General features: G+C 35.7%; 112 protein-coding genes and 1 tRNA gene (2 of these 113 only partly in view). 54 read left to right on the top strand and 59 right to left on the bottom strand.

Going from position 1 to position 115,343, the window contains the following annotated elements; translation table 11 throughout:
- The 3 genes from OMO38_RS01970 to pdeM all read left to right on the top strand — a co-directional run.
- Positions 1–1,424 carry the 3' portion of an ATP-dependent DNA ligase gene (locus OMO38_RS01970; RefSeq protein ID WP_264748567.1) on the top strand. 157 nt of this gene lie to the left of the window's left edge, so only the last 1,424 of its 1,581 coding nucleotides appear in the window; the start codon falls outside the window, past its left edge; it ends in the stop codon at positions 1,422–1,424.
- Positions 1,425–1,672: 248 nt separating this feature from the next.
- Positions 1,673–4,129 carry a ligase-associated DNA damage response DEXH box helicase gene (locus OMO38_RS01965; RefSeq protein WP_264748566.1) on the top strand — a complete coding sequence of 819 codons (2,457 nt, stop codon included), beginning with the start codon at positions 1,673–1,675 and terminating at the stop codon, positions 4,127–4,129.
- 97 nt (positions 4,130–4,226) lie between these two features.
- Positions 4,227–4,871 (top strand): ligase-associated DNA damage response endonuclease PdeM, encoded by a 645-nt coding sequence (gene pdeM, locus OMO38_RS01960; RefSeq protein WP_264748565.1) that lies wholly within the window; start codon positions 4,227–4,229, stop codon positions 4,869–4,871.
- A 3-nt stretch (positions 4,872–4,874) separates the two neighbouring features.
- Here pdeM and OMO38_RS01955 read toward each other — a convergent pair whose 3' ends face one another.
- Entirely contained in the window at positions 4,875–5,177 is a 303-nt protein-coding gene (locus tag OMO38_RS01955; protein ID WP_264748564.1) for a helix-turn-helix transcriptional regulator, read from the bottom strand.
- Positions 5,178–5,530: 353 nt separating this feature from the next.
- On the opposite strand from OMO38_RS01955, the gene OMO38_RS01950 reads away from it, so the two are divergent.
- Positions 5,531–6,013, top strand: a complete 483-nt coding sequence (locus OMO38_RS01950; RefSeq protein WP_264748563.1) for a Crp/Fnr family transcriptional regulator — start codon at positions 5,531–5,533, stop codon at positions 6,011–6,013.
- Between the two features lie 6 nt (positions 6,014–6,019).
- A complete protein-coding gene (locus OMO38_RS20300; protein WP_406567262.1) occupies positions 6,020–6,124 on the top strand; it encodes a hypothetical protein in 105 nt (34 codons plus the stop codon).
- 43 nt (positions 6,125–6,167) lie between these two features.
- Here OMO38_RS20300 and OMO38_RS01945 read toward each other — a convergent pair whose 3' ends face one another.
- Positions 6,168–6,911 carry an SDR family oxidoreductase gene (locus OMO38_RS01945; RefSeq protein WP_264748562.1) on the bottom strand — a complete coding sequence of 248 codons (744 nt, stop codon included), beginning with the start codon at positions 6,909–6,911 and terminating at the stop codon, positions 6,168–6,170.
- Positions 6,912–6,938: 27 nt separating this feature from the next.
- Entirely contained in the window at positions 6,939–7,553 is a 615-nt protein-coding gene (locus OMO38_RS01940; RefSeq protein ID WP_264748561.1) for a Crp/Fnr family transcriptional regulator, read from the bottom strand.
- Between the two features lie 363 nt (positions 7,554–7,916).
- On the opposite strand from OMO38_RS01940, the gene OMO38_RS01935 reads away from it, so the two are divergent.
- Entirely contained in the window at positions 7,917–8,423 is a 507-nt protein-coding gene (locus tag OMO38_RS01935; protein WP_264748560.1) for a pyridoxamine 5'-phosphate oxidase family protein, read from the top strand.
- Between the two features lie 29 nt (positions 8,424–8,452).
- Positions 8,453–8,803, top strand: a complete 351-nt coding sequence (locus tag OMO38_RS01930) for a hypothetical protein (RefSeq protein ID WP_264748559.1) — start codon at positions 8,453–8,455, stop codon at positions 8,801–8,803.
- An 8-nt stretch (positions 8,804–8,811) separates the two neighbouring features.
- On the opposite strand, the gene OMO38_RS01925 is transcribed toward OMO38_RS01930, so the two are convergent.
- The 6 genes from OMO38_RS01925 to OMO38_RS01900 all read right to left on the bottom strand — a co-directional run bounded on the left by OMO38_RS01925 (position 8,812) and on the right by OMO38_RS01900 (position 12,637).
- A complete protein-coding gene (locus OMO38_RS01925; protein WP_264748558.1) occupies positions 8,812–9,405 on the bottom strand; it encodes a Crp/Fnr family transcriptional regulator in 594 nt (197 codons plus the stop codon).
- On the bottom strand, positions 9,402–9,785 hold the full coding sequence (ytxJ, locus tag OMO38_RS01920; RefSeq protein WP_264748557.1) for a bacillithiol system redox-active protein YtxJ: 384 nt from the start codon (positions 9,783–9,785) through the stop codon (positions 9,402–9,404). Before ytxJ ends, OMO38_RS01925 begins: the two co-directional genes overlap by 4 nt.
- Positions 9,782–10,243: a DUF1569 domain-containing protein gene (locus OMO38_RS01915; RefSeq protein WP_264748556.1), complete on the bottom strand. Its 462-nt coding sequence runs from the start codon at positions 10,241–10,243 to the stop codon at positions 9,782–9,784. The genes ytxJ and OMO38_RS01915 overlap by 4 nt, the downstream gene beginning before the upstream one ends.
- A complete protein-coding gene (locus OMO38_RS01910; protein ID WP_264748555.1) occupies positions 10,237–10,773 on the bottom strand; it encodes a YfiT family bacillithiol transferase in 537 nt (178 codons plus the stop codon). The genes OMO38_RS01915 and OMO38_RS01910 overlap by 7 nt, the downstream gene beginning before the upstream one ends.
- Positions 10,766–11,353 carry a hypothetical protein gene (locus OMO38_RS01905; protein ID WP_264748554.1) on the bottom strand — a complete coding sequence of 196 codons (588 nt, stop codon included), beginning with the start codon at positions 11,351–11,353 and terminating at the stop codon, positions 10,766–10,768. Before OMO38_RS01905 ends, OMO38_RS01910 begins: the two co-directional genes overlap by 8 nt.
- 141 nt (positions 11,354–11,494) lie before the next feature.
- Positions 11,495–12,637, bottom strand: coding sequence for a DEAD/DEAH box helicase (locus tag OMO38_RS01900; RefSeq protein ID WP_264748553.1), 1,143 nt, complete (start codon positions 12,635–12,637; stop codon positions 11,495–11,497).
- Between the two features lie 362 nt (positions 12,638–12,999).
- Between OMO38_RS01900 and pncA the strand changes: the two genes are divergently transcribed.
- Together pncA and OMO38_RS01890 are read left to right on the top strand one after the other, a co-directional pair.
- A complete protein-coding gene (gene pncA / locus OMO38_RS01895; protein ID WP_264748552.1) occupies positions 13,000–13,605 on the top strand; it encodes a bifunctional nicotinamidase/pyrazinamidase in 606 nt (201 codons plus the stop codon).
- Positions 13,606–13,739: 134 nt separating this feature from the next.
- The gene (locus OMO38_RS01890) at positions 13,740–14,885 is read left to right on the top strand and encodes a TlpA family protein disulfide reductase (RefSeq protein WP_264748551.1); all 1,146 of its coding nucleotides are present in this window, start codon (positions 13,740–13,742) and stop codon (positions 14,883–14,885) included.
- 67 nt (positions 14,886–14,952) lie between these two features.
- Here OMO38_RS01890 and OMO38_RS01885 read toward each other — a convergent pair whose 3' ends face one another.
- On the bottom strand, positions 14,953–15,912 hold the full coding sequence (locus tag OMO38_RS01885; protein ID WP_264748680.1) for a pseudouridine synthase: 960 nt from the start codon (positions 15,910–15,912) through the stop codon (positions 14,953–14,955).
- A gap of 390 nt (positions 15,913–16,302) precedes the next feature.
- On the opposite strand from OMO38_RS01885, the gene aroB reads away from it, so the two are divergent.
- Positions 16,303–17,349, top strand: a complete 1,047-nt coding sequence (gene aroB, locus OMO38_RS01880; protein ID WP_264748550.1) for a 3-dehydroquinate synthase — start codon at positions 16,303–16,305, stop codon at positions 17,347–17,349.
- 226 nt (positions 17,350–17,575) lie between these two features.
- Positions 17,576–18,235, top strand: coding sequence for a porin family protein (locus OMO38_RS01875; protein WP_264748549.1), 660 nt, complete (start codon positions 17,576–17,578; stop codon positions 18,233–18,235).
- A gap of 228 nt (positions 18,236–18,463) precedes the next feature.
- Here the strand turns inward: OMO38_RS01875 and purF are convergent, their stop codons facing one another.
- From purF to OMO38_RS01855, 4 genes are all read right to left on the bottom strand, one after another.
- On the bottom strand, positions 18,464–19,963 hold the full coding sequence (gene purF / locus OMO38_RS01870) for an amidophosphoribosyltransferase (protein ID WP_264748548.1): 1,500 nt from the start codon (positions 19,961–19,963) through the stop codon (positions 18,464–18,466).
- Positions 19,964–20,048: 85 nt separating this feature from the next.
- Positions 20,049–20,768: a phosphoribosylaminoimidazolesuccinocarboxamide synthase gene (gene purC / locus OMO38_RS01865; RefSeq protein ID WP_264748547.1), complete on the bottom strand. Its 720-nt coding sequence runs from the start codon at positions 20,766–20,768 to the stop codon at positions 20,049–20,051.
- A gap of 34 nt (positions 20,769–20,802) precedes the next feature.
- Positions 20,803–21,498: a DUF3307 domain-containing protein gene (locus tag OMO38_RS01860; protein WP_264748546.1), complete on the bottom strand. Its 696-nt coding sequence runs from the start codon at positions 21,496–21,498 to the stop codon at positions 20,803–20,805.
- A gap of 1 nt (position 21,499) precedes the next feature.
- Complete coding sequence (locus OMO38_RS01855; RefSeq protein ID WP_264748545.1) at positions 21,500–22,105, bottom strand: SatD family protein; 606 nt, start codon at positions 22,103–22,105, stop codon at positions 21,500–21,502.
- Positions 22,106–22,440: 335 nt separating this feature from the next.
- On the opposite strand from OMO38_RS01855, the gene OMO38_RS01850 reads away from it, so the two are divergent.
- From OMO38_RS01850 to OMO38_RS01795, 12 genes are all read left to right on the top strand, one after another.
- A complete protein-coding gene (locus OMO38_RS01850) occupies positions 22,441–23,580 on the top strand; it encodes an acyl-CoA dehydrogenase family protein (protein ID WP_264748544.1) in 1,140 nt (379 codons plus the stop codon).
- A 207-nt stretch (positions 23,581–23,787) separates the two neighbouring features.
- Complete coding sequence (locus OMO38_RS01845; RefSeq protein WP_264748543.1) at positions 23,788–26,718, top strand: reprolysin-like metallopeptidase; 2,931 nt, start codon at positions 23,788–23,790, stop codon at positions 26,716–26,718.
- Positions 26,719–26,903: 185 nt separating this feature from the next.
- Positions 26,904–27,371, top strand: a complete 468-nt coding sequence (locus OMO38_RS01840) for a nucleoside triphosphate pyrophosphohydrolase family protein (RefSeq protein ID WP_264748542.1) — start codon at positions 26,904–26,906, stop codon at positions 27,369–27,371.
- Position 27,372: 1 nt separating this feature from the next.
- Positions 27,373–27,945 (top strand): TlpA family protein disulfide reductase, encoded by a 573-nt coding sequence (locus OMO38_RS01835; RefSeq protein WP_264748541.1) that lies wholly within the window; start codon positions 27,373–27,375, stop codon positions 27,943–27,945.
- Positions 27,942–28,547: a DUF4230 domain-containing protein gene (locus OMO38_RS01830; protein ID WP_264748540.1), complete on the top strand. Its 606-nt coding sequence runs from the start codon at positions 27,942–27,944 to the stop codon at positions 28,545–28,547. The genes OMO38_RS01835 and OMO38_RS01830 overlap by 4 nt, the downstream gene beginning before the upstream one ends.
- A gap of 12 nt (positions 28,548–28,559) precedes the next feature.
- Entirely contained in the window at positions 28,560–28,742 is a 183-nt protein-coding gene (locus tag OMO38_RS01825) for a hypothetical protein (RefSeq protein WP_264748539.1), read from the top strand.
- A gap of 165 nt (positions 28,743–28,907) precedes the next feature.
- Positions 28,908–30,827, top strand: a complete 1,920-nt coding sequence (gene thrS / locus OMO38_RS01820; RefSeq protein WP_264748538.1) for a threonine--tRNA ligase — start codon at positions 28,908–28,910, stop codon at positions 30,825–30,827.
- 186 nt (positions 30,828–31,013) lie between these two features.
- Positions 31,014–31,514: a translation initiation factor IF-3 gene (gene infC / locus OMO38_RS01815; protein ID WP_047444040.1), complete on the top strand. Its 501-nt coding sequence runs from the start codon at positions 31,014–31,016 to the stop codon at positions 31,512–31,514.
- Between the two features lie 373 nt (positions 31,515–31,887).
- A complete protein-coding gene (gene rpmI, locus OMO38_RS01810) occupies positions 31,888–32,085 on the top strand; it encodes a 50S ribosomal protein L35 (protein WP_047444039.1) in 198 nt (65 codons plus the stop codon).
- Positions 32,086–32,202: 117 nt separating this feature from the next.
- Positions 32,203–32,547: a 50S ribosomal protein L20 gene (gene rplT, locus OMO38_RS01805; RefSeq protein WP_047444038.1), complete on the top strand. Its 345-nt coding sequence runs from the start codon at positions 32,203–32,205 to the stop codon at positions 32,545–32,547.
- A gap of 107 nt (positions 32,548–32,654) precedes the next feature.
- Positions 32,655–33,827, top strand: coding sequence for a M28 family peptidase (locus OMO38_RS01800; RefSeq protein WP_264748537.1), 1,173 nt, complete (start codon positions 32,655–32,657; stop codon positions 33,825–33,827).
- A 48-nt stretch (positions 33,828–33,875) separates the two neighbouring features.
- On the top strand, positions 33,876–34,802 hold the full coding sequence (locus OMO38_RS01795; RefSeq protein ID WP_264748536.1) for a M28 family metallopeptidase: 927 nt from the start codon (positions 33,876–33,878) through the stop codon (positions 34,800–34,802).
- A 42-nt stretch (positions 34,803–34,844) separates the two neighbouring features.
- Here OMO38_RS01795 and hisIE read toward each other — a convergent pair whose 3' ends face one another.
- The 12 genes from hisIE to OMO38_RS01735 all read right to left on the bottom strand — a co-directional run bounded on the left by hisIE (position 34,845) and on the right by OMO38_RS01735 (position 45,533).
- Entirely contained in the window at positions 34,845–35,432 is a 588-nt protein-coding gene (gene hisIE, locus OMO38_RS01790; RefSeq protein ID WP_264748535.1) for a bifunctional phosphoribosyl-AMP cyclohydrolase/phosphoribosyl-ATP diphosphatase HisIE, read from the bottom strand.
- Complete coding sequence (hisF, locus tag OMO38_RS01785; RefSeq protein WP_264748534.1) at positions 35,429–36,181, bottom strand: imidazole glycerol phosphate synthase subunit HisF; 753 nt, start codon at positions 36,179–36,181, stop codon at positions 35,429–35,431. Before hisF ends, hisIE begins: the two co-directional genes overlap by 4 nt.
- Before the next feature lie 155 nt (positions 36,182–36,336).
- The gene (gene hisA / locus OMO38_RS01780; RefSeq protein ID WP_264748533.1) at positions 36,337–37,056 is read right to left on the bottom strand and encodes a 1-(5-phosphoribosyl)-5-[(5-phosphoribosylamino)methylideneamino]imidazole-4-carboxamide isomerase; all 720 of its coding nucleotides are present in this window, start codon (positions 37,054–37,056) and stop codon (positions 36,337–36,339) included.
- Between the two features lie 105 nt (positions 37,057–37,161).
- A complete protein-coding gene (hisH, locus tag OMO38_RS01775; protein WP_264748532.1) occupies positions 37,162–37,740 on the bottom strand; it encodes an imidazole glycerol phosphate synthase subunit HisH in 579 nt (192 codons plus the stop codon).
- Positions 37,741–38,835, bottom strand: coding sequence for a bifunctional histidinol-phosphatase/imidazoleglycerol-phosphate dehydratase HisB (hisB, locus tag OMO38_RS01770; protein WP_264748531.1), 1,095 nt, complete (start codon positions 38,833–38,835; stop codon positions 37,741–37,743).
- A 1-nt stretch (position 38,836) separates the two neighbouring features.
- Positions 38,837–39,862: a histidinol-phosphate transaminase gene (gene hisC / locus OMO38_RS01765; RefSeq protein WP_264748530.1), complete on the bottom strand. Its 1,026-nt coding sequence runs from the start codon at positions 39,860–39,862 to the stop codon at positions 38,837–38,839.
- Positions 39,863–39,866: 4 nt separating this feature from the next.
- Positions 39,867–41,141, bottom strand: a complete 1,275-nt coding sequence (hisD, locus tag OMO38_RS01760) for a histidinol dehydrogenase (protein WP_264748529.1) — start codon at positions 41,139–41,141, stop codon at positions 39,867–39,869.
- A gap of 1 nt (position 41,142) precedes the next feature.
- The gene (gene hisG, locus OMO38_RS01755) at positions 41,143–42,000 is read right to left on the bottom strand and encodes an ATP phosphoribosyltransferase (protein WP_264748528.1); all 858 of its coding nucleotides are present in this window, start codon (positions 41,998–42,000) and stop codon (positions 41,143–41,145) included.
- A gap of 247 nt (positions 42,001–42,247) precedes the next feature.
- Entirely contained in the window at positions 42,248–43,348 is a 1,101-nt protein-coding gene (locus OMO38_RS01750; RefSeq protein ID WP_264748527.1) for a glycosyltransferase family 4 protein, read from the bottom strand.
- A complete protein-coding gene (locus tag OMO38_RS01745) occupies positions 43,332–44,006 on the bottom strand; it encodes a glycosyltransferase family 32 protein (RefSeq protein WP_264748526.1) in 675 nt (224 codons plus the stop codon). The genes OMO38_RS01750 and OMO38_RS01745 overlap by 17 nt, the downstream gene beginning before the upstream one ends.
- 10 nt (positions 44,007–44,016) lie before the next feature.
- Positions 44,017–44,829: a 2,3,4,5-tetrahydropyridine-2,6-dicarboxylate N-succinyltransferase gene (locus tag OMO38_RS01740; RefSeq protein WP_264748525.1), complete on the bottom strand. Its 813-nt coding sequence runs from the start codon at positions 44,827–44,829 to the stop codon at positions 44,017–44,019.
- 131 nt (positions 44,830–44,960) lie between these two features.
- Positions 44,961–45,533, bottom strand: coding sequence for a C40 family peptidase (locus OMO38_RS01735; protein WP_264748524.1), 573 nt, complete (start codon positions 45,531–45,533; stop codon positions 44,961–44,963).
- A 152-nt stretch (positions 45,534–45,685) separates the two neighbouring features.
- Here OMO38_RS01735 and OMO38_RS01730 point away from each other — a divergent pair, with 152 nt between their 5' ends.
- Positions 45,686–46,336, top strand: a complete 651-nt coding sequence (locus OMO38_RS01730) for a hypothetical protein (RefSeq protein ID WP_264748523.1) — start codon at positions 45,686–45,688, stop codon at positions 46,334–46,336.
- Between the two features lie 113 nt (positions 46,337–46,449).
- Here the strand turns inward: OMO38_RS01730 and OMO38_RS01725 are convergent, their stop codons facing one another.
- The 12 genes from OMO38_RS01725 to amaB form a co-directional block, all read right to left on the bottom strand.
- Positions 46,450–46,821 (bottom strand): hypothetical protein, encoded by a 372-nt coding sequence (locus OMO38_RS01725; protein WP_264748522.1) that lies wholly within the window; start codon positions 46,819–46,821, stop codon positions 46,450–46,452.
- Between the two features lie 35 nt (positions 46,822–46,856).
- Positions 46,857–46,930 (bottom strand) — tRNA-Ala (locus OMO38_RS01720).
- Between the two features lie 154 nt (positions 46,931–47,084).
- Positions 47,085–47,564, bottom strand: coding sequence for a MarR family winged helix-turn-helix transcriptional regulator (locus OMO38_RS01715; protein WP_264748521.1), 480 nt, complete (start codon positions 47,562–47,564; stop codon positions 47,085–47,087).
- Complete coding sequence (locus OMO38_RS01710; RefSeq protein ID WP_264748520.1) at positions 47,561–48,055, bottom strand: GNAT family N-acetyltransferase; 495 nt, start codon at positions 48,053–48,055, stop codon at positions 47,561–47,563. Before OMO38_RS01710 ends, OMO38_RS01715 begins: the two co-directional genes overlap by 4 nt.
- A 130-nt stretch (positions 48,056–48,185) precedes the next feature.
- Positions 48,186–49,598, bottom strand: a complete 1,413-nt coding sequence (locus OMO38_RS01705; RefSeq protein ID WP_264748519.1) for an efflux transporter outer membrane subunit — start codon at positions 49,596–49,598, stop codon at positions 48,186–48,188.
- 21 nt (positions 49,599–49,619) lie between these two features.
- On the bottom strand, positions 49,620–52,766 hold the full coding sequence (locus OMO38_RS01700) for an efflux RND transporter permease subunit (RefSeq protein WP_264748518.1): 3,147 nt from the start codon (positions 52,764–52,766) through the stop codon (positions 49,620–49,622).
- The gene (locus OMO38_RS01695) at positions 52,766–53,950 is read right to left on the bottom strand and encodes an efflux RND transporter periplasmic adaptor subunit (RefSeq protein WP_264748517.1); all 1,185 of its coding nucleotides are present in this window, start codon (positions 53,948–53,950) and stop codon (positions 52,766–52,768) included. The genes OMO38_RS01700 and OMO38_RS01695 overlap by 1 nt, the downstream gene beginning before the upstream one ends.
- A 2-nt stretch (positions 53,951–53,952) precedes the next feature.
- Positions 53,953–54,408, bottom strand: coding sequence for a GbsR/MarR family transcriptional regulator (locus OMO38_RS01690; RefSeq protein WP_264748516.1), 456 nt, complete (start codon positions 54,406–54,408; stop codon positions 53,953–53,955).
- 198 nt (positions 54,409–54,606) lie between these two features.
- Positions 54,607–55,125, bottom strand: a complete 519-nt coding sequence (locus OMO38_RS01685; RefSeq protein ID WP_264748515.1) for a GNAT family N-acetyltransferase — start codon at positions 55,123–55,125, stop codon at positions 54,607–54,609.
- A gap of 175 nt (positions 55,126–55,300) precedes the next feature.
- Positions 55,301–55,531, bottom strand: coding sequence for a DUF2007 domain-containing protein (locus OMO38_RS01680; RefSeq protein WP_129537152.1), 231 nt, complete (start codon positions 55,529–55,531; stop codon positions 55,301–55,303).
- A gap of 63 nt (positions 55,532–55,594) precedes the next feature.
- Positions 55,595–56,920, bottom strand: a complete 1,326-nt coding sequence (gene lat, locus OMO38_RS01675) for an L-lysine 6-transaminase (RefSeq protein ID WP_264748514.1) — start codon at positions 56,918–56,920, stop codon at positions 55,595–55,597.
- Between the two features lie 99 nt (positions 56,921–57,019).
- Positions 57,020–58,570, bottom strand: a complete 1,551-nt coding sequence (gene amaB / locus OMO38_RS01670) for an L-piperidine-6-carboxylate dehydrogenase (protein ID WP_264748513.1) — start codon at positions 58,568–58,570, stop codon at positions 57,020–57,022.
- Between the two features lie 131 nt (positions 58,571–58,701).
- On the opposite strand from amaB, the gene OMO38_RS01665 reads away from it, so the two are divergent.
- A complete protein-coding gene (locus tag OMO38_RS01665; protein ID WP_264748512.1) occupies positions 58,702–58,896 on the top strand; it encodes a hypothetical protein in 195 nt (64 codons plus the stop codon).
- 553 nt (positions 58,897–59,449) lie between these two features.
- Here OMO38_RS01665 and OMO38_RS01660 read toward each other — a convergent pair.
- Entirely contained in the window at positions 59,450–62,785 is a 3,336-nt protein-coding gene (locus OMO38_RS01660; RefSeq protein WP_264748511.1) for a cytochrome c biogenesis protein, read from the bottom strand.
- Positions 62,786–63,021: 236 nt separating this feature from the next.
- Between OMO38_RS01660 and OMO38_RS01655 the strand changes: the two genes are divergently transcribed.
- The 7 genes from OMO38_RS01655 (at position 63,022) to OMO38_RS01625 (ending at position 70,922) form a co-directional block, all read left to right on the top strand.
- Positions 63,022–65,556 (top strand): FtsK/SpoIIIE family DNA translocase, encoded by a 2,535-nt coding sequence (locus OMO38_RS01655; RefSeq protein ID WP_264748510.1) that lies wholly within the window; start codon positions 63,022–63,024, stop codon positions 65,554–65,556.
- Positions 65,557–65,623: 67 nt separating this feature from the next.
- Positions 65,624–66,271 (top strand): LolA family protein, encoded by a 648-nt coding sequence (locus OMO38_RS01650; RefSeq protein ID WP_264748509.1) that lies wholly within the window; start codon positions 65,624–65,626, stop codon positions 66,269–66,271.
- A gap of 67 nt (positions 66,272–66,338) precedes the next feature.
- A complete protein-coding gene (locus tag OMO38_RS01645) occupies positions 66,339–67,793 on the top strand; it encodes an LptF/LptG family permease (RefSeq protein ID WP_264748508.1) in 1,455 nt (484 codons plus the stop codon).
- 138 nt (positions 67,794–67,931) lie between these two features.
- Positions 67,932–68,729 carry a hypothetical protein gene (locus OMO38_RS01640; RefSeq protein WP_264748507.1) on the top strand — a complete coding sequence of 266 codons (798 nt, stop codon included), beginning with the start codon at positions 67,932–67,934 and terminating at the stop codon, positions 68,727–68,729.
- A gap of 154 nt (positions 68,730–68,883) precedes the next feature.
- Positions 68,884–69,744, top strand: a complete 861-nt coding sequence (locus OMO38_RS01635) for a hypothetical protein (RefSeq protein WP_264748506.1) — start codon at positions 68,884–68,886, stop codon at positions 69,742–69,744.
- 129 nt (positions 69,745–69,873) lie between these two features.
- On the top strand, positions 69,874–70,212 hold the full coding sequence (locus OMO38_RS01630) for a hypothetical protein (RefSeq protein WP_264748505.1): 339 nt from the start codon (positions 69,874–69,876) through the stop codon (positions 70,210–70,212).
- 62 nt (positions 70,213–70,274) lie between these two features.
- On the top strand, positions 70,275–70,922 hold the full coding sequence (locus OMO38_RS01625) for a hypothetical protein (RefSeq protein ID WP_264748504.1): 648 nt from the start codon (positions 70,275–70,277) through the stop codon (positions 70,920–70,922).
- A gap of 59 nt (positions 70,923–70,981) precedes the next feature.
- Here OMO38_RS01625 and frr read toward each other — a convergent pair whose 3' ends face one another.
- Both frr and pyrH read right to left on the bottom strand, forming a co-directional pair.
- Entirely contained in the window at positions 70,982–71,536 is a 555-nt protein-coding gene (gene frr / locus OMO38_RS01620; protein ID WP_264748503.1) for a ribosome recycling factor, read from the bottom strand.
- 88 nt (positions 71,537–71,624) lie between these two features.
- Complete coding sequence (gene pyrH, locus OMO38_RS01615) at positions 71,625–72,332, bottom strand: UMP kinase (RefSeq protein WP_264748502.1); 708 nt, start codon at positions 72,330–72,332, stop codon at positions 71,625–71,627.
- Between the two features lie 165 nt (positions 72,333–72,497).
- Here pyrH and porQ point away from each other — a divergent pair, with 165 nt between their 5' ends.
- The 5 genes from porQ (at position 72,498) to OMO38_RS01590 (ending at position 75,703) form a co-directional block, all read left to right on the top strand.
- Positions 72,498–73,490 carry a type IX secretion system protein PorQ gene (porQ, locus tag OMO38_RS01610; protein WP_264748501.1) on the top strand — a complete coding sequence of 331 codons (993 nt, stop codon included), beginning with the start codon at positions 72,498–72,500 and terminating at the stop codon, positions 73,488–73,490.
- Positions 73,491–73,704: 214 nt separating this feature from the next.
- A complete protein-coding gene (cmk, locus tag OMO38_RS01605) occupies positions 73,705–74,376 on the top strand; it encodes a (d)CMP kinase (RefSeq protein ID WP_264748500.1) in 672 nt (223 codons plus the stop codon).
- Positions 74,377–74,466: 90 nt separating this feature from the next.
- The gene (locus OMO38_RS01600) at positions 74,467–74,817 is read left to right on the top strand and encodes a YtxH domain-containing protein (RefSeq protein ID WP_047443998.1); all 351 of its coding nucleotides are present in this window, start codon (positions 74,467–74,469) and stop codon (positions 74,815–74,817) included.
- 77 nt (positions 74,818–74,894) lie between these two features.
- Positions 74,895–75,203, top strand: coding sequence for a phage holin family protein (locus OMO38_RS01595; RefSeq protein WP_264748499.1), 309 nt, complete (start codon positions 74,895–74,897; stop codon positions 75,201–75,203).
- Between the two features lie 2 nt (positions 75,204–75,205).
- Positions 75,206–75,703, top strand: coding sequence for a phosphoribosyl-ATP pyrophosphatase (locus tag OMO38_RS01590; protein WP_264748498.1), 498 nt, complete (start codon positions 75,206–75,208; stop codon positions 75,701–75,703).
- Positions 75,704–75,775: 72 nt separating this feature from the next.
- On the opposite strand, the gene OMO38_RS01585 is transcribed toward OMO38_RS01590, so the two are convergent.
- Positions 75,776–76,507 carry a TrmH family RNA methyltransferase gene (locus OMO38_RS01585; protein WP_264748497.1) on the bottom strand — a complete coding sequence of 244 codons (732 nt, stop codon included), beginning with the start codon at positions 76,505–76,507 and terminating at the stop codon, positions 75,776–75,778.
- Between OMO38_RS01585 and tamL the strand changes: the two genes are divergently transcribed.
- Positions 76,493–79,093, top strand: a complete 2,601-nt coding sequence (gene tamL / locus OMO38_RS01580) for a translocation and assembly module lipoprotein TamL (protein WP_264748496.1) — start codon at positions 76,493–76,495, stop codon at positions 79,091–79,093. The genes OMO38_RS01585 and tamL overlap by 15 nt on opposite strands.
- Here the strand turns inward: tamL and OMO38_RS01575 are convergent.
- Positions 79,090–79,707, bottom strand: a complete 618-nt coding sequence (locus OMO38_RS01575) for a SanA/YdcF family protein (RefSeq protein WP_264748495.1) — start codon at positions 79,705–79,707, stop codon at positions 79,090–79,092. The two genes, tamL and OMO38_RS01575, sit on opposite strands and share 4 nt — an antisense overlap.
- Positions 79,704–80,828: a ferredoxin--NADP reductase gene (locus tag OMO38_RS01570; protein ID WP_264748494.1), complete on the bottom strand. Its 1,125-nt coding sequence runs from the start codon at positions 80,826–80,828 to the stop codon at positions 79,704–79,706. Before OMO38_RS01570 ends, OMO38_RS01575 begins: the two co-directional genes overlap by 4 nt.
- Positions 80,829–81,013: 185 nt before the next feature.
- Here OMO38_RS01570 and OMO38_RS01565 point away from each other — a divergent pair, with 185 nt between their 5' ends.
- The 10 genes from OMO38_RS01565 (at position 81,014) to OMO38_RS01520 (ending at position 91,696) form a co-directional block, all read left to right on the top strand.
- Positions 81,014–81,577, top strand: coding sequence for a TlpA family protein disulfide reductase (locus tag OMO38_RS01565; RefSeq protein ID WP_264748493.1), 564 nt, complete (start codon positions 81,014–81,016; stop codon positions 81,575–81,577).
- Positions 81,578–81,601: 24 nt separating this feature from the next.
- On the top strand, positions 81,602–82,573 hold the full coding sequence (locus tag OMO38_RS01560; protein ID WP_264748492.1) for a FecCD family ABC transporter permease: 972 nt from the start codon (positions 81,602–81,604) through the stop codon (positions 82,571–82,573).
- A 177-nt stretch (positions 82,574–82,750) separates the two neighbouring features.
- Positions 82,751–83,038 (top strand): hypothetical protein, encoded by a 288-nt coding sequence (locus tag OMO38_RS01555; protein WP_264748491.1) that lies wholly within the window; start codon positions 82,751–82,753, stop codon positions 83,036–83,038.
- A gap of 3 nt (positions 83,039–83,041) precedes the next feature.
- Positions 83,042–83,965 (top strand): ABC transporter ATP-binding protein, encoded by a 924-nt coding sequence (locus OMO38_RS01550; protein ID WP_264748490.1) that lies wholly within the window; start codon positions 83,042–83,044, stop codon positions 83,963–83,965.
- Positions 83,966–84,131: 166 nt separating this feature from the next.
- The gene (locus OMO38_RS01545; protein WP_264748679.1) at positions 84,132–84,581 is read left to right on the top strand and encodes a MarR family winged helix-turn-helix transcriptional regulator; all 450 of its coding nucleotides are present in this window, start codon (positions 84,132–84,134) and stop codon (positions 84,579–84,581) included.
- 97 nt (positions 84,582–84,678) lie between these two features.
- On the top strand, positions 84,679–87,072 hold the full coding sequence (locus OMO38_RS01540) for a 3-hydroxyacyl-CoA dehydrogenase/enoyl-CoA hydratase family protein (protein ID WP_264748489.1): 2,394 nt from the start codon (positions 84,679–84,681) through the stop codon (positions 87,070–87,072).
- 44 nt (positions 87,073–87,116) lie between these two features.
- Positions 87,117–87,470: a four helix bundle protein gene (locus tag OMO38_RS01535; RefSeq protein ID WP_264748488.1), complete on the top strand. Its 354-nt coding sequence runs from the start codon at positions 87,117–87,119 to the stop codon at positions 87,468–87,470.
- Between the two features lie 48 nt (positions 87,471–87,518).
- Entirely contained in the window at positions 87,519–88,697 is a 1,179-nt protein-coding gene (locus tag OMO38_RS01530; protein WP_264748487.1) for a thiolase family protein, read from the top strand.
- A gap of 31 nt (positions 88,698–88,728) precedes the next feature.
- A complete protein-coding gene (locus OMO38_RS01525; RefSeq protein WP_264748486.1) occupies positions 88,729–89,733 on the top strand; it encodes a PDDEXK nuclease domain-containing protein in 1,005 nt (334 codons plus the stop codon).
- 187 nt (positions 89,734–89,920) lie between these two features.
- Positions 89,921–91,696: an acyl-CoA dehydrogenase family protein gene (locus OMO38_RS01520; protein WP_264748485.1), complete on the top strand. Its 1,776-nt coding sequence runs from the start codon at positions 89,921–89,923 to the stop codon at positions 91,694–91,696.
- A gap of 74 nt (positions 91,697–91,770) precedes the next feature.
- Here the strand turns inward: OMO38_RS01520 and OMO38_RS01515 are convergent, their stop codons facing one another.
- Positions 91,771–92,175 carry a DUF805 domain-containing protein gene (locus OMO38_RS01515; RefSeq protein ID WP_264748484.1) on the bottom strand — a complete coding sequence of 135 codons (405 nt, stop codon included), beginning with the start codon at positions 92,173–92,175 and terminating at the stop codon, positions 91,771–91,773.
- 128 nt (positions 92,176–92,303) lie between these two features.
- Here OMO38_RS01515 and OMO38_RS01510 point away from each other — a divergent pair, with 128 nt between their 5' ends.
- Entirely contained in the window at positions 92,304–93,437 is a 1,134-nt protein-coding gene (locus OMO38_RS01510) for a lactonase family protein (protein ID WP_264748483.1), read from the top strand.
- Here OMO38_RS01510 and OMO38_RS01505 read toward each other — a convergent pair.
- The 5 genes from OMO38_RS01505 to OMO38_RS01485 all read right to left on the bottom strand — a co-directional run bounded on the left by OMO38_RS01505 (position 93,434) and on the right by OMO38_RS01485 (position 96,863).
- Positions 93,434–94,225: a hypothetical protein gene (locus tag OMO38_RS01505; protein ID WP_264748482.1), complete on the bottom strand. Its 792-nt coding sequence runs from the start codon at positions 94,223–94,225 to the stop codon at positions 93,434–93,436. The genes OMO38_RS01510 and OMO38_RS01505 overlap by 4 nt on opposite strands.
- 141 nt (positions 94,226–94,366) lie before the next feature.
- Positions 94,367–94,858, bottom strand: coding sequence for a DUF1772 domain-containing protein (locus tag OMO38_RS01500; protein WP_264748481.1), 492 nt, complete (start codon positions 94,856–94,858; stop codon positions 94,367–94,369).
- 82 nt (positions 94,859–94,940) lie between these two features.
- Positions 94,941–95,264, bottom strand: a complete 324-nt coding sequence (locus OMO38_RS01495; protein ID WP_264748480.1) for a hypothetical protein — start codon at positions 95,262–95,264, stop codon at positions 94,941–94,943.
- Between the two features lie 201 nt (positions 95,265–95,465).
- Positions 95,466–96,221, bottom strand: coding sequence for an SDR family oxidoreductase (locus tag OMO38_RS01490; RefSeq protein WP_264748479.1), 756 nt, complete (start codon positions 96,219–96,221; stop codon positions 95,466–95,468).
- A gap of 78 nt (positions 96,222–96,299) precedes the next feature.
- Positions 96,300–96,863, bottom strand: a complete 564-nt coding sequence (locus tag OMO38_RS01485) for a TetR/AcrR family transcriptional regulator (protein WP_264748478.1) — start codon at positions 96,861–96,863, stop codon at positions 96,300–96,302.
- Between the two features lie 141 nt (positions 96,864–97,004).
- On the opposite strand from OMO38_RS01485, the gene OMO38_RS01480 reads away from it, so the two are divergent.
- Both OMO38_RS01480 and OMO38_RS01475 read left to right on the top strand, forming a co-directional pair.
- The gene (locus OMO38_RS01480) at positions 97,005–97,313 is read left to right on the top strand and encodes a hypothetical protein (RefSeq protein WP_264748477.1); all 309 of its coding nucleotides are present in this window, start codon (positions 97,005–97,007) and stop codon (positions 97,311–97,313) included.
- 101 nt (positions 97,314–97,414) lie between these two features.
- Positions 97,415–97,861, top strand: a complete 447-nt coding sequence (locus tag OMO38_RS01475; RefSeq protein WP_264748476.1) for a phosphohydrolase — start codon at positions 97,415–97,417, stop codon at positions 97,859–97,861.
- Here OMO38_RS01475 and OMO38_RS01470 read toward each other — a convergent pair.
- Positions 97,858–98,577, bottom strand: a complete 720-nt coding sequence (locus tag OMO38_RS01470; RefSeq protein ID WP_264748475.1) for a DUF2490 domain-containing protein — start codon at positions 98,575–98,577, stop codon at positions 97,858–97,860. The two genes, OMO38_RS01475 and OMO38_RS01470, sit on opposite strands and share 4 nt — an antisense overlap.
- Positions 98,578–98,628: 51 nt before the next feature.
- On the bottom strand, positions 98,629–100,440 hold the full coding sequence (locus OMO38_RS01465) for a TonB-dependent receptor plug domain-containing protein (protein WP_264748474.1): 1,812 nt from the start codon (positions 100,438–100,440) through the stop codon (positions 98,629–98,631).
- Positions 100,441–100,837: 397 nt separating this feature from the next.
- On the opposite strand from OMO38_RS01465, the gene uvrA reads away from it, so the two are divergent.
- Positions 100,838–103,624: an excinuclease ABC subunit UvrA gene (gene uvrA, locus OMO38_RS01460; RefSeq protein ID WP_264748473.1), complete on the top strand. Its 2,787-nt coding sequence runs from the start codon at positions 100,838–100,840 to the stop codon at positions 103,622–103,624.
- A 668-nt stretch (positions 103,625–104,292) separates the two neighbouring features.
- Here uvrA and OMO38_RS01455 read toward each other — a convergent pair.
- Complete coding sequence (locus OMO38_RS01455) at positions 104,293–106,110, bottom strand: T9SS type A sorting domain-containing protein (protein WP_264748472.1); 1,818 nt, start codon at positions 106,108–106,110, stop codon at positions 104,293–104,295.
- 404 nt (positions 106,111–106,514) lie between these two features.
- Here OMO38_RS01455 and OMO38_RS01450 point away from each other — a divergent pair, with 404 nt between their 5' ends.
- A complete protein-coding gene (locus tag OMO38_RS01450; protein ID WP_264748471.1) occupies positions 106,515–107,948 on the top strand; it encodes a S41 family peptidase in 1,434 nt (477 codons plus the stop codon).
- 262 nt (positions 107,949–108,210) lie between these two features.
- On the opposite strand, the gene OMO38_RS01445 is transcribed toward OMO38_RS01450, so the two are convergent.
- Genes OMO38_RS01445 through OMO38_RS01435 form a run of 3 tightly spaced genes read right to left on the bottom strand, consistent with a single transcriptional unit; the run spans position 108,211 to position 110,197 of the window.
- Positions 108,211–108,711 (bottom strand): endonuclease V, encoded by a 501-nt coding sequence (locus OMO38_RS01445; RefSeq protein WP_264748470.1) that lies wholly within the window; start codon positions 108,709–108,711, stop codon positions 108,211–108,213.
- Positions 108,712–108,717: 6 nt separating this feature from the next.
- Positions 108,718–109,086: a VOC family protein gene (locus OMO38_RS01440; protein ID WP_264748469.1), complete on the bottom strand. Its 369-nt coding sequence runs from the start codon at positions 109,084–109,086 to the stop codon at positions 108,718–108,720.
- 55 nt (positions 109,087–109,141) lie between these two features.
- Positions 109,142–110,197, bottom strand: a complete 1,056-nt coding sequence (locus OMO38_RS01435) for a M28 family metallopeptidase (protein WP_264748468.1) — start codon at positions 110,195–110,197, stop codon at positions 109,142–109,144.
- 156 nt (positions 110,198–110,353) lie between these two features.
- Between OMO38_RS01435 and OMO38_RS01430 the strand changes: the two genes are divergently transcribed.
- Positions 110,354–111,493: an aminotransferase class I/II-fold pyridoxal phosphate-dependent enzyme gene (locus OMO38_RS01430; protein WP_264748467.1), complete on the top strand. Its 1,140-nt coding sequence runs from the start codon at positions 110,354–110,356 to the stop codon at positions 111,491–111,493.
- An 88-nt stretch (positions 111,494–111,581) separates the two neighbouring features.
- Here the strand turns inward: OMO38_RS01430 and OMO38_RS01425 are convergent, their stop codons facing one another.
- The 3 genes from OMO38_RS01425 to OMO38_RS01415 all read right to left on the bottom strand — a co-directional run.
- A complete protein-coding gene (locus tag OMO38_RS01425; RefSeq protein WP_264748466.1) occupies positions 111,582–114,317 on the bottom strand; it encodes a sodium-translocating pyrophosphatase in 2,736 nt (911 codons plus the stop codon).
- 186 nt (positions 114,318–114,503) lie between these two features.
- Positions 114,504–115,115 (bottom strand): inorganic pyrophosphatase, encoded by a 612-nt coding sequence (locus tag OMO38_RS01420; protein WP_264748465.1) that lies wholly within the window; start codon positions 115,113–115,115, stop codon positions 114,504–114,506.
- A gap of 23 nt (positions 115,116–115,138) precedes the next feature.
- Positions 115,139–115,343: the end of a DUF7935 family protein gene (locus tag OMO38_RS01415; protein WP_264748464.1), read on the bottom strand. The gene runs 308 nt beyond the window's last position; the window shows 205 of its 513 coding nt (coding positions 309–513); the start codon falls outside the window, past its right edge — the gene reads right to left on this strand; its stop codon occupies positions 115,139–115,141.

Raw genomic sequence — 115,343 nt, 5'->3', positions numbered from 1 at the left:
ACACCAACTATATGAAAGAATGGGCATTGGAAATTACCCAACTGCCATTCTGGCTCTTTCAGGAAAGTTACTCTTCAGTCGGCGATTTGGGTGAAACGATATCCTTGATTCTTCCGCCACCAACTGAAAAAATAGAGAAAACTTTATCTGAATGGATGACCGAAATCATCGGACTTAAAACGAAAACCGAAGCTGAGAAAAAAGAATTTGTTCTTAATTCCTGGAACGGTTTGGATTACACGGAACGATTGATTTTCAATAAATTACTGGGTGGAAGTTTCAGAATTGGAGTTTCCTCAAAGACTTTAATTAATTCTCTTACGAAGTTTTCCGGACAGGAAGCGAGTACGCTGATGCACAGTTTAATGGGGAAATGGCAACCGGATGAAGTTTCATTTCAGGAATTGATTTCGGCTGAAAATATCAATCCCGACAATTCAAAACCCTACCCTTTCTGTCTGGCTTATCAGCTTGAAAAAGAGCTGGAAGATTTGGGAAAACCTGAAGAATGGCTCATTGAATATAAGTGGGACGGCATCCGTGGACAAATTATCAGACGAAACGGTGAAGTTTTTATCTGGTCGCGTGGTGAAGAATTGGTCACTGAGCAGTTTCCCGAAATTGCCAAGACCGTGAAAGCGATGAAAGGCAACTTTGTGATAGATGGAGAAATACTTGCGGTGATGGAAGGTAATGTTTTAAATTTTAATGAATTACAGAAACGTTTGAACCGTAAAACTTTAACTAAAAAAATGCTCGCTGAAATTCCGATTGAAGTTTTTGCATATGATATTCTGGAACTGGAAGGAACTGATTTAAGGGAAAAACCTATCTCCGCCAGAAGAGCAATGTTGGAAGAATTATTATTAAATGAAGAGCAGGGAAACATTAAAATTTCTCAGGCCATTGATTTTGAAGACTGGAGCAAATTAGATTTAATCCGGGAAAATTCAAGGGAAATCAACAGTGAAGGTTTGATGCTGAAACAGAAAAATTCACACTACCATTCCGGACGGAAAAAAGGCGACTGGTGGAAATGGAAAATCAGTCCGTTGACGATTGATGCAGTTCTGATTTACGCCCAAAAAGGTAGCGGACGAAGAAGCGCCTACTACACCGATTACAGTTTTGCCGTGAAAAGTGGCGATAAATTGGTTACCATTGCCAAAGCCTATTCAGGATTGACGGATAAGGAAATAATGGAAGTCAGCAAGTTTGTGAATAAAAATGCGATTGAAAAATTCGGTCCCGTCCGAACCGTGAAAGCTGAACTGGTTTTCGAAATTGCATTTGAAGGTATTGGCTTCAGCAACCGACACAAAAGTGGTGTTGCGTTACGTTTCCCACGAATTTTAAGATGGCGGAAAGACAAAACGGTAAATGATATTGATGATATTGAAGAGATTAAGAAATTGATACAGTAGATTTGATTTTAACCACAAAAGTCACAAAAGTTTTTGTAATAGTTTTGATTAATGAGAATCAGAAGTTCAAAAAAGCTGATGGCAAAGCCTTTTTTGAACTTTAAAAAAACAAATCTTTTGTGACTTTTGTGGTAAAAATAAGAAAGTAAAAAATTAAGCATCTTCCTTTTTTGAACTTGAAATAGATATAATCAAAACAAATCTTTTGTGACTTTTGTGGTTAAAGTAAGAAAAATTATGTGGTAAAAATGAGCAACTACGAAAATACCGAAGGCTTTAAAATCATTCAGAACTGGATGATGGAAAAGGGCAACTCGCCATTTAAATTTCAGGTCGATACCTGGAAGAAATTTGGCAGTGGCTACAGCGGAATGGTGGTAGCTCCGACGGGTTTTGGGAAAACGTTTTCGGTATTTTTAGCTTTGGTTTCAGATTTTCTGACAAATCCTGACAAGTACAAAAAGGGGCTTAAAATGATTTGGATTACGCCTCTTCGTTCTCTTTCCAAAGACATCGCCAAGGCAATGCAGGAAGCAATTGATGAGATTGGTTTAGATTGGGCAGTTGGCGTAAGAAACGGTGATACCGACCCAAAAGTACGTCTACAGCAGGTTAAAAATATGCCTGAAATTCTGGTGGTCACACCCGAAAGTCTCCATTTACTTTTAGGACAAAAAAATCATCAGCAATTCTTTACCAATATGCATTGCGTTGCAGTGGATGAGTGGCACGAATTGCTCGGTTCAAAACGGGGCGTGATGGTCGAATTGGGAATTTCACAGCTCTTTCATTATGTTCCTAAACTTAAAATCTGGGGAATCACGGCAACCATCGGAAACCTCGAAGAAGCGCAGGATGTTTTGATTCCTTATGACATTAAGAAAACAAAAATTACTGCGAAAGAACTGAAGAAAATCGATATCATTTCGGTTTTTCCAGATGAAGTTGAACTTTTGCCTTGGGCTGGGCATCTCGGACAAAAATTAGCCGATAAAGTGGTTCCGATTATTTTGGAATCAAAATCGACCATCGTGTTTACAAATACCCGAAGTCAGAGTGAAATGTGGTATCAGCTTCTGCTGAACGCATATCCGGATTTTGCCGGACAAATCGCCATTCACCACAGTTCGATTGATGCGCATCTGAGAATCTGGATTGAAGAAAATTTAAGTTCAGGAAAACTGAAAGCCGTCGTTTCCACGTCATCTTTGGATTTGGGAATTGACTTTAAGCCTGTCGATACAGTCATTCAAATCGGCTCTGCGAAAGGCGTTGCGAGATTTCTGCAACGTGCGGGACGAAGTGGCCACTCCCCTTTTGAAACGTCAAAAATTTTCTGTGTTCCAACACACTCTTTGGAACTGATTGAAGTTGCGGCTTTAAAAGAAGCTGTAAAACAGAAAGTGATTGAGCCTCGAGAACCTGTGGTTTTATGTTTCGATGTCTTGGTTCAGTTTCTGATGACGTTGGCGATTGGTGATGGATTTTTACCAAACGAAGTTTACGAAAGAATTAAAAAAGTCTATACTTTTCAGGAAATCAGAGAGGAGGAATGGAAAGCGATGATTGATTTCCTCACGATTGGTGGAAGTGCTTTAAAAAGCTATGAAGAGTATCACAAGGTCGTCGTGATGGAAAACGGTTTGCACAAAGTGACTTCCAGAAAAATTGCAATGCTTCACCGGATGAATATGGGAGCGATTGTCAGCGATGCGATGCTGAAAGTGAAATTTATTTCAGGCGGTTACATTGGGATGGTTGAGGAATATTTTATTTCGAGATTAAAAAAAGAAGAGAAATTTATTCTGGCCGGTCGTGTTTTGGAAGTGGCGATGATTAAAGATATGACGGTTTTCGTTCGGGCTTCCAAAGGAAAAGCGCAGGCTCCGAGTTATCTGGGCGGAAGACTTCCTTTAAGTTCAAATTTAGGACATTTTTTAAGAGAAAAACTATCCGGTGCATTAAACCCAAAAGCGTCTGAGAAGGAACTGAAATTTCTGCATCCACTTTTGGCGAATCAGGAAAAACGGTCTCATATTCCAAGAGAAGATGAATTTTTGATTGAATTAATTAAAAACCGCGAAGGATATCATTTGTTTATGTACCCTTTCGAAGGACGTTTGGTGCACGAAGTGATGGCAGCGTTGATTGCCTACCGAATTTCCAAACTTGCTCCGATTTCTTTTTCAATGGCGATGAATGACTACGGTTTTGAACTGTTCAGCGACAAAGAAATTCCAATCACTGAAGATAATTTAGATAGAATTCTGACCAGAGATAATCTGATGGTTGATGTAATTTCAAGTATCAATTCAGCGGAAATGGCAAGCCGTAAATTCAGAGATATTGCGGTGATTTCGGGAATGGTTGTGCAGAATTTCCCCGGACAGCAACGTTCCAATAAAGCTTTGCAGAGTTCAGCCGGATTGATTTTCAAAGTGCTCGAAGATTACGACCCGAATCATTTTCTCGTGAGACAGGCCTACACGGAAGTTTTTAATATGCAGTTGCAAGAGCAGAGATTGGTGGAAGCTTTTAAAAGGATTGAAAAATCGAAGTTTATTTTAAAATATTCCAATAAATTTACACCTTTGAGTTTCCCAATAAAGGTCGACAGTTTAAGGCAGACTTTGACGAGTGAAAATCTCGATGCGAGAATTCAAAAATTAATTAAGCAATCCGGTAGAAATATTAAAGGCGATTGAGTCGAAAGATATCCGTAAAGTTGTCATTCCAAAGGAATTTCAACGTTGCCGATATTAAAAAATTAAGTTATTGCAGAATGAAAAATGATAAATTTAAATGAATATAGCGACTAAAGATATTACGATACATAACGAAATTTTTACCTTAACTAATCAACGCGCGCTATACTGGGAAAAAGAAAAAGCCTTAATTTTTTCAGATTTACATATCGGAAAAACCGCTCATTTTCGTAAAAACGGAATTGCTTTGGCGAATCATATTATGAAAAATGATTTGGAGCGTTTATCTATTTTAATTGAAAATTTTCAGCCCGATAAATTTATTATCGTTGGCGATTTATTGCACGCCGGAAATAATTCGGATGTTGATGAATTTTGCGCGTGGCAAAATCAATATCCAGAGATTAAGTTCTGTCTCGTAGAAGGCAATCACGACAGGATTTCGAAAACTTTAGAGAAGAAATTATGTTTGGATTCGAGAAGTGCTTCTTTGGAAATTGATGACATTGCTTTTGTCCACGACTTTGACCGTTCGAACCCTAAATTTCAGATTACGGGACATATTCATCCGGGTTTTGTTATTAATTCTCCTGTAAAAAGAATAAAACTCCCCTGTTTCGCCCAGACTTCAAAACAGTTATTGCTACCTGCATTTAGCGAATTCACAGGTCTTGATACAAAAAACATCCCTAAAAAAGGGATGTACTTTGTCTTTACAGATTCTGATATTTATGAGATTTAAACCCTATAAATTTTCATCAAACCATTTGTAAATATCAACTGTCGATGCAATATTGAGCTTTTTTCTAATCCTGTTTTTTCTGTTCTGAACAGCTTTTGGAGTAACAAAAGTGTAAGTCGCAATTTCTTTTGTTGTTAAATTTAATTTCAAATAGATACAGAAGATTAGCTCAGAATTCTGAAGATTTGACTGTATCTGCGCCAATTTCTCAAAAAATTCAGGATATAAAATTTTAAATTTGCTCAAAAGACGCGGAGAATTTTCTTTTGCTAATCTTATAATTTCATCTTCTGCTATATTCTTCATATTCTTGTGCTATTAAATTTTTATTATCAAATGTCCTCATAGATGATTATTCTTTTTGAAAACAATGTTGCATGAGGCACTGTCTCTCAATTCTTTACCTGATTTTTCGCAGGTAGGCATTGAAACTTTTATCAAATATATTAGATTAAAACAGTGACTTTTTATGATTGTAATCATTTTACGCTAAAATATCTTTCGTTTAGTGCTCAATAATGTGGTATCCGTGTGGTAGCATATTAATTCACTTTTAATAAAAATTATTTTTTCTTTACATCTGATTAAAACTACCCTGTTTAAAGCTGTTTTGAAAAGGTGGGAAGGATCTATTATTAAAATTTTATCTATTTAAATCTATGATTATTGAAGATGTTCTGCTTTCCTGTGGTGCAGATTATAAAAATTTCGAAACCAATCAGTTACTATTTGCAGAAGGAGACACACCATCTTACTATTTTCAGATTGTGGAGGGAAAAATAAAGATCAATAATTATAATGATCAGGGAAAAGAATTTATTCAGGGAATTGTAGATACCGGTGGAAGTCCCGTCGTCACCGCGCTTTTTACCGACAAACCTTATCCTGTAAATGCGGTTGCATTTGAAGAGTGCAGAGTGCTTCGCCTACCGAAGAAAAGTTATTTCAATCTGTTAAAACAAAATCCGGAGCTTTACGAAAAGGTACTTCCTTTTATTTCAGAAAATATGCATTATAATTATATTATGATGCAGACCATGTCGTTTCAAAGTCCCGAAAACAGGCTGATCACAATTATGAATTATCTTAAAGGAAATCATCAGAATCACAGTCCGTATTCCTATCAGATACCTTTCACTTGACAGCAATTGGCTTCATTAGCAGGATTGAGTGTTGAAACAGTTATCCGTGTTATAAAAAATATGGAGAAAAATGAGATCCTTAGAATAGAGAACAGAAAGATTTTATATTAATCAAATCTTTCTGTTCTGATTTATTTTTAGAATATGTTGCCTATTAACCACTAATAATGATTCCGCCATTGGGATGCAAAACCTGCCCGGTTATTTGCGCAGCCTGTTCGGAAACCAAAAATAAATAACTTGGCGCGATTTCTTCTTCAGTTGCATTGCGCTCCAAAGGTGGCTTCGAATCATCTTCTTCCTCATCACCAAAAGTTTTTTCTGTCAATGGCGTTGCTACAGGTCCTGGTGCGACCGCATTCACACGTATTCCTTTCGGTTTAGCCTGTAATGCCAAAGATCTTGTAAATGAAACAATCGCTCCCTTGGTTGCTGAATAATCTAAAAGCTCTTCATGACCTTGGTAAGCAGTTGCAGACGTTGTGTTGAGAACAGAACCTCCCATTTTTAAATGAGGAAATGCTGCTTTTGTCATTAAGATCATCCCGATGATATTTGAATTGAAGGTCGTTCTTATATTCTCTTCATCCAGATTTTCAATATTATCTGAAGGAAACTGAGTTCCTGCATTGTTAATCAAAATATCAAGGTTCCCGAAGGTTGATACAGTTTTTTCCACTGCCTCTTTACAGAAATTTGAATCATTGACGTCTCCCTGTACGATGATCGATTTTCTACCCTTCGCAATAATTTCATTCATTACTTTTTTCGCACCATCTTCATCACTGTGGTAAGCAATTGCAATGTTGGCACCTTCTTTAGCGAAAAGTAATGCTACCGCCTTCCCTATACCACTGTCTGCTCCTGTGATGAGCACTGATTTGTTTTCTAACTGCATTATTCTACGCTTTTATTTTTTTATTAATCAAAAGAAAATTTTCCTGTTATTAATTTTTACTGTATGGTCTTTCTCCATCTTTTTGATGGTTCTGATTACGGTCTCTACACGAAGACCGGTAAGATTTGCGATCTGTTGTCTCGTAAGCTGTACCTGAAAAGATAACGGAACGTCGTCGCTGTGAAAACTCTTAAGATATTCCAGTAATCCGGTAAGTCTTACAGCCGGATCGTTGGAAGCCAGATTCTGCATCATTATAAATTGATAATGCATTCTTTGTGACATACACGAGTTGATTTGAACAGATGTTTCCGGGTGTTTTTCTAAAAGATTAAGGAAATTCGGTTTGGGAAGTCTTATAACTCTGCAGTCGGTGATGGCTTCGGCATTGATGGGATATCTCTTATCAATAAATAGCATAGAATCTCCAAAACTCTGGCCTGAGCCCAAAATATTATGTATAAATTCTCTTCCTTCCGTATCCTGATTATTTTCTTTTACTTTGCCCTCGATGATTTGAAAATAAAACATCGGAACTTCGCCCTGTTGAAAAATTTTGTCACCTTCTTTGAACGCTTTTATTTCACCTCCAAAAGATTTTAAGAGATCTTCATCTAGTTTTGTGCAGCTAATAGTTTTCATATCATTTTTAATAGTTTTATTCGAATTTTATGACACAATTTATGCCAAATGCTGTTCCAGCAGAGTCCTCACTTCAAAAAGGTATGTGTATTCTTTCTGTTACATGGAACCCCAATGAAATTTAAAATATTTGACATATCATCAAAATAAAAATGTTTTTATTTTGTGATTGGAATCATAATTTAGTAATTATTTTGTAATCTATATTGTATTTTCTAAATTATTTAATTTTTTTTTATTTTTAAAGTGTTTTTAAATTTTTGGTTAGGTTTTTGAAGTTGAATTTCTAACAGAATATTTTCTGCACCAAGAGAAATGACCACTTCTCTTTTTTTATTACAATCACACTTAAATATTAATATTATGTCAACAGAGAATTTAACGCACAGCGAGGCTATTAAAAAAATCAAAGAACTTTCAGAAAAAGCAAGTATCTGTATGTTTGCTACAGACCTTGAGACATTGCCGATTACTTCAAGACCAATGGGACTTCAGGAAACGGATGATGAAGGGAATCTTTGGTTTATCAGCAGCGAGGCAAGTAATAAAAACTTTGAAATTAAAGATGACCGTAGAGTTCAGCTGTTTTTTATGAACAACAGTGATTCAGAATATCTTTCAATTTTCGGGGAAGCTTCAATTTATAAAGATAAATCTACCATTGAAGAAAAATGGTCTGCTATGGCAAATGCATGGTTTGATGGGAAGGACGATCCTAACGTTTCAATCATTAGAGTTGAGCCTAAGGAAAGCTATTATTGGGATACTAAAGCAGGAAAATTAGTAAGTATGCTAAGTTTTGTTGCTGCAGCAGTTACCGGTAATAAAACCGATAATTCAGACGGAGTTGAGGGTACAGCTTCCATCTAAATTAATAAACCATAAAAAACTATGAAGCTATGATTTTTGAAGACCAACCGCATGCTGTTCGCCAGGAGATGAGCAGCATGCCATACGAAAACTTAAAGTTCATCACCAATATCATCAATTTTACGGGTGATAAATCTTTCATTCTGACTTCTCTGCAAAAAATTCAGAATAGTACACTCTGTGAGATTAAGAGAAATACTATTGATAAATTTATCAAAGAATATGCGTTGAATTTTGATGGTTTTGTAGAAAATGACATCAATCTCCATCACAACTCAAATAAACAGGTCTGCCCTGTTTTTGCAAAAAAATCGTTTGAAAAAGTGATGATGGAACAGGAATATCTAAACAGGCTTGTGAATATTTTAAATGCAGATTGACTGATCAATTATTTATCTGTAATAAAATTCTTCCTCGCCAATTCTTTTCTTACACGGCTCAGACTTTCTGGTGTAATTCCTAGGTACGATGCAACCATCCATTGAGGTACTCTGAGTAACAGGTCAGGGTACATTTTAATGAATTTTAAATATCTTTCTTCGGCCGTTTCTCCCAGTAAAGAATTGATGCGATCCTGCAAGCTCTTTACGTGCTTTTGAAGAATCAAATCGTTCTTTTCGATACTGTTGGGGAATTCTTCCAAAAGCTTATTGAAAAAATCACGCTGCAAAACTGAAACCTCAGAGTCTTCTACCGCTTCAATATAATAATTTGATTTTTCACTGAAGTACAAACTGCTTCGGTCACCAATCAGCCAGTTTTCAGGGGCAAACTGAATAATATGTTCCTTACCATTCTTATCAATCGAAAACATTCTTAAAAGTCCCCTTTCCACAAAAAAAGTATTTCGACACACTTCACCATATTGCAACAGGAGCTCACCCTTAGAAACTTTTTTTGTCTCATACTGTACAGTGCAAAGGCTTAATCTTTCCGCAGGAACTTCAAAAACTTTTGCTAAATAATTGGTCATATTGCTCATAAGGTGATCTGGCTTAAAGTGATATCCTGATGTGATGCATTATTGATCTCATTTCCGTTTTCGATTACAATCAGTTGTGGACTCTCATGTCTTATACCGAAATCTTCAGCAATTTTATTGGAAATATCTCTGTGTGCTAAAAGATCTAAAAAATAAAATGTAGCTCCGGTTTCTTCAGCTTCAGCGATCTCTTTTTCGAAATTTCTCAAAACTGTTTTACTGATAAAACAGCTCGTAGAATGTTTAAAAATTGCAACCTTTCCAGAATGCGATTTTTTTATTGCTTCCTCCAGATCTTTTTCAGACTCTATTAAGTTCCAAAAAGATTTTGACTCAGTTTCTTCCTGTTTTCCGCCAAATATTTTATCAAAAAAACTCATACATTAAATTGTTTCAAATGATGATTGAGGTGCTTGTACTCTAAAAATCCCCAATCCTGTTCTGTCATCTTGCCAAAAAGTGCGTGATCACCGGGCAAATCATGCTTCTCATACGCCTGAACATAGTCGCTAAGGGTCTTTTGAAGATTGCTTTTCGCTACCACAAAGTTACAGTCAAAATTAACGATTACTTTTTGAAAACTCGGCATATTTGGTGGAATTCCATTATTAAAAAGCTGAATTTCTTTTTTAGTCATCACTCCTATCGCACGGACCAGGAAATTGGTTTTAGGAAGAAAGATTTTTTTTAAAGGTACCTGTAAAATTAGTTCACAGTGTGTCAGCATTTGGGCGACATCCATCTTACCCCATTTTCTCTGGGAGTTTTCTGAAAGATTAGAAATTCTTAAGAGAATTTCGTCAAAATCTTTTCTGTTGTGAAGACTTTTTTTTACCAACCTTTTAGTTTCTTTAAGTTTTGTATATGTGCATAATGATGATTACAATGCCACGAATACAGTGCCAAATAATATCTCAAATTGTGGTCGTTATTTTTTTCGGGATGACGAAACGTTCTTTCAAACTGTTTGTTGGTGAGTGTTTTCAGTAAAACATACCATCTTTGATGAATCCCTTTCAGCATCCTCATGGCTGGTTTTACAGGCATATTCAGACTGTCCTGAAGTTCGGCCCACTTAGCTTCATCATACGGTTTGATCGTTGGGTTCTCTTCGGTTAAGGCTAATTTAAAACGGATAAAGCTGTTTGCATGGCTGTCTGCCAAATGATTGACAAGCTGTCTTACTGTCCAGCCTCCTTCCCAGTAAGGAGTATCTAACTGATCATCAGAAAAATCTTCAATGAGCTTTTTTAATTTTTCGGGAAAGTTTTTAATGACTTTGATATGGCTGTCCAGTTCAACGTCGCAACCGGTGTCACTTTCCTGAAAATCTCCAATAGGAAATTTATGAGTGTCTGTATTATTCATGGCTTTTTATGATGTTTATGAGGTCTGATAGAATTACAGCATTTTCATCTTTCAAATAATAAAGCATCTTATTATGATATCGGTCTTGCTTAGAATAAATCACATAGTAATGTTTGTAAGCCTCGATTTCAATATTTTCAAATAATAATTCTTTATTGTTTAATTTTATTTTACCTGTTAAAAACTGAACTCCGCACAGTTCAAAATTCTCAGCTCGGTTGATTTTGTCAAGATAATCTTGTGACAGATCATTGAGATAACAATACCATAATTCATCGACAAGGTCGCAAAAAAGCTGATGTTTTTCATTGAGTTTTCTCCCGTAAAAAAGTTTAAAATTAATCTTTATCTCTCCCTGTGATATGGTTTTAATATAGATCAGATACTCTCTTCCAATATAAAACCTATACCCATTGATAAACTGAATTCCATATCGTACTCCGACAATATCTTCTTTTTTAATAATTGTAAAAAGGTCATTCTTTCGATTCTTATTTTCAAATTGAATAAAGTTTTTATCTAAGATCAACTGTCGTTTTCTGTTATCTAACAATCCACGGACAATGGTAAATTCTTTCATGAGTATCAAATTCTGAGATATGTGGATCAGCTGAATTTTATCAGTTTTAATGCTTGTAAATTTATCAAAAAATCGAGAAATTCAAACATAAAAAAAGCTTCTCATCGATAAATTTGAAGCTTTGATTTCTTAAAAAAATTGCTAGTATCCGTGAAGATCTAAACCTTCCGTTCTCTGTAAAGTCACTTTCTTTCCCATTTTCTTCTGGATCACCCGAAAATGCTGTAATTCGTCATCCGTCAAAATATTAATGGCGGTTCCTTTTTCACCGGCACGACCTGTTCTACCAATTCTGTGAATGTAATCTAAAGGCGAGCGTGGCAATTCATAATTAATCACACAGGGTAAAGATTCAATGTGAATACCACGTCCTATTAGATCAGTAGCCACCAAAATCTGAGCACCGTTTACTTTAAATTCTTCTAAATTATTTCTTCTGGCACCCTGAGATTTCTGACTGTGAATAGCGACTGCCTTGATTTTATTTTTTTTAAGTTTTTCAACTAAATTATCGGCAGATTTTGTTGATGAAACAAAGATTAATGCTTTCTCAATCATCTTTTCTTTGATTAAATATCTTAAAAACGGACCTTTATTTTCCGGAGCAACGTGATAAGCTACCTGCTCAATGTGATCAATTTCAACTTCTTCTTTTTTAATTTCAATAAGCACCGGATTCATGGAAACACGTTTCTTCATTTCAGAAACCTGAGCGTCCAGAGTCGCAGAAAATAATGTCGTCTGCTTCATGACAGGCATCATCCCGAAAATTTTATTCATCTCATCCCCGAAGCCCAGCTGAAACATTTTGTCTGCTTCATCAATTACCAAGTGCTGTATTCCGGAAATACTCAAGGCATTGTGGTCAATTAAATCTAATAGACGGCCGGGTGTTGCGATGAGAACTTCTACCCCGAACATTCCTTTCATCTGAGGATTGATAGAAACACCACCATAAACAGCCATTGTACGAATTTCACGTTTCAGATTTTCTGTAAAAGCTCTGAAAACTTCATCGATCTGAATCGCCAATTCTCTCGTAGGAACCAATACCAAAACCTGAACATTACGGTCTTTTTTAAGTTCCGCATTCTGAAGTTTTTCTAAAATTGGCATGACAAAACAGGCTGTTTTTCCCGAACCTGTCTGTGCGATTCCTACCAAATCTTTTCCCTGAAGAATAACAGGGATTGCCTGCTCCTGAATAGGAAAAGGCTTCAGATAACCCAATTTTTTAACGGAGTGAATAATATTGCTTGATAATCCTAGCGACTCAAATGACATAAAATATTGATTTGTTGCAAAGATAAGCTATTGACATTTGGTATAATGTTCCGAAGATCTATTAAATTTAAATTCTTGATTGTTGTTGAACCCAAGTACTCATGTTTTTACTGTTTAAATTATCTTAAAGCTGTAATAAAACGACAGATTTTCAGCAGTGTTTTATATTTAAAAATTTTAAATTTATCTTTTGCTAAATCGTGACAGCGAAGAAGTTGTTTCAAAATTATGGCCTATCAGAGTTTAACCAACGAATTTCGGGAGCATCATGCGAATGCCGTTTTGTCCGATATTTAAGATTTGGATAATTTTTTGAGTATTAGATTTTAATTAAGAATAAAAATTCAATCATAATAATACATATGAAAAAAGCATTAATAATTGTCGATGTACAGAATGATTTTTGCGAAGGTGGAGCTTTGGCAGTTCCACAGGCAAACGAAATAATTCCCTACATCAATTCTCTGATGGAAGAAAATGAATATGACCAAATTGTTCTGACTCAGGACTGGCACCCTGCCAACCATAAAAGTTTTGCAAGCAATAATAACAGAAAAGTTGGCGAAAGCATTATTTTAAACGGTGTTCCACAGTTTATGTGGCCAGATCACTGTGTGGAAGGAAGTTTCGGGGCAGAATTTCATAAAGATCTGAACAGAGATAAGGTGACGCACATTATACAGAAAGGAAAAAATACTGAAATTGATGCATACAGTGGTTTTCAGGATAACAATCATTTTATGAAAACAGGCTTAGATGATTTCTTAAAATATCACGATATCCAGCTGGTTGAAATCGTAGGTTTGGCCATGGACTACTGTGTAAAATTTACGGCAACGGACGCAGTCGCTAATGGTTATATTACCTGTCTTCACTTCAACGGAACCCGAGCTGTCAATGTAAAACCGGATAACGGTAAAGATGCTGTTTATGAAATGATTCAGAAAGGTGTTACTGTCCTTGGGTAACCTTAAAAATTAACTTTCAATATTAAGTTTTGGATCTTTTGGGCTCAAAACTTTTTTTGTGAAAAAATTATAATTTTTTGGTGATTACGAAATCAAAAATACTTTTAAATTTGATTTTACTAAATCGTAAACCTGTGAAAAAAATTCTCCTGTCTAGTTTTGTTCTGCTCAACGTGATCTGTTTCGGTCAAAATATAAAAGTTTCAGGAAAAAGCTACAGACCGATGAAGTACAAACTTTTGATGGTCAATGCTTTTAATAATAAATACTACAATGGAAATCAAATGAGAGATTCTGCAGCGGTAGACAGCGGAAAGTTTGAGTTTGTCATTCCCAGTCAAACTGCAGATATTCCTTATGCTTATATTTTTGCGGATAGAATTACTGAAAATTCTTTTTATAACAGTGATACTTTTTTCATTAATTCTAAGACTAAAAATATTGTTGTCGGTAAAGAAAACCTACCTCAGAATTTCGAAGTCACTAATGATGAAACCTTGATTAAAACTGAAGTTTTAAAATTTCAAAAGTATTTCGAAAACCACAATAAGGAAAAGGATGCTTTTATGAAAGCCTCTCAGAAAGAATATGAGCAAATTCCCGATAAAGAAAAAGTTCCTCAGGAGTTTTGGGATCAATATACAAGTTCAGAGAATAAGCTAAGTGTAAAGGAAGATTCAATTCTTTTAAACTTCGTCAGGATCAATCCAAATTCTTTTGTATCACTTTGGAAATTGGTAGAAAAATTTGAGAGAAATGGCTACTCAAAAATTTATGATGAAATATTCAGTCGTTTATCCTCAGATTTAAAATCAAAACCTACGGCTGAAACGCTGCGACTGGCAATTAAAGAAGCAAGCGTTTTTCAAATCGGCAAAAAATTCCCCGGTTCAAAAATAAAAAATATTAAAAATCCTGCATCAGAATTTATACTTCCGAAAGCTGAATATACGCTGGTAGATTTTTGGTTCAGCAGCTGTAAACCGTGTCTTGAGCAAATGCCGAATTATGTTCAACTCTATTCTGAGTACAAATCAAAAGGTTTTGAAATTGTAGGAATTGCAACTGATCAAAAGAAATATAAAAACAACCTTCAAATCACTATTCAGAAATTTAAAATCCCATGGAACAACTATTGGGACGAGGATGGAAAACAATCTTCTGACTGGACAATCACTTCCTTCCCTACCAACTACTTGCTGGATAAAGATGGTAATATTGTCGCGAAAAACATTTCTGAAAAAGAACTTTCCTCTTTATTAATCAGCAAATTAAAATAAATTTCAATGCAATAAAAAAGACGCAAAAATTTATTTTGCGTCTTTTTGTTTTAACTAAAAGCTTTTTCTAAAGCATTTTTAGATTATTCACCTCCAAATCTGTAAGGATTCTCCAGTGTCCTCTTTTAATATTTTTCTTAGTCATTCCTGCAAACATTACTCTGTCTAATGCCTCAACCTCGTATCCTAATCTTTGGAAAATTCTTCTGATCACCCGGTTCCAACCGATATGGATTTCCATTCCAATCTCATTTCTCGGTTTCCCTTCAATGAAAGAAATCTGATCTACAACAGCAATACCTTCTTCCAGACGGATACCTTCAATAATCAGTTTCATGTCTTCGTTGGTTAATTTCTTATCCAAAGTTACGTGATAGATTTTTTTAGCATCAAAAGATGGATGTGTCAACTTCTTGGTCATGTGACCGTCATTCGTCAAAAGAATCACTCCAGTAGTGGAACGGTCTAATCTTCCAACCGGGAAAAGTCTGTATGGCGATGCATTGGCAACCAAATCCATTACGGTTTTTCTTGCTTTGTCATCTTTCGTTGTAGAAATATATCCTTTTGGCTTGTTTAAAAGTACATAAACAGGCTTCTCAGGTGTAATACCCTGTCCGTCAAATACTACTTTATCCGTTTTCTGAACCTGGTAACCCATTTCGGTAACCACGGTTCCGTTTACTTCAACCAAACCTTGGACGATCAAGTCATCCGCTTCTCTCCTGCTGCAAATTCCTGAGTTTGCGATGTATTTATTAAGACGAATTGTATCTTTATGAACATCTTTTTCAACCTTCTTGAATCTTCTTTTCTGTACAAAAGATCTTGCTCTGTCGTCATCTCTGTCAGTTTCGCTGCCAGGTCTTCTTCCGTATTTTAAGCTTCCTCTTTCGTATTTTCCTCTTGTATCAAAGTTTTTTCCATCACCACCTCTTTTGAAGTTGGTCTTTTTGAAAGTTGATCTTTCTTCACTTTCATGGGATACAAATGGTTCTTTCTCAGCTTTTGAATATTTTTTTTCCATTCGACTCTCATAGCTGGTATCAGATCTCCTAGAATCAGGTTTCGAAAAAGGTTTAGAGCTGTCTGTATCTCTATCACTTCTGCTGAATGGCTTTTTCTCAAATTTTGATGGGCCGTTTTCATTTCTATCTTTTGGCTCAAAACTTCTTCCGCCAGTTTTAGAAAATGGCTTTTTAAATGATTTTGAATCTGAAGAATTTCCAGATTTAGGAGAGCGAGGACTGTCCGAATTTCTTGTTGAAGATCTCGGTTTTTTAGGTCTTCCTGAATTATTATTGTCTCTGCTCATTCTAAATATTTTTGCAAAGATAGTGATTTAGTTACGAGTTAGAAATTAAGAATCATAACTTTGTACAATTGTTTGCTTAATAATTTAATTTAAAATCAAAAAATGATTACTTTTTTAGACCAAAATTTTTCTCAACTCAATACTTTTCTCACCGAAAATACATTCAGCAAAATCTTTATTCTTGTCGACGAAAACACTCATGAATATTGTCTTCCTGTACTTTTGGGAAATTTAGAAACTGAAATAAGTTTCGAAATTCTGGAAGTTGAGCCTGGTGAGGAAATGAAAAATATTCAGACGGTCAATCATTTATGGGAAATTTTAACCGAGATGCAGGCTGACAGGAAAGCTCTGATCATCAATCTTGGCGGAGGCGTTATTACCGATATGGGTGGTTTTATTGCTTCCACTTATAAGAGAGGAATTCAGTTCATTAATATTCCAACTACTCTTCTATCGATGTGTGATGCTTCTATTGGTGGTAAAACAGGGATCGATCTGATGCATTATAAAAATATGGTGGGTACATTCAGTTTTCCGGAGCAGATATTTGTATATCCTCAGTTTTTAGAGACACTTCCTTATAAAGAACTTCGCAGTGGTTTTGCCGAAATGCTGAAACATGGCCTGATTGCAGACAAAGGTCATTGGGAAAATTTAATTCAGTTACAGAAATTGGATGTGGTTGGTGTTTTACCACACATTCAAACCTCAATGGATATCAAACAGCAGGTTGTAGATCTTGATTTTCATGAGAAAAATGTAAGAAAAACCCTGAACTTTGGTCATACTATTGGCCATGCCATAGAAAGTTTATGTTTGGAAAAAGAAAATCCTATACTTCACGGTGAAGCTGTGGCGCTGGGAATGATTTGCGAAAGTCACTTATCTTATTTAGAAGGTTTGATTTCGAAAGAAGATTCAGAAGTAATTGTAGAAAACATTCAAAAATATTATTCATTCATTGATCTGACTGAGTTTAATGATGAAGAAATTTTTACCTTATTACTCAATGATAAGAAAAATGAAGATGCAAAAATCAATTTTTCCCTACTTTCAGGAATTGGTTCCTGTATTTTTGATCACCAGTGCACCACAGAAAACATTCAAAAAGCTTTAAATTATTATAAAAATCTGAGTAATTTTTAGATCATTTTTATGCAAATGCTATTTGTTGCATATTATTTATATCTACAATATAAAGCGTTGTATTTCAGTAATTTAATATTATATTTTCTATTTAATGATATCTGTCATATTGATCAGTAACCTATAATTTGAGTTTTGGCAGACAATTTGAAAGATACCACTCGTCAAAATGAAAATTGACAGAAATTTAAAATAGAAAAATAGTAAATATTAAAAATTTAAAGTTATGAAAAAGTTAATTTTAGGACTAGCAGTAACTGCAGGTTCATTAGCATTCGCTCAGACAACAACGACCACTACTACAACTAGATCAATGTCCTCATCAGATGTAAGATTCGGTATTAAAGGTGGTATGAACGTATCTTCATTATCAGATGATGGATCATTAGAAGATCAAGGTTCAAAAATTGGTTTTAACGCAGGTGTGTTTGCAACTATTCCAGTAGCTGAATCGTTCAGCATCCAGCCGGAGGTTATTTATACACAGTATGGTGACAAGTACGATTACAGAGCTCCAATTTCAAACGATAGAATTTCTTACGCTAGACATTTAGATTATGTTGCAGTTCCTGTAATGTTCCAATATAATTTTATTCCTAATTTATATGTGGAGGCAGGTCCAGAATTCGGTTTCCTAGTTAGTGCTAAAAATAAATTGAAAAACGAAAGCAACAATGATCCTTTAAATACTACGGGAGATTATAAAGATCAATTGAATACCTTCAATGTGGGTATAGGTTTAGGTGCAGGATATTACTTCACGGATAATTTAGGTCTTACTGCAAGATATGTTGCCGGTGTTACCGATATTGCTAAAGACAGACCAAATGGTTCTGACGCTATTAGAAACAATGTTTTCCAAGTAGGTTTAGCTTATAAATTCTAAGAATTTTAAACAAATTTTATTTCAATAAGAAATGTCAGACTTAGCAATTAAGTCTGACATTTTTATTTAAAGACATTCTTATTTTTTTAATCGTGGTAGATTGGTTAAAAATTTTGTAAAAGTTTACAGTGTGTTTATTTTTAAATTTAAATATTCCCTAACGCTTTCATATAAAAAGGTCAGACTTAATGTAAGCCTGACCTTTTTTATTTTTAATTTATTAAAAATTTAGCTGAATAATTCAATCTCTTCGCCTTTTGCAACAGGATATTCTTCTGTGAAGCATCCGAAACAATGATTAGAAGAACCTAAGATTACCTTTAAATTTTCTGTGCTCAAAAATTCTAATGAATCTACACCAAGATAATCTCTCAGCTGTTCAGTAGACATATTTGCGGATATCAAATCGTCTTTTGACGGTGTATCAATTCCTAAGTAACATGGTGCAATGATCGGTGGAGAAACACTTCTGAAGTGAATTTCCTTTACACCCGCTTCTTTCAAAATTTTAACCAAACGTTTAGAAGTTGTTCCACGAACGATTGAATCGTCGATAATAACAACTCTCTTACCTTTGATCTCGGAAATAATCGGGTTCAGTTTAAGGTTAACCACTCTTTCTCTCATTTCCTGAGTCGGAACGATGAAACTTCTTCCAATATATCTGTTTTTAATCAAAACAGGACGGAAAGGAATTCCCGAAGCTTTAGAAAAACCAATCGCAGCCGGAACTCCAGAATCCGGAACGCCAATCACAATATCAGCTTCTACAGGAGCCTGTTCCCAGATTTTCTCACCAGATTTTTCTCTGATTTCGTACACGTTGATGTTTTCTAGTGTAGAATCGGGTCTTGCGAAGTAGATATATTCAAATGAACAGATTCTCTGCTTTCCTTTTTCTTCATTTACCATGTATGAATTCAGTTTTCCGGGCTCATTTTCGTTGGTGTAAATAATTTCTCCCGGAAGAATGTCACGCACATATTGAGCTCCAACAGCGTCTAACGCTACAGATTCCGAAGCTACCACATAAGTTTTTTCGTCCACTGCACCCAAAACCAGAGGTCTGATTCCGTTGAAATCTCGGAATGCGAAGAATTTATTTCTCGTCATACCAACTACAGAATATGCTCCTTCAATTTTTTCCATGGTTGCTTTAATGGCTCCACGAAGACCTAAATCAAGATTTTTTTGAATTAATCTCAAAATAACCTCAGAATCTGAAGTAGCTCTGAAAACTACACCTTCAGCTTCCAATTCTGTTTTTAATTCTCTCGCATTGGTTAAGTTACCGTTGTGAGCGATAGAAAGTATAATCTGGTCATATTCGTTTTTGGCAAAAAATGGCTGAAAATTATATTTCTTTTTGTCTCCTGCAGTCGTGTAACGGGTGTGACCGATTGCAGAATTTCCCATAAAAGTTTCAGGATCTGGGATCTCTTTATAAACGTCTAAAACCAATCCTTCATCTTTCATATTGGTGATTTTTCCGTCTTTAAGAACAGAAATACCACAAGCTTCCTGACCTCTGTGCTGCAATGCAAAAAGCCCGAACTGTGAAAGAGAAAACGTATCGAGATCATTGTCTGAGTACATTCCGAAGATACCGCACTCCTCATTGGGAGCATCCAGCCTTTCTTCTTCCTGCGTTCTGAAAAGATTACGTCCGTAGGTTTGAGTCTCAAACTGTTTTAAATATTCACTTTTATGAATGTCTAAACTTTTCATTTCTATTTTTCTAAATTTGTTGGATGTCAGATGTCGGGTGTTGGGTGAAAATCATCACACCTTCAACATCCAACACCCAGCATAGTTACTTGTTAAGTAAAGTTTTCAATCTGTTGTAGATCTCAACGTAAGCTTCTGTTACTTCACCAAGATCTCTTCTGAATCTGTCTTTATCCAGTTTCTTCATCGTATCCTTGTCCCAAAGTCTGCAGGTATCCGGAGAAATTTCGTCTGCCAGGATGATTTCACCGTCAGAAGTTTTACCCAGTTCGATTTTGAAATCAACTAAAATAATATTCATTTTATCGAATAAATCGATCAAAATTTCATTGATATCAGAAGTTAGTTCATACATTTCATCAAGCTCTTCGTAGGTAGCTGCACCTAAGAAAACTGCATGGTGATCGTTGATAAGTGGATCTCCCAATTCGTCTTTTTTGTAGCAGATGTCGAAGATTGTTACCGGAGATTTAATTCCTTCTTCCACTCCTAATCTTTGAGCCATACTTCCCGCAGAATAGTTTCTTACCACCATTTCCAAAGGAATGATAGATACTTTTTTTACCAATTGCTCTCTCTCGTCCAATTGTTTAATGAAATGAGTTTTAATCCCTTTTTCATTTAAATATTCAAAAATAAGAGTGGTGATGGCGTTGTTCATTTCACCTTTCAAATCTACAGATCCTCTTTTTTGAGCATTAAATGCTGTAGCGTCATCTTTGAAACGAACGACTACTTGATCAGGATCATCGGTAGCAAATACTTGTTTTGCTTTCCCTTCGTACAACATTTCTTTCTTTTCCATTTTCTAAATGTCTTATTAGTTAGATTTATTTATATTATTTAATTAAAATTCCTGTTAAAACGGCCATTCCAAAGCTAAGTAATGTGCCGATGAGCACATATTCTGTCAGCTTTCTCTGTTTTGCCTGTGCAAGATCGCTGAATCTGAAAACAGATTTTGCAGCGACCATAAAACCAACGCCTTCCCAGTGATTCACGGTAATAAAAGTGAAAACCAGCAAACGTTCTAAAATTCCTATATATTTTCCGGCACTGGATAAAGATTCAGTTTGTATTCCGGTCTGCGTCTCCGGAGCAGGTGTCCAGGAAGACAGTAATGTTTTAATGATAATGGATGATGGAGATGACAAAAACACTATCGCCATCACTATTTTTAGGAAGTTCTGAGTTTTTAAAAATTCAAAATTAAACTCATTAAAATAAAAAGATACTCCTGCAATTACTCCAATATGAAGAATCTGATCGATAAAAAACCATCTCTTTTTAGTCTTAATATTCTGAAAACTGAGTTTAGCAGCGTCAATGATGAAGTGGCTTATTCCAACCAAAGCCGCAACCCACCACAGTTCCAGATTCCAGAGAAAAATAAAACTTAAAACAGTATGAATCAGAACATGAAGATACAAATATTTGCTTTTCAGTTTTTTACTTTCTTTATCAACAACCCAAGCGTTTGGCTGGAGAACAAAGTCTCCGAGTAGATGTGCCAATATGAGTAATATAAAAATCATGTTACAGTTCTGAAATTTTCTTTCTAAAATATTGATTGGTTTCTACGATAAGATCGTAGTTTGCACGCTTGAGTCTTTGGCTTACCGATGATTGTGAGATAGTAAATTTCTTGGCCAGATCTTCCTGGGTAATATCATTATTCATAATCATCTCATGGATGATTTCGGCAGTAGCCATCGTCCAGCTATCAAAATCTTTCGAAGACCATTTAAGTAAAATATTGAGATCTCTATCCAGAGAATCGTTGGAAGTTTTAATAGAAACCGTGTGACCGTCACTTTTAAGATCATTTAATAATCTACCAGAGTTGACATAGGCAGTACCGTTGGATTCGGTAATTTTTTCGGATGAGAAATTTTCCTCACCGATGCCAATGGCTATTCTTACGTCTAAATTTTCCTGACTTCTGATAAGAGATTTAATGGCTAGAAAACGCCAGAAAACATCATCTATACTGCATTTGAACTGAAACTCATCTCCTCTGTAGATTTCCCACGTCTGTGGAGCACTTCCCCACTTTTCAAGAAGATTTTTTAGTTTGGTAATCCAAACTTCAGTGTCTGCATGTTGCGAATTTATAATATCACCGGTGATGACCGCTATCATTTTGCAAATATAAGCATAAATACTTATATGTGAAAATTATAAGGAGATACACTTATAGATATTGATTATTAGTGAATCTGCTTATATCAATATTAAATTATAATTAAATAAATTCCAGATATTGATCATAGATGTTAAAATTTTAAATGTTTACCATATATCAGTGAATGTGAAAATTTCATCTCTCTATCGTATCAATTTTCTCACTAATACAATGAAATTTTAAATTTAAAATATTGACAATTAAATTATTAAGAGAAAAGTGTAATCCGGTTGATAATTTTTTTTTGTATTTCGTCAATTTAAGTATCTTTGGGCACTAACTATTATCTAATATGAATACAGAAACTATCAACAACATTAAAATGATAGCTGAAACAGCAAAAGAATTTGCTGAGAAAAATATCAGACCCAATATTATGGAATGGGACGAAAGTCAAACTTTTCCTAAAGAATTGTTTCATCAATTAGGAGATATGGGTTTCATGGGAATCGTAATTCCTGAGCAGTATGGTGGTTCTGGTTTGGGATATCATGAGTATGTAACGATATTGGATGAAATTTCTCAGGTAGATCCTTCAATTGGACTTTCTGTTGCAGCTCACAATTCATTGTGTACCAATCATATTTACGAATTCGGAAACGAAGAGCAGAGAAACAAATGGCTTCCTCAGCTAGCTACCGGTAAAGTAATCGGAGCTTGGGGACTTACTGAGCACAATACAGGATCTGATTCAGGCGGTATGTCAACTACGGCTGTAAAGGACGGTGACGAATGGGTAATTAACGGAGCGAAAAACTTTATTACTCACGCCATTTCAGGAGATATTGCTGTGGTGATGACCAGAACTGGAGAAATTGGTGCTAAGAATAATTCGACCGCTTTCGTTCTAGAAAAAGGTATGGCTGGTTTTAGTTCAGGAAAAAAAGAGAATAAATTAGGAATGCGTGCTTCTGAAACTGCAGAACTTATTTTTGATAATGTTCGTGTACCAGACTCTCACCGTTTAGGAGAAGTTGGTGAAGGTTTCAAGCAGGCAATGAAAATATTAGATGGTGGTAGAATTTCTATCGCTGCACTAAGTTTAGGAACAGCAAGAGGAGCTTACAAAGCTGCTTTGAAATATGCTCAGGAAAGAAAACAGTTCGGAAAGGCAATTTCTGAATTTCAGGCTATCAATTTTATGTTGGCAGATATGGCTACAGAAATCGATGCTGCAGAATTGCTAATTCAGAGAGCTTCTACTTTGAAAAACGCCAAGCAAAAAATGACCAAAGAAGGTGCAATGGCAAAACTGTATGCTTCTGAGGCTTGTGTAAGAATTTCTAACAACGCGGTTCAGGTTTTTGGAGGTTACGGTTACACCAAGGACTTCCCTGCTGAAAAATTCTACAGAGATTCTAAGCTTTGTACAATTGGCGAAGGAACTTCTGAAATTCAGAGATTAGTTATCGGAAGAGAAATTACAAAATAGTTTCATTCCAGATTACTGATACCTTATAATAACAGATAGCATATGCATTTCGCATATGCTATTTTCATTTAATAGGGAAATATTACTGAATATTTAATGTATTGCATAATGATTTGTGTTAAATGTCTAAAATTTTCTTAAAAAAATTTGTTTTTCGTAATATAAATTTTATTAGCTTTGATATTCCACAATCAAAATGTTATTTATATGAAAAAACAACTATTGGTGATTGGAATGCTTTTTCTATCAGGCATTTCATTCGCTCAGACTGATCGGCTATGGTCTGAAGGTTCTGCAAAAACAAATTCTGAAGTTTTAGAAAACAAAACAAACATTCTCAATCCCAAAATTTATCAGCTGGATATGAATGGACTCAAAAATGCTTTAGCCAGAGCTCCTAAAAGATTAGCTGTGGGAGAAAAATCACAGATCATTATTTCATTTCCAAATTCTGATGGAAAACTGGAAAACTTTAAAGTAAAAGAGAATTCTAACTTTGATCCTCAACTGGCGGCAAAATATCCGGACATCAAATCTTATGTTGGTGAAGGTCTTGATGATCCTACGTCAACAGTGTATTTCAGTATTTCACCTTTGGGATTATCTTCGATGGAGATTTACGGTGATAAATCTGCCGTTTTCATCGAGCCTTATACAAAGGATCTTTCGTCATACGTAGTTTATAAGAAGTCCGACAAGAAAGATAATTTAAGCACATTTGAATGTACCGTAATTGACGTCGCTCAAAAAGGAATCAGTTCAACTGATTTATCGGCAAGACCCAATGCTGATGATGCTAAACTGAGAACTTTCCGTTTGGCGCTTTCATCTACCGGAGAATATACCACCTACTTCGGAGGGACAAAAGCACTTGCTTTGGCGGCAATGAATAACACCATGACGCGCGTGAACGGCGTTTTCGAAAAAGATTTTGCTGCAAGAATGGTTTTAATTGCCAATAATGATGCGGTTATTTATACCAGTGCATCTTCTGATCCGTATTCTGCGGCTGCACAGATGAGCAACTGGAATTCCCAACTGCAATCAACTTTAACTTCGGTCATTGGTGAAGCCAATTATGATGTAGGGCATTTATTCGGTGCTTCGGGAGGTGGCGGAAATGCTGGGTGTATCGGTTGTGTTTGTGTAAACGGTTCGAAAGGTAGCGGATACACCTCTCCTGCAGATGGAATTCCATCGGGAGACAATTTCGATATTGATTACGTAGCTCATGAATTAGGACATCAATTTGGTGGAAATCATACCTTCTCTATGAGCAACGAAGGAACCGGTGTAAATATGGAACCTGGCTCAGGCTCAACCATTATGGGCTATGCAGGAATTACTGCTCAGGATATCCAGCCGCATTCAGATTCTTTTTTCCATGCGATCACTATTCAGCAGATCACAAATAATATTAAAGCTAAGACCTGTCCGGTAAGTACTTCTACCGGGAATTCAATTCCTACCGCGGATGCAGGTCTCGATTATACCATTCCTAAAAGTACACCGTTTATGTTGACCGGAACGGGTACTGATGCCAATGGTGATTCGCTGACTTACATATGGGAGCAGGTTGACAATGCTTCGTCTTCTCAAACGGGAGCCAGTTCTGCTGCAAGTGCAACGAAGACTACAGGACCAACTTTTAGATCCTGGACGCCGACGGCAATTCCCGTAAGATATTTCCCAAGAATGGCATCGGTTTTAACGGGGGCGACTACCACAGCAGGTTCAGAAATTAATGTTGAAGCACTTTCTTCTGTAGCTAGAACTTTGAATTTCAGATTTACGGTTCGTGATAACAGAGCCGGAGGTTCTGGAAATAATTCTGATGATGCTAAAGTAACGGTAAATGCTACCGCAGGACCGTACATTATCACATCTCAGGGTACAGCTACAACATATGCTGGTGGAAGTTCTCAGAATGTAACCTGGAATGTTGCGGGAACAACGGCAAACGGTGTAAACGCAGCGAATGTTGATATCCTCTGGTCGACAAATTCCGGGACAACGTGGACGACTTTGCTGGCCGGAACTCCGAATGACGGTTCACAATCAGTAGTCATTCCGAATGTGACAACAACAACAGGGAGAATTATGGTGAAAGGAAGCAATCATATTTTCTTTGATGTAAATAACGCTAACATCTCAGTAAATGCAGGATCCGGAAGTACAGATACAGTTGCGCCTACCGCTCCTACTCTTTCGGCTTCAGGTACAACTTCTACAAACACCAATCTTTCGTGGAGTGGCGCAACAGATGCTGTCGGTGTCACTGGCTATGATGTTTATCAAGGTTCATCGCTAATTGGAAATACTGCATCGACAACATACACTGTTACCAGCCTGAATCCTTCAACAACATACAGCTTCACGGTTAAGGCAAAAGATGCAGCCGGAAATATTTCAACAGCAAGTAATACGGCGACAGTTACTACCCTTGCAGGAAGCACTGTTACATACTGTTCGGCATCTGCCACAAACACCTCGGATGAAAGAATTGGAAATGTCAAATTCGGAACCATTAATAATACATCGACAGGCAGTGCAGGTTACGAAAACTTCACTTCTGTTTCTACCAATGTAACGCGTGGAACTGCCAATACGATTTCCATTACTCCGGTATGGACATCGACTAAATATAATGAAGCTTATGCGGTTTACATTGATTACAATAAAGACGGTGATTTCACGGACAGCGGAGAGTTAGCGTGGACCAAAACGGGTTCCCAGACTACTCCAGTTACAGGATCCATTACAATTCCGTCAGCAGCAACTCTGGGAAGCACCAGAATGCGTGTGATGATGCAGTATAATTCTGTTCCATCATCATCTTGCGGATCTTACACGTACGGACAGGTTGAAGATTATACTTTAAATATTGTATCATCAGGAAGAGGTGAAGATTTCAATGTTGAAAATCTAATGACAGATATTAAATTATATCCAAACCCGGTAAGAGATATTTTAAATATTTCAAATACTGCGACAGAGGATTTTAAAATTTTCGATATGGGTGGAAAACTAATTAATTCAGGAAAACTCGAAAGAGGTACTGTGAATGTAAGTAACCTTACTATTGGTGCTTACACGATTCAGATTGGAGAAATCTCTAAACGATTTATTAAAAATTAACCATTTAACCAATTAAACCTCAAGAGACTGCCTGAAAATGGCGGTCTTTTTTTTGCAGTAAAAAATCTGTAATAAGTATTATCGCTCCCAGCTTCTACCTTATAGCACCCAACATCGCGCATCCTACATCAAACATTCCACCAATTTCCTAAAATCACTATATTTGCTTTAAATTTAAAAATTTCATGGAAAAAATTGACAGCCTGAACCAAGTAGCAGAATTCCACACCACGTTTAAAGCTCCTATTCTGGAGGCTCCACAGATTCCTTCTCAGGAAAGATGTAATCTGAGAGTTGAACTTTTGCAGGAAGAACTGAATGAGCTGAAACAGGCGATTGAAGATAAAAATTTAGTGGAAATTGCAGATGCATTATGTGATTTGCAGTATGTTTTAAGCGGTGCTGTTTTAGAATTTGGATTAGGTGACAAATTTGTTGAGTTGTTCAATGAAGTTCAGCGTTCAAATATGTCTAAAGCCTGTGATAATGAAGACCAGGCAAATGAAACGGTTGAATTTTATGCAGCAAAAGATGTTGAATCATTTTACGAAAAATCCGGAAAAAAATTCAATGTATACAGAAAAGCAGATCATAAAGTATTAAAAAACAAATACTACTCCCCTGCCGATTTAAAAACAATAATCGAAAATTAAGATGAAAAAAATTATTACCAAAATACTTGCAATTTCAATGCTTTCATTGGCGGTTCAGGGATTTAACGCTCAGAAAGTTGTGGTGAATCGTGAAGTTGAAACTACGAATGACGGCAAAATGCTTTTGGGAAACCAGCTCAAAGAACAGTTTCTAAAAGAACCTTACGCGGAATGGTATACAAAAGAATTCAACGAATATGCTTTAGATGAAAAAGCTGTAGGAGAATTAAAGAAAAACAAAATCAATTCTTACAATCTGGTTGTTTTCATCGGAACGTGGTGTGAAGACAGTCATAGAGATTTTCCCCGACTGATGAAAATTTTACAGGAAGTAAAGTTTCCGGACAGTAGACTGACGATTATCGCAGTAAACCGTAAGAAGGAATCTCCGACTGGCGACGAGTCTAAGTATAATGTAAGCAAAGTTCCAACGATTATTGTTGAAAAATATGGCAAGGAAATTGGAAGAATTATTGAAATGCCGACCACAGGATACATCGAAAGAGATCTTGTAGAAATTTTAAAGAAAGATGATCAGTCGGTAATTAAAGAAATATTTAAAAAAGAAAATTGAGAAATTTAAAACTTGCTCTTCCATTCGCGGCAGGAATTCTTCTGATGCTGATTCTGTTTTTCAGTTTCAGATCTTGCTTTAATATCAGCGAGAAAACCGAAAAGTCTGATTACTATATTTTAACCAATCAAATTTCCAAAATGAATAAAATGGTCGTTTTGGAGCAGGATATCTCATCTATGCAGAAAACCAAAATGGGATACGAATTTTTTGGACGGGAAATGACAAGCAACAGCATTATTACCTATACTAAGACGAATGCACAGGTTTCCTATGATTTGAATAAAATGAAAATGGAGGTAGATTCTGTCAATAAAAAACTGATTATTACAGAACTTCCCAATGCAGACATAAGAATTACCCCCAGTGTAGAAATTCAGTCAATGGATGATTCTTTTATCAACAGGATTTCTGAAAAGGACATTAAAAATGTACAGGAAAAAGCAAAACAGACGGCTGTAAAATCTATTGATCAAAATAAGCTCCGAAGTGAAGGTAAGCAACAATTAATGGAAAACTTGAATAATATATTTGTTTTGGCAAAGGCTTTGAATTATACCATAGAAGATAAAACCGGACAGCTCGGTGTTCTTGGACTTTAAAAATTCAAAACAATGGACTCAAAAGACGATAACAAAAAGAATGAATCTGCAAACTCTGCAGAGACGAAGAAGCAAAACGAGGATTTTCAAAATATTCCTGCTTCATCAAAAAAACAGAATCCGCCAGATGTAGATAAAGAAGATGTTAAAAAATCTTCAGAAGACAAATCAGGTAAAACAGATAATACTAAGTGAAAGCTTAGTATTTTTTTTGCTGGTTTATCAATAAAAATCTGCGGTAGAAAATTTCCATAACGTCAAAATTTAAAATAAATTGTATTTTTTGTGAATTATCATGCTACGATTTCATAAAGATGTAAAAAATGCGTATTTTTGCAACTTAAAATTTCTTAGTAAACAATGATAAAAATTACACTTCCAGACAATAGCGTCAGAGAATTTGAGGGAGAAGTCACTCCGTTGGATGTGGCAAAATCTATAAGCGAGGGATTGGCTAGAAATACCATTTCCGCAGTTGTAAACGGCACACAAGTCGAGGTTACCACGCCTATTACCACAGATTCTACGGTACAGCTTTTGACGTGGAATGATGATCTTGGTAAGAAAGCCTTCTGGCATTCTTCTGCCCACCTTTTGGCGCAGGCTATCCTTGAATTTTATCCTAATGCTCAATTAACTATCGGCCCGGCAATTGAAAGCGGATTCTATTATGATGTAGATTTCGGTGACGAAGTTCTGTCTGAAAAAGATTTTGAGAAAATTGAAAAGAAAGTTTTAGAAAACGCCAAAAAAGCTTCAACGTTCTCACTATACCCAGTTTCTAAAGCTGAAGCTTTGGAAACGTATGCTGACAATCCTTATAAAGTGGAATTGATTTCTAATCTTAATGATGGTGAAATCACTTTTGTAACGCACGATAACTTCACAGATCTTTGTCGTGGTGGTCACATTCCAAATACAGGAATTGTGAAAGCAGTGAAAATTCTGAATGCTGCAGGTGCTTACTGGAGAGGAAATGAAAAAAATCCTCAGTTAACCAGAGTGTACGGAATTTCTTTCCCGAAACAGAAAGAACTGACTGAATATCTTGAGTTATTAGAAGAGGCTAAAAGAAGAGATCACAGAAAATTAGGTAAGGAATTAGGAATTTTTGCTTTTTCTGAAAAAGTAGGTGCAGGTTTACCACTTTGGTTACCAAAAGGTACAGCTTTAAGAAAAAAATTAGAAAATTTCCTTTCTGCTGCTCAGAAAAAAGGAGGTTACGAGTTTGTAATGTCTCCACACATCGGTTCGAAAGAATTGTATGTAACTTCTGGTCACTGGGATAAATATGGTGAAGACAGCTTCCAGCCGATTAAAACTCCAAACGAAGGAGAAGAATTTTTACTGAAACCAATGAACTGTCCGCATCACTGTGAGATTTATAAAACTTCACAATGGAGCTACAGAGATTTGCCAAAAAGATATGCAGAATTCGGAACTGTTTACCGATATGAGCAAAGTGGTGAGCTTCACGGCTTAACCCGTGTTCGCGGATTTACTCAGGATGATGCTCACCTTTTCTGTACTCCTGATCAGCTGTTGGAGGAATTTGAAAAGGTAATTGATTTAACGTTATACGTTTTTAAATCTTTAGGATTTGAAGATTTTGTTACTCAGGTTTCGTTGAGAGATCCTGAAAACAAACAAAAATATATCGGTTCTGATGAGAATTGGGAGAAAGCAGAAAGTGCAATCATTCAGGCTGCGGAAAAGAAAGGTTTGAGAACGGTGATTGAATATGGCGAAGCTGCATTCTACGGTCCTAAATTAGATTTCATGGTGAAAGATGCTTTAGGTAGAAAGTGGCAGTTGGGAACTATTCAGGTAGACTATAATTTACCGGAAAGATTTGACCTTACTTACATCGGAAGCGATAATGAGAAGCACAGACCGGTAATGATTCACAGAGCACCGTTTGGTTCTATGGAGCGTTTTATCGCCATCTTATTAGAAAACACTGCGGGAGATTTTCCATTGTGGTTGAGCCCGGATCAGTTTACGATATTGCCGATCAGCGAAAAATATGTAGATTATGCTAAAAAAGTTTCAGAATTTTTAGAAATTAACGATATTAGCGGATTGATTGACGAGCGAAACGAAAAAACAGGGAAAAAGATCCGTGATGCGGAATTGAAAAAGATTCCTTTCATGCTTGTGGTAGGAGAAAATGAAGAAAGAGATGGCACAATTTCTGTACGTAGACGTGGAGAAGGCGATCTTGGAGTGATGACGATGGATGAATTCGCAGCATACTTCAAAAAAGAAGCAACAATATAGTTGAAGATTTAATGATTTAAATATTAAACTTATTTAGAGATTAATTTGCAAAAAGCAATTTTTAAATTTTTAATCATTAAATTTTTCAATTCAAAATTAGTTATTAACCAATAAAATTATAAAGCAATAGCACAACGATTTAACAACAGAGGCCCACAAAGACGTCCACCTCAGGAGGACTTACACATGATAAACGATAAGATTCGCGTAAGAGAACTTCGTTTAGTGGGCGACAACGTAGAAGCGGGAATTTTCCCGATTGACAAAGCGAGACAAATTGCCAAAGAGCAGGAATTAGATTTGGTCGTGATTTCAGACAAAGCTGAACCTTTCATTGCAAGAATATTAGACTATAAAAAGTTTTTATACGAGCAAAAGAAGAAAACAAAAGAGCTTAAAGCAAAACAAATCAAAGTGGTTGTAAAGGAGATCCGTTTCGGACCTCAGACTGACGAGCACGATTATGATTTTAAGAAAAAACATGCTGAAAAGTTTTTGGAAGAAGGTTCAAAATTGAAAACCTACGTATTTTTCAAAGGACGTTCTATTATCTTTAAAGATCAGGGTGAAATTTTACTTCTTAAACTGGCTCAGGAATTAGAGCACGTTGGGAAAGTAGATCAGCTTCCTAAACTTGAAGGTAAAAGAATGATTATGATGATGAGTCCTAAAAAACCAGCTAAATAATTTGACAATACGATGATGAGTTTATGACTCATTATCCTACGGAAATATACATTGAGAGATTTTCTAATGAAAGTCTCTTTTTGTATGATAATTTTTCGTAATTTTGCAAACCGAATATCTGCGTGAAGGATAGAAATGGAAAGCCCACAGCAGGAGCCGGCAAAGCAATGGCGCGAGGACTTGAAATGGATAGCCTGACCCGAATGAGAGAATGAAGTGCAGCGGAATGAACGAGTAAGGGACACGCCCAAATAATGTAACAATCTAGAAGTCTAACAATGTAACAATTGATTTTGTCATTGACACACTGGTAAACTGACATATTGTTACACTTGAAAATAGTATTGATAACAAAAACATAAAAAAGCAAACAATGCCAAAATTAAAAACGAAATCAGGTGCTAAGAAGCGTTTTAAACTTACCGGAACTGGTAAGATTAAAAGAAAAAATGCTTTCAAAAGCCACATCTTAACTAAAAAAGAAACTAAGCAGAAGAGAAATCTTACTACTACTTCTTATGTTGCGAAAGTGGATGAGAAAGGCGTTAAACGTCAATTAGCAATTAAGTAGTTTTTATAAATCATTTTTCGGTTTATAAGAATAACAATTCAACATTTTAACCCTGAAACGGTGCAGATAAGTGTAATGAAACAGTTTACCGCCCTTTTCAAAAAAACAATTTAAATTATGCCAAGATCAGTAAATGCCGTAGCTTCTAGAGCTCGCAGAAAAAAATTAATGAAACAAGCTAAAGGTTTTTTCGGTAGAAGAAAGAACGTTTGGACTGTTGCTAAAAACGCGGTACAAAAAGCAATGCAATATGCTTACCGTGGAAGAAAAGAGAAAAAGAGAAACTTCAGATCACTTTGGATCATGCGTATCAATGCAGGAGCTAGAGAGCACGGAATGTCTTACTCTCAGTTTATGGGAGCTCTTAAAAAGAACAACATTGAATTGAACAGAAAAGTTTTAGCTGACTTAGCGATGAACTATCCTGAAGCATTCAAAGCAGTTGTAGATCAAGTAAAATAATGTAAAATTTTTTGTTATCAATATAAAATCCTGAGTTTTTTGCTCGGGATTTTTTTATTATCTACATTTGTTTAAAATTACTTCCAAGTATAAAATTGACGTTTACAGTGAAAAAATTATCCACTCTTCTACTCCTTTCTTTAGCAATGTACAATGCGCAGGCTCAAAGTTTTATTCAAGCTTACCAAAACAGAGTCAACCAGATTACGCAAACCAATATTACTACTCTTCTTCAGGAGTTTGCAGCATTAGGTGTGAAAACTACCGGTTCACCAGCCAACACCAGTACATTGAACTGGCTTAAGGCTAAATATCAGACTTATGGTTACGATGCAAATCAGATCGTAGAAGATACTTTTACTTTTGGAAATGTGACGTCGAAGAATTTAATTATAACAAAAACAGGAACCGTTTATCCAAACATCTACGTGATTATCTGCGGACATTACGATACCATCACAGGTCCGGGAGTCAGCGATAACGGAAGTGGAACCTCTATTTTGCTGGAAGCTGCGAGAATTTTAAAAGATATTCCGACTGAATATTCAATTAAGTTTATCCATTTTTCCGGTGAGGAGCAAGGTTTGAAAGGGAGCACACATTACGTCAACAATGTAGTTTTTCAGAACAACGTCCGTCAGTTAAATCTGAAAGTTGTTTTTAATATTGATCAGGTTGGTGGACAGTTGGGAAACCCGAACAGTGCTGTTAAATGTGAGAGTGATCAGAGCGGATTAGCATCTAATAATGCGCAGTCTTTAGTTTTCACACAGCAGCTGGCAAATTGTACAACGCTTTATTCTCCGTTACAAACAGTTATGTCAAATACTTATGCTTCAGACTATATTCCGTTTGAAGCGAAGGGAGATATAATTACCGGTTTCTACGAAATTCCGCAGAGCATGAATGAGCATACTACAAATGACACTTTTGCCAATGTAAATCCAACGTACGTTTATAATGTTGGAAAGGCTGCGGTAGGTGCACTTCAGCATTTTGCGGTTGCGAGTACGGCTAATTTGAGTACCAACGAAAATCAAGTTAATACTTTAGAAGCTGTCAAAATTTATCCTAATCCTGCTAAAAATGTTTTAAATATTGAATTGCCTAAGTACAGTAAGGATTTCAATGTTGAAATATCCGATATGACAGGGAAGTTGGTTTTAGAATCTAAAAATAAGAATGAGATTAATATTTCAGGTGTTGAGTCTGGAAATTATATGGTGACGATCAGTCTCAATGATGAGAAAATTTCAAAGAAGATTATTATTAAAAAATAAATTTAATCATCAAAAAAATAAGATAATTTCAAATTTATTTCAACAAATATGAAAAAGATTTTAGCCGTTTTATTCTTAGGCATTCTTACTACAGAACTTAAGTCACAAAGTTTCATCCAAACATATCAGGATCGTGTAGATCAATTGAATTTGGAAAATATTACGTCGAATTTAAAAGAATTTGAGAAGCTTGGAGTTAAAACAACGGGTTCTCAGGAAAATGACAACGCCCTGCTGTGGATCAAAAATAAATATCTTTCTTTTGGATATTCTGAAGATGAAATTTCAGAAGATCCGTTTTCCATAGGTAAGCTTAAATCTAAAAATCTTATCATCACGAAGAAAGGAACTGTTCATGCTGATCAGTATATTATCATCTGCGGCCATTTCGACAGTATCAACGGACCGGGAGTAAACGATAACGGCAGTGGAACTTCGATTATTCTTGAAGCCGCAAAAATTTTAAAGGATGTTCCTACAGAATATTCTATCAAATTTATACATTTCTCTGGTGAAGAGCAGGGACTGTACGGCAGTAAGCATTATGTAGACGACGTGGTTTACCAGAAAAAAATAAGACAGATAGATGTTAAAATGGTATTGAATCTCGATCAGGTCGGCGGCAAAAAAGGAATGTTTAATGACACCGTTTTCTGCGACGAAGATCAGGGAGGAAGTTCAAAAAACAACGCCGCATCAAAGCAGGCAACAAAAGAACTGATAGCATGTACAACACTGTATTCTCCGCTTAAAGCTCAGATTGATCCTGCAGAACACAGCGACTATATTTCTTTTGAGAAAAAAGGTGAAGTAATCACAGGATTCTTCGAGTATCTGAGAAGCGACCTTCCGCATACAAAAGATGATACGTTTGCCAATACTGATGTTCGGTATGTCTTCAATATCGGAAAAGCAACCCTTGGCGCATTGCAACATTTTGCACAGGCATCAACCGTGGACAACGAGAAAAAATAATTTAAATATACTTTACGGGAACCTGCATGTCTGCAGGATTTTTTATTGATTTCTGTCCAGCAGAATTTCTTCAATTTCATTTAAAGTGAAATTTTTTGCTTTCAGTAAGATTAGAAAGTGATACAGCAAATCAGCCGCTTCATTTTTGAATAAGTCAGCATCGTCATCCTTAGCTTCTATGACCAATTCCACAGCTTCCTCGCCCACTTTCTGAGCCACCTTATTAATTCCTTTCTGAAACAGCGAATACGTGTAAGATCCATCCACTCTGTCGTCAATTCTCTGAGCTATTTTACTTTCCAGTTCATACAGAAAACCTTTGGACTCTTTCTCACCAAAACAGCTGAAACTTCCGGTGTGGCAAACGGTATTTTTTGGAATGACTTTAATTAATACCGTATCCTGATCGCAATCGATCTGGATATTTTTTACTTTTAAAAAGTTCCCCGACTCCTCGCCTTTTGTCCATAATCTGTTTTTTGAACGGCTGAAAAAAGTAACTATACCTTCGTCTTTTGTTTTGTTAAAAGCTTCTTCGTTCATATAGCCCAACATCAGAACCTGCAAAGTTCTGACGTCCTGAATAATTACCGGAACCAGTCCGTTGGTTTTTTTAAAATCTATTTTCATCGTACGTTGATATTTCTGTTTTTCAGTTCGTTTTTTAATTCATTAATTCCAATTTCCCCAAAATGGAAAACGCTTGCGGCTAAAGCTCCGGTTGCTTTTGTAAGATTAAAAACATCTTCAAAATCTCCAATTTTTCCTGCTCCACCTGAAGCAATCACAGGAAGATTTACATTTGCTGAAATGAGTTTCGTCAGTCTCAAGTCAAAACCGTTTTTTGTTCCGTCACCATTCATTGAGGTTAATAGAATTTCGCCGGCTCCCAATTCCTCTACTTTTTTTGCCCAATCTAAGGTTTTCAGCGGAGTCATTTCTCTTCCACCTTTTATAAAAACCCAGTCTTCATCATTTACAAATTTTGTATCAACCGCAACAACGATACACTGACTTCCAAACTCTTTTGCCAGTTCAGAAATGAGATATGGATTTTTCACTGCTGATGAATTGATGCTGATTTTATCCGCTCCGGCTTCCAACATTTTTCTTACGTCTTCTACGGAAGATATTCCGCCTCCTACAGTAAATGGAATGCTCAGTTCTCTGGCAATATTTTTCACTAATTCTACGAAAGTTTTTCGTTCTTCTATAGTTGCCGTAATGTCCAGAAAAACCAGCTCGTCAGCTCCCTCGCTTTCATATTTTTTGGCTAAATCAATTGGATTCCCGGCATTTCGGAGACCTTCAAAGTTCACTCCTTTTACGGTGGTTCCGTCTTTGATGTCGAGGCATGGGATTATTCTTTTTTTGAGCATTTTCTCTTATTTGTCATGTTTAATGTTGATAGGATTTAATCCCATCCTTTGTTTAAGCGTCCCGTTGGGACTTTTTGATGTAAGTTTTCAAGCTGATGTGTTCTTCTAAAAACTTTATAGTGACTTGAATGAATTTAGTTTAAAGAAATCCAAATTTAGTTTTCAATAAATTTCTGCAATTCTTTCAGAGTAATTTTACCTTCATAAATTGCCTTACCGATTATTGTTCCTGCACACCCGATTTTTTTCATCAGAAAAACATCTTCAATACATGAAATTCCACCGCTTGCGACTAATTTTACTGATGTTTTCTCTAAAATTTCCTGATACAATTCTGTGGAAGCACCTTCCAGCATTCCGTCTTTTAAAATGTCGGTACAAATCACATTTCGAATGCCTTTTTTCTGATAATTTAGAATAAAATCAATCACATCCTGATCGCTATCCTCCAGCCAGCCGGAAGTTTTTATTATTTTATTTTGACAGTCGGCTCCGAGAATTATTTTATCACCTCCGTATTTTTCAATCAATCGAAAACAAAATTCAGGATTCTGAACTGCGATGCTGCCAATCGTAATTTGTTTTGCTCCTGAATTAAATGCTGTTTCAATATCCTTTTCAGTTTTCAGTCCGCCTCCAAAATCGATGTGAAGTGAAGTTTCTTTCGCAATTTTTTCCAACACTTTTTGATTAACTATATGTTTTGATTTTGCGCCATCCAGATCCACCAAATGGAGAAACTGTATTCCAAAACTTTCAAATTCTTTGGCGGCTTCAAGCGGATTTTCATTGTATATTTTTTTGGTATTGTAATCACCTTTTGACAGTCGCACACACTTTCCGTCGATGATATCTATGGCAGGAATTATTTTCATATGTAAATTTTCATTGTTTTAATAAGGCATCCCGAATAGTCGGAACAGGTAATGCAATCGCCTTTTTTCATGGATTTTCCATTTCCAGTCATTGCGATTTCAGAATTAAAGTTTTAAAAAGTTCTGAAGCAATTGATTCCCAAATTTTCCCGATTTCTCTGGGTGAAACTGCGTGGCGAAAAAATTATCTTTCTGTAAGCTGGCACTGAACGGCAAAATATAATCACAAACTGAAGTCGTGTTTTCTGACAATTCACAATAATAACTATGGACAAAATACAGATCATTTTCATCCGAAATTTCTGAAAACAGAGGAGATTTTAAATCCGAAACGCTGTTCCAACCCATGTGCGGAACGAGGTCAAGAGGAGGAAACTTTCTGACATTACAATTAAAAATTCCCATTCCTACGGTATCTCCTTCTTCATTATTTTTACACATCAGCTGCATTCCGAGACAAATTCCCAAAACTGGCTGGGTTAAACCTGGAATTAACTGATCCAAACCTTTTTCTTTCAGGACTTTCATGGTCGAAGAAGCCTCGCCAACTCCCGGAAAGATTACTTTTTCAGCATTCTTTATCAGTTGGAAATCATCTGTAATAATTGAATCAAAGTTTAGTCTTTGTAAAGCATTCTGCACAGAATTTACGTTTCCGCCGTTGTATTTTATAATCGCAATCATTTATAAACTTCCTTTTGTTGTGGGTAAATTGTAATTCTGATCCGTCTGATTAACAGCCATTTTAATAGCTTTCGCAAAAGCTTTAAAGATCGATTCTATCTTGTGGTGTTCGTTTTCCCCTTCAGATTTAATATTTAAATTGCATTTCGCAGCGTCCGTAAACGACTTGAAAAAGTGGTAAAACATTTCCGTCGGGACATCCCCGATCTTTTCCCGTTTGAAATCAGCATTCCAAACCAACCATGGCCGTCCGCCAAAATCAATTGCAACCTGCGAAAGACAGTCGTCCATAGGAAGCAGAAAACCATATCTTTCAATGCCTTTTTTCTTTCCTAAAGCCTGTAATACTGCTTCTCCAAAGACAATTCCGGTATCTTCAACTGTATGATGTTCGTCGACCTGTAAGTCTCCGTTGACTTTAATTTTTAAATCTAAATTTCCATGCTTTGAAATCTGCTCGAGCATGTGGTCAAAAAAATGAAGACCCGTTGAAATTTCTGAATTTCCGCTTCCATCCAGATTAACTTCAATTTCAATTTCAGTCTCATTGGTCTTTCTGTAAACTTTTGATTTTCTTGCAATCTGTTTCAGAAACTGATAGATTTCTGCCCAACTTTTTGTGCTTAAATCTGCATTTTTATTTTTGGAATCATTAATGAAAATACTTTTTGTACCTAAATTTTTAGCCAGCTGAACATCAGTCAAACGGTCTCCGATAACGTAGGAATTTTCAAGATCATAATTGCCGTAAATGTATTTTCCCAACATTCCGATTTCAGGTTTTCGGTTGGGAGAATTTTCATGTCCGAAACTTTTATCAATCAGGATATCGTCGAAAATAATTCCTTCATTTTCAAAAGCTTTCAACATCTTTTCCTGTGGTTTTATGAAATCTTCGAAAGGAAAACTCTCCGTTCCCAAACCATCCTGGTTGGTCACTATCACCAGTTCGTAGTCCAATTCCTTTACAATTCTGGCTAAATTTTGAAAAACTCCAGGATAAAATTCAAGTTTTTCCAAAGAGTCAACCTGAAAATCTATTGGCGGTTCCAAAATCAATGTTCCGTCGCGGTCGATGAATAGTACTTTTTTCATTTTAAATATTTTTTAGAATGTTGATTAGTTTTTCATTTTCCTTTTTGCTTCCAACATTAATTCGGATACAGTTGGGAATCTGAGGAAATCTTTTGCTGGTCAGAATTTCACATTCGATGAATGTAGAATATACTCTTTCCGCATTTTTAAATTCAATCAGAAAGAAATTAGCATCGGTAGGAAATACTTTTGAAATACATTCTAAATCTTCAAGTTGATTTTTCAGCCAATCTCTTTCTTTCAAAATGTCATTTAAATTATTTTGAAAATTTTCGACCTGATTTAATTTTTCCAAAACTAAATTCTGGCTTAAAACATTGACATTGTAAGGTGATTTTACAGTATAAATCAGGTTGATAATTTCTTCTATAGAAAATGCAGTTCCAACTCTCGCACCGGCCAATCCCCATGCTTTGGAGAACGTCTGCAGCACGATGAGATTTGGGTATTCATTAATCAGTTCAATACAGGATTTCTGTTCTGAAAACTCAATATAAGCTTCGTCAACCACAACAATTCCATCAAAATTCTGTATGTAAAATTCAATATCATCAATTGAGTTTCCGGTTGGATTATTGGGTGAACAGAGAAATAAAATTTTTGGTTGATTTTCTTTAATGATATTTAAAAACTCTTCTTTTACAATTTCGAAATTATCATTCAGGTTGAGCTGCAAAACTTCATTTTCATTGATTGAAGCATAAAATCCATACATCGCAAATGAAGGATTCGTTACCAACACAGAATCTTTTTTAGGCTTGCAAAAGATTTTTATAATCAAATCGATCAGTTCATCACTTCCATTTCCAATTGCAATCTGATTGGCTGAAATATTTTTAAAAGCCGAAATTTTTTCTCTTAAATTTCTGTGCGTGGAATCCGGATAGCGGTTGAATTCTCCAAACGGACTTTCGTTGGCATCCATCAGCAAAGGATTTTCAAACTGACTGTTATCTCTGAAACTGATGTATGGTTTCAGTTCCAAAATATTTTTTCTAACTAAATTTTGAATATTTATTGTTGTCATTATCTTATTTTAACCTTATGGATACTGCATTTTTATGAGCGAGAAGACCTTCTGCTTCCGCCATGATTTCAATCGTTTTTCCTAAATTCTGCAGGCCTTCTTTAGATAAATTCTGAAACGTAATTTTTTTCACAAAACTGTCTAAGGAAACGCCGCTGTAATTTTTCGCAAAACCGTTTGTGGGAAGTGTGTGATTGGTGCCGCTGGCGTAATCTCCGGCACTTTCGCATGAATAATTTCCTAGAAAAACTGAACCTGCATTTTGAATTTGTTCAATATATTTTTCGAAATCCTGAACTGCTAAAATTAAATGTTCCGGAGCGTACAGATTGCTGAAATCCAAAGCCTTTTCGACAGAATCCAATAAAACAAAATGGCTGTTATTCAATGATTGCTGTGCAAATTCGTTTCTGGGAAGTTCTTTGATCTGTTTTTTAACTTCATTAATGGTTTCGTTTAAAACTTTCAAATCCGTTGAAATAAAAATCACCTGACTGTCGCTTCCATGCTCCGCCTGAGACAGTAAATCTGCCGCACAAAACTCAGGAACAGCGTTTTCATCAGCGATCACCAAAACTTCACTCGGTCCTGCAGGCATATCAATCGCCACATCATAATCTTGAGCAAAATCTTTTGCCGCCACGACAAACTGATTTCCGGGACCAAAAATTTTGTACACATTCGGAATGGTTTCTGTCCCAAAAGTCATGGCCGCAACTGCCTGCGCTCCGCCAACTTTGAATATCTTTGAAACTCCACAAAGCTGTGCTGTATACAGAATCGCCGGATTGACATTCCCTTTTTTATCAGGAGGCGTACACAGAATAATCTCCTGACAACCGGCTAACTGAGCAGGAATGGCAAGCATTAAAACGGTAGAAAACAGAGGAGCCGTTCCGCCGGGAATATAAATTCCAACCTTTTCAATAGCGCGGTTTTGTCTCCAGCAAATCACACCCTTCGTTGTTTCGATTTTTTCAGTTTCAACCAGTTGTGAAGCGTGGAATTTCGTAATATTTTCTTTAGCAGTCTGAATCGCTGATTTTAATTCTTCTGAAATTAAATCTTTCGCTTCACTGATTTCTTTTGCAGTCACCTGCAGCTGATCGATCTTTGCTGAGTCGAATTTTTCTGTGTAACGGAATAACGCTTCATCACCGTTTTTCTCAACTTCAGCGAAAATTTCTTTGATGGTTTGAGCAATTTCCTGCTTTTTAAAAACAGGTCTTTTTGTAAGTTCAGACCATGTTTCCCGTTTAGGATTTTTATAAATATTCATCTTAAATTACCATTTTATCGATTGGAATGATTAAAATATCCTGTGCACCTTTCAGTTTTAATTCATCGATGACGTCCCAAAACCTTTCTTCATCAATGACTGAGTGGATACTGCTCCAGCCCTTTTCAGCAAGCGGAATAACCGTCGGACTTTTTAAAACAGGAAGTACATTTGAGATTTCTGAAATTTGATCATTCGGAACATTCATCAGAATGTATTTTGAATTCTTCGCTTTTAAAACCGCTTTGATTCGGAAAAGTAGTTTTTCTAGAATTTCTTCCTGTGCATCATTCAGATTGATGTTTTTAGCAAGCACAGCTTCTGACTTTAAAAGAGTAACCGTTTCACGCAGTCCGTTTTTAAATAAGGTGCTTCCCGAGCTCACGATATCACAGATCCCGTCAGCCAGTCCAATGTTGGGAGCAATTTCAACAGAACCTGAAATCACGTGAATATCGGCCTGAATATTATTATCGTTTAAATATTTTTGAAGCGTGTTCGGATAAGATGTGGCAATTTTCTTTCCCTGGAAATACTGTGGCGAATCGCTGTCAATATCTTTTGGAATGGCCAGGGAAACCCGGCATTTTGAGAAACCTAATTTCTGTACAATTTCATTTTGCTTTTGTTTTTCCTCCAAAAGATTTTCTCCAACGATGGCGATGTCAACTACTCCATCCTCGAGATATTGCGGAATATCGGAGTTTCTGAGATACATAATTTCCAAAGGAAAATTATCTACCAAAACCTTCAGCTGGTCTTTGCCGTTGTTAACAGAAATACCGCAATCTTTAAGAAGCTGAAGCGATTCTTCATACAACCGACCGTTTTTCTGAATAGCAATTTTTAATTTACTCATTACTTTTTTATAAGTTTTGGTCTGAGTAAATGAAGTTGATTTATGGAAATTTCACAGAAATATGGAAACAAAAAAACCGTCCTTACTCAGACGGTTTTTAATTTATTTTTATGAATTCAACACAAAATATCAATCACTTCCGCCTTAGCTGAGATGATGATAATGATGTAGTGTTGAGAAATTCGGTTTCATTTTTTTGAAATATTGTGGTACAAATGTAGAACTTATTTTTAAACTTCCAAGAAATTTATGACATAATTTTTTGATAAAGATTCATCAGCTCATTGGCAATCGGCTCGTCATTAAACTTTTGAACAAAGTCAAAACCCTTATCAGCACGGCGTTTACGCTCAGATTCATTTTCCCACAGAAACTTAATTTTCGCCTGAATGTCGAGATGATTTTTTGGATCAATATATACAGAATCGGGACCTCCGGCTTCCGGAAGACAGCTTATGTTACTGGTAATTGCAACCGTTTTTGAAAATAATGCTTCAATCACGGGAATTCCAAAGCCTTCAAAAAAACTTGGATAAACAAAAATATCGGCCAGCTTATAAATAACTGCTAATTCGTCCATCGAAACGCCTTCCAAAAAATGGATTTGTTTTTCCATTTTATTTTTTCTGATAAATCCCTGGACTTTTTTGAAATATTTTGTTTTTCTTCCGACAACGACTAAAGGAATTTCCGTTTTGTCGATTGCTTGAACGATATTTAAAAGGTTTTTTCTTTCTTCAATTGTTCCGACATTTAAGATGAATCTTTCCGGTAAATTGAATTTTTCTTTCGTTTTTTGGATAAATTCTGCAGATTGATTTTCCTTGAAAGTATGATGACAGCCCTGATAAATCACTTCGATTTTATCTTCGGGAACTTTCAAATAACTGATAATATCCTGCTTAGTCTGTTCAGAAATCGCAATAATTTTATCTGCCGATTCAGCCGCTTTTTTAAACTTCCAGAAATGAATTTTGCGGTCAAAAAAAGAATAATATTGCGGATATCTCATAAAAATCAGGTCATGAATTGTGACCACTTTTTTGATTGGAGATTTATCCCATTTTAGAGGCAATTCGCCTGACAACCCATGAAATATGTCTGCGTTCTGAGCCTGTGCATCTTTTCCCATTTTAAACTGACGGGAAAATTTACCTTTTGAAGATTCAATGAAATGAACATTATTTTGTTCTACAATTTCACTTCCTCTTTCAGACTTGTTTTTATTAAGTAAAAAATACTCGTTTTCCGGAAAATAATGCGATAAAATCCTGACCAAATCCCGGGAATAGTTGCCCAGACCGGATGTATTGTGAAAGAAACGTTTGGCATCAAATGCTATCTTCATTTTCAGGTTTTATAATATTTTGAGTCATTTGTTTTCTCTTCCAATGTTCGGATTTGTCACTGTACAGAAAAAACTTACCCATTTTATATTTAAACTGCATCTTGTTGTCGTAATGCGGCGCTAAAAAGCGATGCGGAATGTCCGGATTTTCTGCAAGACATTGCTTGATGGAGTCTGTATAAACAGTAGGACCAGTTGTTTTATGAACGTTATGGGGATATGGATTATTTTTGATATTCTCCAATATATTCTCCAGTGTTCTCAGTAAAAATGGGTGTCCGGCTTCATAAACCAGACCCCATTGTACGTAATAAGTTGGCGGAATTTCATCGGTCACCAAAGCCACATCATCTTCACGGATGAGCTTTCGTAATGGGATATTGATTCCGCTGTCTACATCCAGATAAACACCACCTTTTCTATACAAAATGGCATATCTGAAAAAATCTGCTTTGGCCGCTCCGATAGTTAATCTGTTATAAGCTTTAAAATATTCCGGCGGAAACTCTTCTTTAAAAAAACTCTGAATTCTTTCATCATCATAAAAATGATACTGATATTCAGGGTTTTTTCTGAGCATTCTTTTAATGTAAAACCTTGTAATCCAAGGTAATTTACTGGTTTTAAAAGTCTGGAATATTTGCTTAGGAATTGCCATTGTAGAATGTTTAGACTGCTACATTATTTTCTCTCAAAGCATCGTTAAGAGATGTTTTTTTATCTGTAGACTCTTTTCTCTGACCAATAATCAAAGCACAAGGAACCTGATATTCTCCGGCAGGATATTGCTTGGTATAGCTTCCCGGGATTACCACAGAACGGGCAGGAACTCTACCTTTTATTTCAATAGGTGTGTCTCCAGTAACATCGATAATTTTAGTTGAAGCGGTCAATACAACATTCGCTCCCAAAACTGCTTCTTTTTCAACATGAACTCCCTCTACAACGATACATCTTGAACCGATAAAACAGTCATCCTCAATAATTACCGGCGCTGCCTGGAGTGGTTCTAAAACTCCACCGATACCAACTCCACCGCTTAAGTGAACGTTTTTACCGATCTGAGCGCAGCTTCCAACTGTTGCCCAGGTATCAACCATCGTTCCTGAATCCACGTAAGCTCCGATATTTACATAAGAAGGCATTAAAATAACTCCTGAAGCAATAAAAGATCCTTCTCTGGCAACGGCATGAGGTACAACTCTTACACCTTTTTCAGCATAATTTCTTTTCAAAGGCATTTTATCGTGAAATTCAAAAGGGCCTACTTCAATAGTTTCCATTTTTTGAATCGGGAAATACATAACTACAGCTTTCTTCACCCATTCATTCACCTGCCATCCGTTTTCTGTAGGCTCAGCAACACGAAGTTTTCCTGAATCTAAAAGAGCAATAACTTCTCTGATAGTGGATTTGCTGTCTTCATTTTGTAATAAATCTCTATTGTCCCAAATATTTTCGATAGTTTGTTGTAACGACATGTTTTAAGTTTAAATCTGTTTATAAATTATGACGCCAAATATACAAAAAAGTTGTGCAAAAGCCTTTGAAAATGATCTTTTCAGTAAATGATTTATTTGAATAATAACAGAAGAAAATGATTAATAAAACATTACAGAACCCTCTGTGTATGGAGATAGGCCTTGTTCCAGTATTTCTCGTTAAGCGATGAAATGATCACTCCTTTTGAAGTGGATGCATGAATGAATTTCACCTCGCCGTCATTTTCAATAGTATGTACAATTCCCACGTGAGAAACTTTGCTTCCTCCTGCGGTTGCAAAAAATAAGAGATCGCCCGGTTTCGCTTCTTTGACATCAATATTTTTCCCTGTATTTGCCTGATCTGCTGATCTTCTGGGTAATTTTAATCCGTTTTCATCAAAGACTTTAGTGGTTAATCCTGAACAGTCAAATCCTGAAGATGAATTTCCGCCAAATTTGTAAGGGGCTCCTAAATACCGTTCCGCATCCTTCAGAATATTCTTCATTGATCCTGAGATTGATCCATCAAATTTAGAATCTAATTTTCTGAGATTTTCAGATTTAGCAGTTGATTTCGTGGTCGAACCTTTTGACTTTGAAACACTCTTCGAACTTCCACATGAAACGGCTACAGATGCAGAAATACCCAGAATCGCAAACGTTTTTACACACGACTGAAGCTTTAATATTCTGAAATTCATACTGTGTTGATTTTAAGACAATTTTATTATAGTAAACAAATATATAAAATAAAATTTAAATATATAACAACTATACTACAACTATACTTTAAATATGTAATAAAGGTATATAATAAAAATTTTATTAGTATATTTGAAATTTAAAAAGGAGAATGGCAACATACGAAAGCCTCATTAAACTTAACGGTACTGTAGGAGATTTGGTTTTTTACAATCTGAATGGTAAAAATGTGGTTAGGAAGAAGAGCGGTTTTAATAAGAATGCTTTTAAGAAGAGTCCATCATATGAGAAAGTACGGCAGAACAGTTCAGAGTTTGGTCATTGTTCTAAAATTGGAAAAATTTTCAGGCAGTGTTTAGAACCTTATATTAAAGAATGCAGTGATCCCCTACTCTATCAGAAGTTTGCGAAGCTGATGACAGAAATTAAGGATTTAGATGCTATTTCAGAAAAAGGAAAAAGAACTGTAAAGCAGGGAATTAGTACAGAAGCTGGATTTCAAATGCTCAAAAGCTTTCAGTTTGGTGACGTTCAGCCCCTTGGTAATAGTGTATCGATTTCTGCAGGTTTGTGGGATTACAGTACTGTTTTAGATAAAAATATCAGTGTAGATGACATTATTATGGAAACGATATCTGTTAATTTTGAGGAGTATCAGTCAGAACATTTTAATGAAATGATTTCTATAGAAAAACCTCTCGCTGAATATGTTTTTCAAAAACATTTTTCAGATGACGAATTGAAATTTCATTTTTTGATCTTAAAAAAAGATGATCAGATTATCAAAATGGGATTTGTTTAAATAATTGAATTCATTCTACGGTCGCTCAGATTTTTTCAAACTCAAAAACGCTACAAAACAAAAAAAAACCTGTAAACATCGTTTACAGGTTTTTCCTATTCTAATTGTAAAAATTATTTATTTTTTTCGCCAGTCCAGGCACCGCTTCTTGTAGGTGTAGGCACTGCATTGGTCCAGTTTCCGTCGCCTTTTTTATCACGGGTCAAAGTACCTGTGAACTGACCGTCAGCCGGCAGTCCCAGATCTGCAGTTAACTGTCCTGAATCATCCAGATGACCAGAGATATTATAGTTTTCGTTATTTGTTTCAGAATGCATGGTTCCTGTAACATTACCGTTATCAGCCACTACAAAATTCCACACTCCTTTATCGCTTCCTGTATATGTTCCAGACCAAGTTCCGATATAATCATAGATTGTTTCGTCATCAGCGGTACATCCGATTAATGAAAATGTGGTCACTAAAAGTAAAAAAAGTTTCTTCATAGCTTTTAATATGGTTTGATAAAGTTTTATTTCAGTGGAGAATACGGGGATCGAACCCGTCACCTTTAGACTGCCAGTCTAACGCTCTAGCCAGATGAGCTAATTCCCCTTGATCTTTGTGTTTTCACACGAAGCGGTACAAAAGTAAGTAATTAAACCATATTTGCAAATAATTTGTTAAATTTTATTTAAGAAAAAGCTTTAATCTAAAGACAATTTCTATTTTTTGAAAATTCTTTAAGAAAATGACAAAATTAAAAAGACTATTTGTTGTTTATCATTTGTTTTGCACGCTGAATAAATGATTGCGTTGACAAATTTTCTTCCACCTCCTCAATAGCATTCAGCAGATTATTCTTACTGTCTGAGATATCACCCAAGACTACAGACATCAGTTTCCAGACAGGCTGCATTTTTTCAACTAAATCCAATCCCTTTTCTGTAAGTTCGACAAGGCGTTTACGCTCATCTTTTTTATCTTTTTTAGAAATGATCAACTGTTGCTTTTCAAGTTCTTTTAACAGGCTGATGGTAGAAGGATGACTGTACCCTATTTCATTCGCAATCTCAACAACACTCGCTGTTTTTTTATGATGTAAAGTCAGAATTACGGGAAACCATTTTGGTTCAAAATCGATTCCGAATTCTTTGTAGATTAAAGCTCCGTCTTTGCGCAGCTGTTCACTGAGTCTCTGTAATCTCGTGGACAAGGCTAAAATTCCTGACTCGTTGATGATATTCATAACTTAGATTTTAAATTGAGAAAACAGAAAACATTATCAGCGTTCATCAAAGGAAATTTAGCAGGCAGGTTTTCTTTTTCAATAATGATAAAATGATTTCTTTCATAAAACCGTAATGCAGCTTTAAGGATCGAAACAGTGCCCAAGTAAATTTCAGTCATTCCATTTTCATTACAGTAAGAAATCAACTTTTCTAAAAGTTTTTGTGCAATACTGTATTCTTTTCCTCTGTATTCACTTTTGACAAACATTTTCCGTATCGCACCTGCTTTTTCATCAAACTTGACTAAGGCGATCGTTCCTGCAAGCTCACCGTTTATGAAGGCGCCCCAAAAGTTTCCTCCACTTGCCAAATAAAAATCTTCAATCTCTAAAAGGTCCGGCTGGTCTTCTATGGTGATCGGAACGTTGAATTCCTTCTGCTGAATATTTAAAATTAAATCAATAACTGATTCTGAATATGCATTGCCAATTGGCTGAATTTCTACCACAACATTTATTTAAGTACAAAACTACGTAGTTAACTACGTATAAACAAATAATTATTTAACTTTAATTTAAAATAAAACGTGTACTGAAGACAGCACACGTTTTAAAGAGAATTTATATTAATAATTTTAATTATTTCCAGCCACCTCCTAAAGCTCTATATAAATCTACTGCAGCTTTCATTTTACTGTATTCTGCATTCGAAATATTAAGTTCTGCATTCAGTGAGTTTACACTTGCATTTAAAACTTCAAGATAATTCGCCATACCATAATTAACCAATTCCTGAGAATAGTCAACTGATTTTTGATAAGAATCCAGTTCTTTCTGTTTTAAAGCTATAAAAGAGTCCTGTACAGAAAATACTCTGATTGCGTCAGAAACTTCTTTTCCTGCAGTAAGTACCGTTTTTCTAAAGTTCAGGTAAGCAGTTTCTTTATTCGCCAAACTAACTTCGTAATTAGTCTTAATCTGTCTTTTGTTTAAAATAGGCTGAGCCAATCCTCCAATTAAACTCGCAAAAAGCGAATTCACACTGAACAAATGGTCAATATCAACGGATTGTAATCCACCGCTTCCCGTCAGCTTTAATGTCGGATAGAACTGTGCTTTTGCAGAATTGGTGAGTTCAAATGCATTCATCAGATTAAATTCAGCCTGCATCACATCCGGACGGTTTGCCAATAAATTCGCAGGATAACCTAACGCAAAGTTTTCCGGAAGTCTCTGACTTTCCAAAGTCGATCTCTCTATTGATTGTGATGGCTCTCCCATCAGCAGACTCATGGTATTTTCAAGTTGCTGAATCTGAGTATCGATATCGATTAGCAACGACTGCGCATTATACACCAAGGCCTGACTTTGTTGAACTGCAACTTCCGTCAACGTTCCGGCAACCTTTAAAGCCTTTGTCGTTTCAAGATTATTCTCACGGATCTTTATTGTTTCCTGAATAATTTTTTTCTGATCATCTAAAGTCAACAGCTGATAATAGCTTGATGCGATTGATGCAACCAAATCACTTTTCACAGCCTGATGTGCTGCAACATTACCTAAATATGTAGCCAGCTGAGCTTTTTCCTGAGCTTTTAATTTCCCCCATAAGTCAGCTTCCCAAGCGATGCTTCCTGTAATGTCAAACTGATTGACATATCTTCTTTCTCCAATGATCTGTCCAAACTGAGTATTCAGTGACTGAGTCTGAAAAGTATAACCAGGACCAACAGTTAACGTTGGTTGGTATGCCGCTTTACTCTGTCTCAAGTACGCTTCTGCAGATCTGATATTCTGCAGAGCAATTCTTATATCTAAGTTGTTTTCTAAAGCTTTTGAAATATGTTTCTGAAGGACAGGATCAGTAAATATTTCTTTCCATGAAACATTTGCGGTACTCGTGCTATCCTGAGGAAGCATATCTGTCCGGAAGAGTTTTTCATCTACTACCGCAGCAGGTCTTTCATACTCCTGTCTTACGTGACAAGAAGTAATAACCAAAGCGGTAAGCACTGAAAAAGCTGTTCCTTTTATTATTGATAAATTTTTCATTATTTAAATCTTAAAGATTTCTTATTCAGCTAAATTGATGTCTTCCTGTTTGATCGGTTTGATTTTCTCCTGTATAGTCTGGAAAACCACGTACAACACTGGAATTACGAATACTCCCAGGATGGTACCTATCAATAGTCCTATGGAAGCTCCGGTTGCAATTGATCTGTTACCTACTGCACCGATTCCACTCGCTAAAACCAATGGTAAGAGACCAAAGATAAACGCCAATGACGTCATTAAAATCGGTCGTAATCTCGCTTTCGCTGCATTGATAGCTGACTCTACAATTGTCTCACCATGATGTCTTCTCTGAACCGCAAATTCGATAATCAAAATCGCGTTTTTCGCCAACAATCCGACCAACATAATTAATGCAATCTGGAAGTAAATGTTGTTCTCAAGTCCCATTATTTTCTGTCCAAAATAAGCACCCATTACCCCAAGAGGAAGTGAAATTACTACTACCAGAGGCAGAATATAACTTTCATACTGAGCAGAAAGGATGAAATAAACAAATACTAAACTTAAAGCAAAGATCAATAAAGTCTGAGATCCCGAATTCAATTCTTCTCTAGTAAGACCTGTAAATTCAACATCATAATTCTGATCCAAGGTCTCTTTGGCAACTGCCTGTACAGCAGTAATAGCGTCACCCGAACTGAAGCCAGCTTTGTTGGCTCCTGTAATTTTCACAGAGGTAAATAAATTGTAACGGCCTACAGACTGAGGCCCGTACGTTTTCGTTAATGTTACAAACTGTGAAATTGGAGACATTTCGCCAGAACTCGTCTTAATATAGTACTGATTAAGATTTTCTGCATTGGCTCTGTCATCAGGAAGTGCCTGAATCATTACTCTGAACTGTTTCCCGTATTTCGTAAAATCAGCACCGTAAATTCCACCGATATATCCCTGCATAGTCGCCAAAATATCATTCACAGAAACTCCTTTCTGCTTAGCTAATGGAACATTGATTTCCATCATGTACTGCGGATATTTTGTATTGAATGAGGTTTGAGCAAATTCAATTTCCGGTCTCTGCATCAGATTTCCGATGAACTCATTGGTTTTTGCATCCAAAGCGGCAAAGTCACCACCCGATTTATCTAAAAGTACCATTTCAAAACCTGCACTGTTACCAAATCCAGGTACACTTGGCGGCTGAAAGAATACTACTTTTGCGTCAGGCACCTTCCCGGCAAGACCAAATAATCTTTTAGAAATTTCTTCAGATGATAAACCGTCACCTTTTCTGTCGTCAAACGGTTTAAGTTTAATAAAGGCTAGACCGTTATTACTTCCGTTTCCGGATAATAATCCTCTACCTGTTGAGATAGTGACATTCTGAATTCCGGGAATCTGCATAGCATCTTTCTGTAATGTTTTCAGAACGTTGTAGGTTCTTTCCATTGATGCTCCCGGAGGAAGCTGTACATCAGTAAAGATAATTCCTCTGTCTTCTGTCGGTACGAAACCTTTTTTCATACTTCCGTTGGCCCAGTAGATAATTCCTCCTGTAACAACTAGAATAACCAACGTTACCCACTTATGTTTAATTAGGAAATTAAATCCTCTTCCGTAACGGTCAGTCGCCGTTTTGAAGCCGATATTGAATTTATAAAAGAACTTCTGAATGAAATTTTTATTTTTATAATCTTCGTGGTGATCTTCGTGTGGTTTTAAGAATAATGAACATAAAACCGGACTCAATGTCAATGCATTAACCGCTGAAATAATAATCGCAATAATCAGGGTAATCCCAAACTGCTGATAAAATACACCCGTAGGACCTGTAATAAATGTTACCGGAATAAATACCGCCGCCATTACCAAAGTAATAGAGATAATCGCTCCTGTAATTTCATCCATTGCCTCAATCGTGGCTTTTTTCGCATTCGAAATACCGTTTTCCATCTTCGCGTGTACCGCCTCTACGACGACAATTGCATCATCCACCACAATTCCAATCGCTAATACCAATGCGAAAAGCGTTAAAAGGTTTAATGAATATCCAAATAAATTCAGGAAGAAGAATGTACCCACAATTGATACCGGAACTGCTATTGCAGGAATCAATGTCGATCTGAAATCCTGTAAGAAAATATACACTACAATAAATACAAGGATAAATGCTTCGATCAAAGTATGAATTACTTTTTCAATGGACGCATCCAGGAATTCATTCGTATCAAAGTTGAACGTATATTTTACGCCTTCTGGATATGAACTTTCGTTATCTTTAAGCTGTTTTTTAATGTTTTCAATAATTTCCTGAGCATTTGATCCCGGAGTCTGGAAAACCCCCATACTGATCGACGGATAGTTTCCATTTTCACCTACTCCTGAATAAGAAAGACCTCCCAGTTCAACTTTGGCAACATCTTTCAACATTAAATTCTGCCCGTCCGGAAGCGACTTTATGATAATGTCATCGTACTGTTCTTTTTCGCTGAATTTTCCGACATATTTAATGATGTATTCAAAAGAACTTCCACTGTTCTGTCCTAAAGATCCCGCAGCTGCTTCTCTACTCTGATCATTGATCGCGTTGGTTACTTCTGTAGGTGTAATTCCGTACGCTGCCAGTTTTGCAGGATCCAGCCAGATTCTCATTGAGTAGTTTTTACCACCAAAAACGTTGGCTTCACCTACTCCATTAATCCTCTGAAGATCTGGAATTACGTTGATATTCAAAAAGTTTTGAAGATAAACGTCATCAATATTTTTGTTCTCAGAATAGAAAGATAGGTACATCAAAGCACTGGTCTGCTGTTTCTGAGTTACCACCCCCGCTCTTGTAACCTCACTTGGTAACAATGGGGAAGCTCTCGAAACACGGTTCTGTACGTTTACTGCAGCAATATCTGCATCTACTCCCTGTTTGAAAAATACCTGAATTTGTGCTGAACCATCGTTACCTGCTGTGGAAGTAATATAATCCATACCTTCAACCCCGTTGATCTGCTCTTCCAAAGGTACAACCACACTCTTCATTACGGTTTCAGCGTTGGCTCCGGTATAATTTGCCCGAACACTCACCGTTGCCGGTGCAATGTCAGGATACTGTGTAACCGGAAGCGCTGTAAGTCCTAAAACCCCTAAAATAAGGATCATAATGGAAATTACAGTGGATAAAACCGGTCTGTTAATAAAGTTCTTTATCATTAGAATTTCGGTTTTACTGATTGTACAAGGCTATCCATGCTGACTTTTTTAGGTTTTACAGCTGTACCGGGTTTGATATTTCCTGTTCCTGCTGCAATGATTACTTCACCTTTTTTAATTCCGGATTTTATTAATGCTAAATTGTCGATTCTTTCGATTACTTCAACAACCGTATTTCTTGCCGTATCTTTTTCAACCTTATAAACGTAGACAATACCTTGCTGTTCGTAAGTTGCACTTTCCGGAACTACCAAAACGTTATCGTAAGATTTAGGGAATCTAATACTTCCACTGTTTCCGTTACTTAAAAGTTTCTGTGCATTTTTGAAGGCAACTCTGAACTGAATCGTTCCTGTTGTTGCATCAATAGAACCTGTGATGGCTTCAATTCTTCCTTTTTCAGGATATAAACTTCCGTTGGCAAGCTGTAACTCAACCATAGGAAGATTTTTGATTTTTTCCGGAACAGTTGCTCCTACAGATTTTTCAAGGAAGTCAAAATATTCTTTCTCATTCATTGAAAAGTAAGCGAACACTTCTGAAGTATCAGAAATAGTCGTTAAAGCTGACTGGTCTGTTGGACCAACTAAACTTCCGACTTTTAAAGGCAGTTTACCAATAACACCGGATATAGGCGCACGGATAATTGAGTAATCAACATTAGCGGCAGCTCCTTTATAGTTGGCATTAGCCTGCTGTCTTGCAGCGATTGCCTGCTGAACCTGAGCCTGAGCCTGAGAAAGATTTGCCTGAGCTGTCTGAAGCTGAATATTACTGATGATGTTTTTTTCAACCAAAGGCTTAAGCTTATTAACTTCAACCTGAGCGGCATTTACTGCTGCCTGCGCTGCGGCGATATTCGACTGTGCGGCACCGACTCCTGCTTTGGCTGCTGCTGCAGTTTCATTTAAAGTATTGGTCTCCAGACGGAATAGAGGTTGCCCTTTGGTCACATACTGACCTTCATCCACAAGAACCTGAGTAATGTAACCTGATATTTTTGCTCTCACATCATTGTTTACTCTACCTTCAATACTTGCAGGGAAAATATCGTATCCCGTTATATTTTTATTTTCTACCGAGACTACAGGATATGGTTTTGGGCCTTCCTGTTTCGGAGCTTCTTTTTTGCAGGCAGTAAGAGAAAATGCTGCTACAGAAAATAGTATAAGCTTGTTTGTCATTTTTATAGTTTATTAAGAGATTCCTGAATATTTACGATGTTTTTGTTTAAAAGAGATTTATAGACCTCAATTTTTTGGTCATAATCTTCGTCTTTTACTTTTCTGAATTGATTGAGATCGTCTAAAAGTTTAATTTCATCCTGCATTTTCTGAACAATTTTCTCAAACCTGATTTTTTTGTAATCTTCATTGGCGAAAAAATACCTCTTCCTCTCATCCATTTTATTAACATCAACAATCAACTGTGAATTTAATAGAAGTGTAATATTGGTGGAGACGGAACTTTTACTTGCCGAGAAAACTTCAACGAATTCATCAAAAGTAATTCCTACCTTTTCAAAATCGAAAATAAGGTAGGAATAGATTTTAGAAGCCAATGGAGGCAGATTAAACATGGTACTGTAAAATTTAACAGCATCCTGAAAAATCTTCTCATCAATTTCTATACTTTTATTCATAGATTATATATAAGTAAGCTACTTCATTGTTAAAAAGTATTGGGTGAACCAAAACTTTTGCCAGATACAATTCATAGCATATTAATTCGGAACAAATGTAAAACTTAGTTCGGAACTAAACGAACAAACTTAATAGAGTTTATGAATATATAGTTTCTTAAAGAATCAATTAAAATAGATTTAACTTTTAGCTGTTTTTTAAATCAATACTTTCTCGAACGCCTTCCTCATCCCGGAATTCAGCAACACCTCGCCACAGTAAGTATAGCCTTTGGCCTCAAGAATTTTCAGCATTGCTGTATTATCAAAATTGGTATCCACTTTTATGCTTGCGACATTCTTTGATTTTACAAATTCTTCAATACTGTCAAAAAGTTTTTTCACTAAGCCCTGTCCGGCAAAATCTTCTGATACCGCAACCCGGTGAATGACAACAAATTCTCCGGTTGTTAGCCATGCTCCGTCAATCGTACTGTACGCAGGTTCATCATTAAAGATCAGAGCAACATACACGGCAATCTTCTCACCAACCGTCAGAACAAATCCGAAATTTTTTGCAATATCGCTCTCTACAGTCTGTTCATTTGGATACCCGTTTTGCCACTGTGTACTTCCATCCAATCTTCTTCGCTCTATTGCCTGCTGTATAATTTTCCAGATAACATCTTTGTCTACAATTTCTGCTTTCCTAAATACAATGGTATTATTTTGAGTCATTAAGTTTATTTTTTTTAAAGTTTTAGATTTAAATATTTAAAAATTTTTATCTGTAATGATTTATTATTTGATAATCTGTAACATGCCTTTTAAAAATTGACAAAAAAAACCGAAAACTAATTTGAATTAATTTTCGGTTCCGAAGTAGTAAAATTTAAAATTATGAAATTGATTTTTATTGATTCTGATTTTGTTGAAGATATGCATCAATCACATCAAATGCTTTCTTCTCATCCTGCAAATCTACCATTACCTTCAGCGAAGTTGCGGTAGGTGTTGTCGTGAAAGTAAGATAATTATTTTCTACGGCATTGGTAATTTGCGCATCCTCTAATTTAGACTTGATCAACTGAATTTCTGAAGGTTTATCGCTTTCAAAAACTGATACTCTCGTGTTACGTTCCATATAAATTACATTTTGAGTATCTAAATATAGGACGTTTTTTTTACAATTCCAAATTTTGAAATTTTAAATTTTATTAATATTACTTTCAATTTTATCTAAAGCAATCTGAATTTCTTCCTTAGTAACGTTCAAATGCGGTCTGAAACGTAACGACTGGTCACCACAGGAAAGTATGATTAAACCCTCTTCAAACAGGATTTCTCTTAAATGATTTCTCTGTTCATGTGTAGGCAAATCGATCGCACACATCAATCCTCTTCCTCTCGCATTGGAAATTTTTTCAGGATGTTTTTGTGCTAAATTTTTTAGGCCATCCAATAGATAGTCTCCGACCACTTTAGCATTTTCAACTAACTTTTCTTTTTCAATCACCTCCATCACCAATTGGAAACGCAGCATGTCGATAAAGTTACCTCCGAATGTTGAATTGATTCTTGAACTTTCTCTGAATACATTATTCGGAACTTCATCAAATTTCTCTCTGTTTGCTAAAACTCCACAAACCTGAGTTTTTTTACCAAAGGCAATAATATCAGGTCTTACACTGAAATGTTCAAAAGACCACATCTTTCCTGTGATTCCGATTCCGGTCTGCACTTCGTCAAAGATGAGTAAAACTTCATGCTCGTCACACAGTTTTCTTAATTCAACAAAAAACTCATCTCTGAAATGATTGTCACCACCTTCTGCCTGAATTGGCTCAATAATGATACAGGCAACTTTGTCAGGATTTGATAAGATCGCCTCTCCGATGTTTAACAATGCCAATCTTTCATTATTAATTGTTTCCTCCAGATTTTCTTCAGTGATCGGGAAGGTCAATTTCGGATTTAAAATTCTTGGCCATTCAAACATTGGGAAATACTGATATTTTCTAGGATCTGAAGTATTTGTTAAACTTAAAGTATAACCGCTTCGTCCATGAAATGCCTGTCTGAAATGAATACAGATCCCTGCTTCAATATCAAGACCTTTGTCGAAATTTTTTCTTGTTTTCCAATCGAAGCAAGCCTTCATCGCGTTTTCAACACCCAAGGTTCCGCCTTCAATAAAGAATGCATACTGAAGTTCCTGTGGCATTACAACTCTTTCAAAAGTATCTAAAAAGTCTGCATATTCTTTAGAGTAAACGTCTGCCAAAGTCGGTTTGTTAATTGCCATTTTCCCCAGCCAGTCTGATTTTTCAACCAGATAAGGATGATTATAGCCAATTGAAGCTGAACCAAACATCGAAAACATATCCAGATAATTTTTACCTGTGATCGAATCATGAATCCATGATCCGTGAGAGTTTTCAATATCCATGACGAAATCAAAACCGTCTGCCAGAACGTGCTTACCTACGGTTTCTTTTACTTTATTTATTTTTGTTTCTACTGTGTGTTCCATATTGTTGTGATTGAATAATTAAAAATATTTAAAGATTTAAAAATTGTAAATGTTGCTTTTTTAAATCTCTAAACATCTTGAATATTTTAATTAAATATTTTATAAATCAAATTTAATTCCCTGTGCTAGTGGAAGATTTGCGGTATAATTGATGGTGTTGGTTTGTCTTCTCATATAGTATTTCCATACATCAGAGCCAGATTCTCTACCTCCGCCGGTTTCTTTTTCTCCACCGAAAGCACCACCGATTTCAGCACCTGAAGTTCCGATATTGACGTTCGCAATTCCACAATCTGAGCCAGCCTGAGAAAGGAATAATTCAGCTTCTCTCAAATTCTGAGTCATAATTGCTGAAGACAGTCCCTGAGGAACATCATTCTGGATTGCGATTGCTTCTTCTAATGTTTTGTATTTAATTAAATATAGAATAGGTGCAAAAGTTTCGTGCTGTACAATTTCAAAAGAATTTTCTACTTCAGCGATACACGGTTTTACGTAGCATCCCGATTCGTAATCTTTTCCTTCCAGAACTCCACCTTCCACAACAAATTTACCACCTTCCTGAATACAGTTTTCAATGGCCATTTCATATTGATTGACAGCATGAACATCGATAAGCGGTCCAACGTGCATATTTTCATCTAAAGGATTTCCAATTTTCAACTGTCCGTAAGCCTTAACCAAACGGTTTTTCACTTCATCATAAACATCCTCGTGAATAATTAATCTTCTAGTCGAAGTACATCTTTGTCCTGCAGTACCTACCGCTCCGAATACCGCTCCGATGATTGACATATCCAGATCGGCATCTTTAGAAATGATAATGGCGTTGTTTCCACCCAGTTCAAGAATTGATTTTCCGAATCTCTCTGCCACTTTTGATGATACCATTCTTCCTACTTTGGTTGAACCGGTGAATGAAATTAATGAAACCCGTTTGTCATCCACTAATTTTTGTCCGATCTCATGATCTGAAACCAAGACACTCGAAATACCTTCGGGAAGATTGTTTTCCTTTAAAACTTCCATCATAATATTCTGACAGGCTATGGCGCAGAAAGGAGTTTTTTCTGACGGTTTCCAAATCGTAACATTTCCACAAATCCACGCTAAAGCCGTGTTCCATGCCCAAACAGCAACAGGAAAGTTAAAAGCGGTAATTACTCCTACAATTCCAAGCGGATGATATTGTTCGTACATTCTGTGACCTGGTCTTTCAGAATGCATGGTGTAACCGTGAAGCTGTCTTGAAAGGCCAACTGCAAAATCACAGATGTCGATCATTTCCTGAACTTCACCAAGACCTTCCTGTAGAGATTTCCCCATTTCATAAGAAACAAGTTTACCCAAATCGTCTTTATACTCTCTTAATTTCTGACCCAGTTGTCTTACAAATTCTCCTCTCTTAGGAGCCGGGATCATTCTGAATTCTTTGAAAGCAGTTTGTGCAGTTTCAATTACCTTATCGTAATCTTTTTCTGCAGAAGTCTTAATTTTTCCAATTAATCTTCCGTCTGACGGCGAATAACTTTCAATGGTTTTCCCGGAAGCGAAAAATTTACCTCCTGTAGAAGTTCCTTTATTTTCATCTTTTATTCCGAGATTTTTTAAAGATTTTTCAATTCCGAAATCTTTGACTTTTTTTGACATAAATGTTACTTTTCGTTTTGTCTAAAGATAAAAATATTTCTGAGACTGATGAAACTTTAATGATTTTAAAGCTGTTTTTATTTGGAATGATTATAAACATCTTTATATTTGCATGATAAATTTTTGTGTAAATGGAAACCAATAAATCTGTAAATGAACCTGCAGAAGAGAAAAATTCCCGCTGGAAAAAGATGCTGAAGAAATTCGGGATTGGTGGAATTATCTTTTTTACAGTGAAAGGGATTATCACTTCTACGCTGATTTATTTTCTTGGAAAAAATTTCTGGACTGTAATCAGCAGTTACTTCTCAGGGATTTTTCAATAAAAAAGCAAAAGATTTATCAACTGTTTTTCGTTTTAAATAACAATTTTTTTCTTTCGAATTTATCAAATTTTATTTTGTTAATATTCCAATCTTACTACCTCAATTCTTTGGTCAACATTTGATTGTTTTTCAATAAACTTGTAAATTGATTCATCATTTCTGATGGTAAATTATTTCTTTTTTATGGTTTTCGGAATTTCATTTTCTTAATTCTGATTATTTTTATCTCGCTTTTTTAGCTGATTCAGCAGATCTATTATTTGTCAATAAAATTAAATCCCTAAGTTTCGGGATATGAAATTCTTTGGAACAACTGTTATAATTCAAGTTGTTTTCCTACTATTCATTATTTTATTTAAAGTATGACTTCCGTATATTTTGACTCATCAAATGTATGAGTACTTCTTGCTCTCAAACTAACATTTCCGTTTTTTAAATATTGATAATTCTTTTTCAGTAATTCAAATCATTTTTCATTGTATCCTTTAATTTTAAATATAAAAAATCCCGAAAAGTGAATTTTCGGGATTCTTAAATATTAATGAAAAAGAATTTAATTTTTCTTTAAAGCTGCAAATTTAAAGTAAGAAATTACAGCTAAAATTAGCATTGATGCTAAGCCGATGTAAACCCAAGCCGGTACAGGAACTGGGTCACCTGCTGCGTAAGAATGCAGTCCGCTTAAATAATAGTTAACTCCAAAATAAGTCATGACCATTGAACAGAATGCAAACATCGTCGCAACGTGGAATGCCCATCTGCTTCTCAGTCCCGGAACCAATCTCATGTGTAGTACAAATGCGTAAACCATAATTGAAATGAACGCCCAGGTTTCTTTTGGATCCCAGCTCCAGTATCTTCCCCATGATTCATTGGCCCAGATTCCGCCTAAAAAGTTTCCTACTGTAAGCGCAAAAAGACCCATTGTTAAAGACATTTCAGAAACAATTGCCAGTTCTTTCAACGTTGTATCGTTATGAACTTTAAATGCATTTTTATTTGAAATAATATAAAATACCAGAGAAATCACCGCGATAATCATCGACAGGCCAAAGAAGCCATAGCTCGAAGTAATAATGGCAACGTGCACAATCAACCAGTACGATTTCAAAACAGGAACCAATGGTGTAATCTGAGGATCAAGGGCTGAACCTCCGTGAGCAAATCCCATCATAATTACAGCCACCATAAATCCAGCTGCGGGAATTAAAGCATTAGAAGTATTTCCTTTACTCACTAATCTCATACTGGCCAAAGCAGCTTTCTGCTCCAAATTTGGTTTCCCAAATCCAAAGTAGAACATTAATCCGGCAGAAATTCCGATCCATGAAATGAAGATAATTGCTTCATATCCGTTACTCCACGGAGCGTGACCGGAAATAAACCATCTTGCAACAAGACCTAAGAAATGAAAGAAATATCCTACAACTCCTGAGTAAATAATTATTTTAATGATTCTGTTTAAAAGTTTATTAGGCTTAAACAATTCAACAAAACCTAAGATCAACAGTAGACTTCCGATGATTGTATAGAAAATTAAAAGTTTGAAGTTAAGATTCACTTCATTCATGAAAACCTCCAGATCAACTTTAGTTTTAGAAGGAACTACGCTTTTGCCCCATTTCTGCTGATATTCTGAGAGCTTAGCCAGTTCAGCATCAGCTTTGCTCCAGTCTCCTGTTTTCTGAGCCTGAAGAGCTTCTGCGAAATAAGGTCCCATTACCTGTTGAGATTCCTGATCCGGTTCCATTTTCTGATCAAGCCAAGAATGCCAGGTGTGATTCGGATCGTTTTTTACAGGAACAATTCTCATAAACTGTCCGCTGAAAAACTCATTGAAAATTTGTACTCTTTCGTTTATTTTAATGACTTGCTTGTCATACTCATTCTGTTCTGAGGCTTTTTTACGGAAAGCGAGATTGTAGTCTTCATCTAAGATGTAAGTCAGGTTTCCGTTAGCATCTGCCGGGAAAAGACTCATCAGAGAAGTATAACCATCTTCATTTGCTTTCGTTTTTCTTAAAAGTTCTTTACCTCCTTTTGCATCAATTTTAATCATTGGAACCATCGTCCAGCTTGGAGTGTCTGTATTGACAGATAAAAACCATTGGTTTGCGGTAAGATATTTTCCGTCAGTTCCTCTGAAAGCATCTTTTTGATACAGTTTTCTTAAAACATCTAAAGCCTGTGTATTGATCGGAACTATTCTTCCTTCAATGTTCTGAACTAAAAGATATCCGAATTTATCTGCGTGTTCTTTGCTGATTTTATTTCTTGCAATGATCTCGTCAGGAGAAATCATTTTCATTTTCGTTAAAGGTACTGCTACAGAATTCTGCTGTGGGCTCGCCTGTGGCTGTACTGACTGCGGAGTTGCTTCATGTGTATGACCATCGCCTTCCACATGCACATGTTCTCTGCTTCCATCTGTAGTCCCGTGAGTCTCAATTTTTTGAGCGTTTAAACCGAAACTTAAGAATAAAAGTAAAATCGCAGCTGCTCTTTTTTTGTTAATGTCTTTCAGCATTTTGTTTAATTTCCAGAAGTGGGTTCCTTTCCAGAAGAACATTACAAACATTCCCCCGAACAAAAATGCATATCCGATATACGAAATCAAAGTTCCCCAGAAATCATGATTTACAGATAAAACGGTTCCCATTCTGTCCGGTGAAAAACTCGACTGGAAGAAACGGTACCCTTTATAATTTAAAACATTATTCATATAAATTTTATACGCGGTCTGTTTACCCTGATCAATAATTTTCACATGACTCTCGTAGGCACTTGGAGATGAACTTCCAGGATACGTTTCCATCACGAAATCATCTAATTTCAAAGCGAAAGGAGTGTTGTAAATTTTCGGTCCGAAACCTACCATAATATTCAGATTATCAATAGAAACCTGCTTGTAAGCATTTGGATTTCCTCTTTCAACAGACAGATCGACAATCTGTTTTGTTTTTGGGCCTTGAAGTTCGATAGTCATTACATCAGGAACATTCTGATCTTTCTTTCTGTCTCCTTCAAATGCGAGTAATTTACCTTTTCTAAGACCTTCAGGTACTACTAATTTTAATTCGTTAATCGTATAAAGACTTCTCAAAACTAAAGGCTGAAACTGATCTTTCACGGTCGTTCCGGTAGCCTGAGTTGCCATCGTCATGAAGTTAGCGTCAACAGGAGTTTTAATTAAAATCTGTCCGTTTTCTTTTTTAAATTCAACCGCACCTTCAATAGCTCTGTTGAACGTTACCAAAGTTCCATTAATAGATTTGGTTTCTCCCGGTTTGATGTAGATATTCTGTCTCCCGGTTTCGGCTGTAGAAACAAGATGAAGATATTCCGCCCCGTTAGGATCAGCAATTAAGCTGTCTTTCTTTCTCTGAACATAATCTAAAGTCTTCACTTTAATCTCTTTTCCGTGGAAATCATATGTCGCATTAAAGTTTTTATGTAATGGCGACATTAAGTAAGGAACATCCTGATAATTTAATACATCACCTTTATTCTCAATCTGGATTTTAAAGAAATGTTTATCGGTGACAATTTCATTGGAAGTCTCTCCTTCTCTGATAACCATCTGACCCTCAAAACTGACATATCTTGTGATTGCTCCACCAATAAAAATTAAAATAAATGCAAGGTGAAATACCAAAACCGGCCACTTTTCTCTTTTCCAAAGACGGTAACGCGATATGTTTCCAACGAAATTTAATATCAAAACAATCATGATCAGTTCAAACCATTTTGCTTCGTAAATTAATGCTTTCGCTGTGGGCGTTCCATAGTCGTTTTCTAAGAATGTTGCGTAGGCCATAGAAAAGGCATAAACAAGCAACAGAACAGCCATTGTTCTGGTTGAAATAAGAATATCCTGGATCTTCTTCATGATTTTTTTTACTTGACATGCAAAAATAAGGATGATAAAACGAAAGGCAGAGGAAAAAAGCTGTTTTTTGTCATTAGAAGCCGATGAAACCGTTATTTTGAATGATTCTTAATAGTGTTTAAATCTTTATTAAAAATCTAAATTATCTGTGAATCAGTATAGAAATGGGACTTCGTTTTAGTGAAAAAAAATAAGCACAATATTAAAAAAACACTAAATTTGCCGGGATTGACATTATGGAAAAGAAAACACAAAAACCACAGACCGAATCGCCTGAAAAAGGCAAAATCTTATCGAAGCCACGCATCTTTTTCGGATTAACGTTTATCGTTTTTTCGGGAGTTCTAGCACTTTCTTTCATTTCGTATTTAATGAATTGGAAGTCAGACCAAAGCCAAGCTGGAACCATGCTTGATAAAAGCATACAGTCTTCTAATATTTTTGGGAAATTGGGTGACTGGCTGGGCAATATTTTCATCTTTGAAAGCATTGGTGTAGCATCATTTATTGTTGCTTTCCTTTTTGTGGTTTTCGGGACGATGATTCTGAAGAAAAAGATCTTTAAACCATGGATGACTTTCGGGCATTCTTTATTCTTTATCTGTTGGCTGCCTATCTTTTTCGGAGCCATCACAAAGGGCCAGGGAAATGCTGGAGTTCTCAGCGGAGTCTACGGTTACCAAATTATGGATTCTATGAATGCTATTATTGGAAGTGTGGGTCTTTGGCTGGTTTTAGTAGTAAGCATTGCTCTTTATTTCATTCTGGAATTCAATCTCAGACCGAGCTCAATCAAATCAAAATTCAACGAAATCAACGAAAGTACGATCGGCAGAGTAAAATCAATGATGCCGAATTCGAGCGAAAACTTTGAAGCTGATGAAGAACTTGAAAATGAAATTCAGGATTCTGATTCAAATATTACAGTGACTGATGTTTCAAACAATGGAAAGATTCAGGAGGTAGAAAAACCTGTGAAAGTTTCAACTGTTGAACCACCGGTACAGGTACAGACTATCGTTACTCCCAATCAGACTTCGTTTGAAGAAATTAAGAAAGAATCTTCACCAACCGTAAGTTTAGATTTAAATACAAAACCGGTAATTCCAGTTGCAAAACCTGAGGAAGCTTTTGATATCAAACCTTCACCGATTTCAACGCCATCATCAGACGGAATCAAATTTAACGTAGAAGTTGCGCCAGCTGTAGAGATTATTACAGATGCCGATCAACAGTCTAATGATCTGGTTGAAAAACACGGTTTGTATGATCACCGTTTAGATTTGGCTAAATTTCAGATGCCACCTTTAGATCTGTTGAAAGACTACGGAAATGAAGAAATCTCGGTTAACAAAGAAGAATTAGAAGAAAATAAAAATAAAATCGTTGGTTTACTGAAGAACTTTAATGTAGGAATTGCTGAAATTAAAGCTACGATCGGACCAACCGTTACTTTGTACGAAATTGTACCGGAAGCAGGAATCAGAGTTTCTGCAATTAAAAAACTGCAGGATGATATTGCGCTGAACCTTTCAGCTCTTGGTATCAGAATTATCGCACCGATGCCAGGAAAAGGAACAATAGGAATTGAAGTGCCTAGAAAAAATCCTACCATGGTTTCTATGCGTTCGGTAATCGCTTCACAGAAATTTCAGAATACAGACATGGATCTTCCGGTTGTTTTTGGAAAAACAATTTCGAATGAAGTTTTCATGGCCGATTTATCAAAAATGCCTCACCTTCTGATGGCGGGTTCTACAGGACAGGGAAAATCGGTGGGTATTAATGCAATTCTGACTTCCCTACTCTACAAAAAACATCCAAGCGAATTGAAATTCGTAATGGTGGATCCTAAAAAAGTAGAGCTTTCTTTATATTCAAAAATTGAAAGACATTATCTGGCGAAACTTCCTGATTCTGATGATGCCATTATCACAGATACTCATAAGGTTATTAATACATTGAATTCTCTTTGTGTTGAGATGGATCAGCGTTACGATTTGCTTAAAAATGCTTTCTGTAAAAATTTAAAAGAATACAACAAAAAATTCTCTGAAAGAAAACTGAATCCTGAAAACGGACACCGATATTTGCCTTATATCGTTTTGGTTGTGGACGAATTTGCAGATTTAATTATGACCGCAGGAAAAGAGGTGGAACTTCCTATCGCAAGATTGGCGCAGTTGGCAAGAGCGGTTGGAATTCACTTAATTGTTGCAACTCAGAGACCTTCTGTTAACGTTATCACGGGGATGATTAAAGCAAACTTCCCGGCAAGAGCGGCATTCAGGGTAATATCAAGTGTAGATTCAAGAACGATTCTGGATTCTCCGGGAGCTGATCAGCTTATTGGAAAAGGAGATATGCTTTATTTTAACGGGAATGAAATTTTAAGACTTCAGTGTGCATTTGTTGACACTCCGGAAGTTGAACGACTGGCTGAATTTATTGGTGAACAAAAAGGATATGCTTCAGCCTTTATGCTTCCTGAATATGTAAATGAAGAGGCGACAAGTTCTGTAGGAGCTTTTGATCCTAACGAAAAAGATCAACTGTTTGACGACGCAGCAAGAATTATTGTTTCTACACAGCAGGGTTCCACTTCAATGCTGCAGAGACATTTGAAACTGGGATACAACAGAGCGGGAAGAATTATGGATCAGCTGGAAGCTAGCGGAATTGTTGGAGGATTTAACGGTGCAAAAGCAAGAGAAGTTCTGATCAGTGATCTGAATTCTTTGGAACAGTTTTTGGAAGATCTGCGAAATTAAAACAGGACTATTTAACTTTTGACAGACGACGTTGTCTAAGAAGTAGTAGAAAATTATAAATAGAAAGATGAAAAAATTAATTTCAAAAATAGTATTCGGAAGTTTTGTATTTGGAAGTATTGCATTTGTTCAGGCTCAGAAAATTGATGCTAAAGCAAAGAAAATATTGGACGATGTAACGGCAAATTACAAATCTAAAAAGAATTCTTATTTCAAATTTGCTTTCGGAAGTGGCGTAAACGGAACGGTAAGTAAAAACGAACCTGGAATCTACTACACTGCCGGAGATAAATACAAATTGAAAATCATGGAAACAGAACAGATTTTCGATGGCAGTAAAATATACAATATCAATACAGAAGATAAAGAAGTTACTGTAGCAAAGCCCAACGAAAGTTCTACGATGTTCTCCCCTATTAACTATCTTACATCATACCGAAAAGACTATAATGTAACTTACAGTGGTAAAAAAACAGTTGATGGTGTGAGCGCAGATTTCATTACACTGACTCCTGTTAAAGCAAACGGATTAAAGTCTATCTACATTTATATTGACGGAGCAAAAAAACAAATGCTGAAACTTGAGCAGCACGGAAACAACAAGGATATTGCGGTAATCTCAATTAAAGAGTATAAAGAAAATCAGCAATTGGATCCTAATATGTTCGTTTTTGACAAGAACAAGTTTAAAAATTATCTTGTTACAGAATTATAATTCTAAATATATATTAAAATTTAAAGTCACAAAAGAAACTTTGTGGCTTTTTCATTAATTTTGGCGAATGTTTAAATTATTAGACCGATATATTATTAAAACCTTTTTTGGTCCGTTTTTATTTATCTTCAGCGTACTGTTTTTCATTTTCATTGTAAACATTATCTGGATTCAGCTCGGGCAGTTTTTAGGAAAAGGTCTTACTACATTTCAGATTATGAAGCTGCTTTTCTATTTAGGAGTCAGCGTTGTAAGTATGGTATTGCCTTTAACGATACTTTTAGCGAGTATCATGTCTTTTGGTGAACTGGGCGAACGGTATGAGCTTGCGGCTATGAAAGCTGCAGGAATTTCTCTTACCCGCGTCATGTTACCACTTTTTGGCGTTGCAGCGATTCTGGCCGTCATGCTTTATTTCTTTTCCAATAATATAATTCCTGATTTTCAGAGAAAGGCAAAGAATATGCTCTTCAACATTGCACAGACTAAACCTGCATTAAATTTCACGCCGGGTCAGTTCATCGATCAGATTCCAGGTTATATGGTCAAATTCGATAAAATCGAGGGTGAAGAAGGCCGAGATCTGGAAGGAATTTTCATTCATAAAAAAGCAAGTACTTTTGAAAATCAACAGTCCATTGTTGCAAAAAAAGGAAAATTTGTCACGCCCCGCAACAAAAATTATTTACAGTTAGTCTTATTTGACGGTTATGTTTTTGAAGACAGCTATGCCGGAAAAGCTGAAAATGTGCGTTTGAAACAACCGGATCAGGCGATAAAATTTGACACTCTGGTATCGCATTTTGACGTAAGTGAAATCATTAATAAAGCGATTGAGCAGGAAAGAATTACGGATGATTACCGTTTTCAGACATTCAGTGAGTTAAACACAACCATTGATAAAACAAGAAAAGATAACGCCAAGCTGACTACAAATATCAGCAATGAGCTTATATCGCAAACCAGCTCAGTGGTAAGCTACATGGATAAAAATAAATCTAAAGCTCCCGTAAAGCAGCAGTATAAACTGGATACAATAAAAAGTGATAAAAAGCTCGAATTAATTTCTAATGCATATACAAGGTTAGAAAATCTCAAATCAACACTGACTTCTAAAGAACAGGAACTTGATCCGAGTGTAAAATATTTCAGCAAAGTAGTTATCTATCAGCAGCGAATTATCTCCTACTCTTTTACATGTATCATTTTCTTTATGATCGGTGCAAGTTTAGGTTCCATTATTAGAAAAGGAGGAATGGGAGTTCCGGTAATTGTAGCGATTGTCATTTTCATTATATTTTACGTGATAAATGTCGGTTTTGAAAACGTAGCCTGGTCCGGTAAAATGAGTCCTTATCTGGCTGCCTGGCTGCCCAATATTATTCTGTTTCCTTTCGGAGTTTTAATGACATATAAAGCTCTGACAGACTCACAGTTATTTGATTCTGAAAAATATAAAACGTTTTTCAAACCTCTAACCAAATTATTTGTAAAAAATAAAGAGCATAAGAGATATCAATAGTATTAATTCCGGAGCCTGCCTCCGGTTTTTTTTGTTATTTAATGAAGGTTTCCGGCATAATCTTTCTCAAAAATTATAGAATATTGACATTTCAAAAAAAAATCTCATATTTATAACCTAATTTAAATGAAATAAATAATGAGAAAAATTTTACTGTTTGGGCTGTTCAGTTTAATGACTACGAGTGTCTATGCTCAAGAAGAAAATACAGATTACGAACTAAAGGCTGACGAAAAAAAATTTGGATATGTCATCGATAAAAGCGGAAATAAAATTGAAGGAATTGTAAGGTTGGCGGGCAACGATATGAGTCCTTGGGTAAATCAGAAAAAAGTAAAGTTTATTTCTGCTGCTGATATCGACAAGTCAAAGAAAAAACAGAAATTCAAAACAATGGATTCTGATGATCTCAAAGAATATGTTGCTTATGATGACAGTAATGTTGAGAGGCATTTTGAAGTTGTGAAATACACTAACACCAAAGAAGGTTTTAACACAGCAACCGGTGGATTGAGCGGTAACATCAAAGCCTTTAATAATCTTACCAAAAGCAATCAGTTTGCGGAAGTGGTGACAGACGGAAAAATTAAAGTATACAAACTATACGGTTATCCTACGACTTTCTCTGCAGGACAGAATCAGATCAACGAAGCCGATAAAGAAACCGAAAGAATGAGGAAAAATCCTTCTTTCATTTATACTAAAAAAGGAAGTAAACTGAAGGAACTGACTTTGAAAGAATCTAAAATCATTACGGCAGACTGCAGCTATGTGAAAGAAAAAATCGGTAGTGGCGCGTATGCATCGCTGAAAGAAGATGAGAAGAAAAGATCAGGCCTGGGAAAATTTATTAAAAATCAGATTGATGACGTAATGTCTAATGTTCCTCAGATTGTTGACGAAGTAATTCTAGATTATAATGAAAACTGTAAGTAATCTTTATCCTTAAAAATTAATCAAGCAACTGCGTATGTAGTTGCTTTTTTTTTATAAATATTCTCACTGTAAATTTGTTAAAAGTGCCATAAACATTATATTTGCAAAATAAATTTATTCAAGATTAAGTGATTATTTAATCAAAAAAAATACTATGCTTAAAAACATTTTAAAAGTTTCTGTCTTCGGATTTGTACTACTCTCCTGTTCTGGGACAGATGAGCTGATTGATGATCTTAAGAAGGAAGAAATAATTGTTAATGATGAAAATCTGACAAAACTGGGCATTAAAATTACTGCAGACAAATCACAAGGCAATATCTTTGAAAGTTTTCAGTTTAAACTTGATCAGAACAGCCAGTCTACCTACTTTGGAGAGCTTGAGTATCATTTAGATTCGCTGGTCTTTAAAATGTCTGACAGCCATGTCACAAAAAAGCTTTTTCAGAAGTTAGAAAATGGTAATGTAGGTGTTACCACATTTAATCATCATTTTTATTTTCCCGGAGAATACAGCGCTGGCATCTTGGGATATAAGAAAGGTAAGGTTATTTACAAAGATCAGATTACTTTGAAAGTGACCGACAAGAATGACTTTTTAACCATCAATTGGAATAATTTTCAGGCCAGCGGAAATTCAGTAGGTTACATCAATGCGTTACTGAAAAATAACCTGTCAGTTTATTCAGCATTTGAGGGAAATTATCCCTATATTTTTGTAAGAAATTCGTGGAATAATTCATCCAACTACAGCTCAGATCAGATCAACCAGATGGACAGAGATTTTCTATATAATTACCTGGTTAAACTGTATTCAGCGCCCCAGTATTCTGAATCAAATACAGCCAACTTAAAGAATGTGTACTTAGAGAATTTTAAAAAATCAATCAACAATGATATTCCTGTCAGTATTTGGATAAGTCCCAAGAATAAAATTGCTTTAATGAAAGAATATTCTAAGAACAATCCGGCTCAGTTTTATGGATATAGAATTTTAGCCGAACCGAATAATTAAAGATTCAAATTACATTTTGTGCAGTTAATTTTAGCTGCATTTTTATTTTTTGATAAAGTTGAGAATGGTTAACGGTAAGATTGTAGAATTTCATATCTTTAAATTAATTTAATCTAAAATCTTCCAGCCATGAAGAAGCTATTATTCATTATTTTCATCTCAACAGGTATTTTCACATTTGCTCAGCAAGCAGATAAAGAAGCTTATATCAAAAAAGAAAGCATCGGTGGCAAGCTGGATTTCTCAAAGAGAATTGAAGAGAAATATAGTGATGCGCCTTTCATCAAATTCGGTGAGACTTTGTACAATAAAAAAGATTTTACCGTATTAATTTGGGCTGCGAATGTAAGAACAGTGGGTGTCGAATCATTTGATCAGGCTGCTAAGCTTTGGGAAGAGATCAATAAAAGAAGTTTAACAGAAGCTGAAAGAAAAGCTTTAAAAACAGGATTTGAAGCTAAATTTTAAATCAAGAAAATTCACTTGCACATTTTTTGTTGTAGCAAAAGCCTAATCTCAAAATGGCAACAATGAAAAAACTATTTTTAATTTCAGGTTTCATAATGATTATTTCCTGTAAAAAAGAAAATCAACAAAAGACTGTCGGAAATTCTTTTCCGGAAGACAGTTTAAACATACATTCAAATGTAGATTCTCTACGTTCAAAAAATAATCTAAGTTCAATTGACGGAATAAAAAAAGAATACGGTCTTGTCAATTCAAAACTCACTGCAAAGATATTAGATTCTGCCAGTTTTAAGTTTGAATGCGATGAAAGATCCGGTAATGTTGTTTATTATTCTGAAAAAGGAATTTTAAAAGCAATCAAATATTTCACGGCTGACAGTCATTTTTCTTCGGTAGAAAAATATTTCATTAGTGATGATCAGCCATATTTTGTATTCAAAGATGAGACAGTCTGGAGTTTTGATGGTGGTTCACCAGAAAAACCTGAAACAAAAGATGATGTTACACAGCAGCGTATTTATCTTTCAGACAACAAAATCATCCAGTGTTTAGAAAAGAAGTTTACGATAAAATCTAGCGCTGCAAACAGACCAAATCCTGACACTATTCCTAATAAAGAAAATAAGAATTGTTCTTTGAAAGAAGTTCAGGATACTTTTGCATTACTGATTAAAAATAAAGATAAGAAAGGCAGCACAAAATGTCTTTAAATAAAAAAGTGGCTTCGAAATAATCGAAGCCTCTTTTTTTATAGTTTAAAAACTGAAAATTATACTTTCATAATTTCAGCTTCTTTCGTCTTAAGATGATCATCGCACAATTTCACGTGCTTGTCGGTAAGCGCCTGAATTTCTTCTTCTACACCTTTGATCGCGTCTTCAGAAACACCTTCCAGTTTCTTCAGTTCTTTGATACCGTTTTGTCTGGCGTTTCTTACAACGATTTTTGTATCTTCAGTTTCTCCTCTAGCCTGTTTAGCCAGTTCTCTACGTCTGTCTTCTGTTAAAGGTGGTACGTTTAGAATGATATTTTCACCATTATTAGATGGGGCAAAGCCTAAATTTGAATTAATAATTGCTTTTTCTATCGCTCCAATGGCAGTTCTATCCCAAGGTTGAATAGAAATTGTCATTGCATCGGGCACAGAGACGTTAGCAACCTGATTAAGAGGAGTCGGAGCACCATAATATTCTACCATTACATCCTGCACCATGTTTGTAGATGCACGGCCTGCTCTGATTCTTTGAAATGCATGATCCAAGTGCTTTATAGCTGCTTCCATATCATGTTTTACAGATTCTACAATAAGATCTAATTCTTCCATTATATAATAAAAATTTGATAAGTTACACATGAATAAATATCAGCAAAAAGTAACACTTTTACTTTTTGCTTATTATCTTTTTATTTTTTTAAATATTCACTAAAGTTCCAACAGATTCTCCTTCCACAATCTTCACCAAATTACCATCTTTATTCATATCAAAAACGATGATTGGCAATTTATTTTCATGGCTTAATGTGAAAGCCGTCATATCCATTACTTTTAGATTTTTTTCGAAAACTTCGTCGAATGACAGTGAGTTATATTTTACAGCATTTTCGTTTTTCTCAGGATCGCTGTCGTAGATTCCGTCTACTCTTGTTCCTTTTAAGATAACATCGGCATCAATTTCGATCGCTCTTAAAGTTGCTGCTGTATCAGTTGTAAAATAAGGATTTCCTGTTCCTGCTCCAAAGATCACAACTCTACCCTTTTCAAGGTGTCTTACGGCTCTTCTTTTGATGAAAGGTTCAGCTACTTTATCCATTTCGATAGCAGATTGCAGTCTGGTTTTGATTCCTGCATCTTCCAAAGCTCCCTGTAATGCCATACCGTTAATTACAGTGGCAAGCATTCCCATATAGTCGCCCTGTACTCTATCCATTCCCGCTGCAGCTCCTGCTACACCACGGAAAATATTTCCTCCTCCAATTACGATCGCAATTTCGCAGCCTAGATCAACTACTTTTTTAATTTCCTGAGCATAGTCCATCAGTCTTTCGGGATCAATACCGTACTGTCTGTTCCCCATCAGTGCTTCACCACTCAGTTTTAGAAGGATTCTTTTATATTTCATCTTTAAATTTATAATAGTTTTTGAGAATTAATTTCCTCAGAAATTAACTTTGCAAATATAATCATTAAAAATATTGAAAAAAGAAAAATATTTAATAGTAAATAATGTTCTAAATATTTTGATAAGTACGAAAAAGGATTATTTTTGCATTAATTAACTACTGATTTGAAGAAAGTTCTAATTTTTTCACTATTTCTTTCGGGAATTGTTTCATTTGCACAAACTGGAACAAATGTATATCCGTTTCTAAATATTCCGGTTTCTGCAAGACAAGCTGCTTTAGGCGGTGATGCGATTACCATGAGAGATCATGATGTTTCTTTCGCCATTGCCAACCCTGCTTTATTGAATAAGGAGTCTGACAAACAGCTTTCTGTAAACGCAACTGCTTATTTGGCAGATTCGAAATACGGTACCATCGCTTTTGCCAAAGATCTTGAGAATGGCCATATGGTAACAGTGAATGCCCGCTATATGAGCTACGGAAATATTCCGAGAACAGATGACAGTGGTTTTGAAATGGGAGAATTCTCAGCGTCAGATGTTGCAGTTGGCGGTGGATATGCTTATCAGTTTGAAGAAGATTGGACTATCGGTGGTGGTTTAAATTTTATCACCTCAAAAATAGATACTTACACATCTTCTGCATTAGCTGGAACTCTTGGGGTAACCTACCATCCGAAACAGAGCAAAGAAGTAGTTTCAGTTGTATTAAGAAACTTCGGTTATCAATTTAAATCATTCAACGGCGAAAGAGAAAACCTTCCGTTCAGAATCGATTTGGGGTACACAAAAATTTTAAAAGCCTTTCCTTTAGCTATTACCATAACTGTTCACGATTTGCAGGAATTTGATATTTCTTCAGAATTAAATGTAAACGGACAGGAAGTGAATGTCGGGCGTAAAATCGCAGATCATTTTTCTTTGGGCGCAGAACTTTTCCCCGAAAAAAATTTCAACTTCAGAATTGGTTACAATGTAAGAAGAGGAAACGAATTGGCCGTTGCCGATCAAAGAAATTTCTCCGGATTATCTGCAGGTTTCGGACTTAAGGTTTCAAAATTCCGAATCGATTATGCACATGTGAGATATCACAATTCCTCAAACGTCAATCAAATTGGAATCTCGGTAGATCTTAGCAGTCACAGAGGAGAATAGTTTATATCCAGACTTTAACCTCATATCTTTAATATTAATTTTATTGCGTGAAATTTAAACTTCTTCGAAGTTTATACTCTGTGAATAATTGTCGGTTTTGATTTCATTTCGCTTGCAACTTCGTCTTAAATATCACCATTAAAAAATTGTAATTTCCAGGTTTTAATCTTAGATTTTTGTTGAATTTTTCAGAATTTTTTTTCACATTTGTAGTATGAAAAAACCAGTGATAGCGATTGACGGATTCTCTTCTACAGGAAAAAGCTCTATTTCAAAAATTATTGCCGAGAAATTAGGAATTGTACATTTAGATACCGGAGCTTTATACCGTGGCATCACCTGGTTTGCACTTCAGAACTGCCTCAATGAAGATCAAACGATAAATCTTGAACAGTTATTTGACTCATTTTCACTGATTGAACTTGAATTTAAGAACGACAATGGTGAACTTGTTCTTTTTCTTAATCATATTAACATCTCAAAAGAAATCCGTTCTAATGAGGTTTCCGACAATGTAAGTCTGATTGCAAAACAGAAGGAAGTAAGAGATTTTCTTTTACAGTCGCAACGCAATCTGGCAGAGAAAGGAGGAATTATCATGGATGGCAGAGATATTGGCACAGTGGTTCTGCCAAATGCTGACTTTAAATTTTTTCTGACTGCCAGCATCGAAGAAAGAACCAAAAGAAGATATCAGGAACTGTTAAGTTTAGGAATTGAGGCTGACGAGAAACAGGTTAAACAAAACCTTGTTGCCAGAGACAAAATTGACAGCGAAAGGGAAATTGCGCCTTTAAAGCGGGCAGAAGATGCAATTGTGATTGATAATACGATGCTTACTAAGAAAGAGACAATAGAAAGCATACTGACACATTTAAAAAATTAACAATTTTATGCGTCAAAATCACCATTTGGTATATTAATTGTAACATTTGAACTATAAAAATATTTATTAATAATTTAAAAAAAACAAGGAATGGCTAGAAAAGAGAATAATACAGCAGGTATTTTAGCGGGACTTCTTGCAGGTGCAGCAGCAGGAGTAATTTTAGGAATGTTATATGCTCCTGAAGAAGGTAAAGAAACCAGAAAAAAAATCAAAACAAAAGCTAACGACCTTAAGGAAGAAGCTAAAAACAAATACGGAGAAGTTTCTGAAAAAGTAAAAGATCAGTATGGAAACATCTCTTCTACTTTCAAAGAAACAGCTAGCAACGTAGCTCATACTGTAAAAGATGGTTACGATAAGTATAAAGATCAGATTGTATCTAAAACTACTGACATTGTAAAAGATGTTGAGACAGGATTGAATGATCTAAAAAGATAAACTCATTTTAAATAAAATGATAAAAGGAACTTTGACCAAATTGAAGTTCCTTTTTTTGTAACTTCTAAAAAAAAACAATGATAGAAACTATAAAAGAATATGCATCAAAGCGAATAGATTTGCTGAAAATTCAGGCAACAGAAAAATCATCAATTTCTGCCGGAGTTGTCGCTTATCTGGTTATTTTATTAGTTGCTTTTGCTTTTTTTATTATCCTCTTTAATTTTGGACTTGCATTTTTTATTGGTAAACTCTTAAATAATACTTCGTACGGATTTCTGATCGTCGCTGCATTTTATTTGCTGATAACTTTAATAGTTGTTACCTTTAAAAAACGCATTATAAATGTTATCGCAAATAAAGTAATCGAATTTTTAAATCACTAATTATGAGCAGAAATTACAGTAGTTTGGAAGAGCTGAGAAGAAAGAAAAAGCTTTTGAAAGGTGAGATTGAAGATTTGGAGGGTTTATTGACATTCAAAAATACCAAAGAAAGCTTAAGCGCATTTACCAATGGTCTTACTGATCAGTATCTGAAAGAAAAAATAGATGAAGACGGCGAAGAAAAAACAGTTCTGCGAGGCGATGTTATTGCTAAACAACTGACTTCCGAAGTTAAAGATTTGTTTCTGAACAAAAATACTGCGATGGGGATTGCCGGAAGCGCTTTTAAAGGCGATGCAATGGATACCGTTGTAAAGCTTGCAGTTACTGCCTTTGTTGCCAATTACGCAAAGAAAAATATGCGCAGTTCAAACTGGAAAAAGAAAATTTTAGGAGCCGTATTGATATACGTCGCTCCGATGGCTTTAAAATTCGTGAGAACAAAACTGGAAGCCTATCAAAAAAGTAAAAGTGTATCCAGTATGGAACAACTTATATGAGTTTATGGAGTTTTAGAATTGGAAAATTTTAGAATAAATAATAAAACTAATTAGTCCAAATCTAAAACTCTATCACTCTTCTGTACTGAAAAGTTGTCCCAAAATAATTCCGGCCGCCATTGATACGTTCAGACTTTCTGTCGACTGCGATTTTCCGAATCTCGGAATTGAAATTTTCTGGTGAAGTAATTTTTCTGTTTCGTCACGCATACCTTTTCCTTCATTTCCTAAAATCAAATTAAGCTTTTTAGGCTTTTGAAAAGAATAGATATTTTCTCCATCCATATCTGTTCCTACATTTGTATTCCCTGTTTCAGCCAGATATTCGGTCAGGTTACAGTACACCATATTTACTCTTGTAAACGATCCCATACTTGCCTGTATCACTTTTGGATTATAAAAATCTACTGTGTCATCACTGCAAATAATCTGTTCGATCCCAAACCAGTCAGCAAGACGAATAATAGTCCCAAGATTTCCAGGATCCTGAATTCCATCTAAAATCAACTGAATATTCTGATCTTCCCATTTTAACTCATGTTTCAGTTCACACACTGCGACAGAATCTTTAGGATTTTGTAGAAAACTGATTTTTTTTAGTTCATTTTCAGTTATTTGATGAATAATTGTGTCCTGAAAATTTAAATTTTGAGGATTTGTAGAAAATATTTCTTTAATTTTAAAGTTAGAATTGGGAAGTTCGGAAATTATTTTATTCCCTTCAACCAAAAACAAATTGTATTTTTGCCTGAACTTCTTTTTATCCAAAGACTGTAAAACTTTTATTGTATGAGCTGTAAGCATTATAAGAATTCTCCTCAAAAATATTACAAAATTATATCATTCGCAACAGCTGTTGGTTTACTGTATGCTTGTAGTACAACAAAAAAAGTTCCCGAAGGAGAGTTTTTGCTGACAAAAAACAGATTTGAGTTTGAGGATAAGAAAGAATTCTTTGATGAAGAACTGAAGGATTATGTGCAGCAAAAGCCGAATAAAAAACAGTTTTTGTTTATGCCCTTAAGTCTTCTTCTGTACAATGCTGCCAATCCTAAATATGATACTGTTTTTACTGAATATATGACCTACCCCAGTGAGATGAGAAATCAGAAGCTGAGGGATTCACTGTTTATAAAATACAATATGCAGAGCAGTGTTGGGAAAAGTCTTTTGATGGACAGAATTCTTCACAACTGGGGAACTCCCCCTTCTATTCTTGATCAGACGAGGACCGAGAAAAGTGCTGAGTCTATCGAAAAAAGGATGACGTACAGAGGATATTGGGATTCTGAAGTAAAATTTAAGCATGACATAGATTCTACGGCAAAAAAAGCGGCTGTTACTTATTTCATTAACCATAACAGTCCCACGATGATCAAAGAATATTACTACAATATTCCTGATTTGGGGATTAAAGGTCTATATCAGCAGAAGATACATGAAACGCTTGTAAAATCGCGTAAAGTTCTCGATCAGACCGTTCTTGAAAAAGAAGTTACAAGAATTAATGACGTGATGAGAGAAAATGGTTATTACCGTTTTAATAATGGTAATAATGAGGTTTTCTTCGTTGCAGATTCATTAAAGGACAGAAAAAATGTTCCGCTGACACTGGAAATTCATAAAGATTCTGCAGACACTCCGTACAAGGTTTCCACTTTCGGAAATATTGATGTTGCAATCGTAGATGAGCCAGGAGATTTTGGCAGAAAAACGGTAAAAGACAGTCTTAGGAGAATCCGATTTCACAAGATGAATGAGAACTACAAGACCAACTCACTGTGGAGAGCCATCATTGTCGACAGTAAGACTGTATATGATCAGAAAACGCTGGATCTTACGAAGAGAAATCTTTTGGCGATGAATAATTTCAGTATTCTTAAAGCTAAAGATTCATTAAGACAGGGCGGAGCAATTGCACCGAATGACAGTATTATCGATGTTCTTTATTTATTAAAACCACTTCCTAAATATGAAGTGAAAGTGGGTACAGATATTAATTATTCTCAGCTTCTGAATCTGGGAATTTCACCATCTGTGGACCTGACGACCAGAAACGTATTCAGAGGTGCTGAAAACCTATCTACAAGCCTTTCCGGAACGTTTGGTTCGATCCGAAATCCTAAAAATTTAGATAAGAGAATTTTAGCTTACGAAATCTCTGCGCAGGCATCATTGAGTTTTCCACGTCTCTTACTTCCATTTAATTATTATAAGCTGATTCCTAAGCGATACACGCCTACATCTTCTATAGTGCTCGGAACTTCCATACAGAATAACATTGGTTTGGGAAGAGTGAATTTCAATACGGGATTAAACTACTTTGCCAACGTAAATGATCAGTCGTCTCACAGATTGACTTTGTTCAATACTCTCTTCAGTTTAACCAAAAATAAAGACAGTTATTACGATTTCTTCCTGAATGACAATATCATCAGAGAAGATATTTTTAATGATTATTTTGGATACAGCCCTGCAACAAAGCAACTTTTTGATTCCGGTGCTCTTACGAGAGATCAGGTGTCAGAACAGATTATCAACGACCAGGAATATGCAGCCAGTCTTACGCCTGAGAAAGCCGATAAGATGCTTCTGCCATTTTTGGGGACGCTTGTCAACAAAGACAGACAGACGCAGGATGTTATTATTTCATCAATGATCTATAATTTTATTTATAATGAAATCGGGAAAAAAGAATATCCCAACGCATTTTATTTTAATGGAAAAGTAGAATTGGCGGGTAACATTCCAAGTATTTTTAATCAGAAAAGAGATGATGGTGGTGGAATTCTTAGAAGCCCGGAGCGAACTATTTTTGGAATACCTTACGCACAGTTTGTGAAATTTGATTTTGATGTAAGAAAATATTTTAAGTTTAACGGTAATCAGACTTTAGCACTACGTCAGTTCATCGGTATTGGAGTTCCTTATGGGAATTCATCTTCAATGCCATTTGTTAGATCTTATTTCAACGGAGGGTCTAATGATATCCGTGCATGGGTTGCGTTTGGTGGTTTGGGACCGGGAGGTTCTCAGGTTGACGAAAGAGTGAGAACATATCTTATGGGTAATATTAAACTTACAACCAATTTAGAATACAGAATTCCTTTTAATGATATGTACGAAGGTGCAATTTTCACTGATATCGGAAACATTTGGAATACAGATAACAGTGGTTTTGGTGATCAGTTTAAGTTTAACAGATTCATCAGAGAAATGGGTGTAGGAAGTGGATTTGGCTTAAGGGTAAATGTTGCCTATATAACTTTAAGAGTCGATCTCGCCTACAAAATTTACGATCCCAATAAACCTGATGGTGAAAGATGGAGATTTGATAAAATTCAGCCTTTAAAACCCACTTTAAATATTGCCTTCGGATATCCGTTTTAATCCGGAGAGATTCCCAGAACGAAATAGACTACAGCAACCACGCGGGCAAGAATTTCTCTCGACTGGTTTCTGTAGAAACTTTCAGGTTTGTTGACATCCTGTGCATCGAAACCTAAAGCATTCATATTGTTATTTCTGGCAAAGAACAATGCCCGGAGATTATGGAAACCCTGCGAAACGATAATTACATTTTTCTTCCTGTAAACATCTTTGCAGCGTAGAATGCTTTTATACGTATTAAAACCTTTTGGGTCTTCAATAATAATATCTTCCGGAACACCTTCCTGATAAATGAGATAATTTTTCATCGCAGCGGGCTCGTTATAGCCTTTGCTTTTCTCACCACTGACAATAATTTTTTTGATTTTTCCGTGATGATACAGTAAAGCTGTGGCGTCCATTCTTTTTGTAAAATACGGATTGGAAACTCCTGATCTCATTCTCGGGGAAGTCCCCAGAACCAAGGCAATTTCGCGGGGAGGAATTTTTGAAATCTTATTGTAGGTTCTACCGTTAGTCAGCCCAAAAACCCAGATATTACAAAGACATATCAACAGAAAGACCAGTTCTATTGATGATATTATCAGTTTAAATATGTTTCGGATGATTCTCAATTGAAATCAAAGTTAAGCTTTATTTTCTTAGTTTTTGCTATTGACATGCAAGCCAAAATTTTACCCTGTAACTCTTCTTTTTCGGTAAGATATTCATTTTCTAAAAGTTCAACCTCTCCTTCCTCCAAAGTACATTCGCAGCTCCCACAGATACCTGATTTGCATGAATAGGGAACAGAAAAATTCTGAACCAATAATTGCTGAAGAATTTTTTCACGGTTGTCAGGAAGTTCAGTATGATATTCTTTGCCAAACATCTTAAAATCTACCTGTACATTTTGTATCAGAGGAAATTCTTTTTCTACAGGATAAATATCATCATTAAACTCTTCAAAAAGTTCAAAATGAATATTTTTTTTTGGAATTCCGTGGTGATAACAGGCATTTGCCAGAGTTTTGATCATTTCTCCCTTGCCACAAATCAAAACCTCGTCTACAGCATCCCAAATCGTAGATTCTTCGTCGGTGTCGTCTAAGTGCAGGATCTGATTGATGATTAAATTTAATTTTTTTTCATCAAGTCTTCCATAAAAAAAATGATCTGAAGTTTTTTCCTGAGAATAAAAATAGAAAATCTGCAGTCTGTTACCATATTGCTGAATAAGATCATTCAGAAGTCCCCGATACATAAGCTCTTCCGAACTTTTATTTCCTAAAAACAGGTAAAGTCTCGTTCTGGGTTCTTTATGTAAAATATTTTTGAAATGGCTTAAAATAGGTGTGATCCCTATTCCACCGGCAAATCCAACTATCGTTCTGAATTCACTGGGCTTAGAAACCAATGTAAATCTTCCGCTCGGTTCACTTACCAGAAGTTCATCACCAGGATTGTAATTCTCGTACAATTGAGATGTCGCTCCGTTTGAAGATGCAACCTTTAACCCTAAAGATATTTTTTCCTCATATGGCGCAGAGGTCATAGAATAATCATTGATCACATCTTCACCATGAGATTTGAAATTTATGCTGACATACTGGCCTGCTTCAAACTTAAAAGTATCCTTTAAATTAGCAGGAATTTCAAACTCCAGCGAAAAAGTATTTTTGGTCAGGTCTTCCTTTTTAGCTATTTTTAGGCGGTGAAACTGCGTTAGTTTTCCTTTATAGATTAGTTGTTCCATTCTTCAATTCAAAAATAGATAAAAAATAAATACGAAATTACATTGATGGTATTTTCTTGCAAATAAAACCGGTACTGAATAACCATCGTATATTTTCGTTTAAGATATTATCCTGATGAATTCGCCGTCTTAAAAACTTCGTGAGAAAACAAAAACCAGCGATCATTTAAAAAATAAATTTACTTATGAAAAAGATACTTTTGTCAACACTTTTAGCAGCAACTCTTATCAGCTGTAAGAAGGAAGCAGAAAAAACGGATGATAATACTACTGTTGTAAACGATTCGACAGCAAAACCAACACCTGATCCCGCTCCCATAACGGCATCTCTAAAAGCTTTAAGTCCTCAGCAAACCACCGACTTTCTGCAGACTAAAAACGATACTTTATATGTAACTAACTTCTTTGCAACTTGGTGTGGCCCTTGCGTTCGTGAAATTCCTCATTTTAAAGATAAAATAGCAGAATTGAAAGGACAGCCCGTGAAAATCACATTTATTAGCCTAGATTCAAAAAAGGTATGGAATTCTGAAGTTCCAGCTTTTGTAGATAAACAGGATATCAGAAATAATACAATCTTATTAGATGGCGATGAGCTTGACCAAACATTTTTTAAAAATAATTTTAAAGAATGGAAAGGTGACGCAATTCCATTTACGTACATGAGAAAAGGCGAAAAAACAGATGAATATTTAGGAATGATGACATCAGATCTTTTGAATTCAAAAATAAATTCTTTCATTAAATAATTCTCTTCGGAATTCGTTTCACTCATGTCAAAAAAATTTAAGATTCTGTGTTTACTATTAATTATCGCAATTGTATTAACAGCGGTGATTAATCTGAACACAGGATTTTTAAGTTTAAATCTGAACGACTTTTTTTTTAACTCTGAAAACGGCCAAATCGCTGAAATCAGAGTAAACCGTGTTTTGGTCATGCTTCTGGCAGGAATATCAATTCCGACTTCTGGATTTCTAATGCAGGAATATTTTCAGAATCCGCTTGCAGGACCAGATATTTTAGGGATTACATCGGTTGCCAGTTTGTCTGTTGCATTTTACATTTTCTTTTCACACAGCATTCTGCTTCCGGAATTTTTGCAGAACAGTTTTTTAAGTTTATCCGCAATTGTCGGAAGTTTACTTTTAATGCTCGTGTTGCTGTCGATGTCAAATAAATTTCAGGACAAATCATATTTAATCATTTTTGGGTTTTTAATTTCCGCTTTTGCCGGAGCAATTGTTTCTCTGTTGCAGTTCTATGCAGAAAATCAAAGTCTGAAAAATTATATTTTATGGTCTTTCGGAGCCAATAATATGGTTTCAAGAAATCAAATTATAGTACTTTCAATTTTAGTTTTTATTGGAATTTTATTTTGTTTTAAAACGATAAAACCTTTGATTGGAAACTCACTGGGAAACTCTTATGCTCAAAGTTTAGGGGTGAATCTGAACCATTTAAAACTGCTGATTATTGTGACCTCTTCCCTACTTTCAGCATCCATTACAGCTTTTTTAGGGCCTATTTTATTTATTGGAATTATCGTTCCACACTTTTGCAGATTGATTTATAATCCGGCAAAGCTGTGGCAACAGTGGATCTTAAATATGTTTTTGGGAATGTTAATGATGTTGCTGTTTTCAATTGCTGCTGAAAAAAGTCAAATTCCTTTGAATGTCATCAGTTCAGTGTTTGGAATTCCTGTAATTTTAATGATGCTTTTGAGGCAGAATAAAATTTGAAAGTGAATTGTTAACGAGTCAATAGTGAATTTTTTAAATCTCCTGCAGATTTTGCAGATGATGTATCTGTTTGAAATATTTTAATTTAATTTCTGAAAAATACGTGCACATTGTCTTTCCGTAGAAATGTAAAGTAATTTTACGAAGAGATTTTCATTATGACAAGATAATAAGCAGATGAATGCCAGAATAATATATAAGAAATTATTTATTGCTAATATACTTTTGTTCGCATTTAGCGTGGCATTTCTGGAATATTCAAAACTGTTCAGAATGAGCATGGATAAGCATTGGATTTACTCCTTTGGTCATAGTTGGTGGTTTATGATTGGAATACCTGCAGCATTTTTGGGATCATTAATTTTAGGGATTTTAAGTTTAGTTGATATTAAAGAACATAAATTTTTGTACTTTACTTTTAGTCTTGTCCCTCTTATTTTATTTGTTACTTTTATTTCTATTTAACCCATGCACCTACAAATCAACCAAGCCACTATTGGCTACGACAAAATCCTTATTTCAAATGCCAACGCATCCTTGAAACTGGGTGACGTTTGCCTGCTGATCGGAAATAATGGTGTAGGAAAAACTACTTTAATCAAATCAATTCTGCATCAGAATGCTTTGCTGGAAGGAGAAATTTTTATTAAGGATAAGAACGTAAAAGATCTGTCTGTAAAAGAAATTGCCGAAAATGTAGCCATCGTTTTTTCCAAAGCAACTATTCCGCAGAATTATACCGTTGAAGATTTGATTTCTTTAGGGAAATATATTTATTATCCTTTTTATTTTGAGTTAAACAATGCAGACAGAAAAGAAGTTTCGAACATTATTGATGACTTAGATTTAACACAATACAAAAATACACCGCTCAGAAATCTATCTGACGGTAATCTTCAAAAAGCTTTCATAGGAAGAGCTTTGACACAAAATTCGTCCATGATAATTCTGGATGAGCCAACAACTCATTTAGATGAAAAAAATAAAATTATCATTCTTAAAACTCTTAGAAAATTGGCTAAGGAGCAGAATAAACTGATCCTCTTTTCTTCACATGACTGGCGTTTGGCTAAGGAATTTGCAGACAAAATCTGGTATATTAAAGATAAGAATCTATTTTCAGGAATCGTGGAAGATGTTTTACTTCAGCACGACGAATTAACCAATGTTTCTCTGTTTCAGGTCAATGAAAATTTTGTTGCCCCATCCATCAAATCTCCGCAGCTACAAAAAGAAATGTTATGCTCCTTATTGCAGAAAAACTTTCAGAGGGATTTGTCATCTTTTAATTTTGCTCTCAATGATTCAACTTGGGAGATTTTTCACGAGCAAAAATTGTATAAATGTGAATCTTTTGAAGAAATTGTTAAATTAATCTCAAAGCTTCATTAAATCAGTATTTTATTTATCTATTCCATATACTATGCATGCATAGTATTATGCTAATCATACATTTTAATTAATTGTAAATCAAATTGTTAATAAATTTTAACAATCAATAATACTATGCATGCATAATATTTGCTACATTTGAATAAAGCCGATTAACAAAAATATGATGGATAATAATAAAGAAAAAACAGAAAATGTTGATCTTATTTTGAAGCAGACCTGGTTAGCTGTTTCAAAAATGTATACTGAGCTTGCACAGGAGCATGATTCTACAGCAGTTCAGGCACTTACACTTCTTAAAATTGATCCTAAAGAAGGAACCAGAAGCACTAATCTCGGTCCCAAAATGGCAATCGAGCCTACTTCTCTTACCAGAATCATTAAACTTCTCGAAGATAATGGGTATATCTATAAAGAAAAAACGACAACCGATAAACGCGAGGTAATTATTAAGCTTACTGATAAAGGTTTAAGTTCAAGAAATATGTCTAAAGAAGTGGTAGTTAATTTCAACAAGAAAGTGATGGAAAAGATTGCACCTGAGAAATTAGAAACTTTTAAGGAAGTTATGACTGAAATTATGAAAATTGCTGCAGATTTAAACAACAGAAAATAAAATGAAACCGAGAGGTTTTTTGAAATTATACATATAAAATCAAATATAAATGAAACCGAAAGGTTCCATTTCACAAAAAATAATAAATAATATCTAAATGAAAAGACGAATCAAACACGTAACGGTTTTAGGTTCCGGAATTATGGGAAGCGGTATCGCTGCGCACTTTGCCAATATTGGCGTGCAGGTTTCACTGCTTGACATTGTTCCGTTTGAATTAAATGAAACCGAACAGAAAAAAGGTTTGACGAAAGAAGACAAAGCTGTTCGAAACAGAATTGCTTCCGAAAACTTTGAAAAACTGAAAAAAGCAAGTCCGGCACTACTCTATTCTCCGAAATTTGCGGAGAGAATTAAAGTTGGAAATTTTGATGATGATTTACAGAAAATTAAAGATACCGACTGGATTATTGAGGTTGTCGTTGAAAAACTCGACATCAAAAAATCTGTTTACGAAAAAATCGAACAGTTTAGAAAACCGGGAACTTTGGTTTCATCCAATACATCCGGAATTCCAATCAATATGTTGGTGGAAGGACGAAGCGATGATTTCAAAAAATATTTTGCAGGAACTCACTTTTTCAATCCGGTAAGATATTTACCATTGTTAGAAGTAATTCCAACGAAAGAAACAGATCCGGAAATTGCCGAATTCTACATGAATTACGGAGCTAAATTCTTAGGAAAAACTACTGTTTTAGCAAAAGATACTCCTGCATTTATCGCCAACCGAATCGGAGTATTTTCAATGATGGATTTGCTGCACAATGTTCAGAAATTAGGTTTAAATGTATCTGATGTTGATAAATTGACCGGTCCGGTTATCGGCCGCCCGAAATCTGCAACTTTCAGAACTGCTGATGTTGTTGGTCTGGATACTTTGGTGATGGTTGCGAATGGCGTTCGTCAAAGTGGCGCTGAAGCAAATGATTTCAATAATGTTTTCGCCCTTCCTGAGTACATTCAGAAAATGGTAGATAACAAATGGCTGGGTTCGAAAACCGAGCAAGGCTTCTACAAAAAAGTGAAAGGTGCCGATGGAAAATCTGAAATTCACGGATTAAATCTTGATACTTTAGAGTATGAACTTCAGGGCAAATCTTCTTTTCCAACTTTAGAATTAACGAAAAATATAGACAAACCGATTGACCGTTTCAAAGTTTTAATTGGTGGAAAAGATAAAGCCGGCGAGCTTTACAGAAAGTCTTTAGGTGCCTTGTTTGCGTACGTTTCTCACAAAGTTCCTGAAATTTCTGATGAAGTTTACAAAATCGACGATGCAATGAGAGCTGGTTTCGGTTGGGAAAATGGTCCTTTCGAAATCTGGGATGCAGTCGGCGTTGAAAAAGGAATCGAACTGGCAAAAGAAGCCGGTTACGAAGTTTCGGATTGGGTGAAAAATGTGGAATCATTCTACAAAATAAACGAGGATGGACAAAGCATTTTCTTCGATAAAAACTCAGGAAACTACAATAATATTCCGGGTCAGGAATCATTTATCATTTTAGATAATATCAGAAAAAACAAGACGCTGTGGAGCAACTCAGGTTCTTCGATTGAAGATTTGGGAGACGGAATTATCAACTTTGAAATCCGCTCTAAAATGAATTCTTTAGGTGGTGAAGTTCTGGATGGATTAAACCGGGCCATCGATTTAGCCGAAAGAGAATACGACGGATTGGTGATCGGAAACCAGGGAACGAATTTCTCTGTTGGAGCCAATTTAGCAATGATTTTAATGATGGCCATCGAGCAGGATTGGGATGATTTAAATATGGCAATTGCATATTTCCAGAAATCAATGATGAGAGTTCGTTATTCTTCAATACCTGTCGTAGTCGCTCCTCACGGAATGACTTTAGGCGGTGGTTGCGAAATGACGATGCACGCAGACCGTGTTGTTGCAGCTGCAGAAACTTACATCGGATTGGTAGAAACCGGAGTCGGTGTAATTCCTGGCGGTGGCGGAACGAAAGAATTTGCTTTGAGAACTTCCAGAGAATTTCACAGCGATGATGTGAAAAACAACCGTCTGCGTGAAGCTTTCATGAATATTGCAATGGGAAAAGTTGCCACTTCGGCATACGAAGCTTACGATATGGGAATTCTTGAAAAAGGAAAAGACATCGTAGTTGTTGACAAAAGAACGCAGATCATGACCGCAAAAATGATGGCGAAAAGTTTGGCAGAGCACGGCTACACGCAACCGATCGAACAGACTGTAAAAGTTCTTGGAAAAGATGCTTTAGGAATGTTCTATGTCGGGACTGATCAGATGTTGACCGGTAATTTCATCTCCGAACACGACAAGAAAATCGCAGATAAATTAGCCAACGTATTAGTAGGTGGAAATCTTTCCGAACCAACAGTTGTGACCGAACAGTATTTATTGAATCTTGAGAGAGAAACTTTCTTACAGCTTTGTGGAGAGAGAAAAACTTTGGAGAGAATTCAGTTTATGTTGCAGAAAGGAAAGCCGTTGAGAAATTAATTTTTTGTACAAAGTAAAAAGTATTAACGTAAAATGTATTTGCTATGCACAATTTCAGACATTTAGAAGTTTGGAAAAAATCTATTCAACTCTGTAAAACGTATTATTTCTTTTCAAAAGAATTTCCGAAAGATGAATTATTTGGTCTCACATCTCAATCCAGAAGATCATTGTATTCGATCCCATCGAATATTGCTGAAGGAGCTGGAAGAGATACAAATGCTCAGTTTTCACATTTTTTAAATATTGCTTTAGGTTCTTCTTTTGAGTTCGAAACACAGATAATTATTGTAAATGAATGTGAATTTTTTCCACAGGAAAAATTCGAAATTGTTCTTACTGAAATTCAGCATATACAAAATATGATTATTAAACTGAAACAAGTTTATTCAAGTTAAAACTTTTAAAAATACATTGTACTTTATACATAAATACATATTACAATTATGAAACAAGCATACATCATAAAAGGGTTCAGAACTGCCGTTGGAAAAGCGCCAAAAGGTAGTTTAAGATTTACGCGTCCCGACGTAATGGCAGCAACCGTCATCGAGAAACTCATGGCAGCCGTTCCGCAATTAGATAAAGACAGAATCGATGATTTAATCGTTGGAAACGCAATGCCAGAAGCTGAACAGGGCTTAAATGTGGCACGTTTAATTTCTTTGATGGGATTGAACACCGACAAGGTTCCAGGAGTGACTGTGAACAGATATTGCGCTTCTGGAAGTGAAGCGATTGCGATTGCTTCGGCAAAAATTCAGGCTGGAATGGCTGATTGTATTATTGCAGGCGGTACAGAATCAATGTCATACATTCCGATGGGTGGTTACAAACCAGTTCCTGAAACTGAAATAGCAAAAACCAATCCCGATTATTATTGGGGAATGGGATATACTGCGGAAGAAGTTGCAAAACAATTTAATATTACCCGTGAAGAGCAGGATCAGTTTGCTTTTGAATCGCATCAAAAAGCTCTGAAAGCAAATCAGGAAGGTCGTTTTGCAAACCAAATTGCATCCATTCCTGTAGAATATAATTTTTTGGATGAAAACCAGAAAATGCAGACTAAGAAATTCGATTTTTCTGTAGATGAAGGTCCGAGATTAGATACCTCTCTGGAAGGTTTGGCTAAATTGAAACCAGTATTCGCTAACGGTGGAAGCGTAACTGCAGGAAACTCTTCTCAGATGAGTGATGGTGCAGCTTTCGTTATCGTAATGTCTGAAGAAATGGTCAAGGAATTAGGATTGGAGCCAGAAGCAAGATTAGTTGCTTATGCTGCAGCAGGTCTGGAACCGAGAATTATGGGTATGGGTCCTGTTTATGCGATTCCAAAAGCTTTAAAGCAGGCAGGTTTGGAGTTGAAAGATATTGAATTGATTGAGTTAAATGAAGCCTTTGCTTCTCAATCGGTTGCTATTAAAAAAGAACTGAACTTAAATCCAGATATCTTAAACGTAAACGGTGGAGCAATCGCTCTCGGACATCCGCTTGGCTGCACCGGAACAAAATTGACCGTTCAGCTTCTTGACGAAATGAGAAAACGCGGAAATAAATATGGAATGGTTTCGATGTGCGTGGGAACCGGACAAGGTGCGGCTTCAATATTTGAGCTTTTGTAAATAAACTCAGAGAAATTTTTTTAAACTAAATATGTTAACCAATTCGTCATTAATTTCTGAAATTAAAAGCATCATTTCTCAATCGAGAGATCAGGCGATTCGTTCGGTAGATTATCAGCGAACATTGATGTATTGGCATATCGGACAAAGAATTTTTGAAGAAGAGCAAAACGGAAAAGAGCGTGCTGAATATGGAACTTATCTTATAAAGTATTTATCAGAACAGCTTCAACCTGAATTCGGAAGTGGTTTTTCTCGTCGTCAGCTTGAAAAATACAGACAGTTTTACAGGGTCTTCCCAATTGCGTCCGCACTGCGGACGCAATTGAACTGGACTCAGTATAAGCTACTTATATCCATTGATGACGAGCATAAAAGGGAATATTACATCGCAGAATCTGTCAAAAATAATTGGTCGGCCAGACAGATGGAAAGACAAATCAACAGCAGTCTCTATGAACGGTTGTTGCTGAGCAATGATAAAGAAAGTGTTTTAGCCATTGCAAAAGGTGAATTGATTCCCAACGAACCATCTCAAATTATTAAAGATCCTATGGTTTTAGAATTTTTAGGATTGAAAAAGGAATCAGCGTACTACGAAAAAGATTTTGAACAGGCGATTATTACACACTTACAAGATTTTTTGCTGGAACTTGGGAATGGTTTCTCATTCGTTTCAAGGCAAAAAAGAATCCATTTGGATGGGGACGATTTTTTTATTGACTTGGTATTCTATAATCGACTGATGCAGTGTTTTGTAATCTTTGAAATCAAAACTCACAAGCTCACACATGAAGATTTGGGACAGTTGCAGATGTACGTAAATTATTACGATAGAAAAGAGAAACTAGAGCATGAAAATAAAACAATCGGGATATTACTGTGTGCCGACAAAAATAATTCTCTGGTGAAATTTACTTTGCCCGAGGATAACAAAAGTGTTTTGGCAAGTAAATATCAATTGTATTTGCCCACGGAGAATCAAATTTTAGAAGCTTTGAAAACTGAATTTGATGAATTTAATGATAATCAATAAAGTTATAAAACTTTCCGACTGTCTGTGGCGTGTTGACATTTGCAGCCCGACTTGAACGGAGCTCTTTTTGTGAGGAGGTACGAGCGGGAATGGAAGGCATAAATGAGAAAAAGCGAATTCTTTATCGAAATTTACGAACGAAGTTCAAAGCTGCCCATATAATAAAAAATTAAAAAAAATAAATCATATGTCAAATTTAAAAGGCGGAGAATTTCTGATTAAAGAAATTCCTGCAAACGAGATTTTTAGTCTCGAAGAACTTTCAGAGGAGCAAAAAATGCTCCGTGATTCTGCGAAAGAATTTATCGACAGAGAAGTGATTCCTCATCATGAGCGTTTTGAGAAAAAAGATTATGCTTTGACGGAAGAAACAATGCGTAAACTTGGTGAAATGGGACTTCTGGGAATTACAGTTCCTGAAGAATATGGCGGTATGGGAATGGGATTCGTAAGCACGATGCTGGCTTGTGACTATGTTTCGGGAGGAAATGGATCATTGGCTACAGCTTACGGAGCTCACACAGGAATCGGAACACTTCCTACTCTGCTTTACGGAAGTGAAGAATTAAAAAAGAAATATCTTCCGGATTTAGCAACCGGAACAAAATTCGGAGCTTACTGTCTTACTGAGCCGGATGCAGGTTCTGATGCCAATTCGGGAAAAACAAGAGCGAGACTGTCTGAGGACGGAAAACATTACATCATCAACGGACAGAAAATGTGGATTTCAAATGCCGGTTTTGCAGATACTTTCACTTTATTCGCCAAGATCGATGACGACAAAAATATTACAGGTTTCGTCATCAACCGTTCTGAACTCGAAAACCCTGAAAGTCTGTCTTTTGGTGAGGAAGAGCACAAACTGGGAATCCGTTCATCATCTACGCGTCAGGTTTTTTTCAATGATATGAAAGTTCCTGTAGAAAATATGTTGGGTGAGAGAAACAACGGTTTTAAAATCGCTTTGAATGCATTAAATGTAGGCAGAATTAAACTCGCTGCCGCCAACCTTGACGGACAGAGAAGAATTTTAAATCATTCTATTCAATATTCAAACGAGAGAAAACAGTTTGGGGTTTCTATCTCAACTTTCGGAGCCATCAGAAAGAAAATTGCTGAAATGGCGACAGGAGTTTTTGTAAGTGAAGCAGGATCATACCGTTTGGCAAAAAATGTTGAAGATAAAATTGCAGAATTAGTTTCAGGCGGAATGGATCATCAACAGGCTGAACTGAAAGGTGTTGAGGAATTTGCAGTTGAAGCATCTATTCTTAAAGTTTATGTTTCAGATTTAACCCAAAACACTGCTGACGAAGGGATTCAGATCTATGGAGGAATGGGCTTCTCAGAAGACACTCCGATGGAAGCTGCATGGAGAGATGCAAGAATCGGCAGAATTTACGAAGGAACTAACGAAATCAACAGACTTCTGGCAGTTGGAATGTTGATTAAGAGAGCCATGAAAGGAGAATTAGACCTACTTTCTCCAGCGATGGCAATTTCTAAAGAATTGATGGGAATTCCAAGTTTTGAAGTTCCTGATTATTCTGAATTGATGAGTGAGGAAAAAGCGATTATTGCCAATCTGAAAAAAGTTTTCTTGATGGTTTCCGGAGCTGCACTTCAAAAATTCATGATGGATATTGAGAAACAGCAACATTTACTGTTGAATGCTTCAGAAATTTTAAATCAAATCTACATGGCAGAATCTACAATTCTTAGAGCTGAAAAACATTTCGCTGCCGATTCTGTAGAAGTTGCGATGGCTCAGCTGAATCTTTACAAAGCCGTAGAAAAAATCATCGTTGCCGCCAAGGAAGGAATTATTTCTTTCGCAGAAGGCGACGAACAGAGAATGATGCTTTCTGGTTTGAGAAGATTTACGAAATATACAAATAACCCGAACGTGGTGGCGTTGACTGAGAAAGTTGCGGCGCATTATATTGCAAAAGGGCATTATTAATAATTAGCATTAGTACAAAAACGCTCCTAAATATAAAAAAAAGATCCCGGACAATTTCGGGATCTTTTTATTGATTAAATTTCTTTTTGACCGATCTCATTGATCTCATTGAAATTTTCTTTTGGGTTTACACCGTACTGATTTCTTCCAGGAGTTCCTTCAGTAGCATTTAAAATCAATAACCAAATTCCACCTATGATTGGAATCAGAGAGATTAGTATAAACCAACCGCTTTTGTCAACATCGTGTAATCTCCGTACAGAAACTGCCAAACCTGGAATAAATGTTGCCAAACCATAGATCAAATAGATAAATCCATAAGGAACTTCAGGAGCAAATTTCAGTCCTAAGAGGTTATCTAAAACTGCGGCTGCGATTGCAAAAATAATATTGAATAAGAGATACATCCAGTATTCTGTTCTTCTTGCCCTTCCGTTAAAATCTGCGTACTGTTTCAGTACTTTTAAATACCATTTCATGTTTAAGTTTTTAATTGTTAGACTCAAAAATAATATTTTTCTGCATATTAATTCTCATGATCTTGATAAAATTAGCAATTTATTATACTGATAAACGACTCACATGAATAAATTCAAAAATTTCCTGAATGCAAAACTGTCTCAAACTTCTAACTATACTCATCTTTGCAAACGTTTATTCTCAGCAACAGTTTGTGTTTTTCGGTTCTTATAACTGGGAGAATAATTCAGAAGGGATTTATGTTTATCAATTAGAAAATGAGACCGGGAAACTTACAAAAATCACTTCAATAAAAGATGTTATTAACCCGTCATATATTACAATTTCTGAGGACGGAAAATATATTTATGCATCTTCAGAGAGTAAAATTAAAAATGGCGGAACGGTCAGTTCTTTTCGTTTTAATAAAGAAGAAAAAATCCTGAAGTTATTGAACAGTCAGAAAAGTGGCGGCGAAAATCCTGTTTATGTAAGCGTTCATAAGAATGGAAAATGGTTGGTCAACGGAAATTATACATATGCAAGTGTTTCAGTTTATCCAATATTGGAAGATGGAAGAATAGATTCAATATCACAGTTACTAAAATTTTCCGAAGGAAGTATAAATCCGGATAGACAGGCAGAAGCCCATATTCATTCTGCGGTGTTTTCACCTGATTTTAAAACTATATTTTTTACCGATTTAGGAGCTGATAAAATTCGAATATATCCGTTTGATAATGGTGATTTAAAACCATTAAATGTAGAAAAAAGCCGTTTCATCAAGACAAAACCGGGAAGTGGACCAAGACATTTTATTTTAAGTAAAAACGGAAAATGGGCCTATAGTATTGAAGAAATGGCGGGCGAAATTTCTGTATATGATTTTACAGAAAACACACTCAGAGAGATTCAGAAGATCCCTACGCATCCTGCAAAAATTAAGGATGGGTTTGAAAGTTCAGATCTTCATATTTCTCCCGATGGAAAATTTTTATATGCCAGCAACAGAGGAAGAGAAAACAATATTGCCATCTTTAAAATTCAGTCAGATGGAACTTTGGAAACGCTTGGCTATCAGAAAACATACGGAAAACATCCAAGAACTTTTATTATAGATGAAACCGGAAAATTTGTTATCGTAGCCAATACTGGAAGCAACAGAGTTGTCACTTTTAAAAGAAATCCTGTCACCGGATTGCTCAAAAAAACAGGGAAATCTTTGAAAATAACAAATGTTTCCTGTGTAAAAACAAAAGTCTACGATACACAAAAAGATTAGTTGATATCTAATTTCTCCAGATAAGTCATAATTATTTTTTGAAATTTATCTAAACTTACATTTTCGGATTTAATTATTTTTCCATCTTTATATATATGATATTCATTCGTGTCATTGAGTTTTCTGTTTTTAAAATCTAAAAAAATTCCTTCTTTAATCTTTCCCAAAGAATCTGTTTGAAGATAAGCCAAAGGTTGTGGCTCAAATTTTTCGGCATAGCTTCCATAAAAGATTTTCAAAAGTGCATCATCTTCACTGAAAAAATCTGCTATATTTTCAAATATTTCATCCAGACTATCTAAATTTGGCTGAATATTGAGTCGGTTAAAGACTTTAAATATTTTATCATGACTGTCGTCTCCTAAAACTTCATAATCAGTTGAAATATTATAAGTTATTACGTTCTCATTATAGATTGCACTGGTAACCATTGTGTTTTTCGGTAAATTTTTAATATCAAAATCAATACTTTCCTGAATAACTACCGGTTTGTTTTGATAGAGAAAAGTTTTCACTTGCTTTTTGCCTTGTAACTTAATCGTAACGACTGCTTCTGTATCTGCAGAATTAATCATATGAATTTCATCATTAGATTTTGAGAAGATCAGAGCATTTGCATAATTGACTGCAAACATAGACACTACAACACTGTCCAGTTTTCCGTTCTTATACTTTTTATAAGTACTTCCACTTTCGATTTTCTTTTCTGTATAACTCGAACCTTTTTCCTGACCGAAAGAGAATGTTGCATAGATTATAATGAAGGTAATGCTTAAAATATTTTTCATAGTTGCAATTTGAATCAGTTAGTGAAAGTTCTAATTAAAAGTATTTCATCCTATTTTCTAAACGAAAAATCAACTCGAATAAATTTAATGAAAGTAATTCACTGATTGTAAAGGAATGATTAAAAAACAAAAATAATTTTTCTACGAAAGTTCGGAATTTGATTTCCTAGAATAAATTTTATGAACTGCTGTAAATAAACTGATAACGCCAATCAAAAGAAGGAAAGACCTTACCCAGTTCATAAAACTCCATTCTGATGATAATTTTTTCAACGTTTCAATATCAGGAACGGGTTGAGAAACAAACATAAGATCACTTCGTGGATGGAAGTAAGTAAATGCGAAAATATCTCCTGCAATAGAACATAGCAATGCAATGCCGAGAAATAACCTAACTGATTTTTCGGTTTTCCAAAATACAATCAGAGACAGCAATGTGAAGATTTGGGTTGCCGGTGAAAAAAATTGAAAAAAATTTCCGGGATTTACCGTTTTAAAATATTCTCTTGCCGCCATTATCGACTTCGGAATATCACTTTTAGCTGCTTCTGATATTACCATCGAGTTAAAAACATTCGTAAACAGCACACCGCTCGCCAAAGCAATGGAGATAAACAGGATTATTTTTTTCATTTTATAAGTTTTTAGTTTGTTTAAATTTAACGAAAAATCTGTAACAAACTAAAAACTAATGAATCTAGATTGATAAGCAAAATTATTTTGCTTGCCCGATGTCCAATCTGATGATATTGTCATTCTCATCAGTATGAAAATTAAAATACGTTCTGAAAGTTCCCCATTGTCCGGCGAAGAAATTTCCTTCAAGATTTTTTCCGTCGTTTTCTACTTTGTCAATGCTGAGAAATTTTTCTTGATGATTAAAAGCGTTGTCGAAAAATGATTTTAAATCTAATTGATTCCCATCATCAGTAAGAATCGCATCTTTTGTAAAGTACGAGTACCAAAGTGTTTTATCATTATCTTGCAAAGCTTCGACGGCTTTTTTTACGGTTTCGTTGGTGATATTATTTAAATTCATATTTGTTGTTTTTCTGTTTTTAGCTATTAAGTATAAATTAATTTGGTTTAAGCTGTCATAAAAATGCTTACATCTTTATCCTGTATTGATAATCAAAAATGAAAATGTTTGTTTTTATTAATGAGCACTAATGAAATCATAAATTAAAAATGAGCCACCAAAAAATTTCAATGACTCATTATAATGTACAAATTTATTAAATTATCTTGTGGTATAACCTCCGTTTGCGAAGATGGTCTGTCCTGTGATCCACCATCCGTCGGTTACCAAAAACTCTACTAGTGGTGCGATGTCTTTAATATCGGTTAATCCGCCTAAGGCTGAAGCTGACTTGTGATAAGCAACTGCTTCCGGAGCTTCCTGTCCATAGAAAAATGGCGTATCCATTGGTCCAGGAGCTACTGCTGAAACTGAAATTCCTCTTTCTCCAAATTCTTTTGAAGCCATTCTTGTAAAATGCTCAACTGGCGCTTTTGCACCCGCATAAGTAGAATACAAACCTGTGTACGCTGCTAACAATGATGTTACAATAGTGTTGATTTTTCCATTATTGTTTAAATGTTTTCCAGCTTCCTGAATGAAAAAATAAGCTACTTTTGAATTAATATCGAACATGGTGTCGTAATCGGCTTCTGTAGTTTCTAAAAACGGCTTTTTCAAGACCATACCAACAGTGTTGATCGCAATATCGATACCACCGAATTTTTGTTTTGCAGCTTCGAAAAGTTTCGCGATATTTTCTACTTTGGTTAAATCTGCTTGAAAAATAAAGGCTTCTCCGCCTGCACTGGTAATATCACCTAATGTTTTTTCGGCATCTTCTTTTGTGCTGTCGCTGTTGTAATGAATGGCAACTTTTGCTCCTTTCTGCGCAAAATTACGGCTTAATAAGCCTCCTAGGTTTTTTGCTCCACCTGCTATTAATACTACTTTTCCGTGTAAGTCGTTTCTTGACATTTGTGTATGTGTTTAAAATTTGTTCTGCAAAACTAAGAAAACTGAATGAATATTCAGTCAGTTTTAGGTTAAAAAAATTTAATTTTTTATAGAGTCCCAAGACATCGTTAAAAAAAGTTGAATTGTTGCATCAGTAAATGGAATTTGTTCATCTTTTGCCCAAAGAATCCAGCCATTGATTGTACTGAAAGTGAACAACCTGAGGTGATTGGCTTTCAAAGGTTTAAAAAGTTTTTGCTTAAGACCCTCCTCATAAAATTCATCAAAGACCAAAAATCTCTCCATCGCAATACTGTTGATCTCTTCATTTAATATATTGGAAGAAGCGAATTGGTAAGAGAAATAATACTCAGTAGGATGCTCAACGAAATACCGAACTACCCTCTCCCAAAGAACAAAATACTGCTCTCTGACAGAAAGATTATCCGCAGAATAATTATTAAATATATAATCGGCTTCCTTTTTTTTCTGCCAAATCCAGATTTGCTGTACCAGATCTTCCTTGTCTTTAAAATGCTTGTAAAAAGTACCAATTCCCACTTGCGCTTTGGCTGCAATTTCAGCAACGGTAATTGCGTGCAATCCTTTAGATACAAGCAATTCTATCGAAGCGGAAAGGATATTTTCTCTTTTGTCATTCATTTTAAAAGGTTGAAAATTGAGATCTCAAAGATAGGCATTGTTTAGAGAGTTAAATAATGTTAGGGAGATATTTCGTGAGAATTTAAAAGCAATTCATTTAAAAATGAAATATTTTTTATAATTTTAAATCAAACAAAATTTATGAAAATCATCGTAGGTTCATTTTTAATATTTTCAGGTATATTTTCTGCTCAGACGACGCTTGTCGAGCCATTAAAGAGTGACAGTTTAGATCTTCACAAGTTCAATTCTCCTATTGTAAAAGAAACTGAACAGGCATCTGCTGACAGCGCAATTGCAAAACTTTATAAAATGCCGAATGCTAAACCTGTAAACCCTGAAATGTACACGATTTTAAAAGCGCCGGTAAAAAATAATGATCATTTTAAAATCTTAAATTCTTTTGATTCTAAAAATTCAAAAAAAACAAAAAAACTGGCAAATAAATAAATTCTGATGCCCTTCATTGTTGATAACATCTTCTAAAATTAATTTGAAAAATATAGAATTTATAAAGGCTGTTTTATATTTTTGTAGTCTATTTTTATAAGATGACAAAAGAGGAACTTCTACATAAAGCTATTAGAATCGCTGATAAAGCACATAAAGGTCAAAAAGATAAATACCACGCACCTTATATTGCTCATGTAATGAGGGTCATGGAATATGGTAAAACTTTGGACGAGAAAATTGTGGGAGTATTGCACGATGTGGTAGAAGACAATCCGCAGGATTTCAGTATTGAATTTTTACGAAATGAAGGATTTCCAGAATATATTCTCTATGCAGTCAGCTGTCTGACCAAATATGATCCGGATGAGATTTACGATGATTTTGTGAAGAGAACAGAACGTTCTCCGCTTGCAGTTGCTGTAAAACTCAATGATCTTCGCGATAATATGGATTTGAGAAGAGTTAACCGAGAACTGACTGCGAAGGATATCACAAGATTCAACAAATATCTGAAAGCATATCGCTATCTGTCTGAGAAATATTAATCTGCTCCCGGAAAATGATAGGTTTTGGGCTCATGGCCTTTCGTTCCGTCGATATTTATGTTTAAGGCTAAATAAATGAAGTGTACATTTTTATTTCCTTTTGCATCAAATTCTCTCTGCCACAAATATCCGCCCAGAACACCAAAGTTATCATCAATCTGATAACCAAGACCACCATACACTCTATTTCTTGCAAATGCAGGTTTTATTGGTGATACAATGAAAATTTCATCATAAACGTTTGCAAATAATGTCCCCGGTGCAATTTTTTTAGCATTTAAAGGAACAGAAATATTCAGACGGTAACGGTAACGCATTCTCTCAGATCTTTTGTCTGTCTGTGGCTCATAAAACCATGATTTTTCTGCACGGAACCTGTTTTCAAACTTTACCACTCCGCTTTTAAAATCGATGACATCCTGCAGCCATACACGAAATTCCTCTCTATTAATCGCATGATCTTTGTACGTTGCGTATCTCCCTAATCCGATAAATGGCTTGTGATTTTTGGTCAAATTATATCCTAAACCTCCTTTGATCTCGTAGTAATCGGGATAAGTATATTCCTCGATACCTCTCGACTGACCTTCGGCATACAGGAAAAATTTTGGATGAAACTTATAAGTTACAGTCAGCGCATTAAAAGCGGAAATATGTTCCTGAGCACTCAAAAGACTCATCATCAAAACAAAACCAAGACTTGTAATAAGTTTCATCCAAAAAATTTTTGCAAAAGTAAATGATTTAACAATTAAGTAATGTTAAGTTTACTTAATATTAATATTGTAAGTAAAGCCTATGTGAAACCATCTTTGCGGCATAGGAACTCCAAAAGTTTCTGTATAATCAGAATCTGTTACATTGTTTACCAAAACGTAAACAGAAAAATCATTTTTATTAAAACTTAATTTTTCATCCAGAAGATTGTAACTTCCAAGATTCACGCGGTCATTATATCTGTAAACCAATTCATTGGTGAAATATTTTAAAAACTTTGTATTTAATTTTGCTACAAACTGATGTTTCAGATTATCCAAAACATATCTTGAATACCCACCGCTGAACTCTTTAAACTTATTGTCTAAGTACGTATAACCAACCGTATATTTCATCCAGTCGAAAACCTGATGACTCAATTCAGCTTCAATACCTTTTATTTCGGTATCACCAACATTCTTTGCATACCAGACAGGATCCTGCAAAGAACTTTTAACCCAGTCGATCGCATCTGATGAGCCTCTGTAGAAACCACTTACTTTTCCTAAAATATTTTTAGTCTGATATTGATATCCAATCTCTGCATACACAGCGCTTTCAGGGACTAAATTTTCATTGCCCTGCTCGGTTTTACTGGTATAATACAAATCTGTGAAAGTAGGTACACGATGCACTTTGGAGATGTTTCCATAGATTTTATTATTTTCATAAAATGAATATCCTACATCCAATCCCGGGTAAAAAAAGTTTCCTTCGTTGGAATAGTTGGCCCAGGAAATTCCGGGTGTGATATTTAATTTTTTGTCCAGCAGTGAAATATGGTGTTCAAAAAATACCTGCGAAACAAATCGCTCTCTGTGTCCTAAATTATTACTGGCCAGAAATTCTTTACGTAATTCTACACCCAATCCTGTTGTTCCCAAATTTGAAGTGTATGTTGAGTTGACTTCTCCACCCACATTATTTCCAATGTGCATATTTCTGTAAATCTCAGGCTTTTCTCTATTGAAAAGGTACATATCCTGCCCTCTTCGCCAATACACATTTGAATTTAATTTTAACTTTCCAAAGTTTTGCTGATAAGCCAAACTTACGATGGATGCCTGAAGTTCTTCATACTGCTCAGTCGCAGCAGGCGATGAATAAAAACCGTTTGCCCCGAATTTTTTCTCAGAAATACCTGCCTGCAATCTGATGCTTCCATCTTTTATTTTTAACTGATTCTGATAGAACACATTTTTCATCTCAAAATCTGTATTATGTCTGTATCCTTGCGAAGAATTTGAGTTTGCCTGTAACAGATTTGAAAATTTTTCGTTCCCAAAATTGGCATTTAAACCAAGTCCGTACGTTTCGTAATCGCCACCCTCTGCCCGAATTTTCACTCTTTTTCCAGGATTGGCTTTGGTGATAATATTAATCGCTCCCGCATACGCATTCTGCCCAAAACGTCTTGCCGCAGGACCTTTAATGATTTCAATTCTTTCAACATCTTCCAAATCTACAGGAACATTCAGCGAATTGTGACCGGTTTGCGAGTCATTCATTCTTATACCGTTAAGAAGCAAAAGAACCTGCTCAAAAGAACTACCGCGAAAACCGATATCACTCTGTACACCGTTGGCTCCTCTTCTTCTGATATCCATCCCGGGAATTTGCTGTAAAATTTCGTCAATGCTTGTTGCCGGTGAATTTAAAATATCTGTTTTTGTAATGACAGAAATGTTTTGGTTGGCATTTTTATAAGGTGTAGAAATAAATTTCCCCTGAATTTCTATAGAATCAATTTCTGCAGTTTTTTCCTGCGCCTTGATACTGCAAATTCCTGCAAGAAGAAAAGCTGCGAGTAGCTGTTTGTTCATTGTACTTTTTAGTTTAGTTTGAAGCTTCCAAAATTAGAAGACTTTTTCACAAACAAAAAATGATACATATCATAAAAAAATATTGTCGCAGAGTGCTTATTTAAAGGAAATCTTGAGTGTTGGATAACTTTTTTCTCTGTAAATATTTCTATGAAAATTTATAACAATTCGTTTCATTTTTAATTACTTTTTGATAAAATTTTCAATATAAATCTTTCTGAAATAATTACCGGATATGATCAATACTAAAAATATCATATTGAGAAATTAATATTTTGCTAAGTATTTTTTAATCTTAAATTTTTAAATTCCACCTGCTAAATATCCTTGTTTCGCAGTGGATTTATTTTAATTAAATCCGTCAAAATTTCGTATTTTTGTAGGTCTTAATTTTACTATGGCTCCAATTACAGAAATAGATATAAAAAAACAGGTTTTCGTTAAGAATGCACATCTTAACAACCTGAAACACATCGATGTTTTAATTCCTAAGAATAAATTGATCGTCATCACAGGAGTTTCCGGAAGCGGAAAATCTTCTTTGGCGTTTGACACTATTTATGCAGAAGGACAGAGACGTTATGTGGAAAGTTTGAGTTCGTACGCACGTCAGTTTTTAGGCAAGCTTGAAAAACCTAAAGTTGACGATATCAAAGGTTTAGCGCCTTCAATTGCGATTCAGCAGAAAGTAATTTCTTCAAATCCACGTTCTACGGTGGGAACTTCAACTGAGATTTACGATTACATGAAGCTTCTTTTTGCAAGAATCGGACGCACTTTTTCTCCGGTTTCTGGTGATGAAGTGAAAAAAGATTCTGTTTCTGATGTGATAGATTATATTAAATCAGCAAAAAAAGATACTTCATTTCTCTTAACTGCCCCGCTTGAATATGATATTGAAAATTTTACAGAAAATCTAAATATTTTAAAGCTTGCCGGTTTTACAAGACTGGAAGTAAACGGAAATGTTGCCGGCATTGAAGATCTTGAAAGTTTCGGGTTTGCACCTGGGAAAGGTATGGTGATCAATCTGGTTATCGACCGTTTTTCTTATGAAGATGATGAGAGTTTTCTTCAGCGTTTGGCAGATTCTATTCAAATGGCTTTCTATGAAGGTCGTGGATACTGTTCATTAAAGAATATTGAGACCGCAGAAACTAGAGATTTCTCTAATAAATTTGAGCTTGACGGACTGGAATTTCTTGAACCCAATGTTCATTTCTTCAGTTTTAATAATCCATACGGAGCCTGTCCTACGTGTGAAGGTTACGGTAAAGTGATTGGTATTGATGAAGATTTGGTGATTCCGAACAAAGCATTATCTGTTTTTGAAGATGCCATCGCATCATGGAAAGGAGAAACCATGAGCGAATGGAAGAAAGATTTTATTAAAAAAGCGAAAGACTTCCCAATTCATAAGCCTTATCATCAATTAACCAAGGAACAGAAAAATTATTTATGGAAAGGTGACGGAAGTAAATCTTTTCCGTCTTTGAATAATTTCTTCAACATGCTTGAGGAAAATTTATATAAAATTCAATACCGTGTGATGCTGTCCCGTTATCGTGGGAAAACACTTTGCCCGACCTGTGAAGGTTTGCGTTTGCGAGAAGAAACAACTTGGGTGAAAATTGACGGTCACAATATTCAGTCGATGATTGAGCTTCCTCTGGATGAACTTTCGCCAATGATTCATGGTTTAAAATTGTCTCAGCATGATAAAGATATTGCCAAGAGGTTGTTATACGAAATTACTACCCGACTGGAGTTTTTACTGAAAGTAGGATTAGGATATTTATCGATCAACAGAACATCCAACACGCTTTCAGGTGGAGAAAGTCAGAGAATTAATCTGGCAACGAGTTTGGGAAGTTCTCTGGTAGGTTCTATTTATATTTTAGATGAACCGTCGATTGGATTGCACTCTCGTGATACTGAAAATCTGATTGGCGTTTTAAAGAATCTCAGAGATTTAGGAAACACAGTTATCGTCGTTGAGCACGATGAAGACGTGATGAGAGCCGCAGACTACATCATTGATATTGGTCCGGAAGCGGGTTATTTAGGTGGTGAATTGGTTTTCGCCGGAGATTATAAAGAATTAAAAGATGCGGATACACTGACGTCGAAGTATCTGACAGGAAGACTTGAAATAAAAGTTCCTGAAAAGCGTAGAAAAGCAAAAGAATTTATTCATATCAAAGGGGCAAGAACAAACAATCTTAAAAATATTGACGTTGATGTTCCTTTGGAAAGTTTGGTAGTAATTTCAGGAGTTTCCGGAAGTGGAAAATCTACTTTGATGAAAGAAATTTTGACCAATGACATTCAGATTCAGCTGGGAATGGGCGGTAAAAAAGGTGATTACGATTCTGTGGAATTTCCTAAGAAACTGGTGAAGCATATTGAATTAATCGATCAAAACCCCATCGGAAAATCATCCCGTTCAAATCCTGTTACGTATTTGAAAGCGTATGACGACATCAGAGATCTATATTCTAAACAGAAGGTTTCGAAAATGATGGGTTATAAGCCAAAACATTTTTCTTTCAACGTTGATGGCGGAAGATGCGATGAATGTAAAGGTGAAGGAGTCATCAATGTTTCGATGCAGTTTATGGCTGATATAGAACTGGAATGTGAAGTGTGTAAAGGAACACGTTTCAAAAACGAGATTCTTGAAGTAAGATTTGACGAAAAAAATATTTCGGATATTCTTCACATGACCGTTGACGAAGCTTTGACATTTTTTAAAGATAATAAAGAAGATAAAATTGTTACAAAACTGACTCCGCTTCAGGAAGTTGGTTTGGGATATCTGCAGTTGGGGCAAAGCTCTTCTACACTTTCCGGCGGTGAAGCGCAGCGTGTGAAACTGGCATCATTTCTTGTAAAAGGTGTGACTACAGATAAAACATTATTTATTTTTGATGAACCATCAACAGGTTTGCATTTCCATGATATTCAAAAGTTGTTAAAGTCACTTCAGGCTTTAATCGACCTTGGACATTCAGTAATTGTGATTGAACATCAACCCGATATTATGAAATCTGCTGATCACATTATCGATATCGGCCCGGAAGCCGGAAAGTATGGTGGAGAAGTAGTTTTTGCGGGTACGCCAGAAGATTTGGCAAAAAATAAGAAGTCTCATACAGCGAAGTATATTGCGGAGAAACTGTAAGTGGCTTTTGGCGGTTGGCTTATTGTTATTGGCTTTTGATACTTTAGTGTCTGTAGTCTTATACTTACATCAGTATTGAAAGTTTTAACTTTATTATTTATTATGCTAGCTTTTTTCATCATGCAAAAATGATGAGCAGAAAATTGTTGAAAAGAAAGTTTTCTCCGTTTCAAAATATAATAATAATATTATTTAAAAGCGGACTCAAGAAGCGTTTGCCAAAAATCCAGAGTTATCGACCATTAAGGAGGATAAGTCATATGATTTTTCTAAAGGAGCGGTGAATTTTATCATTTTAAATAGCGGTAAAGTATATTTTTATAATGAAGAATCGATATGGAATTGGTGTGGTTGGCATGTAGATGACAATGATATAATCAACAGAAAACTTAGTAAAGACAGTTTACATCAAATCGATAATAATCAAATTTACTCATTACTAAAGGATAAATCTTTTGAGAAGAATATGAAAGATCATCAAGGTAGACTTCAAACTTTATCGTTTTCATTTAAAAGTGATACGATTAAGAATTTAGATATTTACAGGTTATTATAAGACATCGACAGTTTAGGCTATCACTCATATACTGTAAGAATAATAGCACCTTTTGAAAAGAAAGCTCTTCGCAGTCAATCATAAAAAAGGAAGCAAAATTGCTTCCTTTTTATTACTTCACAGTCATTTTAAAAATTTTTAGTTTTTCACCTTTTTCAGAAACCACTTCAAGTAGATAATTTCCTTTAATCAATTTATTATTTAAATCAAATTGATTGATTTTCTTCTTCTCACATGCAGTCTGATAAATTAACTTCCCGGACATATCAAAAATCGAGAGACTTGTTTTCTGTTTTTCTAAAATGCCTCCTGAAATAGTGAAACTACCGTTATTAGGATTGTCGTACAGTTGCAGGCCATTATCTTTAACTAAATCTGATGTCAACAATTCATTTTTCAAATTAAATCTAGCAATGAAGCCAAACGGATTTCCAGGATAAGGATTCGTCATATTCTGATGCGCTGCACCTTCTGTGCCTATACCGGTCGGTGACCCCGTTAGTCCCCACAATACAAAAGAACCATTATTCAGGAATTTAGCATTGAGGTGTTCTCCAAAGAAGTTTCCGCCCAGACCACCGTAGTAAGAAGCCCATTTTCTATTTCCTAAATGATCGAATTCCGCAAAATACATATTGCTGGAACCCGAAGGATTTGGAACGGTCGTGAGAAATGCTCCGGGAGTTGAAATATTACTCGCCGAACCATTTTGAGATCCTGTAATAATGATTCTGTTGTCTAAAACTGTAAGGTTGTCGGATCCATTAATTATATCATAGCCAATGCCGCCAAAATAGGTGCTCCAGACACGATTTCCTGTCAAATCAAATTTGCTAAGAAAAAGATCTCCACCAGTCATTTGACCTTTAAATGCGCCAGGCGTTGCAAAATAAGTGGGATAATCATCATCTTCGTTTTGACCACTTACATAGATACCGGTCGAATTAACTTGAATAACACTGATCCCCGAACCAGTATACAATTGCGGGTTGAGAGGAGTTCCATAAAATGTACCCCACACTTTTTGACCTGTATTCGCATTCCATTTCATAATAATATTTGATGCAGGTACAATCGGTTGGAACGTGCCTGGGTCAGTGAAATTTCCTGGCATAGCCGGGAAATACTGAGACACAAGATACAGTTCATTATTATAAAATTTAAAATCAAAAATTCCGGTCACACTGAATGTTCCCCAAATTTTCTGTCCTGAAGGACTAAGTTTTACCAGATAAGAATTATCATGTTGAATATTTGAAACTGAATAAGGGACGAAGTTTTGCTGAAATACACCTGCTGTTCCCAATCCTGGAATATCTTCATGAGTATTACCCAACAAATATACATTCTGCTGATCATCAAATCTTAATGTAAAGTATTGTGAACCACCATTGTTTGGAAGGTAAGTAGTCCACAGTAAATTATTATTGGCATCACGCTTCGAAAGAATTATGGTAAAAGTCCCTGCAGCGTTAGTGCCCTGTGTAAGCCATGCTCCAGATGTTGCGAGGTTCTGAATTTGTCCCGGCATTCTTTTCATAGTGTACACATTATCTAATGCATCAATACCAAGAATACGTTCGAAATTTGCATTACTATAGTAGCTTCCTTTTAAAAGCTGACCGCCACTTGAAAATTGGGCATTGTAATAATTTGATGTTCCCGGAAAAATTGTGTTTCCACCTCCTGCAACAAATTGATTATAATATGATGCATTATATCCGTTAGCGAATGAAGTTGTTCCCGGTACATAAAAATTGTTCTGTGAATCTTTAAAAAGAGATGTCCCTGTTACAGAGAATTCTGACAAATAAGTACCAGTGCCGCCTACATAAGTTCCCCATTCTCTTTCATAAGGAAAATTATTTTGGGCATGGTAAAGCTTTCCAATACAGATAATTGATAATAAAGAAAATAATTTTGTGATCATGGTAGGTGGTATTAATTCACTCACAATATACTAAATAATCATATTATGTTAAATCAATTTTCTTAAAAAATAAAAATTGGACTTATCCACAAAAAAATGTGGATAACCTGTTAATTTTAACATTAAATTGATATTGCGTATTAAAAATATTCTTACATTTACTATGTAATAAAACTGAAATGAAATCATTTTTTGCTCTCTTCGTTTTCGGAATTGCAATTAAATTTGAAATAAAAATTTAAGCACAGCATCGTCGGCTGTGCTTTTTTGTTGTTGTTTAATTAAAAAATGAGATGTATTTATCTATTGAATCCGCTTCTAAAGAGCGGATTCTTTCGTTAAAATTTCATAAATAAAATAGTTATGTTGATCATCTTTGTTATTTTTGACCGAATCTAAAAACTATGAAGAAAAACTTATTCAGCCTGCTTGTCCTTGCAGGCGTTTTTGCGCAGGCGCAACTGAAAAACCCGGGTTTCGAAAATCTTGCAGATGCTGCTCCCACAGATTGGAAAGCAAAAACGGTTGACCCTTACGAAATAAAGGTCGATCAAAATGTCAAGCACTCAGGGAACAATTCTTTGCTGTTACAATGCTCAAAAACTGATGCAGTTGGCTTTCAGCCATTTTCTCAGGTAATAAAAATCCCCGGAAAAGGTTTGCGTACGATTGAAATAAGCGCTTATATAAAATCTGAAAACACTGCAGGAGATATTGCAATGTGGACACAGGTGAGAGATAAAGAGGATACTATGATCGATTTTGGAAATTCAATATCTCAGGGAAAGAATGTCGTTCCTAATGCTGATTGGAAAAAGTATTCTTTGGAATTTATGGTGGATGATAAAGCAGATAATTTCTTGCTCGGCGGCTATTTATCGAAAGGTGGAAAAGTTTGGTTTGATGATTTCAGCGTAACTGAAATTCCTTTTTCTGACAAACCGGCATCTGCAGAGGCTTTGAGATATGTTAATGAATTTAAAAAAATCATTCAGAAAAATTCAATTTTTAGAGAGAAAATTGATTGGACTACAATGGAAACCAATCTGCAGAAAGTTTCTAAAGGAATGGAAAGTATTGAAGACACAGCACCAGCCTTGCAGTACATGATGAAAACATTGCGGGAAGCAGGCGATTCGCATTCTTTTATTGAATCTAAAAATACTGTTGATAAAAAAAACACATCTAATCCTGTCGCTAAAGAACCGGAAAGCAAAATTTTAAGTGGCAATATCGGCTATATTATGGTTCCCGGATTTTCATCTGTAAACAAAACAGTCGGCAATTCTTTTGCAGATAAAATTCAGCAAATGATTGAAAAACTGGACAGCGAAAATAATATCAAAGGTTGGATTGTCGATCTGAGAACCAATACAGGAGGAAATATGTATCCCATGATTGCAGGTTTAGGACCATTGATCGGCGATGGTACTCTGGGATATTTTACAGATGGAAAAAAGAAAACTGCATGGAAATATAAAAATGGAAAAGCCAGTTATACCAAAGTCAGCAAACCTTATCATCTTAAAAATGAAAATAATCGAATTGCAGTTTTAATTGGTCCATACACAGCAAGCAGTGGTGAAGCTACGGCCATCTCTTTTATCGGGAAAACCAATGTGAAAACATTTGGAACTCCTTCTGCAGGACTGACCAGCGCCAACGACGGATTCAAACTCAGCGATGGGAAGATGCTTCTTTTGGCAAGTTCTTATGAAATGGACAGAACAGGGAAAAACTACACAGGTAAAATACAGCCCGATGAATTTGTTGAGCCATCAAAAAATTCTGAAGTAGATCATCAAATAGAGTCAGCGAGCCATTGGATTTCAAAATAAAGGTCTAGCTTTCAAACTGAATTTGGATAATTAAGAATGAAAGGGCTTTGATTTACATCAAAGCCCTTTTTATTTAAGGATTTTAAATAAAAAACTGGCAGAAAATATTTCGCCAGTCTCTTGAAAAATGAAAAATTAATATGGATATGAACTCTGTTATTCCTTTGATTTGTTTTAATCGATATACAAATATATAATTATTTAGAATTGATCTAAATAAAATTAAACTGACTTTTGTCAGTTTAAAATATGACAACGAAAATCATTCTCTCGTCAGCTGATCCAGTTTTTTTAGCAGTGTTGGAAATCTAAAACTACCGTGCATTTTTTCAATCTTCTTTTGTACTTCATCCACATCAATTCCGATGGCGGTTACGAATAGTGGCGTTTTGCTTACTCCGCGATAAACCGACCGCCTTTGAGAATCCGCAGCTGAAAACTCATTCTTTGCGATTCCTACAATGGGAAAGTTTTTATCTAATGCTTCGTAAAGATAGCCGCCCAATCCCATTTTTCCATCATCATTTAAACTTACATAACCGTCAACAATGATAATGTCATTTTCTTTCAAATTAATTTTTGACAGTAAACTTAAGATACATGGCAGCTCTCTTTTATAAAACGCACCACTTTCGTATTGTGCTGCGACTGAAATTTTTTCGGTAAATATTTCTTTCTCAATATCTGAATCCCAGTCTTCAAATGCAATGCAGACAGTTTTGGCAATATCGTTCAGATAATAAGTATCAAAAGCGTAGATCATGCTGGATTACTTATCGAAAAATTCTCCAAAATGCCAAAGAATTCCTGAAGGATCGTGGAGAAAACATTCTTTACCCCAATCCATCGTTTTGACCGGGCTGAGCTTTGCAGATGGATATTTTTGTGGAAGATTGAGAGCGGATAACTCAAGATAATACTCTTCAGTATCCTCAACTTCAATAAAAATCATCGTATTTTCAATCCATTCTTTTGCATAATAATCCTGTAGATAAAATGCAATATCATCTTTTTTAAAGACAGAAAAATTGTGTTCAAGCACAGTTTCCTCAAAACCTAAATCTCTGTAAAATGCTCTGCTTTCTTCAAAATTTTTAGCTCCTACAAAAGGGCGGATAGATTTAATTTTTTGCTTCATATTTATTTAAATAAAAAAAAACCTACAGGAAAATTCTGTAGGCCCGGACAGTAACTTATTTTTTATCAACTACAATTCTTGCTTCTCTGTTGGCAATTTCCCAAGCCGTCGCAAAAACCAATTGTGTTCTTTTCTGCAACATCGAATAGTCGATTTTTTCAACGTCATCCGTCGGTTTGTGGTAATCTTCATGAATTCCGTCAAAGAAAAATGCAACAGGAATATTATTTTTAGCAAAATTATAATGATCTGATCTGTAATACAATCTTTCAGGATCTTTAGGATCGTCGTATTTATAATTCAGTTCCATATTAACTGTTTTTTTGTTGGCAGCTTCATTAATCACTTTCAGTTCAGAACTCAACATTTCTGACCCAATAACGTAAACATAATTTTTACCTCTGTTTTCGGGATCATCGCGACCGATCATGTCGATATTTAAATCCACAACTGTGTTCGCTAAAGGAAAAACTGGATTATCTGAATAGTATTCAGAACCAAATAATCCATGTTCCTCACCGGTAACATGAAGGAATAAGATCGATCTTTTTGGTCCGTTCCCAGCTTTTTTGGCGCTTTGAAATGCTTTGGCAATTTCCATCACCGCTACTGTTCCGCTTCCATCGTCATCTGCTCCGTTGTACACTACTCCATTTCGTGTTCCTACGTGATCGTAATGAGCCGAAATTACGACAATCTCTTCAGGTTTTTCGCTCCCTTCAATAAAAGCTAATATATTTTCTGAATCAGGTAGATTTCTTGCACCTCTCTGTTTCATATATTCAGCGGACACTTTTTGGTAGTAAGAACCTAAAGTCTTCGGAAAAGAAACTCCAATACTTTTATAATAATTAGTCATGTAAACTCCAGCTTTCTTTTGTCCAGGGCTTCCCGTGTCACGACCTTCCATATCATCTGCTGCAATCACGTAGAGATTTTTCTTCAAATCCTCCAGCTTAATTGTTTGATAAGCAGATTGAAAACCTTTATCACTTTTAAATACGCTTGAACCTGATGCAGTTGAAGAACTTTTATCATTCACAGCAACTTTTGAGGTTCCGCAACTCGTCAAAATGACCAGAGAAAATATAGGAATAAGAATTTTTTTCATAGATAAATTTTATTTTTTAAAAGTCCATAATACCGCCATGTATGATTATTCAATTACAGTTGTAAGGGCAATTTTAGTTATAATTATTGGTTTAAAATTAATGAAAATAATTTAACTGCGTGCGGTATCTTTTTTTTTATATATTTGATAAGCACTATGAAAAAGAATTACGGATTTAATGATTTTAAATTTTTCACTGAAATGTCTGAACTTGCTTCAAGACATCACAGCTTTGATTTGTCATTAGGTCTTCCTGATTTTGAGATTGATCCTCGACTGCGGCACTACCTGAAAGAGTCTGCAGATGTCATCACTCACAGTTACGAATCGCTCGCCGGCAATCCTTTGCTGATTGAGAATATTCTTCAGTTTAATCTGAAAAGAACGAACAGATTAGAATTAAAAAGAGAGGAAGTCAATATTGTTCCGTGCTCTACTTTTGCGCTCTACACTTCATTGAAATCTATTTTGGAATTTGGTGATGAAGTGGTTATCATTCAGCCGTCTTACTATACTTATGCTCCCTCTATTGTTTTAAATGGCGGTGTTCCTGTGTATTATAATCTTGATCATGATTTTGAAATAGATTGGGAGAAACTTCAAAACTGCATCTCTGATAAAACCAAAGCGATTATCATCAACTCTCCGCAAAACCCGACAGGAAAAATGTGGACCGCTTCAGATTGGGAGCAACTGTATCAGATGATTAAAAATCAGGAGATTTATCTAATTTCAGAAGAAATCTATGATATTTATTGCTACGACGGTATTTCACATTACAGTCCGTTTCTGCATCCTGAACTTAAAAAGAGAACGTTTTCTATTTTCTCTTTTGGTAAAATGTTCCATGCCACAGGTTGGAAGGTGAGCTATCTCTTAGCTTCAGAAGAATTGCTGGATAATTTCAGAAGTCATCAGCAGTACATCTCATACAGTTCAAATGCACCCTGCCAATATGCGATTGCTAAGTATCTTGAAGTTTTTGATCCTGCAGACAATCAGAAAATAATGCAGGACAAGAGGAATATTTTTAATGAAATGATTAAAGATACTCCACTGCAAATCGAAGAAAAAGCGGAAGGTGGATTTTTTCAGTTGGTGAATTTCAGAAATGTTTCTAAAACCATGACCGATGTTGAGTTTTCTAAATGGCTCACGGTTGAGAAAAAAGTTTCCTGTCTGCCGCTTTCTGCATTTTACAATTCCAGACAGGATTCAGATTATATTAGATTTAGTTTTGCTAAGAGAGATGATGTGATCATACAGGCTTTGGAACATCTGAAGAAAAATTTATAGGACTTCTCGCAACTCACGCAGATTTTCAAAGATAAAAACACCGCATTTTCTTGCGGTGTTTTATTTTTAAATGAAAGTTTAGATTTTCTTACAAAGAAAGAACTCTGACGTCGATTCTTCTGTTTTTTGCCATACACTCATCCGTATCATTAGCTGCACAAACAGGATGCTGTGAGCCATAACCTTCAGCTTCTATCCTGTCTCCTGCAATACCCAATTCTAACAGTTTTAGTTTAGTTGTCTGCGCTCGTAGGTTAGAAAGCTGTCTGTTGGCTTCTTCACTTCCTAAATTATCTGTATAACCACCCACCTTAATTTTAACATTAGGATATGCGTTCAGAATCTCGGCTAAATTCATCAGCTGTGTTTCTGATCCATCTTTTAAGTCACTTGACGCTGTTTGAAAGTAAAGATTCTCTATCGTGAACCATGCATTGGGATCTAAGACCTGCTGATCATTTCTTTTGATGTGATCGTACATTACATAAAGTTCGCTTTGATTTCCCAATGAGATCGTCTTTCCTCCTTTCAGTTTAATTTCCTGCACATTTCCTGTATCGTATACAAAATCACCATCTTCATTCATTTGACCCATGATTTCCTGCGGAACAACTATAGTATTTGCACCAGCTGCATTCTGATCAGCTGAATGAACTCCAGCCATTCCAGTTAAGCTTGCAATTTTCGCCTGTCTGTTGGCATCAATTTTATCTTTGTGCATCACAGCTAAAGTCGGTGCGATAACCAATGAAACAATAGACATTAATTTAATTAAAATATTCATTGATGGTCCTGAAGTATCTTTAAACGGATCTCCCACTGTATCTCCGGTAACAGAAGCTTTGTGCGGTTCTGAACCTTTAAAATACGTTTCTCCGTTGATTTTTGCTCCTTTCTCAAAAGATTTTTTAGCATTATCCCAAGCTCCACCTGCGTTATTCTGGAACATTCCCATCAATACTCCGCAAACGGTCGCTCCCGCTAAAAACCCACCCAAAACTTCAGGTCCGAAAATAAAACCTATTAAAAGAGGTGATATAATCGCAATTGCTCCCGGCAGCATCATCTTTCTTAGTGATGCCTCTGTAGAAATGGCAACGCACTTTTCATATTCGGGTTCTGCTTTTCCTTCTAAAATTCCAGGGATCTCTCTGAACTGTCTTCTTACTTCTTCCACCATTGCCATGGCAGCCTGTCCTACCGCTGTAATTGCCAATGAAGAAAAGATAAACGGAATCATTCCGCCGACAAATAATCCTGCGAGAACATCTGCTCTGTAAATATCAATACCGTCTATTCCTGCAATACCTACAAACGCTGCAAACAATGCTAAAGCTGTCAAAGCTGCTGAGGCAATTGCAAAACCTTTTCCGGTTGCGGCAGTTGTATTTCCCACAGCATCCAAAATATCTGTCTTCTCACGCACTTCTTTTGGAAGCTCGCTCATTTCTGCAATTCCCCCAGCGTTATCGGCAATCGGTCCGAATGCGTCAATTGCCAGCTGCATGGCTGTTGTCGCCATCATTCCCGCTGCTGCAATGGCAACTCCATAAAGTCCGGCACATAAGTACGAACCGTAAATACCTCCGGCCAAAACTATGATCGGTAAAAAGGTAGACTCCATCCCTACAGAAAGGCCACCAATGATATTGGTTGCATGACCTGTTGAAGACTGTTTTACAATGCTTTTAACGGGTCTTTTGCCCATCGCAGTGTAGTATTCTGTAATGATACTCATTAAAGTTCCCACAACTAAACCAACCATGATTGCTCCGAAAACACCCATCTTGGTAAATTCTATTCCGCGTAACACCATGGTTTCCGGCAATAAATAATTTACCAGAAAATATGATAATATTGCCGTGATGACGATACTTCCCCAGTTTCCGAGGTTTAATGCATTCTGAACACTTGAAGTGGATGAATCATCGTCGTCATTAATTTTGACGAACAACGTTCCGATCATTGAAAATATAATCCCTGTTCCTGCAATTAACATGGGTAATAGAATTGGTGCAAAGCCTCCAAACGAGTCATCAGAAATCGTTTCGCGTCCCAAAACCATGGTAGCTAATACTGTCGCAACGTAAGAACCGAACAAATCGGCACCCATTCCTGCAACATCGCCTACATTATCACCCACGTTATCTGCGATAGTCGCTGGGTTTCGGGGGTCGTCTTCGGGAATTCCCGCTTCTACTTTTCCTACCAAATCAGCTCCCACATCGGCAGCTTTGGTGTAAATTCCACCACCTACTCTTGCAAATAATGCAATTGATTCGGCTCCTAGAGAAAATCCTGTAAGAATTTCAATAGTTCTTTCCATTTCATGAGAGTCGACAGGAGCGTCCGCAGCGAAGATCTGTTTGATAATTAAATACAAAGCTCCCAGACCTAGCACAGCCAGTCCGGCAACGCCCATTCCCATTACAGAACCTCCTGCAAAAGAAACTTTTAACGCCTTAGCCAATGAAGTTCTTGCAGCTTCAGCAGTTCGAACGTTCGCTTTAGTGGCGATTTTCATTCCGATAAATCCTGCCAAAGCAGAAAAAACGGCGCCAATTACGAAAGCAATACTGATGCTCCAGTGCGAATTTGAATTCGTGGTTCCCATAACGGCAAGTAGAATGGCGACGATGACAACAAAATAAGTTAAGATTTTGTATTCTGCTTTTAGGAAAGCCATAGCTCCGTCAGCAATGTGTCCGCTGATTACTTTCATCTTTTCATTACCTGCATTTTGCTTGGTCACCCAATTGCTTTGAAGGAATGTATAGAGTAATGCGATGACACCAAAAATGGGTACTAAATAAAATAATTCCATAGTTTAATATTTGTTTGGTAATACATTAATAAATATACCAAATTATTTTATTTGCAATGGAAAATGTTTTAATGTCTTAAAAGCTTCTGAATAATGGTAATCCCAACAATTAGTAGATCGTTGATCTTCAATAAAAAAGAGCAAATGAAAATTCATTTACTCTTTATATTTTTTATGGAGAGATTTTTATCCTCCGAACTTGCTTGCGTAATCGTTTTGAGAAGCTACAATTACTTTTCTAGCGTGCTCAGCGCCGTAAACTTCCTGAATTCTACATTTTGCAGGCTCATCCGGAAGATTTTTATACGTTAAAAAGTAGTGCATCAGTCTTTTAACTTCAGCTTCTGGAAGTTCAGCAATATCTCTGAAATGTCCGAAAGCGTGGTCACTCACCATTACAGCAACGATTTTATCATCAGCTTCACCATCATCAATCATTTTGAAACCGCCGATTGGAATAGCCTCCATCAATAAACCTCCAGAATGAATATTGTGAGAACTTAAAACACAGATATCCAATGGATCATGATCTCCCATTGTAACGTCATTTGCTCCACTTTCTACAGCCAGTTTCATTACTTCTTCATTACAGTATGTTCTTGGAACAAATCCGTATAACGCGGGAATAATGTTTGAGAATTTCTGAGGTCTGTCAACCTTCAAATATCCTGTAGCTTTGTCAATTTCGTATTTAATAGTATCTGAAGGAACAATTTCCACGAAAACGTTAACCACGTTTGGCGCATCTTCTCCTGCAGAAATCCCATGCCACGGATGTGCTTTAAAATTTGGAATCATTTATTTATCTTTATTTTTATAGTTTACGCAATTATTAAAATCTCTCTTCGCAAATCTTCAATAGTCGCTCCGATGTAGTCATCTTCATTCATGTAATTCATGATGAGAACGGTCTTAAATTCGTTTAGATTTGCATTGTTATTCAGACTTTCGTAAGTTTTGTGAAGAAGGTCTATCACAGCATTTTTTGAATCAACAATATTCTGCCATGCATTTTTTGTTAAGTAT

It is taken from the genome of Chryseobacterium kimseyorum (assembly GCF_025971945.1).
GTDB classification, from domain to species: domain Bacteria; phylum Bacteroidota; class Bacteroidia; order Flavobacteriales; family Weeksellaceae; genus Chryseobacterium; species Chryseobacterium kimseyorum.
Note: the sequence above shows the minus strand (reverse complement) of the source record. Positions and strands in the feature narration are given on the sequence as shown.

What these genes read in the sequence shown, in the direction of transcription:
- OMO38_RS01535 (WP_264748488.1), top strand. Translation starts at nt 87,117, where the DNA reads ATGCACAATTTCAGACATTTAGAAGTTTGGAAAAAATCTATTCAACTC.
- OMO38_RS01585 (WP_264748497.1), bottom strand. Translation starts at nt 76,507, where the DNA reads ATGCTTACAGCTCATACAATAAAAGTTTTACAGTCTTTGGATAAAAAG.
- OMO38_RS01455 (WP_264748472.1), bottom strand. Translation starts at nt 106,110, where the DNA reads ATGATCACAAAATTATTTTCTTTATTATCAATTATCTGTATTGGAAAG.
- OMO38_RS01490 (WP_264748479.1), bottom strand. Translation starts at nt 96,221, where the DNA reads ATGTCAAGAAACGACTTACACGGAAAAGTAGTATTAATAGCAGGTGGA.
- OMO38_RS01635 (WP_264748506.1), top strand. Translation starts at nt 68,884, where the DNA reads ATGCTTAAAAACATTTTAAAAGTTTCTGTCTTCGGATTTGTACTACTC.
- OMO38_RS01825 (WP_264748539.1), top strand. Translation starts at nt 28,560, where the DNA reads ATGGACTCAAAAGACGATAACAAAAAGAATGAATCTGCAAACTCTGCA.
- OMO38_RS01905 (WP_264748554.1), bottom strand. Translation starts at nt 11,353, where the DNA reads ATGAAAGAATTTACCATTGTCCGTGGATTGTTAGATAACAGAAAACGA.
- OMO38_RS01680 (WP_129537152.1), bottom strand. Translation starts at nt 55,531, where the DNA reads ATGGAACGTAACACGAGAGTATCAGTTTTTGAAAGCGATAAACCTTCA.
- OMO38_RS01730 (WP_264748523.1), top strand. Translation starts at nt 45,686, where the DNA reads ATGGCAACATACGAAAGCCTCATTAAACTTAACGGTACTGTAGGAGAT.
- OMO38_RS01570 (WP_264748494.1), bottom strand. Translation starts at nt 80,828, where the DNA reads ATGGAACAACTAATCTATAAAGGAAAACTAACGCAGTTTCACCGCCTA.
- OMO38_RS01465 (WP_264748474.1), bottom strand. Translation starts at nt 100,440, where the DNA reads ATGAACAAACAGCTACTCGCAGCTTTTCTTCTTGCAGGAATTTGCAGT.
- pyrH (WP_264748502.1), bottom strand. Translation starts at nt 72,332, where the DNA reads ATGAAATATAAAAGAATCCTTCTAAAACTGAGTGGTGAAGCACTGATG.
- cmk (WP_264748500.1), top strand. Translation starts at nt 73,705, where the DNA reads ATGAAAAAACCAGTGATAGCGATTGACGGATTCTCTTCTACAGGAAAA.
- hisB (WP_264748531.1), bottom strand. Translation starts at nt 38,835, where the DNA reads ATGAAAAAAGTACTATTCATCGACCGCGACGGAACATTGATTTTGGAA.
- aroB (WP_264748550.1), top strand. Translation starts at nt 16,303, where the DNA reads ATGATTACTTTTTTAGACCAAAATTTTTCTCAACTCAATACTTTTCTC.
- OMO38_RS01495 (WP_264748480.1), bottom strand. Translation starts at nt 95,264, where the DNA reads ATGAATTTAAATAATATCACCAACGAAACCGTAAAAAAAGCCGTCGAA.
- OMO38_RS01860 (WP_264748546.1), bottom strand. Translation starts at nt 21,498, where the DNA reads ATGATTTTTATATTACTCATATTGGCACATCTACTCGGAGACTTTGTT.
- pdeM (WP_264748565.1), top strand. Translation starts at nt 4,227, where the DNA reads ATGAATATAGCGACTAAAGATATTACGATACATAACGAAATTTTTACC.
- OMO38_RS01550 (WP_264748490.1), top strand. Translation starts at nt 83,042, where the DNA reads ATGCACCTACAAATCAACCAAGCCACTATTGGCTACGACAAAATCCTT.
- OMO38_RS01505 (WP_264748482.1), bottom strand. Translation starts at nt 94,225, where the DNA reads ATGAAAAATATTTTAAGCATTACCTTCATTATAATCTATGCAACATTC.
- purF (WP_264748548.1), bottom strand. Translation starts at nt 19,963, where the DNA reads ATGAAAAGTTTAGACATTCATAAAAGTGAATATTTAAAACAGTTTGAG.
- OMO38_RS01850 (WP_264748544.1), top strand. Translation starts at nt 22,441, where the DNA reads ATGAATACAGAAACTATCAACAACATTAAAATGATAGCTGAAACAGCA.
- OMO38_RS01875 (WP_264748549.1), top strand. Translation starts at nt 17,576, where the DNA reads ATGAAAAAGTTAATTTTAGGACTAGCAGTAACTGCAGGTTCATTAGCA.
- OMO38_RS01965 (WP_264748566.1), top strand. Translation starts at nt 1,673, where the DNA reads ATGAGCAACTACGAAAATACCGAAGGCTTTAAAATCATTCAGAACTGG.
- OMO38_RS01930 (WP_264748559.1), top strand. Translation starts at nt 8,453, where the DNA reads ATGATTTTTGAAGACCAACCGCATGCTGTTCGCCAGGAGATGAGCAGC.
- OMO38_RS01665 (WP_264748512.1), top strand. Translation starts at nt 58,702, where the DNA reads ATGGAAACCAATAAATCTGTAAATGAACCTGCAGAAGAGAAAAATTCC.
- OMO38_RS01430 (WP_264748467.1), top strand. Translation starts at nt 110,354, where the DNA reads ATGAAAAAGAATTACGGATTTAATGATTTTAAATTTTTCACTGAAATG.
- OMO38_RS01655 (WP_264748510.1), top strand. Translation starts at nt 63,022, where the DNA reads ATGGAAAAGAAAACACAAAAACCACAGACCGAATCGCCTGAAAAAGGC.
- OMO38_RS01690 (WP_264748516.1), bottom strand. Translation starts at nt 54,408, where the DNA reads ATGAATAAAAGTATAGAAATTGATGAGAAGATTTTTCAGGATGCTGTT.
- purC (WP_264748547.1), bottom strand. Translation starts at nt 20,768, where the DNA reads ATGGAAAAGAAAGAAATGTTGTACGAAGGGAAAGCAAAACAAGTATTT.
- OMO38_RS01640 (WP_264748507.1), top strand. Translation starts at nt 67,932, where the DNA reads ATGAGAAAAATTTTACTGTTTGGGCTGTTCAGTTTAATGACTACGAGT.
- OMO38_RS01530 (WP_264748487.1), top strand. Translation starts at nt 87,519, where the DNA reads ATGAAACAAGCATACATCATAAAAGGGTTCAGAACTGCCGTTGGAAAA.
- OMO38_RS01740 (WP_264748525.1), bottom strand. Translation starts at nt 44,829, where the DNA reads ATGTCGTTACAACAAACTATCGAAAATATTTGGGACAATAGAGATTTA.
- OMO38_RS01475 (WP_264748476.1), top strand. Translation starts at nt 97,415, where the DNA reads ATGACAAAAGAGGAACTTCTACATAAAGCTATTAGAATCGCTGATAAA.
- OMO38_RS01440 (WP_264748469.1), bottom strand. Translation starts at nt 109,086, where the DNA reads ATGAAGCAAAAAATTAAATCTATCCGCCCTTTTGTAGGAGCTAAAAAT.
- OMO38_RS01540 (WP_264748489.1), top strand. Translation starts at nt 84,679, where the DNA reads ATGAAAAGACGAATCAAACACGTAACGGTTTTAGGTTCCGGAATTATG.
- OMO38_RS01560 (WP_264748492.1), top strand. Translation starts at nt 81,602, where the DNA reads ATGTCAAAAAAATTTAAGATTCTGTGTTTACTATTAATTATCGCAATT.
- rpmI (WP_047444039.1), top strand. Translation starts at nt 31,888, where the DNA reads ATGCCAAAATTAAAAACGAAATCAGGTGCTAAGAAGCGTTTTAAACTT.
- pncA (WP_264748552.1), top strand. Translation starts at nt 13,000, where the DNA reads ATGAAAAAAGCATTAATAATTGTCGATGTACAGAATGATTTTTGCGAA.
- rplT (WP_047444038.1), top strand. Translation starts at nt 32,203, where the DNA reads ATGCCAAGATCAGTAAATGCCGTAGCTTCTAGAGCTCGCAGAAAAAAA.
- OMO38_RS01695 (WP_264748517.1), bottom strand. Translation starts at nt 53,950, where the DNA reads ATGACAAACAAGCTTATACTATTTTCTGTAGCAGCATTTTCTCTTACT.
- OMO38_RS01445 (WP_264748470.1), bottom strand. Translation starts at nt 108,711, where the DNA reads ATGATCTACGCTTTTGATACTTATTATCTGAACGATATTGCCAAAACT.
- OMO38_RS01725 (WP_264748522.1), bottom strand. Translation starts at nt 46,821, where the DNA reads ATGAAGAAACTTTTTTTACTTTTAGTGACCACATTTTCATTAATCGGA.
- OMO38_RS01855 (WP_264748545.1), bottom strand. Translation starts at nt 22,105, where the DNA reads ATGATAGCGGTCATCACCGGTGATATTATAAATTCGCAACATGCAGAC.
- OMO38_RS01750 (WP_264748527.1), bottom strand. Translation starts at nt 43,348, where the DNA reads ATGAAGATAGCATTTGATGCCAAACGTTTCTTTCACAATACATCCGGT.
- infC (WP_047444040.1), top strand. Translation starts at nt 31,014, where the DNA reads ATGATAAACGATAAGATTCGCGTAAGAGAACTTCGTTTAGTGGGCGAC.
- OMO38_RS01925 (WP_264748558.1), bottom strand. Translation starts at nt 9,405, where the DNA reads ATGAGCAATATGACCAATTATTTAGCAAAAGTTTTTGAAGTTCCTGCG.
- OMO38_RS01900 (WP_264748553.1), bottom strand. Translation starts at nt 12,637, where the DNA reads ATGTCATTTGAGTCGCTAGGATTATCAAGCAATATTATTCACTCCGTT.
- amaB (WP_264748513.1), bottom strand. Translation starts at nt 58,570, where the DNA reads ATGTCAAAAAAAGTCAAAGATTTCGGAATTGAAAAATCTTTAAAAAAT.
- OMO38_RS01645 (WP_264748508.1), top strand. Translation starts at nt 66,339, where the DNA reads ATGTTTAAATTATTAGACCGATATATTATTAAAACCTTTTTTGGTCCG.
- OMO38_RS01935 (WP_264748560.1), top strand. Translation starts at nt 7,917, where the DNA reads ATGTCAACAGAGAATTTAACGCACAGCGAGGCTATTAAAAAAATCAAA.
- OMO38_RS01705 (WP_264748519.1), bottom strand. Translation starts at nt 49,598, where the DNA reads ATGAAAAATTTATCAATAATAAAAGGAACAGCTTTTTCAGTGCTTACC.
- OMO38_RS01600 (WP_047443998.1), top strand. Translation starts at nt 74,467, where the DNA reads ATGGCTAGAAAAGAGAATAATACAGCAGGTATTTTAGCGGGACTTCTT.
- OMO38_RS01795 (WP_264748536.1), top strand. Translation starts at nt 33,876, where the DNA reads ATGAAAAAGATTTTAGCCGTTTTATTCTTAGGCATTCTTACTACAGAA.
- OMO38_RS01485 (WP_264748478.1), bottom strand. Translation starts at nt 96,863, where the DNA reads ATGAATGACAAAAGAGAAAATATCCTTTCCGCTTCGATAGAATTGCTT.
- OMO38_RS01565 (WP_264748493.1), top strand. Translation starts at nt 81,014, where the DNA reads ATGAAAAAGATACTTTTGTCAACACTTTTAGCAGCAACTCTTATCAGC.
- OMO38_RS01885 (WP_264748680.1), bottom strand. Translation starts at nt 15,912, where the DNA reads ATGGAAAAAAAATATTCAAAAGCTGAGAAAGAACCATTTGTATCCCAT.
- hisG (WP_264748528.1), bottom strand. Translation starts at nt 42,000, where the DNA reads ATGAGTAAATTAAAAATTGCTATTCAGAAAAACGGTCGGTTGTATGAA.
- OMO38_RS01450 (WP_264748471.1), top strand. Translation starts at nt 106,515, where the DNA reads ATGAAGAAAAACTTATTCAGCCTGCTTGTCCTTGCAGGCGTTTTTGCG.
- OMO38_RS01590 (WP_264748498.1), top strand. Translation starts at nt 75,206, where the DNA reads ATGAGCAGAAATTACAGTAGTTTGGAAGAGCTGAGAAGAAAGAAAAAG.
- OMO38_RS01525 (WP_264748486.1), top strand. Translation starts at nt 88,729, where the DNA reads ATGTTAACCAATTCGTCATTAATTTCTGAAATTAAAAGCATCATTTCT.
- OMO38_RS01950 (WP_264748563.1), top strand. Translation starts at nt 5,531, where the DNA reads ATGATTATTGAAGATGTTCTGCTTTCCTGTGGTGCAGATTATAAAAAT.
- hisC (WP_264748530.1), bottom strand. Translation starts at nt 39,862, where the DNA reads ATGACAACAATAAATATTCAAAATTTAGTTAGAAAAAATATTTTGGAA.
- OMO38_RS01420 (WP_264748465.1), bottom strand. Translation starts at nt 115,115, where the DNA reads ATGATTCCAAATTTTAAAGCACATCCGTGGCATGGGATTTCTGCAGGA.
- OMO38_RS01945 (WP_264748562.1), bottom strand. Translation starts at nt 6,911, where the DNA reads ATGCAGTTAGAAAACAAATCAGTGCTCATCACAGGAGCAGACAGTGGT.
- ytxJ (WP_264748557.1), bottom strand. Translation starts at nt 9,785, where the DNA reads ATGAGTTTTTTTGATAAAATATTTGGCGGAAAACAGGAAGAAACTGAG.
- OMO38_RS01435 (WP_264748468.1), bottom strand. Translation starts at nt 110,197, where the DNA reads ATGAAAAAAATTCTTATTCCTATATTTTCTCTGGTCATTTTGACGAGT.
- OMO38_RS01715 (WP_264748521.1), bottom strand. Translation starts at nt 47,564, where the DNA reads ATGAATATCATCAACGAGTCAGGAATTTTAGCCTTGTCCACGAGATTA.
- OMO38_RS01555 (WP_264748491.1), top strand. Translation starts at nt 82,751, where the DNA reads ATGAATGCCAGAATAATATATAAGAAATTATTTATTGCTAATATACTT.
- hisA (WP_264748533.1), bottom strand. Translation starts at nt 37,056, where the DNA reads ATGAAAATAATTCCTGCCATAGATATCATCGACGGAAAGTGTGTGCGA.
- hisF (WP_264748534.1), bottom strand. Translation starts at nt 36,181, where the DNA reads ATGCTCAAAAAAAGAATAATCCCATGCCTCGACATCAAAGACGGAACC.
- hisD (WP_264748529.1), bottom strand. Translation starts at nt 41,141, where the DNA reads ATGAATATTTATAAAAATCCTAAACGGGAAACATGGTCTGAACTTACA.
- OMO38_RS01470 (WP_264748475.1), bottom strand. Translation starts at nt 98,577, where the DNA reads ATGAAACTTATTACAAGTCTTGGTTTTGTTTTGATGATGAGTCTTTTG.
- OMO38_RS01745 (WP_264748526.1), bottom strand. Translation starts at nt 44,006, where the DNA reads ATGGCAATTCCTAAGCAAATATTCCAGACTTTTAAAACCAGTAAATTA.
- OMO38_RS01840 (WP_264748542.1), top strand. Translation starts at nt 26,904, where the DNA reads ATGGAAAAAATTGACAGCCTGAACCAAGTAGCAGAATTCCACACCACG.
- OMO38_RS01595 (WP_264748499.1), top strand. Translation starts at nt 74,895, where the DNA reads ATGATAGAAACTATAAAAGAATATGCATCAAAGCGAATAGATTTGCTG.
- OMO38_RS01685 (WP_264748515.1), bottom strand. Translation starts at nt 55,125, where the DNA reads ATGACTCAAAATAATACCATTGTATTTAGGAAAGCAGAAATTGTAGAC.
- OMO38_RS01700 (WP_264748518.1), bottom strand. Translation starts at nt 52,766, where the DNA reads ATGATAAAGAACTTTATTAACAGACCGGTTTTATCCACTGTAATTTCC.
- OMO38_RS01480 (WP_264748477.1), top strand. Translation starts at nt 97,005, where the DNA reads ATGAAAATCATCGTAGGTTCATTTTTAATATTTTCAGGTATATTTTCT.
- OMO38_RS01940 (WP_264748561.1), bottom strand. Translation starts at nt 7,553, where the DNA reads ATGAAAACTATTAGCTGCACAAAACTAGATGAAGATCTCTTAAAATCT.
- uvrA (WP_264748473.1), top strand. Translation starts at nt 100,838, where the DNA reads ATGGCTCCAATTACAGAAATAGATATAAAAAAACAGGTTTTCGTTAAG.
- OMO38_RS01630 (WP_264748505.1), top strand. Translation starts at nt 69,874, where the DNA reads ATGAAGAAGCTATTATTCATTATTTTCATCTCAACAGGTATTTTCACA.
- OMO38_RS01520 (WP_264748485.1), top strand. Translation starts at nt 89,921, where the DNA reads ATGTCAAATTTAAAAGGCGGAGAATTTCTGATTAAAGAAATTCCTGCA.
- OMO38_RS01625 (WP_264748504.1), top strand. Translation starts at nt 70,275, where the DNA reads ATGAAAAAACTATTTTTAATTTCAGGTTTCATAATGATTATTTCCTGT.
- OMO38_RS01425 (WP_264748466.1), bottom strand. Translation starts at nt 114,317, where the DNA reads ATGGAATTATTTTATTTAGTACCCATTTTTGGTGTCATCGCATTACTC.
- OMO38_RS01500 (WP_264748481.1), bottom strand. Translation starts at nt 94,858, where the DNA reads ATGAAAAAAATAATCCTGTTTATCTCCATTGCTTTGGCGAGCGGTGTG.
- OMO38_RS01545 (WP_264748679.1), top strand. Translation starts at nt 84,132, where the DNA reads ATGGATAATAATAAAGAAAAAACAGAAAATGTTGATCTTATTTTGAAG.
- OMO38_RS01510 (WP_264748483.1), top strand. Translation starts at nt 92,304, where the DNA reads ATGCAAAACTGTCTCAAACTTCTAACTATACTCATCTTTGCAAACGTT.
- lat (WP_264748514.1), bottom strand. Translation starts at nt 56,920, where the DNA reads ATGGAACACACAGTAGAAACAAAAATAAATAAAGTAAAAGAAACCGTA.
- OMO38_RS01955 (WP_264748564.1), bottom strand. Translation starts at nt 5,177, where the DNA reads ATGAAGAATATAGCAGAAGATGAAATTATAAGATTAGCAAAAGAAAAT.
- OMO38_RS01660 (WP_264748511.1), bottom strand. Translation starts at nt 62,785, where the DNA reads ATGAAGAAGATCCAGGATATTCTTATTTCAACCAGAACAATGGCTGTT.
- OMO38_RS01735 (WP_264748524.1), bottom strand. Translation starts at nt 45,533, where the DNA reads ATGAATTTCAGAATATTAAAGCTTCAGTCGTGTGTAAAAACGTTTGCG.
- tamL (WP_264748496.1), top strand. Translation starts at nt 76,493, where the DNA reads ATGAGCTGTAAGCATTATAAGAATTCTCCTCAAAAATATTACAAAATT.
- OMO38_RS01910 (WP_264748555.1), bottom strand. Translation starts at nt 10,773, where the DNA reads ATGAATAATACAGACACTCATAAATTTCCTATTGGAGATTTTCAGGAA.
- OMO38_RS01515 (WP_264748484.1), bottom strand. Translation starts at nt 92,175, where the DNA reads ATGAAATGGTATTTAAAAGTACTGAAACAGTACGCAGATTTTAACGGA.
- hisIE (WP_264748535.1), bottom strand. Translation starts at nt 35,432, where the DNA reads ATGAAAATAGATTTTAAAAAAACCAACGGACTGGTTCCGGTAATTATT.
- OMO38_RS01835 (WP_264748541.1), top strand. Translation starts at nt 27,373, where the DNA reads ATGAAAAAAATTATTACCAAAATACTTGCAATTTCAATGCTTTCATTG.
- OMO38_RS01650 (WP_264748509.1), top strand. Translation starts at nt 65,624, where the DNA reads ATGAAAAAATTAATTTCAAAAATAGTATTCGGAAGTTTTGTATTTGGA.
- hisH (WP_264748532.1), bottom strand. Translation starts at nt 37,740, where the DNA reads ATGATTGCGATTATAAAATACAACGGCGGAAACGTAAATTCTGTGCAG.
- frr (WP_264748503.1), bottom strand. Translation starts at nt 71,536, where the DNA reads ATGGAAGAATTAGATCTTATTGTAGAATCTGTAAAACATGATATGGAA.
- OMO38_RS01845 (WP_264748543.1), top strand. Translation starts at nt 23,788, where the DNA reads ATGAAAAAACAACTATTGGTGATTGGAATGCTTTTTCTATCAGGCATT.
- thrS (WP_264748538.1), top strand. Translation starts at nt 28,908, where the DNA reads ATGATAAAAATTACACTTCCAGACAATAGCGTCAGAGAATTTGAGGGA.